Raw genomic sequence first — 115,343 nt, 5'->3', positions numbered from 1 at the left:
CGTCAACTCGTCTAACAACTGGATCCATAGATACTATAAGATCTCTGCATGCTCCTAAATTCACACTGAAACTATCTGCTTCACCGAGTATATCGTTTTGCTCTTTTTTCCCTGTTAACTTGTCTGATCTTGGGCCTCCTCCTTCTCCTCCCGAAGAAATTTCATCATAGTTAATTGCATTTGAAGCGTCTTTTGTAAACTTGAGTTCAAAGATTACATTATCATAAAATGGATTACTAGCATTCTTATTATTAGGATTTTTAGATTTATAGAAATAATCTAATGCTTGTCCCAATGAGCCTCCGTGTCCATGAAGAAGTCCTGCAAGGCTACGTGACTGCAAATAAGTATTCCAATCGGCTCGTTTAGTGGTTCGATAGATTCTTAAAGCTTTTCCACGACCACTTTGATCTGTTCTAGAAAATTGACCGTTGTGATGATCAATTCCAACAATATCATTCAATCTTAAGATGCTCAATTTAACATCCTGAATCAACTGAGACTCAAAGTGATTATTATCTTCAAAAGTTCTATCATCAGAGTTGTACTTGGCAAGTATAGAATTAATTTGGTTACGAAGATTCGCTTCGAGATACTTCCTAGCTTTGGAATTCGATTCTGTAGCAGTTATTTCTGCTTTTACATCCTGACTATTCCTTTTCAATATTGAAGTCATTCCATTACTGGTCAGCCACGTATGCACACGTCCAGCAGTATTCGATACCAAATCATCAAGAATTGCATCTTTATTTACCTCGGTATCATTGACAATAATCTTTCTTTGAGATACCCTTGTTCCAATGATCGGTGAATCCAAATCTTTATTGCGCATATTACTTCCCTTTTTCTGCACTGATTGAGCGATAGAATTATTGAAAAGTATCTGCATTCTTCTTTGACTAACTACTTCAGGTCGATTATCTACCAACCCAACACCGTTCCCTGTAGTACTCATTTTTTGAGTAACAGCATCAGCGACCGACTGGCTTTGATGTCCTTTTGGTTTTTCTATTTGTCCATAATACATATTTCAGTTTTTGGGCCTGTATAAATTCTTTCTACTATTTTTTATCTTGTTTTCTGAACAATCACCTTTCTATTTCAAGAGTTTGATAGAAAAAACCCATTGATTTTAGAATAAAAAACTAAGACCACAGCTCAAAAACACTTATACAGATTTTGCAAAAAGTTTTACTGCTTCCATTGGTATTTTAAGCTGTAGCATCCCTTGCCCCTGTTTTGTTGAACTTTCATGCCATGCGAATGCCCCTCCATTAAGATAAGGTGAATTTTTACCTACCAATCGTTCATTAAACTTTCCATTTAACCCTACAATGTCAATCCCTAATGGATTTGCAGCTTCCATTTCTCTTAACGCATTTAATTCATGAGCTGTTTCCATCATCGTCTCTGCATCCCATTCTTGTGCTTCGGGACGTTGTTTTTTTCCTGATTCTTCTTTTCTTTTTCTCCTCTCTCTAAGTTCATCTGAAAGACTAATAAATCTACTTGCCATAAACATTCTTGAATCTCCAAACCTCTTTCTTGGTGTTGGTGGTTCTACCTGTTGGCGTAATCGAGCTAACTGACTAATGAGTCCTTTAGTGGCTGCCCCTAAAGCAGGAGCCATATCAATACCTGGGTAATCTCCAAAATATCTAGCTACAACTTTTAAAGCCACAGGAAACATGGCAGTCATGTGTCCTTGACCTCCTTCAGTACCTGAATCTGTTCCTGTATGAAGAGAAATATTAGAATCTTCTCCATGTGTTTGAATGTTAACATGCGCTATAATTCCATTGGAGCCATATAAATAAACGGTTTGATTTGATTTTTTATAACCAACTCCATATCCTCCTCCTAAAACTTTATATTCTTCAACACCCTCTGGTACTTCATTTCCAAAAATACTTGCTTTAAATCCTTTAAACATTAATTGTGTTACTGGATTCACCAAGGTGGTTTTATTAGGGTGCTCCTTGAGTTTATTTTGCACAATCGATTTACCCCTATTATCCACCAACTCAATACCCTTCTCTCTAACACTCATTTTTTGAGCAACAGCATCAGCGCACGACTGGCTTTGATGTTCTTTTGGTTTGGCTTGTTGGGTGTACATATATTGCGTTTTTGATTGATTTACTTTTTATTTTCTATTTCTATGTTCCTGGTGGATTTTTTTTACCTCCTTGACTAAATTGCCATCCTTTACCATTTGTATAGCCTCTAGCTATATGCCATTTTGTTGCGGTTTTATGATTCCCCATTTTTCCACTATATATCCATGGCCCTCCATTCTGCCTTCTCCAATAATGACTTCCTCCTCCAAATTGTACAACGTTTTGACTAACTGAATTATTAACTTTTCTTTGTGTAGTTGTTTCTCTTCTATTATCCTCTAGTTCCATACCTTGTTTACTCTCGCTTTTCCGTTGAGTAACAGGTCGATTTTTATGCGCTTTAGGTGTGTTTTTTGATGTGTACATATCTTGTGTGAATTACGATTTATGATTTATTAAGATGTATTGTATCAAGTTACTTCGACAATGCCTTTGCTCCCATTACATCTGCTTCTTTTTCCAAACCAACATTATCATTTATTTTTGCTCCATTTACTGAAGTAGTAGGTTGTACTCTACCTTGTTTTTGCTGTACCACATGCCATGCTTCGTGAGGCAAGTGTTTTTCTTGTCCAACACCCAAATGAATATCCGTCCCTTGGGCATAGGCATGTGCATTGAGTTGTGCTGGTTTGCTAGAATTGTAATGTACTTTTACATCATCCATAGAATAACCGGATATATTTTCTATTCCTGATTTTAAATTGTCAGGTAAGCCTGTATTGTTAGCTTTCTTTTGAATCGTGCTTTGTGTACGATTGTCTTTCAATGCCTGTGCATTGTTCGCCACCTTTTGTATGGACGTTTGGGTAGGTTGCGGTTTTTTCTTTTGGTACTCCATACGTTTTATTTTTAAATTAATCTATCGTTACTTTTACAGGCCCTAGGGCTCCTGAATAATCTACCACAGAGCAATAGTTACTCTGGTTCATTTGATTTGTGATTTTTACTACATACTGGGTATACACTTGCGCTATTTTTTTTCCTGTAAGTAACTTTTGTAGGACAACATCGTTCAACGGAAATTTGAGGAACAACTCGTTACCTACATTCGCTTTTTTTACCATGCCTGTATACTTTTCTTTTTGCTGATTGTATTGATGGATTCCTCTCAATACTTGTTTGGCAAAAACTTCTAATAACTCCTCTACGTTTTGTGCTTCTGTATGAATTATCAGATATAGTTTTTTATCTCTCAACCAATACCCTTTAATCATCATATTTTCATAGTACACACAATGGTTTAACGCTTCTGCAATGATTACATTTCTACAGGCAACGGGTATTTCTTTCCTCCACAACTTAAGGTATAGAAGAAAGGCATGTTCCTGTTTCTTGCTGAGTATTGAATCTATGGTCATTTGATTAGTTGTTATGCTGTAATTCCATCCCCGCCCATGTCATCATCATCGTCTTTTTTATATCGGAAAGGACTGTATTCTCCTTTATTCTCTGATTCATCACTATCGGTCATGTATCCTTCCTCGTCTTCATCACTCTCATAATCTATATGTTTCTTACTTTCATATTGATGACTTTCGTTACACTTTTTACACAAAGCACGCAATCTGTTTACATCGTTATAATCGTCTTTCATTTCTTCATCTGTTGCTTTTCTACTTTCTAACTTGCGAAGTCTTCCTGCCCATGGTGGGTAATGATCTAAGGTTAATGCTCTTTGACTTTTTAAATTTCCATGTTTACTTGTGTAAGAGAACTTTGTTAGATTTAACTTACTAATTCCTTTTTTTACAAAACCTAAAGGTCTTCTACAGGCAGGGCAGGTATATACGGATTTGTATTTCTTTTTATGATAATGTTTTCTCCTATGGGCTGTTTTTTTTATTACTTTTTCAGCCAATCCTGTTCGAAAAGAAAATCTTTTTTGTTTACCATGTCCTGGTGGTTTGTATTCTTCGTCACTATCATCTGAGTTTAATTGTGCTATTTTCAAAGAAGTATGTCTATTATCTTCTAAAACCATTCCTTGTGAGGTCTTTTTTTGAACCACTCTTGCGTTAGTGAGTACTATTTCATTCCTAGGTTTGTGTACCAATGCTTTCATCTTAAAAAACAGTAACTGTTTTGTTTTCCTTTTTAAACTCTTTGCGAATACCTTCTATCAATTCATGAGCTAGTACCACGGTATCGTTTCTTTGAATGGCAGACAAGGCACAAAAGCGCAATACATTGATAATAGCACCTCCAGCCAATTCATACTCTTCAGCTATTTTCCATAGATTAATATCGGAATGTAAAGTACAGGTACCTGTAAAGGCATTTTTCCATAATTGATAGCGTTCGTTAACGGCAGGCATGGTAAAATGAATCATCGACTGGAATCTTCTGGTAAAAGCAGCATCCATATTGGTTTTTAAATTGGAAGCGAGAATCACCACACCTGGAAAATCTTCTATACGTTGTAATAAATATGAGGTTTGCTGATTGGCATGTCGGTCGTTAGACGAATTGGCTTCTGTTCGTTTTCCAAATAAGGCATCTGCTTCATCAAAAAATAAAATCCAGTTTTTATGCTCTGCGATATCAAATATTTTGGATAGATTTTTCTCTGTTTCTCCTATGTATTTTGAGACTATCATCGACAGGTCTACCCGATAAACTTCTCTATCAGTAACTTTTCCTAATAAGGTTACGGTTAAGGTTTTTCCAGTTCCTGGAGGTCCGTAAAACAAGGTTCGGTATCCTCGCTTTACCTTTTTGTACAAACCCCAGTCGTTCATTAACTCGTCTCCGTGCAATAGCCATGTTTTGAGTTCTAGCACCTGATCCATTACGATGTCGTTTAGCACCACATCTTCCCATTCTAAGTGGGTGGTAATACGTTTTGCAGGAAACTCGGCACTCTGTTCTATATCTTGCATTTCTCCTGTTTCAAAGTAGGCTAACCATCTTTTATTGAGTGTTAATATGCCATTTAACTTTGGAATGTGTGACGGAATATTTTCTAGTAAGAGTATCTGTTCTACAGAAAAAATACTGGTGGTATCAAATAAGGCAGTTACTTCGTATCTGAGTTCGGGTTCTGTGGCGGTAATTAAAAACAGTAAGGTTTGCCCTGTAGGTAAAAATCCGCTATGATTTGCATCTAATATGCCTCCAAATTCGGTAAATCCTCTATCATACAATTGATTTTTTCCGAAGAAGACATCTAACACTTCTGGTTTGAGTTGCGGTGTCATGGCGAGTGCTAATGCCAACCGTTGGTACTGGGTTATGGAATTCTTTTGTATCCATTGCTGATATATAGAATCGTCTTCTTCTGGCATTGCTAAATCCGTCCAATGTGACCATTCGCCTTCGTGCTGTAAATACCTGCTGATTACGTTATGAATCACCTGTTCTAACCAATGAATTTCTTTGTGTAGGGCTTGTATGTTCTTTGCTGCCTTCATTTCACTTCATTAAAAAGTTTTTCCACATCGTCTAAAGAAGCGTCTACCCAATCAAAATACAACAAAGCAGTATTCGGATTTAGCTGATTTGATTGCAGCATATCTAAAACGCTTTCGTTAACATTGTAGGGAATGCGTGCTGAAAAATCGACGGCCTCACAATTAAAATCGTAGGTATAGAATTGCTGTACCCAATCAAATCTCCCCTTTTGTTTTAGCAACAACTCACTTATAAAAGTATCTAAATGCTGTGGTCTTACAACGAGCTTTTTTGCTTTAAAAAAGGAGGGTTTTCTAGTGGTTTCTTCATGATAATATTCAATATTACGGGCTTGTACTGTTTGAGAGTTGCTATTGCCAAAAATATCTACCAAGCCAAAATTTTTATTTTTGGTAACGATTTCCAACTCCGCATTTTTAGCGCCACCTACAGCCAGTGTCCAATTTTCGGCAGTTACCACTTCGGTGACTACATATACTTCTCTAAAGGAATACATAGTCTGTGTTAACTTGATAATAAGTTCCTGATACATTTGATTCCAATTTTCAATTTTTATCAACTCAGGGTGCTGTGCTTTAAAATAAAAACTTCCCAATCCTTTAAACGCTAATATCTGCTTACTAAACGTAAAGACTTCCTCTAATTCTGCCTCTCCTACTTCTCTTCCTGAATACACTTTAGAAACGTCTTTACTAAAAAACCAGCTTGCTTCATTGAGTTTCAATCCTTCTGAAAAAGATACTTCTTCTGAATCAATAACACCTCCTTCAAAAACATTTCCTAAAAGCACAATATTTCCGTTTTTAATTTGAAAAAAATCTCCTGGAAACAAGTATTGATCTAAAGGTTTTACGGGAATGAATCCTTGTGTTTTCAGATAACAGTTTTCATAAAATTGTTTGAATACATTTTTCACACGTTTAAATTTTAGTAATTATTTGATTGAATTACAGCATAGTTGAAATACGAATGTGCTCAATTTCAACTACGCTATAATTTTCTACTCGTTTATGAGGCTAGTGCTGCTGCATTGGCTGCTGCCAAACCAGATTGTAATGAGCTTAGTTTAACATTGGCTTTGTTAAGCTCACTTTGTGCTGCATTAAGTTGTTTTACGGTATCGTTAAATGCGGTAAATGAACCCTTGTATAACTGCTCTGAAACGGTATAGGCAGTTTGCAGCAAGGATAAAACCCCTTTTTCTGGTAATTGATTGCTGATGTCTTCTGCTTCAACTCCTGTAAAACACTCTACTAATTTTACTGCTTGAATATACTCTAACGATAGGGTTGCCTCTGATTCTAAAATGGTAGCTTGAGAAGCAAATACCGATTTTAATGCCGTAAGTGTTAAAGCTACTGCATTGTTCGCATCAGAACCTGCTTTGGTAATCATACTTACCAAATCATCAGAAATTAACGGGTTCATCGCTTTTTTTCTAATAACTAAGTTTGATAGTTTGTTAATCACTTCGGCAGAATAAATAAGTTTATTTATAACTGTATTGGTTTTTTGGGCAGTATCTTGTACTTCTTTTTTTGCTAAAACTACTTCGTTAAATGCGGTGTTTGAAAGGTCTTTAAGTTCTTTAAGCTTAGTTCCTACCTCTTCACCAAGTTCCATATTGTTTCGTGCCTGTTTTCTGTTTTGTTCTGCCAAACTTAGTTGTGCCGAAAATTTATTTGATTTTTCGGTTAACGATTGTACAATTGCTTGTAACTGCTCTACTTCATTCTCTGCATCTAACACTTGGTTAGACAACTGATCTAAAGTCGCTTTTTTTCTTTCTGTTACCCCGTATTTTCTATTTTTAGTCGAAGTATCCTTCAATAAGGTATTGGTATAAATGCTTGCCATGATTGTTATTTTTTAATAAGGTTAGTTTTTATATTTGTAAGTAAATGGTTTGGTATTTTGAAAATCAGATAGTGCACTGCTAAATTGTTTACTAATTTCTGCTCCTTGGTTATTTACCACCAATACTACGGGTATGTATAAGCTTCCGGGGATTAAACGGTTTCCGAAATTATCGGTCATTTCTGGTTTGAGTTTAACTTCAAAATTTTGGTCATCATCTTTTGATGGGCTGGCTACAAAGTAATTACTCGCTGTCACTCTTTCAGCAATGGTTTCATTAAACATAAACCCTGGATGCAAGTTCAAGGCTTTTTCATCCAACCCCTTAAATGCCTCTTCTTTAGATTTTTTAAGGGCATCAAATTCTATTTTTGCTAGTGCTATTTCTAGCATTACTGCAATAATTTTTAGAATATCTTTTTCTACTATTTTTTCACTACTTTTTTTAACTCCTAGCTTTTTATAAATGGCATCTATATTGTCTTCTCCTCCTTCAGTGAGAGTTTTAACTTCTTCTAAGGTATGGGTTTTCTTGGCTGCTATTGAATTTTCAACACTTGCTACCCAAGCTTCTATATCGCTATCTGCCGTTGCTTCTAATACTTCCAATTCAGACTCCAACGCATTAATTTTCAACTCTAGTTCGGAAATCTTAGGGTCGTATTTATTAGAAATTTGTTCTAATACTTTAGCCTCTTCTTCTTTAGCAAGTAACTCTTGATTTGTTAGTAATCCTTTAATAAGCTCAGAATTGTCTGGTAAAAACATACAACGATATTCTACTTTAAAGTGAGTATTTTGATTCGTTGGAAATGATAACACCTGATTTACAATTTTTTTAGACTCAGTATTTTTTCCTGCTAAATCTTCTCTAGAGATACTAACAGCACTTATTATCTTACTTTCTAATGATATTTTTTTGTCCTTTTCAGTTTTTTCATTTCCTACTTTAATATCATCTGCTACAGGGGCTATTAATTGATTGGTTAAACTAAATGAAGCAGACGGAGCCGTTAAATAATCCTCAAAATTGTTGATTAGTTTTTTATATGTACTACTTAAACTTGCTAAAACAAAAACCACATAGTTTTCTCCCAATTGTAAAGCATCTTCATCGGTATCTTCCAATGCATTAAACATAAGTGTTTTACTCACTCCTTTTTCGGTAGACTTTCCTCCTTTTATTACTATATATGGATAGCCATTTTTTCCTTTAGCCTCTGGGTCTTTTACCAATATTCCTTCTGCAACCGACATTGAAAAAGTTTTCTTTTTACTTTCTTTTACTAAAAAGATATAATAGTTGTCTACAGGATATCCTGAAGGAGCATTCTCTACTCCAAAAGGACTTTGATAGGGTAAGAAACTTACGGTATATTTAATTTCTCTTCCTTTTAGATTCTCCTTGGTAACCACTAAATCTAAGTTGAGTTCTTGATTGGTTATTGCATAAGCATCTTTTGAAGCGTCGTAGTTTACTTTGGCATCTTCCAAACTTCCTTCTAGCTTTTTCTCATCTGTACTTGCCTGCGCCAAGGCATTGTTATCATTATTTACCTGAGTAGCTGCTTTGTCAAATTCTGTTTTTACAACTTGTAATAAATTTTTAACACTTGCATCGCTTGTCGCAGCGGTTTCAGACAATTTTTCTGCTGATACCTCTGCTATTAATGAAGAGGTTTTCATAGAATATTGAGAAAGTACCTCTGCTAAATACGCTGTTTCACTCATTAAACTGTTGGCATCTTTACTTTGCTGGTAAATTTCGGAATCAAAGTCGGCTGCACTTACTATGTTAAAAATACTTCCCATATCACTCGCTAATTTTAAAATAGCATTGGAAGCAATTTGTACGTTTGAAGCGGCTACACTTGCATTTGAAATGGATGTAGTTACCAACGTTTTTCCTTGATTAACAGAAGACAACAAATTGGTTGACAAATCACTATCAATCACCATTTCATTATACAACTTTTGGTTAAATTGGTATTTATTATTTTCTATACCCAACTTTTCATAAATAGTTATGTAATTTCCTTGTGCGTAGTATAAGGAAAACATAGTGGCGTCTAATTGTGCTTGGGCTTTTTTTAAAGCAGTCTCTTGATTGCCTAAAGAAGTCGAAACACCAGAATGTAAATTTTCATTGTACGAGTTCATAAGTTTTTGTTTTATTTAGTTAATATACTTTTTGTTATTTTTTAATTTAAAATGGCCATGATACATGCAAGGGTTTTGACATCCAAGGCAGTTTGATAATAGAAAAGAAAAAAGGAGACTTTAGCATGAGTACATCATAAGGTCTTTTTTCAACGGTAAGTTGCCAACGTTCTTCTTCTTCTTTTAAGAGCCCTTCTCTTACCAACCAGTTTCCTCTAAAGCCATCTACTGTAGAAGACCCTATGGCCGACCAATAGTCAATACAGGAATTAAGTAATCCGTTAATTAATTCTTTTTCTGAATTTGAAATCTCAATACTCACTGCTATGGGTGTTTCTACAGGAATCCCACATAACACTTTGTTTAATGGCAACAACTGCTCTTCAGTACTCTCCAAACCTGTGACTACATATTGTAAATAAAGTGCTGCTTTTTGTTGTGCTTCTTCAGATACGAAATCATTATTTTTTACTAGATTCAATCGTTCTAGTAGCATGGAAAAGTAACTATTTAATAGTACCATTCCTGCATTTCTTACCATAACTTGTGTTTTTGACATGTTTGTTTGTTTTATGTTTGTTTTACTATTTATTTTTTTTGTTTCTTGTTTGGTTTCAATTTTTCTTTCTTCTGGGGGGGCTGCTCTGCTCATTCCTTCATAAGTAAGTTGCAACGGAATGGGCAATTGTTCTTTTAATTTATCGAAAGCTGAAAAAAAATCTTTCGCAGCAAGTCTTCTTCTTGTACTTAATTCCCACAACAATTCATTCCATATAGTGATACTATCTATCAATTTCCACTGTACATTTATCCATGCTTTTAACACTAAAACTTCTATAATACTTTGTACTTGATAGGTTGGTACTCCTTTAATCTTAACACTACTCAATACCTGATGTAGTTTCGTTATAACTCCTAATTGTTTGCGTCGAACAGGATACAGTTGTTGTAGTTTTTGAATAACTAGATTGAAATTAAGTTCTTTACTTAATGCTGTAAATTGAATTTTTGAAATATACTCTGAGCGTAGTGTTTTCAAAAATAACAAAGGGTGAAACACTGCTATTTCATTGATTAATTGTCGGATTGTAACGGTTTTTTGGTAATGTAGCCAATGCGGAATTTCCTGATACTTTAATACATGAATGGCTACTTTTTCTAACTTATCTGCTTGAAAATGGCGTAACAGCTCAGAAACTACCTCTTTATCAGGTTGCGCTAACTGTACGAACCTTGTATGTTGTTCTTTAAGAATATTCAGCAACATTTTAGGCACCAATACTTTTTTATCTTTTACAATACGAAGTAGTATTTCTGAATTGAACTCATTTTCCTTCTGTAGCTCAGAAAACGTTTTTAATGTTATTGTTTTTAATGCTGATTCACTTTCACTCGTATGATACCTATCAACGAAAGTATTCCAGAAAAACTCTTTAAATTTTGTCGATTGCTGAATGGTCGTAGCTATCGTAAACAGGACCAAAAGTCCTTTATAAAATTCTCTTTGAGTTTCCTTCAAAGAGGTATCGGCGATAAGTAGCGACAACAGTTGTTCAAACGAAATATGTTTTTTTAACTGATGCATTGTTTTCCTGTTAATCAACTTATTTTTAATAGGGTATGGCACCATTTCTAACGACCACAGCAACGCATTTTCTAAGGTTTTTGTCTTGTTTTTAAACTTTAGCAACTCTCCTGCCTTTGGCTGTTCCAATTCATGCAAAACGCTATTAAAAAACTCCCAAGATGAGGTGTTCTTAGTTATCGAATTTTCATGATCTTCAGAAACTCTTTGACGCTTTTTCCCATAATTTTCAGAAGCTTGTATCTTCTTATAGTTTTGTTCCACGGCTTCCTGAAGCATCCTTATAAAACGGGTTTCACTACCTTTGTAATGAGCATAATTAACCAAACACTGCCAAAAAAGCCCTTCTAATACCTGTTGAATTTTTTGAGTAGACTCTTTATATCCTGTCTTTCGTAATTGGTTTGTATATACCTGTACCCAATATGTTTTTAGGGAAGCGTGCGCTTTAGGAATAAGGTATGTTATAAAAGTAGTTTCCTGTTTTTTAAATTCAACATGCTCATATTGCTTAGCATGAATAATCGTTGCTAGTGCCTTGGCTATTTCTTGTGGTGTGTACTCGTTATTTTTGATGGAAGCAACTAGAAACCCTAGCATATTCCTCGATGTAAAATTCATCACTTTTTGTTCTAAAGCCCTCTTTTGTTGAGAGGTAAGTCTTAGAAGTTTCCATTTTTTATGTGTTACTATTTTGAGTACGCATATTTTAAAATCTTCCGAAGAATGTATATGAGATTGCAACTTCAATTCCTCTATAAATTTCTGTAAAAATTCATACGTTGTAGTCGTGGTTCTTTTTACTGTAATTTTTACTACAATACTTGTTACATGCTTTCTAATGTCTTGAAAAACACCAATTCTCTGAGTTTCATTTATTAACAAATCATCTAAAATTCCCTCTAAAACATCTAGTATTTTGGCTGCCTTTGCATCTAAAATTTTAAGTACCTGATAGGCTATAGTTTCATCTGCCAATATATTTTTGATTGTTTTACGGAATTTTTCGTCTTCCTGATATTTCTTCAATACCACTAAAGAGCTGGTAGGTCTGGTAACCATCCAATACAGCATGATTTCTTGAAGTTTTTCTATCAATGCTACATCGGTACTCGTTGTTTCAAACAATCTATGTAGCTGTTGTACTACTTCTTCAATATGCTCCCCTTTCAATTTATAATCCGATTTTATAAGGGCTTGTAAATACGCTTCTTTTAAATCGGTGTACAGTGGTAGGTGATGAATCAGTTTTGCACGAGATTGTATTTCTGCCGATAAGATGCTAGTGATTACCTCTTCTTTATCTTTTTGAGTGGTTTTACTTAGTTGAGTAACTAGATAGTTTAAAAATGGTTGCTGATTTGATGAACTAACCAATACTTTCTTTGCATACAAAAAACCAATCCCCCATAATTGTTGAGCCGTTGTTTTTAACTCGACAGGAAGCTGTAGTGCATTTAAAAACCGAATTTGATTTCTCAACGAACTTGTAGAGGCATTCAACGCCGAAATTAGTGCTTCTATAACCTCAGGGGTTATATCTTTTAAAATTCCCTTCCAAAAAGTTTCGTTTTTATTAAGTAAGGGTTTTAGTATTCTTTTAAAGCGTTGCTCATCTTGCTTTTTCAAACTAAGAAGTAGTTCATTCAACTCCTTTTTCTGCACAGAAGTACTTCTTAGTTCTGAATTGTTCAACTGATTGAATAAGAATTCCCAATAATACTCCAACTGTTTGTCTGTACTGTGTGTGGTAACCGTTCCTGTTAATTGTTCTTTAGACAGTTCGTTGATGATGGTAATAAACTCATTTTTAATGAAGTACTGATTTTTAACGTTATTTACAGCTTCTTCTATAATTTCTAAGAGCTCGCTATACTCCATATTAAAATGATTTGCCATTTGACGAATCATACTTTTTACAAAAGCAACTTTGTTGAACATGGTACCTCTTTCAACGAACATATAATTTAAAATCCAAAACCATACATTTCGCTTAAAATCATGCAATCCTATTTGAACTACATTTTCTTTTTCCTGAATTTTAACCAATTCTTTGGCTATATTTTGTACATATTCTTGATTGTTCGACGCTATATTTTCTACTATGGTAACGATGTTTTTTTCTGTTAACTGCCATGCAATGCGTCTTCGAGCATTTTCATGAGTTCCAACAGACCAAAGCATGGCAATCAGTTCTTGTTTATTGTTTTGCCATTGAGTTTCCAATAGCTGATTCAAGGCTCCGTACGCTGTTTGATAATCCCATGGCAACGTTCCTCTTAGTAAAAAATATTCTAAGACCTTTATTTGAGACGTTTTTTCATGAAGTATTTCAACCTCTTGCTGGTATCTCGTCGGATACAAAAGAATCTGTTGTAGTTTTTTATACAACTCTTTTTTAATTTTTTCTGAAAGGTCTTCCTTCAAATTGTCATAGTTTACTTCTCCTAAATGAAGTTCTAACTTTTTAATTTTAAGTGTTTGTTCCTCCGGACATACTTCATTGAACACCGCAATCAATGCTTCTTGCAGGTGGTATTGACTCCAATGACTCAAACTATTTTGTAAGTCAACTGCTTTGTGTTTATCATCAAACTGAGTATCCCAAACACAAGTGGCTACAATATGTCGCTCGTTATTTCTCATTCGCTTACAAAGTTTTGAATGATCGTTTTTGCTAGTAGATTACTCTTTTCGAGTAACGAAATTCCTTGATTTGTATAATCATTCGTAGCTATTAACTCATTGTGCCATTGCACATAGGCTTTAATAAGAGTTTTCAGTAAATCATCTTCTACAAAAACAAATTTTGCTGCTGTAGTTACTGGTAGTTCATTTTCAAAAAACAAGTGCAATCTTTTTTGAAATGTTGTGCTTGTAAATTGTGGAATGTAACTCGGAAAAATATACCATACCGTCGCACTAAACAATGAGGCTACCGAAGTTACCACGATACTGCCCTCTTCAAAAAAGGCGGTAACGGACCAACTTACTGAGTTGGTTATACTGCAATACTCACTTTCGTCAAATCTTACATTTTCTTTTTTGTGTAATTGGTAGGCTTTTTTTATGGCAATAAACGAATCTACATCTTCTTTAGAGGGCTTACATTCTTCTACCATTGCATTCAGTATCAACAATTCATCGTAGGTGAGTTTTCGTGCAGTTGTCCAATAAACATTCGCATTGATTTCTTCTTTAAAAACAACTTCAAATTGAGCATTCTTTAGTAATAAACTTGTTTCGATACTTATAAACCCTTTTCGGTTGTGCAATAACCACCATGCGGTTTCTGTAGTATTCTCTATGAGGTAATTTTGATAATATACATCTAATGCAAACAGCAGATTCAGTTTTAAATCTAGGGTAGAATAATTGATAATGTCGGAAGGGGAAATGTATTGTTTGCGTTCTATTTTTTGAATATCGGGTATAAAATCTACTTGTCTGCCTTTTTTAAATTCCTCCTGAATTTTTTCAGTAACTGGCGCAAAATCAATCACTGATTTGGTCTTTTTATCTAAATACAACTTGTTGGCTCCTAAAAAATTATACGCTTTGGCTCTATTATAAGAGAGCTTTTGATAGTTTTGAAGATAAATACTCTTACTAATCACCTGATCTTTTACTATATCTCCCGTATAAGTAGGTACAGCACAAATGGTGTTTATATACAAGGGTGCTTCTCCATGTCTTGCCAACAGATGATTGAGCAATTCATTTCTGCGATTTACATTCAACGCTTCATCTTCCATAATGGTTTTTAAACCCCACACATAGGAATTGTATGGGTCTTCTTGATAGTCTAACCAAGACTCATTATCTAACGTCTGTGCTGATAAAACTTCGTAGCTAAAATTGAATTTTTTGTTGTTTTTGAGCAGTGGTTTTATATTCGGAACACTGTTGTATAAAGATTGATAAAAATAGGTAGGTGAGAAACTTACAAAAGGGGCTGGATATTTAGGATGTGCTTTTTCATAAGCATCTTTTAACTGATTATATTCCTCTATGTCAGAAGGAGTACCACTGATTGCATTTTTAAATGAAAACAACGTTTTTAAGTTTGCCAATTGCGAAAACTCATTTGCCAATACCTGATCAAAAAGCGTTAAATACCCTTTTAACTGTCTTGATTGTGCTATTTGAAATGCTGGAGCATTGCTATTTAGGGCATTTAACCCCACTTTATAAGCAGTAGGAAAGGTGTTTTGAATAGAATAATATGAGTTGATGTCGCGAAATGTTCCTTTGGGTACTTCGGGTGTCATTTGCACTGCCTCAATATCTTCTTTGGGTTTTGATGCTTGGAATAAATCGTTTAGGTTATTCGAGAAATACACCGCTGTTTTATTTTCAAAAAACGCATCTTTCGCTGCTCCCAATACGTTTTTTTCTGTTGACGAAGGAAGCACCTTTATACAGAGCAATTCCTCTTTCTTTGAAGTAACCGTATACAATTTGTTCGACACGTCTTCAGTATAAAAAAACAAATTCTGCACACTGCTTATTCCTTTTACCGCTAACAATACTTCCGTAATTTCAAAAGCGTGCAGTGTATCTTTTTTGGGTTGAATATCTACATTTTTAATCCACCCATTTTTTAATTTGGGTCCGTTAAAAATTTCATTCACAGCGATTCCCTCTTCTCTCAACTGATCGTACCCTGTTTGAGGTATGTTTGGAAAAATATAGTTGTTAATAGCCTGTTGAATTGCTACAATGATACTTTTAAAAGTATATCCATCTTCCAGTTGTAGCTGGCATTGTACCTTATATTCCTTTGGTTTTAAAGCTATAGGTATTAAAAAAAGTTCGTTAATATTTCTATTGGTATTTAGCTGAATGTATACCGCTTTGCAAATGTTTTGTCTTTCTTCTTGGTCAGTTATTTTGGGGTTGATATACAGATAAGTCTGATAGATACCTCGTAAAAAACTTACACTTGTTGGTATTGGACTAATCATACAGTTTTTGACTTCTGAAACGGTGTCGATAATCAATTTCACATAGTCGTTTTCGGTAATAGCAGCCGTTGTTAAGATGGTATCGGGTAAAAAGAATTGATTCGCTATCTGTAATTCTCCTGTGGCATCTGTTAAAATGTCTTTCATAGGAAAGTTCATACAATACCCCAACTCGGTAAGAGCAAAACACAACTGATCTAGAATAGTAACACCAGGGTCACTAGGATTCAAATTTGTCCATTCAGAACTACTTCCCTCTTGTATATAAGAAAGTCCTTCTTCCTTCAGTACTTTAAAATTTAAAGTAGTAGGAAGCTGAATGTCTTGTATGTGATTTTCTCCTACCATTTCGTGTATATTACAGCATCATAATTTAATGAGGGTACTAGTAGATATCCGGCAGATAACGGATTGATTGTATTGGTAGCTTCCGCATATTCTATAACACCCGTTTCTTTATTTTTCTTCCCTAGTTGTAGTGTTAACTCTTTTACTTCTGTTATCTGTGTATATCCTTTTACAAAAGAGGAAATTTGAGAGGCATTTACGCCAGTATCAATTTCTATTTGTGCTTGTTGGGTTTCAATCCAAGGTGATAAAAACACATTCATCGCGGCATTAATTTCTTGCTGTGCTGTTTTTATTTCCTCTAATGGATGGACTATAAAGGTTCCTGAAACCTTTACATATCTATACTTAAAATTGGTTACTGTTACAGGTGAGGTGGGCGAGCTAATGGCTTTTAAGTAGGTTGCTATTTTTAATTCTACGCACTCGCTTACCATAGGCACAAATGCACTCGCACTTTTGCTATCAGCTACTTTTTTAACCACAAAAACTTCTGTTGCATTGCACTTTTTGTTAAATGCTACTCGAGTGTAAAATACCTCTGTAAAGTTTTGCTGTACCTGGGTATAAAAATCAAAAGGGGTTACACATCTGCCTTTTGTACGGATTCGGTTGCTTACCCGCGTTTTCATAATTGATTTGCTTTCATAAGCACTTCCTCCAAACGACTTAAAGGGTTGGTTTACCGAGGCTATTTTCGGATTTGAAACAAGCAGGCTCGTAATACTTTTTGCTGGTAATTCTGGTTTGGTATCGCTTGATACATACCTATTTCCTGAGCGTTTTAATAAAACACCATTGACACTTACTACTACGGTTTTTGCAAAAACATCAGGATTGGCGTTGGTTGCTACACTTATCCAAAAACTAGTCGTTCTAGGCATGGTTACTCCGTTTTTGCCTATTGAACTAGGAATTTGCAAGGTTACCATTCCCGAACACACTAAATTATTGGTTGTATCGCTTACAACTGTTAGTTCTTCCCACCCATCAGTTCCTAAACCATAATAGGTAAGCGAAGAATGTGTTGTTGTATCTGAAGAAGTGTACTGTCTTTCTAGTTCAAAAAACAAATTCATGGTCGTATCTACACTAAGGTTGTTCATTTCTATAAACAATTGCCCTTCTTCTGAAAAAGATGGATATAATGGAACGGATGTACCTGAACTGATATTTCCTATCACGGTACCTTGAGAAAGTACTCCCTTACTACTCTCATAAAATTGATACGTGGCAAAAGGAGTTTTATAAAAGCAGTCTAAAGGATATTTTTCTTTAATTCCTTTAATGGCTAATTCATAACGTTCAATATCTTGCTGTAAAGGAGTTATATAGGTGTTTTGAATATACTCGTTTACAATTTTAACAGCTTCCTTGTCTGAAATAATTAGCTGTAAATGTGTTATAAATTGGTGTAATTGTTCCTCGCAAGTGGTTAGTTTAGCAACCAATGCTTCAATCCAAGAATTGGCTTTTTCTTCTGAAGAAACCTCTGTACTACTGTGCTGCACACTTTCCTGTTTCAGTACTGCTAACTTTTTACTAGTTTGTGCTTCCAAACTCTTTGAATAGCGAATCAAAGATTGTTGCAGTTTTGGTTTAACCTCAGCAATACATTGCTTAATAAGCTCGTGAATGATTTCTTGTTGAAATTGTCCATTCTTTATCGTGGCTGTTACGTGCTTAGAGGTTATTTTATCATACAAACTGGTAAATACGTCTCCTAACACCTGTTCTACGGGAGTAAGCAATGCTTCTTTTGTGGTTATTTCTGAAAAAAAGGATGCAAATTCTTGCTCAAAATCAGCCGAAATCTCTTGAAATGCTAGATTGCCTTTCGCCTCTTCAATGATTGCCTTTAAGCGTTGAATTAAGGTTTTTAAAATATTATCAACCATTACTAGCCAACTTTTCATTTCATTGACAACAGCCTCTTGGCTAAAGAGAAAATTGATAACTATATCTATCAAATCAGTAGCAACTTTCCACATAGAGATTTCACACATATCGGCTACGATTTTCAACTGATCTAAATTGATTTCTAAAGTGCCATAATTCACCTTGTCTACTTCAAAATAATAAGTTTTCGATGCAGTATAACTTCCTGTAAAAACATTTACCGTAGGAATAAAAGGGGCTTTAGGAGTGTTGGTAACAGATACTTCTTTTCCGTTTTTATAAGCACCGGCTATGGCATTTGCATTAGATAATGCTACTGCATTGACTACTTGAGGATACAATAAGTTTCCAAAACCTTCTGTTGGATTGGTAAGTTGTAATCTGATATATCCTGAAGTTGATTTTTCTGAAAAAATTGTATGCGCTGTTTGAATAGTAGCATTTACCTCTTGGTTTTTATATACATTGACAAAAGAAAAATTGCTATTCGCTAGTAATTCTCTTGAAGGAGGTAATTTGGGTGTTGGTTCATTTTCTTTAGAAAGATTAAACCATGCCAAAAGACGTTTGAACCATCCTTCTTTTGGTGTAACTGGCTTGTTGTTTTCTTCTGGGGTATTTGGAATTTCTTTTTCTTGAAAAAGGGTTGTTACCATTTCTTGCTGTGTAGTCGGTGTATTTACAGGAATGGTCATCCAACCATTTTGCAGTAACTGACCTTGTACTTTAAATGCCGTATTGGTAAATTTTTCAAGAGAAATAGGGGTTTTATTTGATGTTTTATTGCTTGTCGTACCTACAGTAATCTCAGTAAAATCTCCCTCTAAATATTTGTTATACTGCTGATAATAATTACTAAAGTTATCTAGTGTTTTAGTAACTTCTGGTAAATTCCCCCATTCTAAATCAATTCCTAAGGTTGATATTGGCTTGCTAAAAGCTTCTTTGTTTCCTATGACAAAAGATGCTTCTTTTTCGGGCGTAGGTCCTAATGGCTGAAATGGTTTGTTTACTGCCAATGCTCCAAAATCGTTGTACAGTTCAAAATTTATTGCTTTCTGAACAGCTACTGCTATTTGTAAACTTTTTAGTTTTGGAGGATTGGTTAGATTGGTAAATTGTGTAAACACTATTTTCAACATCGCCCAATTGCTCTTAATTCCGTCCGTTTCTTTAGCAAAAGGGACTATTGGTGGTGCTGTTTTTTGTAGTGTGATGGTAAGAACTAACTTTTTATCGGTTAATTGAAAACTTGCGTTTTTGTTGCTTTCAGAAACTTCGTACCAAGCCGATTGCGTACTCAAATACCAAGTAGTTCCTTGTAACAAAGTACTCGGTACAGTTTCTGTAAAACTGAGAGTCACCGTTATTATTCTAACTCCTTCTTTGGCTAACAGCATAGGAGATGCGATAACCAAAGCCATACTTTCTGTCTTTTCGTTGGCTAGGGTAAAGCGACTTCCAAAAGTAGCCCATGAGCTTGTTTTTTCTTCCTTATCTTTTTTTAATATGCTGGGTGTTGGTATGCTGGCTAGATACAGCTGCTGTAAGTTGTTGCTATTTGCTTTACTTTTTGTGAGCGTATAGGCATTGGTAATCGTTGCTGGATTTAACCAAACATTTTCTTCTGACTGAAACAGTATTGTGTTTTTATATGCATCTAAACCTGCAGTAAACAAGGTGTTCTTTGGGAGCATATAAGGCGTCTTCTTTGGTAATAAATCAACAGTAACCACTACTGAATCTGGTGTTCCTTGTAGACTTTCCTGTCTTAAAATATCCTGATAATAAAAGTCTAGATGCTTATTTGCTAATGAATTTATTTGAGAAGTATAAGGTTGTAATAGCTGAGAAAATGTTCGCAGCAACATCGTATCTGGATATTTATTCTTTTGTTTTTTGAAACTGAAATACGCTTCTTTTGCTCCTGAAATTACTGTGTACAAAAATGAAAAAACAGTATCTCCTACAGCTTTGAAACCTTTAAACAACTCATATAAAAGTTCTTTTATTTCTGCTGCTGATGTTGTTGTTGCCAACAATTCTTTTAATGATGCTTTTAAATTGAAAACTTCCCAATAAGGATATTTCCCTTTATTTTCTATCCATATAGGTTTGTTAAAAGAAGTAAGTTCAGACCAATTTACAGATGTTATTATAGGCAATTGTGCACACAAACACCATTGTTCTTGCAATTTTATAAGTGCCCAAAATACTACGCTATACGTTTCTTTTACTTTTTTTAGCACATACTCTTTAAAATGATAATTGTAAGAGGATTGTAGCATATAGCCTATCCATTTATCCAGTAATTGAAAAATATGGGTAACCTGACTAAAGAAACTGTTAACTAGATTGGTTATGACTGTATTTTCTACAATTTCTGATGCTTCTTTTTCTAGTTCTTTTTCAAATTTTACAAGGGTATTTACATAAAATTCTTGAAGCTTTTTAAACGGTGTTTTAGCAATTGTTCCTAATAAAAAAAGTGGGTCTTTTAATAAAAAGGGCGACCAATTACCTTTTATTCTATTCGATTCATCGTAAAAATTTATTAAGGAGGCAAACTCAGTTAAAAAATACACATAATCCATTTCCGTTCTACCATCTACCAAGTTTTGGGTAGCTAGCAAAGCGGTATGTATAGATGTTTGCATTGTATTTTGAGTGACCTTGTTCATACGATTATGTCAATAAATTGGTTCCTTCTTTTAGGTGAAACGGATATACGTAATTATGCCTTGTATTGGTTTGGTTATACACATAGTCTACAGTAATTTCTACCAATCCTGTTTGCAGGTCTTTATAGACTACCTCAACGTTTTTCACAGTTATTCTCGGTTCATTTTGCAGCAAACTACTTCTTACTGTTTCTTCAATATCTGCTTTGAGTGCTTTGTTCATTTTTTTAAAAAAGAAACGTTGTAAGCCTGAACCAAAATCGGGTTTCATAGGGTGCTCTCCAAAATTGGTTTGCATAATAATATCAATACTATCTTCTATGTTTGCCTCGTATTTGGTGATACGTAATTCATAATTTCCTTCGGAAAATGTTACAGGAAAAGCCCATCCTGATCCTAAAAATTCTTTGGTCATTTTTGTTTCCATATCATCCTCCTATGAACACTGTAAAACATCCTAATACTATGGTACCTCCGTGTGCAGTAGAGTCTCCTACTCTTGCGGCTGGCATCCCTCCTATAAGTACCGTTGTTGAACCTTCTACGATAGAGTCGGGCGGTCCTACACATACCAACATATCACCTACTCTTGCTGCAGGTAATTTCCCTATTAACACTGTGGGCTCTCCAGGACCAGTAACGGGTCCTCCCACATGTGGTATGGGTGACGGTACTGCTGGAGTTTGCATTGGGCATTCGTGAAAATCTGTAAGTCTTGCTGCTGGTGGCATCTTTTTATTTTTTAATTAATCATTACCATGGCTCCCTTAATCGTTGTTTCTCCTCCACCTTCAAACTGAGCACTCGCTCCGCCTTTTGCGGAATATTGCACATCGGCAGAGGATTTGATATTCATTCCTTTTATTTGAACATCTTGCGTTGCCTGCACAGTTACTCCCTGAGTTCCTTTAATAGTTACTTCTTGGTCTGCCTCAATATTGATGCTTTTACCACTTTTAATAGTAATACCACTTTCAGACATTACAATACTATTTCCATTTTGATCTTTAAGGGTTATTTGTTTGTCTTTATCGCTAAAAATCGCTGTGTTTTTATTGGGTGTTTCAATCGTGAAGATTTTATTTTCATCGTCAAACTGAATAAAAATACCTTCTTTAGACACGATTGCTTTTTTAGAGTTTTTCTCATCGGGCTCTAATCCCGTGTACGGTTTATTTTTGCTATTGCTATATACACTACCAAGAATAATGGGATAGCGCGGATCTTCATTTAAAAACCCAAGAACAACTTCATCTCCTACCTCTGGCATAAAAAAGGCTCCTGCTCCTGAGGTTGCATAAAAATTGGTAAGTCTAGCCCAAATACCTTCTCCGTTTGCATCAAACATAGGAACATCTACCAATACACGAAATTGAGTATCGGTATCTTCATACATTTTCTTTACGGTTCCATTGAAAAGTCCTTTTGCTCCCGGTAATAATCCAGATGCGGCTGGTGCCATAACGTCTGGTTCTTCGGTAAACCATATAGGAGACATTCCTATGGCTACTTCGGTAATCCAATTTCCTCCTTCAATAGTTTGAATTACTCCAGAAATTAAATGATCTCCATCAAAGCGGTCTCCTAACCCACTGAGGGTAATATAGTTTCCAGGATTTACCAAATTACTCCCTTGAAAGGTAACTTCTCCTCTAATCTTTGCATAGTTACTTTTAACCAACTGAGCCTTTGACCAATTTGTTAAATCTGAACTCTGAATGGGTGCTGTACTTTGCAAATCAAAATCTGAGAGTCCCACCACTTCCGACAGTTTTTTTGAAGATAAATTTCCAGGACCTGTATAGCTGTTCGTTTGCTGACCCGTAGTAATTTGTTGATTTTGAAAATCCCACGAACTAGCCTTTACGTCTCCCAGTTGTGTTACTGCATTCAAATTTGCATTGAATGCCATTAAATTATTACCGTACTCAATAGTTATTACTGAAGTAGTATTGGCTGCTGGCTCAAAAACGGAAACTTTATTTTCTAAGGTTGTTACCATGAGTCCGTTAGCTTCTGCTCTGGCTAGGATAAAATCCCAATCGGTTACATAGTATTGTACTTGTTCTTGCCATTCTGTAGTAGTGGCTGTTACCTCAGATGAAAGTCCTGAATAGCTTCCTATAATACTCGAAATAATATCACTATCTTTCTTTTTGGCGTAGGTTTTATTTTTTCTTCCCACCACCATTTTGATAGCCTTGTCTCTACATATTACCTCTAATACAGCCCCTTCTGAGGGATGTATATCTATATGCTGACTGGTGATAATTCCTTTAAAAACTACCTCATTTTTAGAGTCATACCCTGCTTCTATCACCACTTCATTCCCTGGTACAAAAGTTGAAGAAGAGCTTACTGTAAAACTTTCTTCAGCCGCATTACCGTCTAAGATAACTATTTTGGCAAACGAGATTTTATTGATGTTTTTAACCACCTCAATATTTTTAATCTCTACAGTATGTGTAACATCATTTCCGCTAACTTTTACGGTAGTTGTGGCTAATCCTCCACTAGTTATGTTGGTTGCTGAACTACTCATGAAACTGGTTTTTCTATGGGTGGAAAAATTAACTGCTGCCCTCCTGTAAGCTGTCTAAACTTATTCAGTTTATTGTACGCCGCCACTTGTATATAGTAATCGGGTGAATTCCATATCCTATTACACAACTGAGGCAGCGAATCTCCCTCCACAACCTCTACAAGGTGGGTCATATCAGGTGAACTTTTACTTTCTAATTTTTTTCTTTTTTTGTACGAATAGTAACTGTCAAAACTCAAGGATATTTTGGCTCTCAACGGACTTCCGTCTGGTTTGAACAAGGTATAGGAAGTGTTCAACGAGGTTAACACACAATTAAAAGAGATGTCTCCCCATTGTACTTTTACAAAATTAGGTCGGTGAATTTTTCCATTATAGGTGTACACAATACTTTCAAGTGCCGTTATTTCTTTTGACATGCTAGTACGTTTCCCATCCACAATACCTGTACAATCAATTACAATATCAAAACTTAATTGTTCTGCTGGCGCACTCTTATATTTTTGACTAGGAGCCATAGCGTCTAAAGATTGTTGTTTGGTATATTCAATGGCTCTATTCCACTTTACACTTTCTGGGTTCAACATTACCGTATAAGTTCCATTGCTTACCTCTTCATTAAAGTCTTCATCTTGATATCCCGTTATTTTCATTAACTCTAAACTAGCCATAATGCTTTTTTTATCGATTATATGCTTTCCTTTTGGTACTCTCTGTAATCATACGTTTACAACTTTCAATCAATTCTGTTTTTAACTCATTTAATCGATGCTCAGCAATAGTTGACGTTGTATGTTGTTCTACAGATTTTATTTCTGTTTTTATTACTAATTCTCGTATCTCTACAGGCATATTGTTTTTTATTTAGTGTATCGGGTAGGTTCTTTGATTCCTACTCCGCTGCTCTTCAATAATAACTTCTTCTTGTAATTTATTTATTGGTATTCTTATAGAAGATTATCGCATTCTATTCAACGAAAACTCTTTTCCTAAAATGGTAATTGCACTTATACAATTGGTCTGGTTAGGCAAATAAATCAGCTATAGAAGTATCTGGCGTAATTTCAAAATAGGTATAAGCCAATTCAATAGATTCCATCACAATTTCGCTTTCTTGTGATTTTAAATCGGATATGGAATATTTCACAGGATAGGCATTAAAAAAAGTCCACATTACCGATACTTGACCATCTGCATCTAATAAATTTACAGATACATCATGTGCTTCAATAGGATTTGCTAATCCTTCATCTAAAGAGCTCGAACACCAATCAATCAATGGTGATCCTTCAGGGATTAAGGCGCGTTTTAAAACGATGTTTTTGGTCGAAGAAACTGTGGGGAGTCGATATTTAAAACGATTTTCTCCACCACACGTAACTTCTTCCATAGTCATTTCTTTAGAAATTCCTGATACTTCTTTAAATGCCGCATCTTGTCCTTTAAATGAAAGTTCGAAATAAAATCCTACTGGATAATCACTACTTTCCATTAGTAATGATTAGTTGTTCGTGAGCGATTTCCAACGTGTCTACTGCCACTTCATTCCCGTCAGACTTTAAGTCGGTGCTCGTAATTTTGGTAGGCCATGCGTTGTTAAGCTGCCATTGCATCGTTACACTCCCCTTTTCATCTAAAAGTTTAATAAGCACTGTGCGCCTTTTAATAGTATTCATGGTAATTTCTGCATGCCAATTCCAAAAGGTATTGTCGTTTACAAATACCCCTCGTTTCATGGTTACATTACCATATTTTACAATACCTGGCATTTTTTCTGTTGAAAAAAGCTTGCTATTGCTTTTACGGTATTCTATAATTTGATTTTCTACGTCCATTCCAGAAACTTCCTGAAATGCTACTCCCTTTAATTCGGTACCCAAGTCAACTTCAAATCTGAACTTTGGCATGGGCCATGTTGCGCCTTCTACGCTTCCGTCATCTGTTGCCATAATTGTATTTTTTTTAGTTTTTTAAAGATTTGGTTTATTATTATTTTTTTGTTTAGCTAGATTTTGCCATTTCTTGTTGGAACGTCAGCACAATAAATTCAGCAGGTCTTACCACGGCAACCTTTATAGTTACATTCATAAACCCATTTAAAATATCTTCTGAAGTCATAGTAGTTCCTAAACCACATTGAACAGAATAGGCATCTGCTGCACTGGCTCCTTGCAATCCACCTTGCTTCCAAATTCCATTCAAGAAGCTGCCAATCATCGCCTTTACGGCTTCCCAAGTATTTTTATCATTAGGTTCAAATACATAAGCCTGACAAGCTAGTTTACAGGATTGTTCTAAAAAGGTCATTGTTCTTCGTACAGGAACATAACGCCAGTCTAAACTATTTCCATCTAAGGTTCTGGCACCCCAAATTAGTATGCCTAGTCCGTTAAAAAAACGAATCGCATTAATTGATTTTCCTGAAACGGCATCTACATTCAATCCTGCTTGTTGTGAATCTGATAACTTAATAGGTAAACTCGAAGCCCCTACGATAGAAGTATTTGCAGGTGCCTGCCAAGGTCCTACTGCATTATCCGTTACTGTAATTACTCCTGCCATTCCTCCGCTTGGCGGTAAAGTATTAGCATCGTTAAGTACATGATTAATAATGGTACTATAGGTCTTACTTGCCGCAATTAAAGAATTGTTATACTGACTGGTTGTTAGTGGGTTTCCTGGTGGTTTTTCAATATTTGAAATAATCGTTTCTACCGCTTGGTTCGGATTGCTGGCAGGACTTAATAATGGCTGCAATTGCTTTAAATCACCTCCAAATAAATTGGTGTAATCTATGTCAGATGTTTGCATGATGGTCGTTCCAATAAAAGGATAATACGCCGTACCGTAATCTAGTCCATTAGTCCCTGTAGCATTTCTGAAATTCTCAATATCCTGAGTCCACATAATCGGGTCTGGATTTCTTCCTCCGATAACATCAAAAACACTTATGGCTGTTTGCATCTCTGTACACTGCAATAGCATTTGCTGCATTAAGGTTCCATTGTTATCTGGTGATAACAAGGTTGCTTCTGGACAGATATACATCGTAGGTTCATCTTCATTTTTTAACAGTTCTAAACCACTGGTTAAATCGTTTAGTTGTACATTCGGATTCACTATTTGGTCTCCTGGAGTCATCGGTTTTCCCGAAGAAGTTCCATAAGTTCCAACAGATACAATATAAGCATCTCCTCCTCCATTTTCATAAAATAGTCTAATACTATTATATAGATAATAAATGGTATTAGGATCGGGCACTATAGAGTAATAGGTTCCATCAATCAGTAGGTAGTCTCCTTTTTCTGGTTGGCTTTTTTCTGCTACTAAATAATACTCTGGATTGTACTGCTTTGCTGGGTCGGCTGGTGCAGGTGGGTCTGGATAACAAAAAATCGTTTTAAACTCTGTAAAAGAGGTTATTTTTGTTGGAACATTGGCATACGATTTTCCTTCGTACATTGCCTGTGGTGTATATCCGATAAATGCGGGTACTGCTGTTGCAACAGGTACAACTGAGTTTCCAAAAGCATTTATCTCATTAATATACACTCCTGGTGTTTTGATAGTAGATAAATTCATAAGGTTAGATTGTATTTTTCATTAGTATACTATTAATTATATTCATTTTATATGTAAACATACATTAGTGATCTTATGACATGTTTAGTGCCTTGTTTTACGATTTCTAGTACAGATGGATTGGGTAAGGGCAATCCGCTGTAAACCATTTGTGTTCTATGAGTGCCTAGTTTTGTAACTTTTCCAATAAGATTTAGTTTGTATTTTGGTTTTTCTTGTAATGTTATGGCTGTTGTTTCAGACAAAAACGACAAGGCCTTTTGTCCATTTTCAAGAGTTACATCAACTGGCTTTGAAAATTGAATAGTTGGGGTTCCCTCAATATGTAACTCTTCAAAATATGTACTCTTATTATTAATGATAAGATAATTCCACTGCGTTGACCGTGACTCAAACTTTACGATATAATTTGTTACCGATGAACTGATTAAATCTGTAAAATCAATTTGTATTTTACATACTGTATTTGACAAATCTTCTTCTTTTTTAAAAGACAGAACAAGTTCATTTTTAGACTTATCTACCAAATTAGAAGTTGAGCAGAAATAGTATCCTTTCTCATTAACAGGAAACTCTGTAAAAAAATAAAAATCAGTTTTTAAAGTAGTAAGTCGAAAAGTAAATGACGTTGCTGCTGTAACTTCAGAGAGATATTTTAAGAATGAGAGAAGCTCTGTAGCAGAAGGAATATACAATGTAAATCCGTTTTGTTCCCGCTGTAGCTTCAATCCGTACTTATGCATAATGGTTTGAGTTGTAACCGTTGGTTCATACACTACCCCTTTACAAATTCCTTTGTAGAAATAGGGATGATACACCTTTACAGCTACTATTTTTTTATATCCACTTACCATTATTGAGTTGCTGTATTGGTTAGTTGATCAACTGCTGATATAAACTCTTTCACTTCATTTCCTCCTATGGTAAGTAGTTTCATCTTATAGATTACAGAGGGTTGGTATTTTGTTCCTAAAGCACTCCATAAATTATGCATTTGCATATAATCACCTCCTTTTTGAAATTCAAACTCTAATTTGTGTATTCCCTCAGGAATTTCTGAATTGGTATGAGCATCTAATAATTGATTTATTTGAAAAAACTGGATGGAAGCGTCTAAAAATTTTAAGGTTTCATAATAATCATCAAAGCTAGACGTAACCAGTATATATAAATTGTAACGCTCTTTAACAGAGGTGTGTTCATAAGAACCTGTATCTAATTTTTGATTTCGATTGTAAAACGGTTGTACCGTTTCTTGTTCTATGTGAATTAGTGTAATAACTACCTTATTCTTATTATCTGATGATACTGTGCCATTTTGGCTTACCAAACTATCTGCAACTACTACAGAATCTGTTAACTCAAACTTATTTTTTAAGTATTGATCGAGTACCTTTTTTGTATAGTAAAATGACTTCGCTATCATTTGAATAGTAGTTAGTTTGGTTCGTCTTTTCAAAGTTAGCGGTTCTTTAAACACTTTCATGAAAACCCTCATATACAATTCATAGACACATTGTAAACTTTCTTCTATTACGTAGACAAAACGTAGACACCTCATGTATAAAGCAATAAAAAAGTGACACTACATGAGAGTCACTTCTATTAATTGTTTACTTATTCTTTCTTTTAAAAAGAGCTGATAAAACTTTTTAAATCTTGCTCTTTTTCTAAAACCATTTTTTTCTTTAACCGATATTTATGTGTTCGAACACTTTCTCTGTTAATTCCTAAAATATACCTTATGTCTTCATTAGACATATTCATTTTTAAATAACAACAATACTTGATGTCTTTTACAGTTAAACATGGATATTTTTTGGTTAGTTCTCTAATAAAACCTGGATTTACATTTTCAAAGTATGCTTTAAAATCATCCCAATGGGTTGTTTTTGTGTTGATTCTAATATTGTTAACAATTGAATTTAATCTTCTTCTGGTTGGATGATCTACTGACAAGCTTAGCTCCTTTATTCTTTCCAGCATGCTTTTTAATAATGCTTTCTTCTGATCTAACTCTAATACATAACGGGCTAAATTTTTATTTTCGGAAAGAAAACCAGATTTTCTTTCTTTGTCAATAGTTTCTTTGTTCTTATGATAAGCACCACTAAGAGATAATATACTTCTTACGTTATGCAGTAAATGTTCATTTTTCAAACTATTCTCTAAACTTTGAATCATTAGCACAATATTCTTATTTGAAAAAAAAATGTTTTCATATACATTGGTTAAACAAAGAATAGGTACGGTTATTTTGATTTGCGAATTGAGTAAGTAATTAATTTCTAAATTATTATTTCTAAAACTTACAATAATAAGCTTTGGAGTAATCGTGAGCATTAACTCTCTTAATAATTTAATTGAATTTACAGTGATTGTATTACAGTCGCTTAAGTCACTCAGTTTCTTTACTATTTTCGATACTGTGTGGGTTTGGTCAGAAGCAACTATTATGTAGTTATCTTTTTTCAAAAGTTAGTTCAATAAAAACAGATGTACTCTTATAAAAATAAAATGAACATCTCTTATTTTAGTTTGGTAATTCGTTGTCGTTTTTGAAAGTAGTTGTCTTTCTTAATTTATATATGATGTTTTTAAACTTCTTCTAAAATTAAATTATAATAATTAAGTTACCCCTACTTTTTCTACCAGTGTTTAAAAAAAAGGTAAGAACGTAATGTAATCGATAGCTAGAAATAGTTACCTAATTTTGAACCAAACAAGTGCTTTTTTTGAAAAGGTTATTAATTGGAAAACGACTCAAAGTATTATTGTTTTAGACTAACTCTTCGAAAAAAAAGAGATTCAAAAAACATACTATGACATTTGTATTGGTAACATGGAAAAAAACGGAGAAATTGATTTTTAGATATTTTGCCCCAACATTGCGTTAATTATTACCTAACGATAATGCAAAAAATAATAAAGTAACGTATTGCTATTTACAACTCAAAAAGACCGCACTTATGATACTATATGCTAACACCTAATTAAATGCGTAAACAAACTAAACTCAAAATAAAAGTATAGAAAAAGAAAATCTCTGAACAAATGATATTTTGTTCAGAGATTTAGTATTGTTAATCCATCAAAAACTGTAACGGTTTTTTAGGAACTAGTCAAGCAAAGAATATTACTTTACAAAATTTATTTTACGCATACGTAAGCTCTCAGGTGTTACTTCTAAATACTCATCAGATCGTATGTATTCCATGCACTCTTCTAACGACATATCTATTTTCGGAGCGATTTTTACTCCATCATCAGAACCTGAGGCACGTACGTTTGTTAGTTTTTTTCCTTTGATTAAGTTTACTGCTAAATCATCTGCTTTAGAGTTTTCTCCGACTACCTGACCTTTGTAAATTTCTTGGTTAGGGTCGATAAAGAAACGTCCTCTATCCTGTAAACGGTCTATTGCATAGGCCGTCGCTTTTCCTGTTTCCGAAGAAACAATAGCACCTTTTAATTCTTCTGTAAACTCACCTTTAAAAGGTCCGTATTCACTAAATCGGTGGTTTATAATAGCTTGCCCAGCAGTAGCTGTTAAAATTTTATTACGTAAACCGATCAATCCTCTTGACGGAATGGTAAATTCTAAGTGTTGTAAGTCTCCTTTAGGTTCCATCACCAACAAGTCTCCTTTACGTAAAGAAACTAGGTTAATCGCTTTAGAAGCTACTTCTTCTGGTACATCGATAGATAAGGTTTCGTAAGGTTCGCTCTTTACACCATCAATGTTTTTTATGATAACCTGCGGACGCCCTACTTGCAATTCATACCCTTCGCGACGCATCGTTTCAATCAATACAGATAAGTGTAGTACACCACGCCCGAAAACATTGAATTTATCTTCTGTATCAGTCTCATCAACACGCAATGCTAAGTTTTTCTCCATTTCTTTAAAAAGACGATCACGTAAGTGACGAGAGGTTACATACTTCCCTTCTTTACCAAAGAAAGGTGAATTGTTAATCGTAAACAACATACTCATGGTAGGCTGATCTACTTCAATTCTTGGTAATGCTTCAGGATTGTCTAAATCTGCAATCGTATCTCCAATTTCAAAATCGTCTAAACCAGTAACCGCACAAATATCTCCACTACGTACTTTGTCTGCCTCAGCTTTACCCATTCCTTCAAAAACGTGTAGTTCTTTAATACGTACTTTTTTCGTAGTTCCATCTGATTTACAAAGCATATAGTCTTTGTTTTTTTCTAAGTCTCCACGGTATACACGCCCGATAGCAATTCTTCCTTTAAATGAAGAATAATCTAACGAGGTAATTTGCATTTGAGGAGAGCCTTCACGGTAAGGTGCTTCAGGAATTGTTTCTAAAACAGCATCTAGTAACGGAACGATATCGTCCGTTGGTTGTTGCCAATCGGTACTCATCCATCCATTTTTTGCTGAACCGTATATAGTTGTAAAGTCTAATTGTTCTTCGTTTGCTTCTAAGGCAAACATTAAATCAAATACTTTTTCATGTACTAAATCTGGTGTACAATTTTCTTTGTCTACTTTATTTACTACCACGATAGGAGTTAATCCTAATTCAATGGCTTTTCCTAATACGAAACGTGTTTGTGGCATGGGACCTTCAAAAGCATCAACCAATAATAAAACCCCATCTGCCATTTTTAATACACGTTCTACTTCACCTCCAAAATCGGCGTGCCCAGGAGTATCGATAACGTTAATTTTTACTCCTTTATAAGTTACGGATACATTTTTAGATAAAATAGTAATTCCACGTTCACGCTCTAAGTCATTGTTATCTAACAATAAATCGGTACGCTCTTTACGTTCGTCTAAAATTTTAGCTTGATCTATAATTTTGTCTACCAAGGTTGTCTTTCCGTGGTCAACGTGTGCTATAATAGCAATATTTCTTATTGATTGCATTCTTGCTTATTTTGAAGCTGCAAAAGTAGTGTTTTATTAGTTATGAATTACGAATTTTTTATATATGAATTGTCGCAGTAATTTTAAAACGTATAAAACACTCCGTTTTATGGAATGTGTCCATACTTTATCATTTAATTCTACCCTCAAAAACCCCCTAAATATATGCGTTTATATAAAAAGAAATTTATACTTCTTGTTTGTCTTTCAATTCTTTATCATCAGCCTTAAAAGCACTTGGCAAAATATCGGGAATTAACTTAATGAGTAAAGGTAAAAGCAAGGCTCCTCCTGGTAGCATAAATATTGTAAATGCAGGAATTGCCTTACAAATATCGAGTGTTTGTGATTTTACCTTTGCTTTTTCTTCTGTGTTTAATGGTGTGGTTAATGATTTTTTTATAAGAAAAACCAACTCCTTGCTTTCTCGGAGCTCAATTGCTAATCTTTTTTTATTTTTATAGATAGCTTCTTTTATTTCATCAACGGTATTCATTAAAGCTTTCTACGTGCTTTTTCAATCTTAAGAAGTTTTAATTCTCTTGACGTTTGTCCTGCTACTGAAGTATTTTCTTCTGCTCTACGTATCAGGTAGGGCATCACATCACGAACAGGCCCGAAAGGTACATATTTTGCTACATTATACCCTTCTTTTGCCAAATTAAAGCTTATATGATCGCTCATTCCGTATAACTGACCAAACCACATGCGTTTGTCGTCTTTAGCAATGTGATGCTCTTTCGCTAAATCCATTAATAAATAAGAACTTTCTTCATTATGGGTTCCAGCAAAAATAGCCATGTTTTTATGATCCATCATATAACGAACAGCCTCGTTGTAATTGTTATCCGTTGCTTGTTTGTCTGCGCAAATTGGAGATTCGTATCCTTTCTCTTTAGCTCTTTCTCGCTCTTTTTCCATGTAAGCACCACGAACCAACTTCATACCAATATGATATCCTTTTTGATGTGCCCTTAGGTGTAAAGCTCTTAAATATTCCATCCTATCATGGCGATACATTTGCAAGGTATTAAAAACGATGGCTTTCTCTTTGTTGTAAATTCCCATCAATTCTTCAATTAAATCATCAGCTGCATCTTGCATCCAACTTTCTTCAGCATCAATTAACAAGGGTACATTTTTGGCTTTCGCCGCCTTACAAACGGTATGAAAACGTGCTACCACTCTATCCCATTCTGCTTTTTCTTCTGCTATTAACTCTTTTCCTTCAGTTAACTTTTGGTACAGTGCAAAACGACCAAAACCAGTTGGTTTAAAAACTGCAAAAGGAATAGACTGCTTCTCCTCAGCAAAATCGATTGTTTTTAAGGTCATTTTTAAAGCATCGTCAAACTGTGCTTCATCTTCTTTTCCCTCTACCGAATAATCTAAAATACTATGCACCTTACCTTGTTGGTGCATTTTTTCAATTGTTGGTAAACAATCTTTTTCACTTACGCCGCCACAAAAATGATCAAAAACTGTTGAACGGATTAATCCTTCAACTGGCAAATGTGCTTTTAAAGCAAAGTTTGTTACCGCAGTACCTATTCGAACCATGGGTTGACTCTGAATCATTTTAAATAAAAAATAGGCACGTTCTAACTCTGAGTCAGATTTTAATTTAAAAGCTGTTTCTGTATTATCAAAAAGTCTCATTATTGAGGAAAAGTTATATCTCTATTTATTGAGACAAATATAATTCAGTAGAGCGATATTTTTTAATTTTTTCTGTTTAATTTCGCCTTATATTTTTTTGTTATTATGACCACGATTAACGCAGCAACATATCCTATTCATTTTGAAGAAAAAGGCTATCAAGAATTAACTTCTTTGGTTTCTGAAAGAAATTATTCTTCGATTTTTGTTTTAGTAGATGACAATACTTCAAATTGTTGCTACCCTCGATTTATGGAACTATTTTTTACCAACAAACCTATGGAAGTGATTCAAATTGAAGCTGGTGAGGTACATAAAAACATAGAAACTTGTGTAGGCGTATGGAATGCAATGACCGAATTGGGCGCTGATAGAAAAAGTTTGTTAATTACTTTAGGTGGTGGCGTAATTACCGATTTAGGTGGTTTTGTGGCTTCTGCGTTTAAACGCGGAATTGATTTTGTTAACATTCCCACTACCTTGTTAAGTATGGTCGATGCTTCTGTTGGAGGGAAAACAGGGGTCGATTTAGGAGTGTTAAAAAACCAAATTGGAGTATTTGCCAACCCTGAATTGATTGTTATTGATGCCGAATATTTGCAAACTGTGACTCCAAGAGAAATTCGTTCTGGTACTGCGGAAATCATCAAATACGGAATGACTCACGACATTCGCCTCTTTAATGAAATTAAAGATAACGACGAACTTAACATTGTTGACTTGATTCATCGTTCGATAGAAATTAAAAATGAAGTGGTGTTAGAAGATCCGAAAGAACAAAGTGTTCGTAAGGTTTTAAACTGGGGGCATACGATTGGACATGGTATAGAATCGTATTTTTTAGAAAATAATAAAAAAGAAGCTTTAACACATGGTGAGGCAATTGCTATTGGAATGGTGTGTGAGGCTTATTTATCATCAAAAGTTTTAGGTTTTCCAGAAAATCAAGTTACTGAAATAAAAGAGGCTATTGTTAACATATATGGTAAAGTAGCTTTGTATGAAGAAGATTTTGACCCTATTCTTAAATTGATGAAACATGATAAGAAAAACGTAGGTGGCGAAATTAATTTTGTGCTTTTAAGAAACTATGAAGACTTTGAAATTAATTGTAATGCTTCTGAAATCTTAATTAGAGAGAGTTTGATGTTTTATGTAACATATAAGTAAAATATTTTGATTTTTCGTTTTTTTTTTTTTACGTTAGCAAAAAAATTGAGGTGTACTACCTGAATAAAAATTGTTAATCTAAAATCAAAAAAAATGAAAAACTCTTTAATTTTATGCCTTTGTGCATTTGTATTAGTTTTTTGGTCTTGTACAGAAAATGAAATGCAGAACGAACCAGAATTTGTAAATCAAACCAAAATCGAACAAGTATTAAATGCTAAAAACAAAAGTGAACAAAAATTGACTTATACACTCTTAAACAAAGATGAAAAATACAATTTATGGATAAACAAATTAAAAACCGTTTTAAGTCAAGGTAAGTTAAACAAAAATCAGAGATTACTCATTAATAAGTTCATTGCATTTTTAAAACCGAAACACTTTATAACAGATAGTGACGAACAACTTTTTTTAAAGAATGTGTATATTCCAAAATATTTGGGAGAGTTAAAAAAAGAATTTACGGTTAATCAAATTGGTACAACTTTCTACAAAATCCCTATCACTCATGTCGATAATGAAGGTGGTGGTGGTGAAACAAAAGATTGTGATTGTAATAGAAACTCAATGGTTTCATGTCAATGGCTTAATACTTCTTCATGTGAAGAAAGAACATGTAAATCATCATATGATGGTTGTGGGTTTCTTTTAGCCTACTCTTGTAATGGTATTTGTAGAAAGCCTTTGTAATAATGAAAACTAACATTCAATTATTTTTTATCTCACTGTTTTGTTTTTTTTTAGAGCTTATTCTAGCTTTCTTGACTAATGGAAATGTTATTTATAGATTCATATTTTTTAATTTAATTTATTTTCTCATTTCTTTTATAGTATTTAAAAAATTTCCAAATATAAAGCTGAAAGTTTTATTTTTCTTTTTAGTTCCTGTTTTATTTGTACTTGTGGTTTCTTTATACGCTTATTATCAACAAGGTTTTAATAATCTTTTGCCTGCTGTTCTGTTTGGTATTTTATCGCTGGTTATGGCTTTTTACCTTTCTGAGAGAAAAACAATTATTTTACCTATAGGAGTCTACTTAATCACTTTACTGTTAGGCTGGTATATGTATACCAATTGGATTTTAGGATGGAGTGAAAAAATAGAGAATGAATACCTTGCTGAAGAAGTAGTAATTAAAGATGCTAACGGAGAGGAATTCCACATTAAAGATAAAAAAGGTACAGTTACAGTGTTAGACTTATGGTCTACTACTTGTGGAGCATGTATAAAGAAATTTCCAGATTTTGAAAAGCAGTACAACTTATATAAAAATGATTCTACGGTTAAATTATATTCTCTGTATTTGCCTTTGAAAAGAGATACCGCTCTTAGCATTAAAAGTTATACGAGCAACTATACATTTCCTAAATTGTATGCTGAAAATATTAGTAGTTGGGAGAAATTGAATATAGATGGAGTGCCTTTAATTATAATGATAGACAAAAAAGGTAAAGTTCGCTTTAGAGGTGCTATGAATACTAATAAATATTTACTTTATAACAATTTTAATCGTTTAATTGAAAAGTTTAAAAATGAATAATTCATTAATCATTGTATTACTTTTATGCTTAGTCACTAGTTCTTGCTTGAAAAAATCAAATAATCCTGTTGCAAAAGCTGAAATTTTAGAAAAAGATTTTGACTTTGGAGAAATTACATTGCAAGATACGATTGCTCATAGTTTTAAGATTAAGAATACAACGGATATTCCTTTAAAAATAAACAATTTAGCAACGAGCTGCGGATGCACAACCTTTGATTTGCTGGATTCGATAGCTAAGAAAGACGAATCCTTAACAGTAACTGTACAGTTTATTCCAAAAGAAGAACATATAGGTCAACGTGTTTCTAACTCTGTGGTAGTTGAGATGAATACAGACCCTCCTTTTTCCGTTGTTCGCTTAAAAGGAAAAGTTCTAAGCATACCAAAGTAGAAACGATTTTTACAATGCGGTTTTTATTTCAATAGAAAACAAAAAAGGAGCTTTTTCAGCTCCTTTTAATTTATTCACTAATTGCAACTTAAATGCTTCAATACTTGTGTTATTTTTTTAAACCAATATCCTTAGCACGCCTTATAGTCTTGTGCTTAAATAATTCACTCTTCTTTCAAAATTTCTTCTCCGAATGTATTGCATAACTCCAAGGTTTCTTCTACATCTTCAAGAGTTGTTTTCGGATTAATCAAACACATTCTTAACACTACTTGCTTGTTCAGTATAGTCGTTACTAAAAGTGCTTCTCTAGATGCCATTATTTTTTGAGAAATTTTCTGATTTAACTCGTCAATTTCTTTTTCTGATAAGTGCAACCCAATAGGATTGTATCTAAAGTTAATTACTGCCAGTGTTGCAGGAGAAATAATTTCCCAATTTCTACTTTTACGCAATAATTTCTCTACATTATCAGCCAATTCAATATTGTAAGTAATTGCCTTTTTAAAAGTATCTAATCCATAGGTTTTGATAGACATATAAAACTTTAATGCTCGAAAACGTCGGGTTAACTGAATTCCGTAGTCGTAAAAATTAATTTCAGATTCATTCCCTTCAATATCTCTTAAATACTCTGGTTTTTCACTAAAAGTATTGCTTAACCAAGAGGCATTTTTAACCAATAAACACCCAATTTCATAAGGCTGAAAAAACCATTTATGTGGATCTACCGTTAGCGAATCGGCACGTTCAATTCCTCGTAGAGCTTTCGCTCCTTTTTCAGCTAAAATTGCAGCTCCACCATACGCACCGTCTATATGAAACCACAAATCTTCCTCTTCGCAAATGTCTGCTATTTCATCTAGAGGGTCTACCGTACCTGTATTCGTAGTTCCTGCTGAAGCGATGTAACAAAATGGTTGTAATCCTTCTAATCGGTCTTTGGCTATCGCACTTTTTAACTTGTTAATACTTATTTTGAATTCAATATCAGTAGGTAAAATTCTAATTTGCTCTTTCTTAAAGCCTAAAACACGAATGGCCTTGATATTGGATGAGTGCGCTTGGTCTGACAGGTAAATTACTGCCTTCGAAAAATCATCTCCACATTTAATGCGTCTTGCTGTTACCAAAGCGGTTAAGTTTGCCATAGAGCCACCACTGGTAAAAATACCTCCTCCTTTTTCTACAGGAAAATTGTACATTTTCAATAACCAATTCATAGTTACTATCTCTAGCTCTGCTGCCGCAGGAGAAACCATCCATCCACCAGAAAAAATATTGAATCCCGTCGCTAAACTATCCGCCATCGTACTGATAAAATTACTGGGGCCTGGTACAAACGAATATGCTTTAGGATGTAAAATAACTGTACTGTTCGGTATCACATTTTCCATCACAAAATCTAACACTTCTTCGGCAGGCATTCCAGAACTTGGAGCTTCTTGTAAAAAAATACTATCCATTTCTTTTCTAGAAGCACTAGAGACTGGCTTTTTTTGATCTAAAGTAGCCCAATGTTCTGCAATTATATCTACAATTTTATATCCGTAAGACTTCATCTCTTCTTTTGATAAATCAAAATGAGCGCTCATATCTTTATAATTTTAAATTTTGTTGCAAAATTAAGATAATTAAAACCGTTTGCTATCCTATTTTTGGTTTATATTCGTACGTTTTATTTCTTTAAAGCATTATAATACGTTACCTTTTTAAAGATAAACACATATTGCAATGAGTTCAAGAGATACTTAACAATACTTAAATCAACATCAATAAAAAAAGGGTTATGAAAGACAGGGAAGTCAACTTACTAATACAAAAAACTACTTTGGATATTTTAATGTTCTTATCCCCCTTGATTATTGCTTTTGTCCTAAACCTTTTTTTTAAATCCTCTTCTTTTTTATTTACCCTTTTTGTGGCCATTTTTCCACTAATAGCAGTAGCATTTTTGTATCAAAACTTATATTTTAGTAAAAAAATGGTAAAATTCGTTTTACGATTCCTTGTTTATATCTTCACCTTCTTATACTTATTTATTTTTACTTCATTACCGCTTTGGGGAAAGCTATTTTATTTTTTGGGAGCTTATATACATATTTATTTTTATTCTAAATTAATAGATAAAATGGATCGAACTATTTTATAATAACCTTAATAAATTTAGTAGTTACTTTTCATTATTTTTGTACACTAAATCGTATTATTTTGAAAAAACTATTGTTACTAATTTTTATAGTATTCTCTGTTGTCAGTTTTTCTCAAACAAAAAAAATTAAAATACTTTCTACTGAATTAAGTACTGCCGATGAAAGCAAGTATCCTGGGGCTACCATACTGATAGGAAAAGTTAAAATGTCGCATGAGGGAGCTACGTTAGATTGTAAGCGAGCATTGTTTTATAAAAACGAAAATTTGTTTAAAGCCATCGGTGAAGTCATTGTAGAACAAGGAGATAGTATTATTCAATACAGTGATTTTGCTACGTATAACGGAAACACCAAGAAAGCAAAGTCTTGGGGAAATGTAGAAATAAACGACAAAGAAATGACGCTAAAAACAGATACGCTTCATTTTGATAGAATTAATCAAGTACTCTACTATCCTAGCGGTGGAACTATTCGCGATACTAAAAACACTCTTAAAAGTGTTAAAGGGACTTATTTTTTGAAGGAAAAAAAGTTTACGGCAAAATCTAAAGTAACCGTTGTGAACCCTGAGAACCACTTAGATTCTGATCGTTTAGATTATTACACCAATACAAAACTCGCTTATTTATACGGACCAAGTACCATTACCAATTTAAAAGATAGTACTAAAATATATTCTGAAAGAGGATTTTACGATACCAACACCGATATTTCTTATTTTGTAAAAAAGGCAAAGTTATTCTTAAAAGAGCGAACCGTTTCTGCTGATAGCTTATACTATGATAAGCGTAATGGTTTTGCTTCTGCTACGAACAATATAAAAGTGGTAGATACCGTTCAGAATATGGTAGCAAAAGGAAACTACGCAGAGTTGTACGAGCATAAAGATTCGTTGTTTATTATTAAAAGAGCTGTTGCTATTTCTGTTTTTGAAAAAGATTCTATGCATGTAGCAGGCGATAAAATTTTACTTACAGGAAAACCAGAAAAACGCATTGTACGTATTTTTAATAATGTAAAAATATTCAAATCTGATTTGCAAGGGAAATGCGATTCTATTCATACCAGTCAGGAAACAGGATTAACTCGAATGTTTAACAATCCTGTTTTATGGTCAAATAACAGCCAGATAACTGGTGACAGTATCCAACTACTTACAAATAAAGAAAACAACAAACTAGACTCCCTAAAAGTACTGCAAAATGCGTTTATGATTCAACAAGATTCCATACATATAGATAATTTTAATCAAATTAAAGGTCGAGATATTTTTGGAAAATTTGAGAACGATGATTTACGAACCATGATGGTAAAAGGAAATGCCGAGTCATTGTACTACAATAATAATGAAGATACTCATAAACTCGAAACCATTACCAAAGAAATTGCGAGCGATATCGAATTTATTTTAGAAGATGGAGAAATCTCACAAACTACATATTTTAAAAAATCAGAAGGAAAAACCTATCCTCCTTCTGAATTTCCTTCCGAAGAGAAAAAATTCAAAGGGTTCTTATGGCGTGGAGAAGAGCAACCGAAAACAGTAGAGGATATCTTTATAAAAGATGTCGATTCTACTACTACCGATTCGAAAACAAAAAAAGAACCTAATGCCGTTAAAAAAGCTCGGAAAAAATTTCTTGATGAAACATCAAAAAAGAATAAAAAGCAACTAATGCCCATAGAACCTAACATAAAAGAATTAAGATAGTTTCTGTGAAAGATGATTTTTTAAAATATCAAGGACAAACGACACCACATCCTTTAGCTATTGAGATATCACACGCTAAAGGAAGTTATATTTACGACAGTGAAGGAAAAGCTATGCTAGACTTTGTTGCAGGAGTTTCTGCGAATAGTTTAGGTCACAATCATCCCAAAGTAAACGAGGCTATAAAAAATCAATTAACTCAGTATACACACGTAATGGTATATGGAGAATTCATCCAAAAACCACAGCTTGCATTATGCAAAGCTTTAGCAGCAATCTTACCGTCTAGCCTATCGTCTGTGTATTTAGTAAACTCAGGTACCGAAGCTACCGAAGGAGCGCTGAAATTAGCCAAACGTTATACAGGAAGAAGTGAAATTATTGCTGCTAAAAATGCCTATCACGGAAACACGCAAGGTGCGATGAGTGTTTGTGGTGCAGAGCAACAAAATAGAGCTTTTCGTCCACTAATTCCAGGAACTAAGTTTATTGAATTTAATAACGAATCTCATCTAAAAAAAATAACGTCTAAAACGGCAGGTGTCATTTTAGAAACCATTCAAGGAGGTGCGGGCTTTATTGAACCTAGAAACAATTATTTGATAAAAGTAAAACAACGTTGTGAAGAAGTGGGTGCCTTGTTGATTTTAGACGAAATTCAATCGGGAATAGGACGTACAGGTACCTTTTGGGGATTTGAAAATTACAACGTTACGCCAGATATTATTGTTACGGGTAAAGGTTTAGGCGGTGGCATGCCGATCGGAGCTTTTATAGCCTCTTTTGAAGTGATGAATTGTTTAAAAGAGCATCCAAAGTTAGGACATATAACTACGTTTGGTGGGCACCCTGTGATTGCCAGTGCTGGATTAGCTACGGTACAAGAAATTGTTACTTCTAACTTGATGGAAGAAGCTTTAAGGAAAGAAACATTAATCCGTAATAAATTTAAACATCACTCTGTAGTTAAAGAAATTAGAGGTAAAGGGTTGATGTTAGCACTATTGCTAGACACTCCTGAAGCTGCCTCTCAAGTTATTTTAAACTGTTTAGAAAAAGGATTGATTTTGTTTTGGTTACTTTTTGAAGGTAGAGCGATTCGTATCACTCCTCCACTCACTATTTCTGACGAAGAGCTAGAAAAAGGCTGCAACCTAATTTTAGGTGAATTGGATAAATTATCGTATTTATAAATTACCGCTGTGTGTTTTTACTAAAAAATCCTTCTTTCTACACCAACATGATTTCTAAAGTATTATTATTATGACGGGTTGCTTTTTAGTAGCCTCGTTAATCAAAATAATTTTGCCATTCAAAAATAATTCTATAACTATAATTACATTTGCTTGACATTTTTTTCTATTATCTCGAATCGAAAATTATACGAAGGAATTATTCGTAAATTGTATAAAAAACACAAAAATTTCACTGTTTTGTTATTTTTAGTAGGTGAAACGAGAAAATAGTTTGTTAAATATCAAAACAATATTAAAAAAACAGTATTTAACTCACGTATAAAAATATCAACAAGTGAAATTAAAGTATTAAATTTAACCTGTAAATAACAAAAATTCTATGAGAAGTTTTCTTTGTATTGGACTATTTTTTATCAGTTCATTAAGTATTGGTCAAATAAGAGAGAAAGGAACTATTGAATTAACTCCTATTATTGGGTACAGCGCTTCTTATCATATCCATTCTTTTGTATTTGCCTCACCTCCTGTTCCAGGAATTCAGTTAGGAGTTTATGGAAATTATTTTTTAAACGAACGATGGAGCTTACGCTCGGGTTTGCTATATCAAAAAATGGGAACTGAAAAAATAGATTTTTCAATTTTAAAAGATGACTATTCTGAAAAGACAAATTACATTACGTTACCCGTAACCATTAATTACCATTTTGGTGGCAAAAGAAATTGGTATGCTAACAATGGAATTTTTATGGGAATATTAACAAGTGCAGAAGCTAATTACAATGATGGAAATGGATTCGTTGACATAAAAGACACAACAAATCCAATTCAAATCGGAATAAGTAACGGAATAGGCTATAAATTTAAAATCTCCCCTAAATTTATAGTTGCAATTGACAATTCAAATATGGTAGGGTTAACAAAGACAAACAAAGAAAGAATAGGAGTTAACTTTTATGTGAGTTTGAATTTGGGAGTTGTATTTAAAATTTAAGGAAATATAGAATTAAATATTGATACAATAAGACAAAAACTAGCAAGTAAATTTCATTGTAAAACACCACAAAAATTTCAACTATTTAATATAAATCAACATGAAGTACAGAAAATATAGTAAAAACTCTGTAGCTATTTCTGAAATAGGACTTGGAGCTTGGCAATTAGGACAAAATTCTGGTTGGAAAAGCATGACAGAAAATGAAGCTATTAATCTCGTTCATAAATCGCTAGATTTAGGCGTAAACTTTTTTGATACCGCTCCGAATTATGGGCATGGTACTGGAGAGGAACGTTTGGGGAAAGCTCTTCAAGGGAAAGACAGAAGCAACCTGGTAATCAATACAAAATTTGGTCATACACATACAGGGACTTTGAACTTTAATTCTAATTATATTAGAGAGTCGTTAGAAGGTAGTTTAAGAAGACTTCAAGTCGATTATGTTGATTCACTTATTATTCATAACCCTCCTTCTGAATATTTTGATGGAAATAAAAACGACCATTATGAAATACTAGAGAGATTAATTGAGGAAGGAAAAATTAAAGCCTATGGTGCTTCTTTAGATACCTATGAAGATTTAAAGCTGTTAATAGATACGACAAATTCAAAAGTGATTGAGGCGTTTTTTAATATTTTTCATCAAGATACCCTGCAAGGTTTTGAAATTGCAAAAAACAACGATGTGGGTATTATTGCTAAAATCCCACTAGATTCTGGTTGGTTAACGGGTAAGTACAACTCTAAAAGTACGTTTACCGATATTCGAAGTAGATGGTCTAAAGAAGATATTCAAACAAGAGCTCGTTTAGTTAACAAGGTTACATCTATAATTGGAAAAGAAGAGAATCTAGCACAATTTGCCATTGCATTTTGTTTGGCGTACGATGCCGTGTCTACAGTTATTCCTGGTAGTCTGACCATCAAACAACTCGAAGGTAATGTACAAAGTACAACTATTTCTATTTCACAAAAGCTAAAAGAAGAACTGGAAAATTTCTACCAATCGGAAGTTAAAAATCTTCACCTTCCTTGGTAACTAATCAATCAAAAAACAGTGTAAATTAAACTGTAACCGACAGCTATATTTTATACTGAACAAATAATTAATTGATTCAAGCTATTTTGAAAAAGTATCTTTTAAAAGAAAAACCATTTTTTTTAATTACTTTTGATAAAAAATTAGCGAAATCACTCAAAAACAAATTAATAAATAAAAGTTATGATAAAAAAAATTCTAATTATCATCTTAATAGTTCCAACCATAACCTTTGCTCAAAAAATCAAAATAAAAAAAGAAGTAATTACGTTTGATAAAAAAGAAGTTGCTAAAGTTAATACAGACCTTCGTGATAATTATTTGTTTTCTACCCTTTCTGGGGAAAAAGCTTTTGATGTAGTTTTTAAAGGTGTTTCTGCTTCAAATACTGAAGGTTTTCAATGGTTAGAAATAACTTCAGCCAATGGTAAAAAAACAGAAATTCCTTACGAGGTTTTAATGACATCATTTAATTCAACAAAACTAATAATTAAACTTCTCAGTGCTAAATATGGTTTAATTACTTCTGAAGGTATTGATATGGATAAAGTAGCTGCATTTTTTGCAGAAGATCGTGAAATATTGAGCGAAAAGTATACAAAAATAGCTATTAAAGCAAAAGAAGAACAGTCTAAACGTCAAGCAAAAATTGGTATTTATAACCCGTTTGTAAAAGATGATGGAACAATTCTTTTTGGAGGTTCTACAGGGACAAAAATTATGGGTTATGTTTTCTACGGAAATAACTCTTATAGTATTATAGACTTAGATAAGATTTTAGTTGGTTCTGCAACTGGATGTACCACATGCACAACTGTTAAAGTAAAAACATTTACAAACGAAGAATTCGACTATGACTATGGTTCGAAGACTATGATGACTGGTCGTTTTTCAAGATCTTTTGCTCAAATTTTTGTTGAGGAAATGTTAGGTAGAAACTATAAACTTGGACGTGAGGCTAAAACCTATTACGAAAAATTGCATCAAGAGAAAATAAAAATTGCTAAAGAAAATAGTATAAATCTTTATGGTGTTCCTGGTTATGTTATTGATAAGGATGGTAAAAAATATAGTGGATTGATTTATGTTATATTTGAAAAACTAAAATTGGATCCAACACAACAAGAAAATGATTTGATAGATATGAATTCTATTGACAAATTTGGAAAATTTGTAAGTATTAAATATAAAAATAATAAAGGGAAATTGCGTACAAAACGTTTTGCTGCAAGAAATAATATTTTGTTTGGCGCAATTGATAATGATGTAGAAAAAGTATTTTTAGGAATGAAAACAAAAGGTAACTCCTTTAAAAAGTTTTCAAATGCAACAAATCTTGGTTTTGATAATTCTTATTTCTACAAAATAGAATATAGTAATAATGAAAATAACATGGTTTTATCAAAGCCAGGCGAACCAGAAAGATTTATAGTAAAGTTAGCAAATAATCAAGTAGGTTTTATGATTGATAATCGTAGTAATGATAAACTTTCGAAGGCTTTATCTAAATATATAAGCGACTGTAAATCTCTTTCTGAAAATATCAAAAATCAAGAATTTGATTTGAGTAATTTTGAAAACTTAAAAAACATTGTAGATGAATACAGCACTTGTAAATGATTTTAAAATATAAAGTTCACGCTAAATTAACACTAATTAAAGATTCCCGCCTTTGCGGGAATCCTAATTTTTATTGAAACAAATCTGATGATAAATAGCGGTCTCCTCTATCGCAAATAATGGCTACAATTACCCCTTTATCAATATTTTTTGCTGTTTTTAGTGCTGCATGTACTGCTCCTCCACTACTCATTCCTGCAAAAATCCCTTCTTCTTTAGCAAGTCTTCTTGTCATATTTTTGGCATCGTTTTCGTCTAGCTCAACGATTTGATCTACCTTACTTTTGTTAAAGAATTTTGGCTGATAGGCTGGTGTCCATTTACGAATTCCTGGAATTTTTGCTCCGTCTTTGGGCTGTGCTCCTATAATTTGTACTTCAGGGTTTTGTTCTTTTAAATAGGTAGAAACTCCCATAATGGTTCCGGTAGTTCCCATAGCTGATACAAAATGAGTTACTTCACCTTCTGTATCGTTCCAGATTTCGGGACCTGTGGTTTTATAGTGTGCCTTCCAGTTATCGGTATTTTCAAACTGATTTAGCATAAAATACCCTTTCTTGTAGCGTAATTCCATCGCTACATCTCTAGAGCCTTCGATACCTTTTGCTGCATCTGTTAAAATAACCTCAGCTCCGTAAGCACGCATCGTTTTTACACGTTCTTCCGTAGCATTTTCTGGCATGACTAATACCATGTTTACATCTAACACTTTTGCCATGAGTGCTAAGGCGATTCCTGTATTTCCACTAGTGGCTTCAACTAAATAGTCTCCATGACGGATATTCTTTCTTTTAATAGCTTCCGAAATCATGTTAAAAGCTGCTCTGTCTTTTACACTTCCGCCAGGGTTATTTCCTTCTAATTTTAACAATAGTTTTACGCCTTCTTTTTGAAAAATGTTTGAAACTTCTATAAGTGGTGTATTTCCTATACTGTTTATAATTGTTTTGGTTTTCATGGTTGATTCTTCACCTACATTATCTAACGTAGGATTTTCTAGTGGTTATTTTATTTTCTGACTCATAGGTTACTATAGATCCTTGAGGAACAGAGGTAGTTACGCAAACGTTGGCGCCTATTACACTATCGCTACCTATCACTACATCTCCTCCTAAGATTGTTGCATTGGCATAAATGGTTACATTATTTTCAATCGTTGGGTGTCTTTTAGTAGATGCCAATTCTTTTTTAACTTGAATTCCTCCTAAAGTAACTCCTTGATAAATCTTTACATTTTCTTTAATTACGGTGGTTTCTCCAATCACAATTCCTGTGGCGTGGTCTATAAAAAATGAATTCCCAATAACTGCTCCTGGATGAATGTCTGTTCCAGTTAATCCGTGTGCATATTCACTCATCATTCTTGGTAAAATCGGAATTTCCATTTTGTACAATTCATGACTCAATCGATATACGGCAATAGCATGAAACCCGGGATAGGCTAAATACACTTCTCCTAAGCTTTTACAAGCTGGGTCGGTTTTTTCAAATGCTTGGGCATCTAAATCTAACTTTTCTCGTATTTCACAAAATGTTTGTTGATACACTTGCCATACTTCCGAAGGATTTTCAACAAAAAGACCATTTAAAATTTTTACGAATTTTTCTTTTAAATGTTCTGCTTTTTCTTGGCATACATCTTTAAACAATGCATAAAATAATTGCTTTGTAAAGTTTTCTACCTCGTCTTTTAATGATAAATCGTATTGTTTGAATTCCATGTACTTTTTTTCAAAAATAACTAACTTTCGGGAGCTAATTCAATTTCTAACCCTTCTAATTCAGGAATTATTTGAATTTGGCATCCTAATCGACTATTTTCTGCTACATAAAACGCTTCTGCAAGCATTGCCTCTTCATCATCGTTCATTTCTGGTAATTTATGATTCGATTTTACGTAGCATTGACAAGAGGCACACATTGCCATTCCTCCACAGATTCCAAAAGTTCCTTCAGGAGCTAGTTCGTATGACCGAACCAATTCCATTAAGTTCATTGCCATATCTGTCGGAGCCACTACCTCGTGCATTACACCTTCACGGTCTGTTATTTTTATATTGATGTCTTGGTTCTTCATTGGTCACAATTTTTTAAAGGAATCAGTAGTTAGGCAGGCCATTATAGTTGAGTTGGTGAAGGATTTCTTACATAAAATTTGTAATTACAACGAACTTATATGCCAAACTCCTAACTACTTTCATCCTAATTCCCCATTATTGAATTGCTTTTACTACCGCTTTCGGCGCTTCTTTTCTTGTTCCGTCGAAACCTTCTACACCGCCAACCGTGGTATACTTCATTACATATTTTTTATTTGGATGGATACGTTTGTAAGCACTCTGACACATGAGTGTTGCTTCGTGGAATCCACACAAAATCAATTTTAATTTTCCTGGATAGGTATTCACATCTCCAATAGCATAAATTCCATCTACATTGGTTTGGTAATCTAAGGCATTGTTTACTTTAATGGCATTCTTTTCAATTTCTAATCCCCAATTCGCAATCGGTCCTAATTTAGGAGCCAATCCAAATAGTGGAATGAAGTGGTCGGCATCTATCATATAAGGCTCCTTCCCCTTCTCTTCTATCACAACTCCTGTTACTTGGTTTTCTCCTACTATTGCTTTAACCTCAGCAGGGGTAATTAAATTGATTTTTCCTAAATTCTTTAATTCTTGAACTTTTTCAACAGAATCTAACGCTCCTCGAAACTCATTTCTTCGGTGAATTAGGGTGACTGATTTTGCAACGTCGGTTAAGAAAATAGACCAATCTAAAGCAGAGTCTCCTCCTCCAGCAATAACCACATCTTTATCACGATAGATTTCTGGTTCTTTAATCATGTAGGCGACTCCTTTATCTTCAAAATCAGTAATGTTAGGAATCGGTGGTTTTCGTGGTTCAAAACTCCCCAGTCCTCCTGCAATGGCTACCACAGGTGCTTGGTGTTTGGTTCCTTTATTGGTCGTTACGATAAATGTTCCGTCGTCTTGTTTTTCGATGGTATCAGCACGTTCGCCCAAAGTAAATCCGGGTTCAAACTGCTTGATTTGTTCCATCAAATTCGTTGTTAGGTCGCCTGCTAAAATCTCTGGATAGGCTGGAATATCGTAAATGGGCTTTTTCGGATAAATTTCTGAGCATTGCCCTCCTGGTTGGGGTAAAGCATCAATTAGATGACATCGTAATTTTAACAATCCTGCTTCAAAAACGGTAAATAGTCCTGTAGGTCCTGCTCCAATAATTAATATATCTGTTTGTATCATGTTCTCTTTATTTGTCACTTCGACTGCGCTCAGTGACCTCTTTCTATTTGATAAATTTATAGTTACTTCATTTTTATCTATCTTGAGCCTTTCGACTTCGCTCAAGATAAACTTAGTCGAAAGATTCGCAATGACGTTACTTTACTAAACTTTCTGTTAGCTTATTTAATGTTGCTACTTTTTGTTCAAAATTTCCTTTAATGGTTTTTCTATAATCGTTTAAATTTTGCACGAATTGATTAATGTCTTCTGGAATTACTTCTTCAAAAAACTGACGTAATCTCTTAGCGGTTGTGGGTGATTTTCCATTGGTTGAAATCGCTATTTTTACATTTCCTTTGGTTACAATACCGCCCATATAAAAATCGCAATACGGTGGATTATCCGCTACGTTTACCAATTTGTTTTGATTTTTACAATCTTTATACACCTGTATATTTACTTCAGGAACATCTGTTGTCGCAATCACCAAATGTTTTCCTTTTAAATAGGTTTTGTTATAGCTATCTATTACCATTTTCACGTTTGCTTTTTTAGCAATAGCTACGGTTTCTTCTCTGAAAAAAGTGGCTACCATGGTTACCTTGGCATCTGGGCTCGACTTTACTAAAAATCGTAATTTTTCTTCTGCTACAAAACCTCCGCCAACTAGTAATACTTCCAAAGTTGCTGTTTTTAAAAAGATAGGATATAAGTTGTTTCTTTCTTCCATTATACCACTTCTTTTAAAGCTACTTCTTGTTGCACTTGTAACAATTGTTGTCTGTGGTTTACAACGCTTCCTAATACAATGATGGCTGGATTGCTTAAATTATTCTTTGCTACGAGTTCTTCTATCGTATCTACGGTACCAATTCCTATTTTTTCTTCAGGAGTCGTTCCGTTTTGAATAATCGCTACTGGTAACTCGTTCTTTCCTTCCTGCTTAAAAAGCTGTATGATTTCTGAAAGTTTCCCCATTCCCATTAAAATAACCACGGTTGCACTCGATTGTGCAGCTAAGACAACATCGTTAGATAATTGGTGCTGTTTCGTTGTTCCTGTAATGACCCAAAAACTTTCTGAATTGCCTCTTTTTGTTAACGGAATATTCTGATATGCTGGTACTGCTAACGATGAAGAAATTCCTGGCACTACAGCAACTTCTAATCCGTGTTTTGCTGCGTATTCCATTTCTTCTGCTCCTCTGCCAAAAATGAAAGGGTCGCCTCCTTTTAAGCGTACTACATGCCCGTGAGAGAATCCTCTCGCCACAATCAATTCGTTGATTTGTTCTTGTTGGTAACGATAGCATCCTCTGCGTTTTCCTACAAAAATTACTTCTGCCTTCGGATTTACATACCCTAACAGTTCGTTGTTTACCAACGCATCGTACAATACCACATTAGCTTGTTGTAATGCTTTGATGGCTTTTAAGGTAATTAAATCAGCATCTCCTGGTCCTGCCCCTACTACGGTTAACTTCGGTTGATTTTTCATTAAACTCTCTTTTTTAAATTGCCACTGCTACTTTTCGATACGCATCAATGGTTTTGTAAAACGATGTGGCTTCTTCTAAATACTTTTTTGCAAAAGCTTCCGTAGGTTGATTCTTATTAATTTGATAAATCAATTCTGCAAATGAACTTTTTAATTCTATTTTATGAGTTGCTACAAACAATTCATCAAAATTGGCAATGATTCCTGCTTGGGTATTGGTTTTTGCTCCTTCTGCTGTTAACAAGGCTTTAGCCGTGTTTACCATCGCTGCATAGGCATGATAAATACTATCTGACCACTGTTTGCTATGCAAGGCTTGGGTTGCGCTTTCTAACTTTTCTTCGCTTTCAAACAGTAAGGTTGCTACTAAGTCTATCACCACACCAGCACATTCCCCTATTCCTATGGCTTTCACATAGTTTTTATCGTGTCCCCAATCAATAAAGTCGTCTTCTGTTAAATTGTTGGTGTCTGATAGTTCTTTTAACAACTCATAGAAATAGGTTTTTCCTTGTCTGTCGTAATAGCTTAAGAAGTCTTCATTTTCTTGTTTGTGTTCTTCAAAATCGTTTAACAGAATTCGTAAGGATGTTGGTCCTCTTTTGCTTGGTATTTTTATCAACTTATCGGCAAAACGTCCATTTCCGCCACCTAAAACTCCTCCTCCCACTAATACTTGTAAGGCTGGTGCTAACAATTTTCCTACTTTTATAGACATTCCTTGAAAACCGATATGTGCCATATTGTGTTGTCCACAAGCATTCATACATCCACTAATTTTAATGGTGATGTCTTTGTTATTTGCATACTGTGGATATTCTGCTTTTAACACACGTTCTAACTCTGCTGCAATTCCTGTACTACTGGCAATACCCAAATTACAGGTATCTGTACCTGGGCATGCAGTGATATCATTCAAACTATTGTATCCTGCTTCTGCAAAATCTAATTTTTGTAATTCTGTATAGAAAAATGGTAGAAACTCCTCTCTTACGTGACGAATCAAGATATTTTGACGTAGCGTAAAACGTAACTCGTTTGCTCCATACTTCTTAATTAAATCGGCTAACAAACGTGCTTTATCGGTATAAAAATCTCCTAAATGTACTTTGATACCTACGGCATACAATCCTTCTTGCTTTTGTTTGAAAACATTGGTTGTTTTCCAGTTTTGATACGCTTCTTCATCTTTTACTACTACAGATGGAACTTCGTTGGTTTCAAAAACAATGTCTTGTTCAAAATTGGTAGTAGCTATCGGATAGGTTTTATAGGCTAGTGCTGCTCTTTCTGCTGCTACTAATTCTAAGAAAGCAGCTACACCTATGTCTTTTACCAAGAATTTTAAACGGGCTTTGGCTCTTTTAGCACGCTCTCCGTAACGGTCGAATACACGCAATACACCTTCAATCGTAGGAATTAGCAATTCGGCTTCTAAAAATTCATAAATTACATCGGCATGGCGCGGTTGTGAACCCAATCCGCCAGCTAACAATACTTTAAATCCTTTTACTTCGTTACCATCAATTGTTTTCGTTTTAGCGATAAACCCTAAATCGTGAATAAAACTCAATGCGGTGTCTTCTTCTGAAGTAGAAAAAGACATTTTGAATTTTCTTCCCATTTCTTGACAGATGGGATTGCGCAAGAAAAACTGGAAAGTAGCATGTGCATACGGGGTAACATCGAAGGGTTCTTTGGGGTCGATTCCTGCCGTTTCTGATGCTGTAACATTACGTACCGCATTACCACAGGCTTCTCGCAAGGTAATATCGTCTTTTTCTAACTGTGCCCATAACTCGGGGGTTCTGTCTAAACTTACATGATGAATTTGAATATCTTGACGGGTCGTAATGTGTAAACGACCTCTTGAATATTCATCAGAAACATCCGCTATTCTGTGTAATTGTTCACTCGTAACTTTACCGTAGGGTAATTTGATACGAATCATTTGTACACCAAATTGGCGTTGCCCGTAAATTCCTCTGGCTAAACGTAAACTTCTAAAACGTTCTTCATCTATTTTTCCTTCGTTAAACAAACGTATTTTACGTTCTAACTCTAGGATATCCTTTTCTACTAAAGGGTTTTCTATTTCTGATCTAAAACTTTGCATCTGTTTTTACTCCTTGTGTGCTTGCAAAAGCGTTGTTATTGGTTGTAGAGAACTCTTATCTTACTAAAAATTGTTCTTCGGTTTCTGTATGTGTGGCATCTGGTACAAAACAGTTTACTGTACATACTGCTGCAGCTCCTTTATATTCGTTTGTGGTGATTATTGCCATCCTTTTTACTTTATAAAACCAACTCCTGAGGTTGTATTGGTTTTAGGGTTGATGATGATAAAGGCTCCGTTTGCTTTGTTTTCTTTGTACGAATCGACACATAAAGGCTTGCTAACTTTTAAACGTATCTCTCCTATTTCATTGAGCGATAATTGAGAAGGGTCTTTTTGTACACCAGAAAAATCGGTGTGAACAACTGTTTTTAACTCCGTTATTTTTGCCTGTGCATCATTTACTCCATGTTTGATATAATATTTTTGAGAAGCTTGCAAGGGTGTTTTATCCATCCAACAAATGGTAGCTTCTAACTGTTTTACCACAGCAGGTTCTTCTCCTGTTTTTACCAACATATCTCCTCTGCTTACATTTACATCGTCTTCTAACGTAATATTTACAGAACTTCCTCTTTTTGCTCTTGTATATTCTTTATCAAAAAACTGAATACTTTTGATAGTAGATTTTGTTGCTGATGGAAGTACGGTTACGACATCACCCACGGCTAAATCTCCTCCATACAATTTCCCAGCATAGCCTCTAAAATCATGATACTCCTCTGTTTTTGGGCGGATGACTGTTTGTACAGGAAAACGTGCTTGCAGTTCTTCTTGTTCTTCTTTGTCCCCTAAGTTTTCAAGGTAGCTTAGTAGCGTTTCTCCTGTATACCAAGGGGTATTTTCTGAAGGTTTTACCACATTGTCTCCTTTCAAAGCAGAAAGAGGTATGAAGGTGATATGTTGATTTTGATAGTCACTTTTCTTCGCTAAATATGCTATTTCTCCTTTTATTTGGTTGAATTTTTCTTCTGAAAAATTGACCAAATCCATTTTATTTACTGCTATTATCACGTCTTTTACTCTCAATAAATTATTGATAAAAAAATGACGATAGGTTTGCTCTACAACTCCGTTTCTGGCGTCTACTAAAATGATAGAAGTTTGCGAGTTTGAGGCTCCAGTAACCATATTTCGAGTATATTCTATATGCCCTGGGGTATCGGCTATGATAAAACTTGTTTTTGGTGTCGAAAAATAAATATGGGCTACATCAATAGTAATTCCTTGTTCGCGTTCTGCTACCAACCCATCGGTGGCTAAAGAAAAGTCTAAGTAGTCAAACCCACGTTGCCTACTTTTTTCTCTAATAGCTTCTAATTTATCTTGGGTTAATGATTTTGTGTCATATAATATTCGCCCTATGAGTGTACTCTTTCCGTCATCTACACTTCCTGCTGTTGCTATTTTTACTACGTTCATTTTTATGCTTTTCGCAATTGGCTATTAGCTCCCATTGCTTAGTTTATATTATTGAGTTTTATACTGCTAACAGCCAAAGGCTAATAGCTATAATCTATCTTTAAAAATATCCTTGTTGTTTGCGTTTCTCCATCGCTGCTTCCGAGCGTTTATCGTCAATTCTGGCTCCTCTTTCTGAGATGGTAGATTCTCTAATTTCATCTACTACCGTATCAATATCTATTGCGTCAGACAATACTGCTGCGGTACAACTCATGTCTCCTACGGTTCTGAATCGTACCCAACGTTCTTGTACTTCTTCTTGCTCTTCTCTATATACCACTTCATCATTTGCTGACCAAATGAGTCCGTCTCTAATAAAAGTGGCTCTTTTATGCGCAAAATAGATGGATGGAATTTGAATTTGTTCTTGTTGTATATACGACCATACATCTAACTCTGTCCAATTAGAAATTGGAAAAACACGCACATTTTGTCCTAAATCGATTCTTCCGTTCAACATATCGAACAATTCTGGGCGCTGGTTTTTTTCATCCCATTGTCCGAAATCATCTCGTACTGAAAAAATACGTTCTTTAGCTCTTGCTTTTTCTTCGTCTCTACGCGCTCCACCGATACATGCATCGAAACCAAATTCTTCAATGGCATCTAATAACGTTTCGGTTTGTAGCATGTTTCGGCTTGCGTATTTCCCTGTTTCTTCTTTTACTTTACCAGCATCAATATTGTCTTGTACTTGACGAACAAGTAGCTCAACACCCAATTCTTCTACCAAACGGTCTCTAAATTCAATCGTTTCAGGGAAGTTATGTCCTGTATCGATATGCAATAATGGGAATGGTATTTTTGCCGGATAAAATGCTTTCTGAGCGAGTCGCACCAGTGTTATGCTATCTTTTCCTCCAGAAAATAACAATACTGGTTTTTCAAATTGCGCAACTACTTCTCTTAAAATATATATGGCTTCGCTTTCTAAAGCTCCTACTTGTATCGTTTCTGTATTCATCTTCTTATTCTTTTAACTATGTAAACCACATTCTCTGTTACTTTCTACTTTTGTGGGGTCGAAATATGTAAACTCGTTAGGTAATTGATGTTCTTCTAAATAAGCATCTAATTCCGCATCTGACCAATGGTAAAACGGACTCACTTTTAACACTCCATCTTTGCTCATTGAAACGATATCAATGCTATCTCTAAATGCGGTTTGTCCTTTTCGTAAGTTTGTAAACCAAACATCTGGTTGGTGTTCATTCATCGCTCTTTTAAATGGCTCTAGCTTTACTTGCTCTGTAAAAACAGCGTGTTTCGGATCGTCTATTGTTGGTAAACCCAATGTGATATTTCTGTGCGCCACTGTTTGTTTGGGTACGTACAACTGAATGTTTAACTGTAATTTTTCAATTAACTCTTCAGCGTGTTTATAGGTTTGCGGAGTGTTGTAACCAGTATCGCACCAAATAACTGGTATCTCTCTTTTTACTGATGCTGTTGCACGTAAAATGGCTCCTTCGTAGGGTCGAAAGTTTGTGGTTACTACCGCTTTGTTGGCTTGTAGCAATGCCCAAACGATTATCTCTTTTGGAGATTGATGTTCTAATGTTGCGTTTACTGCTTCTAAATTCATTGTGTGTATACTCATTTTTTGCCCCATTTAATATTGTTCCAAAGTCTTTCGTGAAAAAAATACAAGAGCATTTTTGTTACCAATTCTATCGCTCCAATTGAAAAAGCTGTGGTTACTTGCCCAGTAATTATCCATGATATTAGTATGGTGTCTATAGTTCCTACTACTCTCCAACTTATCGATTTTACGATGCTTCTTACTGGTTTTTCAGATAGCTTATCTACGTTATAATTTGCTTTATTTTCTACTATTTGTTCTATAATCATTTTTAAAACACCTTTACCCTATAGGAATACTAGGTTTTAAGTTGACAAATATACATAGGCTTTTCAATTATGCAAGAAAAAAGGAAAAATTTATTTGAATTTTACAATTTGTTCATACTAAACTAAGTCTGCAAGTGTATTATTTCGAAGTACCTGAAGGGTATTGTCTCGAACTTGAATCATGAGTTTGTGTACTGCACATGCTTCTTCATCAGGACAGTCGTCGCATTTTTCATAATAGTTTAGGCTAACACAAGGTACCATAGCAATGGGTCCTTCGAGAGTTCTAATAACATCGGTCATTATAATTTCACTGGCTGGTTTTAGCAAATAGTAGCCTCCGCCCTTCCCTTTTTTTGCTCCTAAAATTCCTGATTTTCGTAAGGTAAGTAAGATACTTTCTAAAAATTTATGAGAAATATTTTCTTGCTCTGAAATGGTTGCTATTTGCACCATACTGCCCTTTTCCTGTTTTGCAATAAAAGTAAGCGCCTTAATTCCGTATTTTGTTTTCTTAGAAAGCATGTTACAAAGATATAGGTTTTATTGATTAGCTATTTAAAAAGTTAGATTAACTCTTTCTTATACGATTAACGAATGATTTTTTCGTGTAACGTCAGTTCGAGTGATTTTGAAGAATGGTAATGATTCAAAAATTATACTTCGACTAGGCTCAGCAGAGCTATCCAGCCCCATGCTATCACTTCTCGATACAAAATTACTTTCATTTCATTCAACTAATTTTACTCGAAGAGACAACAGACCTAAATACGAAATAAGAAACCATAAATCGTAAAGATTATCTACAAATAATAACTGAGTTATTTGCTTGCTCTTTTACCTGAAATATATACAAAAAATTTCATGACAAACCTTCGTTCATCATGAAATTAATGTTACTTACATTGTTGATTTTATGCCAAAATATTTGATTCTAATTCTTCTGCAAAAGGTTGTTTGTACAGTCTCTTACCCAAGGCTTTGTGTATGGCATTGGCAACGGCTCCACCTGCTGGTGGCAATCCAGGTTCTCCTAAACCTGTTGGTGACAATTCGTTTTGCACAAAGTGTACTTCTACCTTAGGGGTTTCGTTCATTCTAATAAGTCTATAATTATCGAAGTTTCTACTTGAAGGCTTACCTCCTTCAAAAGTTAAGTTTCCGTACATGGCATGTCCGATACCATCAATAACGCCTCCTTGTACTTGATTGATGGCTCCTGTTGGATTTACCACAATACCGCAGTCTACCGCGGCCACAACTTTCGTAACTACTGGAACTCCATCTTTCAATACAACCTCAGCGACTTCTGCGACATGCGTATTGTGACTGTAATAGGCAGAAAACCCTTGATACACTCCTTCTTTTGCTTTGTTCCAGTTTCCTTTTTCAGCTGCCAAACGTATAACGTCTTGCATTCTTTTTCCTGAATACTGTATTTTTTCGTCTGTGGTATCTTTTACATTTTCGAGCAAGTCTAAACGCAACTGCACTGGGTCTTGATTTAATGCTGCGGCTAATTCGTCAAAAAACGACTGCTCTGCATACCCCAAAAAGTTGGTATAGGGTGCTCTCCAGGCTCCCGTTGTAATATTACTTTTATAGTTTGCTGTAGAAACTTTGTAATTAGGAATGCAGCCTGCTGGAAAGAAATGTGGAATCAATCCGTACATATTATCGTTGATTGCTGCTTCTTTTAAATGATATCCTGTTATTTTTCCATCTTTGATGGCGGCTGCAATTCTGTATTTAATTGCAGGGCGGTAAATACCACTGGTTACATCTTCTTCTCTAGTAGAAACCATTTTGATGGGTTTCTTAATTTTATCGGATATTTCTAGGGCTTCATACACAAAATCTCCGTATAATCTTCTTCCAAATCCGCCTCCCATCCGTGTCATTTCTACATGCACCTGCGCTAAATCACGACCTAACATTTCTGCAGCAACTTGAGCTGCATATTCTGGTGTTTGTACCGGACCTACTAAATGCACTTTGTCGGAGGTTATGTTTGCAAAAAAGTTCATAGGTTCCATACAGCTATGTGGCAAGAAAGGTGAATGGTAGGTACGTTCTATAACTTTATCAGCTTCTGCAAATGCTTTGGTTACATTTCCATCTTCTCGTCTTACAGTAAGTGTATCTCCATCTAATAAACTGAGTAATTTTTCATCATGAAATTCTGTGCTTTCTAACTCTGAGTTTGCTTTCCAAGTAGCTTTTATTGCTCTTGCTCCTTTAATCGCCGCCCAAGTATTTTTAGCAATTACAACCACTTTATCTGATGTAGACAGTTTGAACGTCCAGTTATTTTTACCAGATTCGATAAAGTTTCTCGCCTTTTCTCCAATGGTAATAACATCGATTACTCCAGATACATTTTTTGCTTCGGCAGCATCAAAAGAGTCTAATATTTCTCCAAAAGATGGTGGTCTTACCACTGCGGCATATACCATTCCTTCTTCTTTGTAATCGAGTCCGAAAAGTGGTTTCCCAGTAACTATTTTATCCAAATCAACATTGGTTGCATTTTGTCCTATGATAGAAAATTCTGAAGGCTTTTTTAGAGTGACATTTTCTGGAATTTCGAGAGTTGCTGCTTCTTTTACTACCTCTCCATACCCTAACTTCTCTCCCTTCTTATTGGTGATGATTCCTTTAGAAGCTGCACAATCGGCTGCCTCTACGCCCCATTTTACGGCTGCAGCATTGATTAACATTTGCTTGGTTGTGGCTCCTGTTTCTCTCAAGGCTGTCCATCCTTGTCGAATTGACTGACTTCCTCCCGCTAATTGGCGTGTGTAATTTTTGGTATCTAACGGGGCTTGTACCACGTGTACTTTATCCCATTCGACATCGAGTTCTTCGGCAATTACCATGGGCATCGACGTTTTTACTCCCTGTCCTATTTCAGGATTGGGTGAATAAATCGTTACATACCCTTCTTCTGATATTTTTATAAATGCGTTAAAATCATTAAAGTTTAAGTTTTCTACATCAATAGAGGGCTTTACATTGGGTTTACAGGCTGTAAATAAGTTAAACCCAATCATAATACCACCGCCAGCTAATGCAGAGGTTCTTAAAAAAATTTCTTCTGCTAAACGTAAAGCTTTTTTCTTGTGTACTCATAGTTGAAAGTTTTTAAGACATTTTATCCGCAGCGATAGCCACTGCTTTTTCTATTCTGTTGTAAGAAGCGCAACGGCATAAGTTTCCTTGCATTGCTACTCTAATTTCTTCTTCTGTAGGGTTGGGATTTTCTTTTAAAAAGGCGGCAGCTGTCATAATTTGACCTGCCTGACAGTATCCACACTGAGGTGCATCAACTTCTTTCCAAGCTTCTTGTAACGGATGGTTTCCTTCGGAAGACAAACCTTCAATGGTCGTAATTTCTTCGTTTTCTAACATAGATACTTGCAGTTGACAACTTCTCACAGCAGCTCCGTCTACATGAACAGTACAGGCTCCGCATTGTGCAATTCCACAACCGAATTTCGTACCTACCATATTAAGTTCATCTCGAAGCACCCATAACAAAGGTGTATCAGCATCTGCAGTAAAAGACACTGATTTTCCGTTAATTTTTAAAGTATAATTTGGCATTTCTAGGTGTTTTTTTGTCTTGTGTAAGTTACAAAAAATATACTAGTCTATCACTAATCTGATTTTTCAAGGAATTTTATAATGTTCCAAAAAAAAAGCAACGGTAAACGTTGCTTTTATCTTAACTTTTTGATTTCATGAGCACTATCGATAATCCGCTTTTTTGCCATACCCATGATTCGCTTATTAAACTCGTTCTTTTTAGGTTGGTATATTTCAAACTCTTCATCGGTAAACATGCCTATAACGAGTCCGATAACTTGATTGCGCAAACTTATATCTTTTGATAAGGATGCATTTACGTGTTCTTGAAAGCGTTCTTCACTCATATTTTCAACCTTCCATTTTTGTTGCTGCATGCTTGTAAAATACAACTTTAGCAACAGGGAATGTTGTAACTTTAGTATGGGCCTGAGTGTTTCATTTTGAAAGCGTTCATCGGCAGTATTCGACGACACTTCTAAAATTGGACGAATACTCAGTTTAGGGTCTTTCATGTAAGTAGTTCAATATATTCTTTTCAATACGAGTGAGCACATTTTCGGTGTTGGCTTTTACAAAATTTTCTCCTATGATTTGCTCGTACAACTCAATATATCTATTAGAGATTTCATTGACTTTCTCATCGGTCATTTCAGGAATTTCTTGTCCGTCTTTTCCTTGAAATCCGTTTTCAATCAACCACTGACGTACAAATTCTTTCGAAAGTTGCTTTTGCTTTTCTCCTTTTTCTTGACGTTCGGCATATCCATCCGCATAAAAATAGCGAGAAGAATCGGGAGTGTGAATTTCATCAATCAATACAATCTTACCGTCTTTGGTTTTTCCGAACTCGTATTTGGTATCTACTAAAATCAATCCTCTTTTTGCTGCTAGCTCAGTGCCTCTTTGAAATAACTTTCTGGTGTAATCTTCTAATACTACATAGTCTTCTTCAGAAACAATTCCTTTTGCCAAAATGTCTTCACGAGAAATGTCTTCGTCATGCTCTCCGTTAGCTGCTTTGGTAGATGGTGTTATAATCGGTTTTGGAAACTGATCGTTTTCTTTCATTCCTTCTGGCATTGCCACCCCACAGAGTGTTCTTTTTCCCGCTGCATATTCACGAGCGGCGTGCCCTGACATATAGCCACGGATAACCATTTCTACTTTAAAAGGTTTGCACAAATGCCCCACGGCTACATTCTCATCTGGATTGGCAGCCAACCAATTGGGAACGATATCTGCCGTATCGTTCATCATTTTCGTAGCAATTTGGTTTAAAATTTGTCCTTTAAAAGGAATTTGACGTGGTAAAATAACATCGAAAGCAGAAAGCCTGTCTGAGGCAATCATAACCAATAACTCGTCGTTGATATTATAAACTTCACGAACTTTTCCTTTGTAGACTTCTTTTTGACCAGGAAAATGGAAGTTTGTTTCGTTAATTGTATTCATTGTATGTTGTTGTGTTGTGTCGCACAAAAGTAAACTAATCACTAAATACTGACAACTAAAAACTATTCGGTTTCAATACTTTTATAGGCTGAAATAATTTTCTTAACCAATCGGTGACGAATCACATCTTTATCATCTAAATACACCTGTGCAATTCCGTCGATATCTTTTAACGCCAATAACGATTCTTTGAGTCCCGACACTTGTCTGCGTGGTAAATCAATCTGACCTGGGTCGCCCGTAATAATAAACTTTGCGTGCATTCCCATACGGGTTAAGAACATTTTCATTTGTGCATGCGTGGTATTTTGTGCTTCATCTAAAATTACAAACGCATTGTCTAAGGTACGCCCGCGCATAAAGGCTAAAGGTGCTATTTGTATGACGCCTTTTTCTAAATAGGATTCTAGTTTTTCATGGGGTATCATATCGCGTAGGGCATCGTATAAAGGTTGCATATACGGGTCTAACTTTTCTTTTAAATCTCCTGGCAGAAACCCCAAATTTTCACCCGATTCTACTGCGGGCCTTGTGAGTATGATTCGCTTTACCTCCTTTTCTTTTAAGGCTTTTACAGCCAATGCCACTGCTGTATATGTTTTTCCTGTTCCTGCGGGTCCTACCGCAAATAGCATATCGTTCTTCTGCATTAACTCCACCATTTTACGCTGGTTGGCTGTTTGCGCTTTGATGAGTTTTCCGCTTACCCCGTGTACCAATACATCTTTTGTGTTACCTGCTTTACGGATTTCTTCTTCTTTTCCTGTTGATGTTAAAATACGTTCAATACTATTTTCATCTAGCTTATTGTACCTGTTAAAGTATTTGATAAGCATTTCTAATCGCTTTTCAAATTCATCTAAAAGGTCTGGTTCTCCAAAAATCTTTAATTTATTTCCTCTGGCTACAATTTTTATTTTAGGAAAGAATGTTTTTAACTGCGCTATTGTACTGTTCTGTGCACCGAAAAAATCGTTTGGGTTGATTTCTGTTAATTCAATGATACGTTCGTTCAAATGATAAAAGTTTTAAGATTATTCACACTAAAAATAATGATTATTTTTATCGAATTACGTAGTTTTGTTTAAAATTTCGGCATAATTTTTCACAAATTAATTAACAAACACCTAACGTAATGTCTTTGATTACATTAACTACTGATTTTGGAACGAAAGACCACTTTGTAGGTGCTGTAAAAGGAGCTATTTACTCTGAACTTCCTGATGCTAAGATTGTAGATATTACGCACGAAATTTCTCCTTTTAACATTACAGAAACGGCGTATATTTTAAAAAACGCGTACAAAAGTTTTCCTGAAAAAACAATTCATGTAATTGGTGTAGATTCTGAATTAAGTGTGGATAATAAGCACATTGCTTTAGAACTCGACAATCATTATTTTATTTGTCCTGATAACGGATTAATTTCTATGATTGCCTCTGAAATTAAGCCTACTAAAATTGTCGAAATCAATATTCACGATCGTATAGAGAGTAGTTTTCCTGTGTTGGACGTTTTTGTTCAGGTGGCGTCTCATATTTCTCGTGGTGGTAGTTTAAGTGTCATTGGTAGAGAGGTTGACACTTATAAAAATATTGTTGAAATTAAGCCGAAAGTGAACGAGCAACAAACTATTATTGCAGGCGGCGTTATTTATATTGATAACTACGGAAATGTAATTACCAACATTAGTAAAAAACAATTCAATGCCATAGGAAAGGGTCGTGATTATAAAGTAACGGCAAGGCGCTACACGTTTTCTAAAATTTACAACCGATATAACGAGATTGTTGATTTTTCGGTGACTGATAAACAACAGTACGACGGAGAAAAGTTAGCCATTTTTAATTCTGCTGGTTTTTTAGAGATTGCTATTTACCGAAGCAATTTAGAAACCGTAGGCGGTGCTTCTACCCTACTTGGTTTGGAGTATCGCGATACCATTACTGTAGAGTTTGAAAATCCGATAAAACCAGAATTTACCCCTATAAATTAAAAGGTATGTTTGTACGAATTGTAAAAATGAGCTTTCAGCCCGAAAAAGTCGACACATTTTTAAACAACTTCAACACGAAAAAAGAATTTATACGAAATTCTCCTGGTTGTCGTTTATTAGAGTTGTATAGAGACAAGACAAATCCGAATATATTTTTTACCTATAGTTATTGGGAAACGGAACAAGATTTAGAAAACTATAGAAACTCGGAACTATTTAAAAGTGTTTGGGCACAAACCAAAGTATTATTTAATGATAAACCTTTAGCTTGGAGCGTGGATAAACTAGCGTCACTTACTTAACTTAAATGTAAACTTTAAATCGTAACTAATTATGAAAACAGAAATTCTCTTAGTACTAATTATTTTCAATCTTATTTCTTCTTCTTGCAGTAATGGCGATGCTGAAAGTGAAATCACGCCAACTCCACCGCCAGTTTTAAAACCTGAGATAGAGTCTTTATCATCGAACTTTATTATAGAGGGGCAAACACTTGTTATTAAAGGATTAAATTTTAAGAGTAATGAAAGTAAAACTACTGTAATTATTAATAATAAAAGTTATGATATAACTCCTACAGCTAACGAAATTTCTATCAAGATAAACGCAGAAATGGGAGTAGAAAAGAGTTCTTTAAACGTTCAAGTAGGAGCACAAAAAAGTACTACTGAGTATTTTTTTATTATGCCTAAAAAATGGCACAAAATAGAGACTCAATTAGAAATATTAAAAGCATTTATTTTTGATGACACCAATGAAATAACGTTACTAGAGGATACCGATGCATCCTCAAATTCGTACTATGGAGCTATTTTAAAATTAAAAACTTCTGAAAATGGCTATTTACCAGAAAGTCTGAACATACCCGGTGGAAACAAAAGCGATTTAAAAATGTACAATAGTCAAACCGGAGTTGCTGCTTCATCCATTACAGGCTATTTTACTTCTGATGGATTTCAAAACTCAACTGCTTTTGGTAGCTTTTTAGATACTGATGCATATGTAGACGATGTTAAAATAGTTTATGTCGATGAAACCTCTTCTATAATAGTAAATTGTTGCGCTGATTATATGTACACTAATGATAAAGGAATTACATTTGAGTATTCTAGCGTATGGAAAGAACTTAGTATGGGCAATAATATAAGATTTTGGTCTTCTAATAAGTTAAGTGATGGCTATTTTTATGGTGCTGGATTAAACGCAGAAAAAAGTCCGAATGCGAATTTAATTTTAAAATCTGCTGACGGAATTTCTAATTGGGAAATTCTTGACGATGTTACTACGCCTTATAGCATAGGAAGTGATCTTAAAATGTTGGATACAGATTTATTTTTACAAGTGTTTCATGCTGATAAACAATTACAGAAAAGTAATGATTTAGCAAAAACATGGGTGGTTGTTAGAAGCGATGTTGAAAAAGTATTCACACAAAATAAAACGAATTGGTATGTACTTAGTGTAGATAGTAAATTGTACAGTACGAATGATTCTGGAAATACCTGGAAACTTGAATTAGAACTTCCTTCTGATTCAAAAATAAATCACATGTCCTTTTCTGAAAATAAAATTTTACTCTCAGGTGATAACCTATTATATATAAAACACCTATAAATTTGTATTATTTAATGGTTCCAATTTTAAAAAAAGAATTTAACTCATTTTTTGCCTCACCCATTGCGTATCTGGTAATCGGAGTATTTTTACTCGTAAACGGCTTATTCTTGTGGGTATTTAAAGATAATTTTAATATTTTAAATGCGGGGTTTGCCGATTTGAATAGCTTCTTTTATCTGGCTCCGTGGTTATTTTTATTTTTAATCCCTGCTATTACCATGAAAAGTTTTGCAGATGAATTTAATAGCGGAACCATCGAGATTTTAAAAACCAAACCGCTTACCGATTGGCAAATTGTATTAGGCAAGTTTTTTGCTTCTCTTTTGCTGGTCGTTATCGCATTGTTACCCACATTAACCTATGCCTATACAGTGTATCAGTTAGGAAGTCCTGTTGGAAATTTAGATATGGGGAGTACTATAGGTTCGTACTTGGGTTTGTTATTTTTAGCAGCTACTTATACTGCTATCGGGTTGTTTGCTTCTACCCTATCTAAAAATCAAATTGTGGCATTTATTGTAAGTGTGTTTATCACTTTTGCGTTGTTTTACGGATTCGATGCTGTGAGTTCTTCATTGGGCAACGCAGGTTACACCTTACAACAATTTGGTATTAACGAACACTTTAAAAGTATTAGTCGTGGTGTGGTAGACACACGCGATGTCATCTATTTTATTAGTGTAACCTTGTTCTTTTTATTCATCACCAAACAACAGTTAAAAAATGAATAAGAAATTACAACATAGTGTATTCGTACTTATCTTATTGTTACTTGTTAACTACCTAGCGAACTCGGTATACAAACGTTTCGATTTAACACAAGACAAACGTTATACCTTATCGGAAGTGAGTGAAAATCTTATCGATAAAATAACTGCTCCCTTAACCATTAACGTATATTTAGAAGGCGATTTTCCTGCGGAATTCAAACGACTACAGATAGAAACACGTCAGTTTTTAGAAGAATTACAAGCAACAAACAACCATATTCGTTTTCGTTTTATCAATCCTGATAACATTCGCGAACGTTTGGTAAAAAAGGGAATGCTACCCAGTCAGTTAACCGTGGAAGAGGACGGAAAGCTATCGGAAGCGATTATTTTTCCTTGGGCAGAAGTTTCTTATGGTAAGAAAATAGAACTGGTTTCTTTGCTGCCGAATACTATCGCCAAAACGCAAGAAGCACAGCTTCAAAATGCGATTGAAAAGTTAGAATATTCGTTTGCCAATGCACTGCATAGCATTACCCAAAAAGAACGACAAAAAGTAGCCGTGTTGGCGGGTAACGGAGAGTTGCAAGATATTTATCAATACAGTTTATTAAGTGAGGTTGTAAAAAAGTATCGTTTGGCAAAGTTTACGTTAGACAGCGTTGCCACCAATCCGCAAAAAACTTTAAGAGACCTGCGCAACTATGATTTAACGATTGTTGCGAAACCTACCGAACGTTTTACTGAAGAAGAAAAGTTTACCATCGACCAGTTTATTGCCAACGGGGGTAAAACGTTGTGGATGTTAGATAACAACCATGCTGATACCGATAGTTTGTATAACGAAGGAAAAATGTTAGCATTTCCTCGCGATTTGAATTTAACGGATTTGTTGTTTGGGTATGAAGTGCGTGTAAACAACAAGCTCATTCAAGACTTATACTCGGCTAAAATTCCGCTAGCGACAGGAAACATAGGAAATCAAACACAGTTTCAACACCTCAATTGGTTTTATCATCCGTTAGTGAATGGGAATCCGAAGCATCCCATCACAAAAAATGTAGCTCCTGTTCGTTTTCGCTTTACCACTCAGATAGATACTTTACAAGGAAGCTTGAAAAAAACTCCGTTATTAGTAACTTCAGTACTGACCAAAAAAACTGGGACTCCTAATTTTATTGAATTACAGAGTATTGCTAAAGAACCGAAAGAAGATGAGTATGCCTCTGGTCCGCAATTATTAGCGGTATTGATAGAAGGTGCCATTCCTTCCGCCTATAAAACCAGAATCAAACCTTTTGAAACTCCTGATTTCAAAGCGGAGAGCACTCATAATAAAATGATTGTTATTGCCGATGGCGATGTGGGTAGCAATCAAATTTTAAAAGGAAAACCGCACGATTTATCGTTGGATAAATGGACGGGAGAACAGTTTGGTAACAAAGAGTTTTTAATTAACGCTATTGATTATTTATTAGACGATTCTGGATTGATTCAACTCCGCAATAAAACGATTCAAATTAATTTGTTAGATAAGCAACGTGCTTTTACCGAAAAACGTTTTTGGCAATTTATCAATATTGGTGTTCCGTTACTCTTATTAGCTCTGTTTGGCTTCGGTTTTACGTATTGGAGAAAGAGAAAGTATCAGTAGTGGTTGTTGGTTGGTAGTTCTTAGTTCTTAGTTGTTGGTTCTTAGTTCTTGGTTCTTAGTTGTTGGTTCTTGGTTGTTGGTTGTTGGTTGTTGGTTGTTGGTTGTTGGTTGTTGGTTGTTGGTTGTTGGTTGTTGGTTGTTGGTTAAATTACATTTTGTGCCATATACAATTAAAATTTCCTGCATAAAAAAGGAACCTTTTCACCGATAAAAATACCACCAATTCATAATTCATAATTCGTAATTCGTAATTCGTCATTCATAACTCATAATCACAAACTACATAAATTATTGTGTTTGAATTGATAGTGTAACGTTTTTTGAAGTTTTTCACTGCTAATTATTTTATACTCCAACGGTTTGGAAGTATCAAATTCAGGAGCTGGTTTTCCGAGAGATTTTCTGGCGTTTATGTAAAATTCTTCTCGGGTTGGATGATGGTTGGCACAGGCATTAAATACCTCTCCAAACATGGTTTGCTCCATAATTTGCTCGATAATAGCAATGCAATCCTCACGATGAATCATATTTACATAGCCTTTGGGGTGTGGAATCTTTCTATTGGCAAACCAATTGCCGGGATGCCTTTTTCCTCCAAACAATCCTGCAAACCGAATAATGGTGGTGCTAAACGCGGTATTGTTTCGAAACAACTTCTCTATATCCACTAATGGGGCATCTGCCGTTTCGTCTTCCTCGGTCATTACCTTATTCATACTAGGATATACCGATGTAGAACTGATAAATATAACGGTACCAATCTTTGATTTCTCGATGGAAGCAATCAATCGTCTAAAATCTTCGACTTCTTTAGAGGTAATGGCAATTACCAACAGGTCGGCATGTAAAAACTCTTGATTTATTTTTTCTTCAGCAATATCAATCAAAAAAGGGCAAATGTTTACCGCTTTCAACTCTTCTAACCTCTCTTCTGAAGTAGTAGAGCCTTGTACCTGATACCCTTTTGCGATCAGGCTTATTGCCAACTCTTTTCCCAGCCATCCGCAGCCTAAAATACTAACATTTTTCATCGCAACAATTATCGTCTTTTACCAATTTACATGAAACTACCGCTAACAACGCTCCTATAATTGGTGCTAAAATATACAACCAAAGGTGCTCTAAATGTCCCGAAATTAGGGCGGGTGCTATCGAACGAGCAGGATTCATAGAAGCTTTGGTAATGGGGCCTGCAAACATTGCTTCTAACAACACAATGCCCCCAATAGCTATTCCTGCCATAATACCTACCTCTTTGCTTCCTGTAGATACATTGATAATGGTAAGCATTAAAAAGAAGGTTAATAGTAGTTCTAATACAAAAGCTCGCCAAGGCACTACCGATGGCAGCGTTGCTCCGTAAAACTCACTGGTAGGAAACAATATCCAAAGCATGATACTTGCGAATAAGGCCCCTAACAATTGGGCGATGACATACTTCGGTACTTCTTGCCATGAAAACCTCTTGGCAAAGGCAAAAGCAATGGTCACCGCAGGATTAAAGTGTGCTCCTGAAATTTCTCCAAAGGCATAAATCATTGCCATGACGATTAATCCCCAAGTAATTGCCACTCCTGTATGCGTTAAATCTGCGCCATTGGTAATTTCACTTACCGTCATTGCTCCTGTTCCACAGAAAATTAAAGCAAAAGTTCCTATACTTTCAGAGATATATTTTTTCATTTTATGAATTACTATCAACCAATTTTGTTTTAAATAGTTCTATTTGTCTTCTATGCCTTAATATATGTACGATAGCATGCTCAAATAATTGTTCTACATCATATTTCTGTCCCCACCTAACATGCACCTTCTTATCTGGGTCTAATTCTTCTAGTTTTATATTGGGATAATCTTCAAAGAGTTGCTCATTATAAGCAAACATTTTATCCAATGCCTCATTGTACTCTAAAATAGAATGTAACTTTTCTTTTTCTTTATACTTTATATCTTCTCCTAACCATCTTCTTATTTCAATAACATAAGTATATCCTGCTCTAATTACATGTGTTATTATTGTTTGAATTGACTTGCAATCTTCATCTTTCGTTTCATTATCAACTACTTGAATTAGTTCTTTTGAGCTTACCTCTTTGATAACTTCTTTAAACTCTGCTATTGATTTTTCATATTCATCTAACAAGGCTCCAATGGCTCCATTGCTTCTATAGGCTCTATTTTTTGTCATTCTAAACTTTAGTTGCAAATATCAATGAAATACTACTTCGGTATTTTAAGTTTTTGTTAACATTAATCCGAAGAATTCCTTGTAATTTTAACAAATCTAATGTAAAACAAATCAATCAAGATGAAAAAAATACTTTTAAGCTTATTTGTTGTTGCTTTATCAACAACTACCAACGCACAATTAAAAACTCCAGCCCCGAGTCCTGCCGCTAAATTAGAGCAAACAGTAGGTTTAACAGAGGTGTCTGTTGAATATTCTCGCCCTGGTATGAGAGGTAGAGCTATTTTTGGAGATTTAGTTCCTTATGGAAAACTATGGAGAACAGGAGCCAATGCAAATACCAAAGTTACTTTTGGAGATGATGTAACGATTGATGGTAAAACCTTAAAAAAGGGAACCTACGCTTTATTTACGAAACCAGGTAAAGACTCTTGGGAATTCATTTTTTACTCAGATGCCAACAATTGGGGAACTCCAAGAAATTGGGACGATGCTAAAGTTGCGTTATCAACAACAGCAAAAGTACAGCCTATGCCTATGAAAATGGAGACATTTACCATTATTATAGATGATTTAACAAACGACTCGGCAGTATTAGGTATGCTTTGGGAAGATGTTTATGTAGGTGTAAAATTCAATACTCCAACTGGTAAAATGGTAGAAGAAAGCATTGCAAAAGTAATGGCCGGACCTGCTGCTAACGATTATTTTTCGTCTGCAGTGTACTATTTGCAAGAAGGTAAAGACATTAACAAAGCAAAAGAATGGATTAATAAGGCGGTAGACATGACGAAAGACCAACCTCGTTTTTGGTATTTACGTCAACAATCGTTAATCTTAGCGAAAGCGGGTGATAAAAAAGGAGCTGTTGCTGCGGCAAAAGCGTCACTAGCAGGTGCTGAAAAAGCAGGTAATGCTGACTACGTTAAGATGAATAAAGAGTTTTTAGCTGAAATGAAGTAAGCCAAAACTTCTTATAAACAATAAAAAAAGCTCGCTTCGTGCGAGCTTTTTTATTAAACTACTTTTATAACCTCTATATAAGCGCTATTCTTATGCTGTAATAGCGTTTTTTTAATTGCGTGTATACTAAACCGTACCCAACAAACATTTTTCTACACACGCACCAATGTGTATCTTTTTTGCTCGTTGTTGTTGCTCCTTTTAGGCAGTGAATAACACTCCCCTTAGGCAAGGAGTGTCACTCCCCTTAGGCATGGAGTATCACTCCCCTTACCGTTGGGGTGTCACTCCCCTTAGGTATGGAGTGTCACTCCCCTTACCCTTGGGGTGTCATCATGATTAGGCTCGGGTCGTCGTCCCGATAAAAAAAGTGTCGCTTTTTATGTTTATTTTTATATTTGGAAGGATATACGGTCGCAAAACCGTGGGCTTCTCCTACTTAAAAAGTAGTATAGCGGTAATTTTATGCGGTTTGTAATGAAGTTGTGACTAATTTGAGAAAATGATTGTAGAAATAAATAAAGCTTGGAATTGGAAAGGATGTAATGCGACCGAAATTATTCGGACAAATGACTTTGGCAACGTGATTTTCAAAACTGACAAAAACGAATATTGGAGAATCTGTCCAGAAGAAACCAGTTGCGAAAAAATTGCGGAATCAGAATCTGAATTTGACCGCCTTTCGACTGATTCTGAATTTATCGAAGATTGGGAAATGACCAATTTCGTGGAAGTTGCGAAATCGGAACTTGGAGAATTAGGACAAAACCAAAAATACTGTTTAAAAATACCCGCAGTTATTGGAGGAGAATATGAAAAAACCAACATTGGAAAAATAAGCTTTGCGGAACTAATTTCTTTTAGCGGGGATTTAGGATTTCAAATAAGGGATTTGAAAGACGGACAGAAAATAAAACTACATACAAAAAATAAGCACAACATTGTATCCTATAAAAAGTAGTTGATGCGAAAGTGACAACCACTAAACATGCCCAAATAGTAGCGACCTAAACAGCAATATCAAAATCGTTTATGACAAAAAAACTACTTTTATTACTTAAATAACTGAGCTTATGGGATTCCGTAAGAATGTATGCACGTTATGTAGTAAGTTTATAGGAACAGTATAATTAATAGTAACTTGTTTTAAGAACTTTATAATATCGCATGCTTTTGTTGAAATAAAAGAATGAACGTTTAACTATAACGAGTTAAAAACTATTAAAACTCAGAAATTAAAAACCCTTGTAATAGTTTAGAAAGAACAGTATATTTATTAAAAAATAAAAGCACTAAAAATTAACAAAAAGTATCTTTATACCTCCAAATAGGTTGTATAAGAGTGCTAAAGGTATTTATATAAACAAGTTAGCAAATATGAATAACTAACCAAATGGATAATATATGATATTAGAAATATTAACAATCATACTAGTGTTTGGAATGACATTTTTGTTTTTCCAAGTCCTTGGGCGACCAAAAGAGTCATTGGTTTACACCGCAGAAGAGAAAGACAAATGGGATAGGCAAATTGGCCCCAAATTATCTAAATGGTTTACAGCTACAAATATTGTTGGAACTTTAACTTCTCTGGCTACTGCTTATCTGTTTTTTATTGGTAATTCCAAAATTTTCGGTTGGGCGATACTTGCTTGCGTGGTTTCAATTTTTTTTAGTGGTTTTATAACCAACTTTTTTACAAAGAAAATATTAAGCACTACGAGAATCAAAGAACTGTTAGAGTCTAAAAAACAGAAAGTCGGTGTAATTGCTTCTTTATTTTGGAATGATACCAACAACGCCAAACAATTATCGAATTTAGTCAAAGTAATAAGCTTACTAAATATCGGTGCTATTATTTGGTTGGAATTCGCACTGTTCACAGACATTTTTGTTTACCTGTTTCAAATAGAACATATAATGCTAAAATCACTAGTTATTTTTCTAGCAACTACATTAATCATTTATTTCACTGTCAAATATGGTTTACGTGGTTTTGTATTTGCTGACTCTTTTCAAAGCCCTTTAATACTTTTTTCAATTTTATTACTGATGACTGGTTGTGGAATACTGATTTACCAATCACAAACTATTCAAATTGATTTGAGTATTCTGTCACCAATAGTACCGACTACAAATGTTATTCTATTTGTTCTTCACGTGTTTGTTTTAAATTCATTTTTAATATTAGTGACTGAAGGCCATTGGTTGAGAGTTTGGATTTTTGGAGAAAATGAGACTGTACTTCAAAAAAAATCTATGTTTACAACTAGCATTGTTTGGTTGCTTTTAATCCTTGTTGGTTTTGGAACATTTGCATTGACAAATCAGACAGGAGAAAACTCTATTTTCGCTCTTTTAGAGAACTTGAAAGAGTTGTCCATTGGTTTTATTCTAGCTTTCTGGATAGGAGCAGTATCCGCTTTATTTTCAACGGCAGACACCCAGATTTACAGTTTCTTTTTAGTTAGGAGCTTTAATCACAATAATGGAAATTTAGATGGAGATAAGTTAAAAATTGGCAGGCCATTTCTTAAAAGTTTACTTTTTGCATCTTTTTTTACACTTGCATACATCGCTGTAAGGCTAATAGAATTCCCTTTTGAAAAGATAATATTCATTGTAATGCCTATTTGTCTGAATCTCTTACCAGCTTTTGTGAGGTTATTCAAAGGGTACAAACCTAAACCTTCACTTACTGTAGTTAGTATCATTGGATATATGGTTCTTTCCATAATCGGTTTTTTCCAAAGTGATAATGAAATGAGTTTCACCTTGGCCGCAAGTCTATTTCCAGTATTAATTTCACTAATTGCCTTAAAAAAATAATTATGGAGAATATTCGGTCATTTAAGTGGGCAAAAGAAGGTATTACACCAATTGTAACTTTTGTAATTGCACTAGTCGCGTTTGAAATATCATTTATTCATTGCATTTTAATTTCCTTGTGCATTTTCTGTTTTATGTTCCTGTTAGATTACAAGTGGAACTATAAAAACATAGATGAATCAATATCGGAACAAAATGCAAACTCAAAAAAGGGTGTTAAAACTTCAAGATATATATTTATGTCCTTGTTTTTGCTATTACCTCTTATTATATTTTCACTTTATCTCTCTAAAAAATATTATCCAGAATGGCAGGATGAATATGTGGCATACCATTTTACAACAGAAGATGAATTAAAAGAATTGCGAAATAAAGAGGAAAGCAGATATTTTCAAATTGATTCAACAAAGCATTTTTCTAAAATCAAAACGGAAAATCCTTTTGTTGTTATAAAATTGAAAAAGGAAACTAAAGCAAATGCATTTTCTTTAAACTTTATGACTTATGAATTAATAAGGTATTTACTTAAGGATGTTGCTAATACGAGTTGGATAATCTTCTTAATCTGTCTAGGTTTTTCTGTTGTTTTACTTTTTGTTGATTTGGTCGCTCAAAAAAGATTAATCAATGAATAAAGCTTTTTTTCCTATTAGTGTCGACAATAAAAACTATAGCTCTAAAAATTTAAGTGCTCTCATAAAAATAATTTTGGAATTGGATGACTGCCGACCTTACTTCTTGATCGCAGATAATCTTCAATTATACAACAAAGTGAAACAAACAAATAAAGAATTATCTTTCATAGTGCAGAATTTCAAAACAAAAAACCAGTACTTTCCTGAAAGGGTTAAATGGATAAATAAGGTTTTCAAACGAGATTTTCCACAAATTGATGAGAGCGTATTCAAGAAATGGAAAATAAAAAATGTTAGTGAAATTACTGACCATAAATTCTTTAATATTTATCGTTCTCTTTTAATTCTTTTTAACGTTGATGACGAATTTAGAAATGATTTATCCGAAGCAGCTGAAAATCATACGATTTATGAGTCAATTGATTCCACTGAATTACAAATTCGTTTGAATAGGCTTTATGTTCTAGAAGAAATTGCCATTAATTTAAGAATGAGAGTTTTTAATAAACTTTACTCGGAATATTATTTAGGCCAACTTCCATCTGTTTTGACCAAAATTTATTATGAAAAATATAGTTTGAATATAAAAGACCTAACAGGGAAAAACCTTTCTGGATTAGATTTTAAGTTTTATGAAGGAAAAGTAGAATTTGATAATATCATTTGGAATAAAATAAATCACATTTGCTAACAATGTGTATAAGTAATAGCGGATGAAGTAATAAAACGAAAGCATAAACATAAAACAAAGGTCAGTGCAAAACCGAAAGGTATGTGAGTAAAAATCCGCTACTACTCATACACGAGACCGTTAGCTATCATCTAATAACCAACCAACTAAAAATAAAATTATGAAAAAAATCATCTACTTATTATTTGTTTCCTTATTTATATCTACAAATGTTTATTCTCAAAAAAACCAGAAAATCGAACTTTTCGGAGAAAAAATTAAAGCAATTGAAATAACTGGAATAAAAAAATTCAATGATTTGGGAACATTTTCTACTACAACTGTAATTAATGACCTTACAGATGATTTAGATACATTCTTATGGCGATTAGGAACAGTTCGATATGATAAAAATAATTATAGAAAAGGAATATTTTCATTATTTGACTTATCTAATTACGATAGTAAAGATGGATATCCCATTTTAGATTTAATAGACTTTAAATATTATGAAGAAGTTGGCTTCGAATTATTAGAAACGAAAGATTCTTTATTAAGAGAGGATGACAATTATTTAGCTTTTAAAACTTCATTTAAGAGTGGCGACCAAACAGCAAAAAGGAAACTTTTATGGAAACAAGAAAATTACGAAATAAGAGAAAAATTAATTAGAACAAAATATTATGTCAATGTTCAGCCAATTAGTAATGATGTAACAAAAAAATTGAAAACAACTATCACAGATTCTTTGAATGTAGACTTTAAAAGTGTTATTGATAAAATACCTTCATCTAAATTAGATGATACAAACAAAGCAAAACTATCCAATTATTTAAAAAAAGTAAATGAAAAAAATCAAGATTTGCTGCTTGAAGGGGAATACGTATCTGCTATTTTTAATACAAGATATATTAGCATAGTTGAATTTATAATAAGTGGTGTTAAAAATACAGATTTGGATTTAGAAAATGAATTTGACTACAGCCTAAACAAATACATTAAAAATATTCATAACACAAACAAAAAAGTAAAAAAACACGCATTAAATTCTGCTGTGTACGGCTTCAAATTTTCAGGAAGATATGATTTGTTAAAAATCAATTCACTTGACATAAAGACCGAATTAAATATATCTGTAAGTTTGAGTGTAGAGATATCAAATAAATTAAATCTTGAAATCGAGAATACATACAATAGAACTTTCAAAAATGAATTTGATAAACTTTGGATAATTATGTTTGCAACAGATGGAGTACTTAAGAACTTGAATATCGAAAAAAGATAAAAGACGAATAGCTAACACCGTATAAAATTAATTACTGGTTTTAGCTTATTTACGAAAGTCCTCACGGACTTTCTATCTGTGATTTATTTGCTAATTTTAGTGCTTAAAACACGCAACTAATCTTATACCAAACGTTATGTGCAAGCTAAACCAACATCCATAGAATGAACAAAAATTATTATATGGTTCGAGCGATGAACTCTGAACCAAAAGATTTTAAAGTGTTTTTTAAAAACAAAGTTGTTGCTGTGGGTTGGAGCGAGGTAAATTTTACTCAATATGAAAATAAACCAAAAGAACTAAGGTCTGCCGTAAATGAAATTTACTACGCGAAAAAAGATATGCACCCGCCATTAGTTGGAAAAAAACTGAATGAAGTTGAAAGATTCGATAAAATAAAGAAAGGCGATTATATCATTATCCCATACTACAACTCTATCAGAATGGCTATCGCTAAAGATATAATCAAATATGACCAAGAAGCATATGAATTGGATTTAGCTAATCAGCTTGAAGTTAATTACTTGATGACTTCAAAAGACTTTAAGACTATACCAAGAAATGCATTATCTGAAGGACTACAACGTAGATTAAGAGTTAGAGGTTCTACTGTTTCAAATCTCTATGAATTTAAAGATGAGATTGAGAAGATATTTAGTCAAGAAAATTACACTTGGACGAGTGACTATGAGGAGCAGGAAAATCAATTGACCGAAAAAGTTAAGGAAAAACTTTTTCAAAACATTCAAAATGGAACAACTAACCTGACAACGGGCGGAATAGGTCTTGAGTACTTAGTAAAAGAATTATTTGAATGTGAAGGCTACAATGCAAATGTTTTAAGCAAAACCCACTTTGCCGATTATGGCGATGCAGACGTTTATGCTGTTAAATCCGATAAATTTCAGGAAACCAAAATTTTAGCCCAAGTCAAACATCATTCTGGATATACAGATGATTGGGGATTAACCCAATTAAGGAAAATTCAAGATGAAAGTTCTTACGCAGATTATAAATTCGTTTTGATAACTTCTGCTTTAATTGGCGAAAAGATTAAAGAGAATGCAAATTCATTTGATGTAAATACTATGGATGGGAAAGAACTAATTGATTGGATTTTTGAGCATCTTGACGAACTAAATATTGAAACCAAAACAAAACTTGGGTTAAGCCTTGTACCACAAATAATCGAATAAAGCCAGCACATAACATTGTATAAAAATAATAGCGGTTTAAGTGCCAAAACGAAAATGAATTTTATAAATCAAACGACAGTAACAAACCGAAAAGTTAGTGGTTGTAAATCCGCTACTATTCTTATACTAGACCGTTGTAGTGCATTTAACCAACCATATTCAAAATGAAAAAATTATTAAATTTCGGAATAATTTGTATAGGAATTTTAACGACTATTCCAACTTTCGCACAAATTAAAAATAGCGAAGAAAACACAGTACTGAATTTATATAATGCATCAGCTAATTCATTTGAGTTTTCTGGTGGAGAAACTTCAGTTCAAGTTAGGGTTGCAACGATTCCAACGTTTAGGAACCCTGTTAAAGACATGGATAGAATATCTTCAATAAAATATCATAGAATATTTCTAAAAGCAGGAATTACTAACACAAAAAAATTTATAGATATTGATAAATTTGATTTCAAAGAAAATAATGGGTTAGCATTTGGACTAATCTATAAATACAGTTTTGATGATATTTTTTTAAAGGAGAATGGAGACACTTATAATATGAAAACAGTAGAAGCTGGTATAAACTATAGCTATGACAAATTTAAATTTTATAATTCTGACACAGAAAACATTTCTACAGAAACACCTGGAAATTTGAGCTTAAATGCTGGACTAAATCAATATTTTTTCAAACTTAATCGAAACTTTATATGGGCTTTTGCTTTAAATGCAACGTACAATATCCGAACATACAATAAAGGTAAATTAATCAATTTCGCTGAATTAGATAATGGAACTGTTTTCAATAACAACATTTTAGCCATAAAAAATTTCTCTGGTAAAACTGGAAATTTAATTGATGATGCTAGTAGTGGAGAAATTTCTTTATCTATTCCGCTTATTCCAGAATATGATATTATGAATGTGCCAATAATTGTTCCTGTTCCTCATATCGGTTATGAATTTTTTTCATATGAAAAACCTAAAATGACAGCTGGACTTGCTATTGGTTTTTTAGCAAAAAACTTATTTTCCGAAGCTAGTCCAAATGACAAATTTAATCAGCAGTTGACAAGAAAATTTAATAATCCCTCTTTTTTAAATATTGGAATAGATTGGAGTGTTCAGGACGGAATTTCATCTAAACCAAATTATTTTATTACAGGAGGAATTAAATTCTAAAAAAAACGCACTACAACATTGGCTATAAGTAATTGCTTGTTCTCGCCTACTTCTGAAAATCCTCGCGGATTTTCAGTTTGGTGTGTACTTGCCAAGTTAACCACTAAACCACGCAACTCCTTATAGCCGAGACGTTAGGCAACATTAGAAAATACCTACTAATGGGTATTCTAAATTAAATTATGTCTCGTATTTTTAACAAACTAAAAAACCAATCGGTATGAATAATTTTAAAATAACCGCTGTTTTCTTGTTAGCTTGTTTGACAGCCTTATCACAAGAGGTTGAAAAATTCAACATCGAACAAATAAATAATATTTCACAAGAAATAGTCCAAGAACAAGCACGTTTAAAAGAAGAATTAAAAAATCTTCAAGATAACACCAACAATGAAGATAAATTAAGAGAGATTTTAGCAGAAGCAAATAAAGCAAAGTATAAATCTGCAATTAATAATTTAGATAAAAGATACGATGCTGGACAAAAGATTATTCACCATATAATTAAAGAAACAAATAGTTTTAATTCATCTTTCAGTTTACTTGTTCTTCAAACACAATTTTCTAAACTAATTGACCCAACAACATATTCAGAATTTAATACAGCGATGAATTCAACTTTAGAATTATTAGGAGACCGTATGTAGGCTTCCCTATTTTAGAACTGTTTGTTAATCCAAATATATGGTTTTCCGTTTTAAAATAGATTGGCTTTCCTTTCATATTATTGCTTAAAAGCCAATTTATTTTAAAATGAGCCTAGCGGCAGCGTCATGTTGCTTTTGAGCATATTTTACAGGTGGAATTTTACCCAAAGCATCGTGTGGCCTATGATTGTTATAATCATCCATCCATATCTGTGTTTGTTCTCTTACTTGATCTATATTCTCAAAAATATATTTATTGAGTACACCTCTTCGATAGGAACCGTTGAATCGCTCCACAAATGCATTTTGAGTTGGTTTTCCAGGCTGTATGTACTTAAATTCAATATCGTGCATCCTACTCCATTCATTGGTTATATGTGCGATAAATTCAGGACCATTATCCATTCTGATCTTTGTAGGTTTTCCTTTTTTATTGATAAGGTGATTAAGTACCCATACAATACGATTACTGGTTAAGGAAAAGTCGATCTCTATATGCAGCGCTTCTCTGTTATAATCATCGATAATGTTAAATGCCCTAAAACGTCTTTTATTTTCTAAAACGTCTGTTACGAAGTCCATACTCCAAGTATGGTTGATTTGTTGAGGAACTTCAAGTGGTTCTTTTATTCTTGCTGGTAATCGTTTCTTTGCTTTTCGTCTTAAAGGAAGCCCTAATGCTACATATACTCTGTGCATACGCTTATGATTCCAAGATTTCCCTTCATTGCGTAATCTGTCGTAAGCTTTCCAAAACCCTTCTTCTGAATGTTGTTCTGCTTTTTGCTTCAATGCCTGTTCTACTTCAGAATCGTCCTTAACCAATGGCTTATAATAGTAAACGCTCTTACTCATTTTAAGAACACGGCACGCCCTGCTGATGCCGTAATGAATAAGTTCTTTCGTAATACTTCGCTTACGACAAGGCTTTATAGCTTTTTTTCTATAATCTCCTTTGCCATTTGATGGTCAAGAGCAAGTGTGGCATACATTTGCTTAAGTTTACGGTTTTCTTCTTCCAATTCTTTTAAACGCTTAAGCTCCTTGGAGTTCATACCTGCATACTTACTTCTCCATTTGTAAAAGGCCGCAGCACTTACACCATGTTCACGAGTAATCTCTGGCACTGGCTTACCGTTATCAAACTCCTTTAAAATCTTTGCGATTTGTGTCGGACTAAATTTACTTTTTCTCATAATTACTGTTTAAAATTAAGCTTTTTATTCTACTTTTAAACAGTTCGGTTTTTAGGGAAGCTTACAGTGGATTAATAATTAAGAAAATAACAAAAGGAAAAAAGCCAGTTGCCAACACCGTATAAAATTAATTGCTAGTGCAAGCCTACATACGAAAATCCTTGCGGATTTTCTATTCGGGTTGTATTTGCTAAATTAGGTGCTTAAACCACGCAACTAATCTTATACAAACACGTTACCATACATTATGAGAAACCTACTGCTGACATTGATTTTAATCGGAAATTATCTGACTTCATTCGCTCAAGATAATTTTGCAAATGCCTTAGTTTCTCTGAATTCGAAACTTGAATTTAAACCGACTTCGGACTCTTATAAAAATGGAAAAAAGCCTGATGAAAATTTTATAAAACAATTTAAAAAATGTGCAGAATTTGACAAATTGGAAAAGCTGACTGAATTAAGTTTTGACAAAATTACAAAAGTAAAATCCTCGGAATTGTTCACCTCGAAATGGAAAGGAAAATGGCAGATTGAGTTCCAAGAATGGGAATTTGAACAAGAAAAATATGCGTCTGACTTTATAAACCTTTTAGACGATTTGGACCACTCAAGAGTTCAATTCTGTGTGAGTAAAGGTGGGATTATGTGGTGGAAAGATAATGACAAAATTTATTTAGTGACAAGTCGAGCATATTTTGTTACTTATCACTATGCTGAAATCAAAAACGCAATAATAAACGGATTAAAAAAATAACGTATGGTAACAACGGTAGCTGATGCACAACCACCAAATTTTAAAAAATGGAATTCATTTGAAAGCTATGTAAGGTCTTTATTTAGAACGAAGCCAAAATTTTTAACTTTGTATTCTGTTCTTTTAGAAAGCTTACAACAAATTATGTGAAGTACTGGGGTGCATTTTTCTTGACATCCCCCAAAAACAGGACAGTTATAAATTACAATTTACGAAGGTCAAATTCGAACTGTTACCATGAAAAGCAACAAAAAGTGCTGTCAATCTATTCAACTAAACAAGATTACATTTATCTTTAGACTTCAAAACACCAAATATGGTATGTGAGTTATCAGCGTAAAATCAATTTTTAACCTGTAGGCATATTTCGGGGCTAGACATTTGAAAACCAAATGGGAATTAATAAAATTTTAGAAAAATATAAACTCTCTAAAACATTTGAAACCGAATTGAATGTTGAAAAAGAAGTCTTTATAAATGAGATTAAGCAAATGACCCAAAAAGGATATTACACACCTTTTTTAATTATGCTTGACATTGTCAAATCTGAAAATAAGAAATACATTGGAGATATTAATTCCAAGAATTTCAAAATCCGAGAAAGATTCACTTTAGACAATTCTCTGATAAATAATTTTGCAACTGTAAAATCTGAATTTCATACTAAAGACGATATATTAAAAGTTAAAACCACAATTCAAGGAATGGAAATGTTACCGTTTATTTTGAGAGTTATACTATTTGGTATTTACTTGCTAATGATGTTACTTCTTGTAATCGAAATATTAATTCCGCCAATACAAACTGACATTGATATTGCATATATTTTACCGTCAGTTTTTGTGACAATTTTTGTCGGATTTTTAACTTATTTCCCTTACAGAATAGCTAAAAAGAATGTCGTTAATAAGAAAAACGATATTGAAATACTATACCAACTGATTGAAAAAACGCCTTACAACAATGTATAACCGCAATTACGGCGGATTCGACTACGTCCGAATCCACTCGGAATTACTAAAGGTCAGTTAATAAGTCTAAAATCACTAACTTTAAGGCCGTAACTGCGGTTATACCAAACGTTGTAACCAATTTGAACAAACCAAAAACATGAATGAATAAGCCACAAATTTTAGATACAATTAAATTTATAAGTAAATCAATTCTTTTACTTCTGACTGTTTTTTTAATATTTACTTATTCAATCGCGTTAATCGAAAAAATACAACGTCCAACTTTTAAAAACTTACCGACAATTGAATTTGTAATTATCGGAACAATCTTGTTGGTTTTGATTTTTATAAACCTAAAATGGGTTTTTGGATTTTTTAAAACCAACCCAAATGAAAAGTAAGATAAAAATCATATTTCTGACATTAATAATCGGACTGATTTTTATTGTTGGCTTTCTAGGTTATGGAATGTACTTAATGGAAATTGAAGATCAATATGGAGATTATCAGAACTTACACTTTGAATCTAAAAATGGTGATTTTATAATAAATAAGACAACATCTGAATTTGGAATCATTGAAAAAACGTGGAAAAGAACAATTATTAGAACGATAGAGAAAGATTCAACCGATTTATATTTTTGGATTTATAGAAACGGAGTTGAAACCAAATCTGAAATTTATAGAGCCAAAAAAGGTAAAATAAAACTGCATGAAATTAAATACTCTGAATTATTAAAAAAGATTAACAACTCGGAATTGAAATTAATAACTAAAAATTAGAAAACTGGTTACAACACCGTGTATAATTAATTGCGGCTGAATTTCCTCATCGGAAATTCAATCTTATTAATTATCTTTCCGCTACAACGGAAAATGACTCGCGTCCTTTTCCCGCAACAAACCATAGCCAAACCGTTGTGCGTCATATACTAATGAAGAACACATATGATAAAGATTAATTTTTTTACTGCCATAGCTCTGTCTCTAATAATAAATTCTTGTAGTGGTCAAAAAAGCAAGAATGAAATAAAAGAATCTATAAGCTCAGATAAGAAATTAGAAAAGAATAAGCCCAATACATCCAATTCTGAAAACTTCTTGTTTTATTCAGAAATTAATAATCAGATTAGTCAGGTTGTAAGGACAATTTTTCAAGACAGCAAAGGGATTATTTGGTTTGGAACGCAAAACGGAGCATTTAAGTTTGACGGCAATTCATTAATTCATATTGATAGTATAAAAAATGAATCTGGAAAAGGAGTGACAATAAAGGACATTGCAGAAGATAAAGATGGAATAATTTGGTTTGGACACGAAGGTGGTATAAGTAGTATAGACAAGAAGGTAGTAACGAATTATTACGAATCTGATGGATTAATAAGCAATGATGTATGGTGCATTACGACTGATAAAAGCAATCAAGTATGGATAGGAACTATTCAAGGTGTCTGCAAGTTTGATGGTAAGAATTTTACATCATTTGAACTTCCACAAGGAGAAATAGACTCTACTTTAGGTATTTCAAGCGCAAAAATGGTTCATAGTATATTCGAAGACAGTAAAGGCACACTATGGTTTAGTTCAAATGCTGGTTTGTTTTCATACGCCAATAATTCACTTTTAAATGTTTCTGAAGCAGCAGGAATTCAATCGAATTTTGTCAATGAAGTATTTGAAGATAAAAATGGTGAATTATGGGTGTCTACAAAAAATGGATTATATAGTTTAATAGATAATAAGGCAAAGAATATCACCAAAGGGAAAATTGAAACAGGAAAAGGAATAGGGAGTATTGCAGAAGACAAAGACGGTAATATATGGTTTGTCTCTAACCAACATTATTTATTTATTTATGATGGAAATGAACTCATAGAATATAAAAAATCAGACGATAATAAAGGTCCTGTAGTTTTTCAAATATTGAAAGACAAAGACAATGAGACTTTGGTTCGTTGGTTTTGGCGGTGCTTATAGATTAGAAAACGGAAAATTTATTAATGTAACAAAAAATGGACCTTGGTAAAATAAAAACGAACGCACAACACGGTGTATAAGTAATAGCCGCCTATCGGCAGGCTACTAATCATACACAAACCGTTGTGCAACAGTTAAAAAAAATCGTGAAAACCTTTAAAATTTATATTCTAATTTTAATTTTTTGTGGATGCGGAACATCTAAAAACACAAAAACTAACATTTGTCTTCACGAAGTTGGAATACCGTCTGGAATTAAAATAAATTCGGAAACTTACTCGACTTCGGATTATGGAATTATTAGAGGTCAGTTTCTTAACCGAACTGATAGCTTACCAATACCAAACGGACTTATTAAATTCACGGAATTTATAAACATCGCAGATGAAAATGGAAAATTCTCAATTGATTTGCCACCTCATTCTTATGATGTTGAATTTAGCTTTTTAGGATTTAATAATATTTCAAAAACAATAAATATAGAAAAGAAAGAAATAGTTAATTTAAAAATATATTTAGGAATAGAAGACTCTTGGACTGATTTTACGACTGAAAATCCACGAAAACTAAAAAAGAAAATAAGAAAACAAAATAGAGAACGGAAAATAAAATACGGAATATAAAAACCGTTGCACAACACAGTATAAAATTAATTGCTAGTACAAGCTTGCTTACGAAAATCCTCGCGGATTTTCTATTCGGTTTGAATTTGCTAAATTAGGTGTTTAAACCACGCAACTAACTTTATACCAAACGTTGGCACACATTAAGGTACGTTAAACAAGCATTAGATGAAAACCAAAATTTTAAAAATAATAATCCTAATTTTAATATTTGTCAGTTGCAAAAATAAAACAACTGAACGTAAGCAAATTAAAATTAATCGGACTTCCGAAGTAGAGAAAGTAAAGGAAACTGAAATTTTAACCCTAACTGACTCTATAGAAATAAACTTAGAATCAACCGACAAAATGCTTGACTTTCTATCTGCTAAATACTCTAAAGTCTATGAATATAAGGGAATGGATTCAAGACAATTAATCGGAATTAATTTTATCACAAAAGATAGTATAGACTATTATTTAAGTTCAGAAACTATGCCTTGTGATACGGAATATTACGGAAAAGCTTTTAATCAAAATTATGGATTGGATTCAGAGGTTGACGAAGATGAAAATGGAATTTCGTACCCTTCAAATGAATATTCTAATGATCAACAGGATTACGTGATTTACATAAGAGTCGCATTAGATTCAACCAAGTTAAAAATCGGATATGCTGACAATGTAACTGATGGAACTGATTGTGCACCGAATACTGTAAACATTATGAAAAAAATAAAATAACGTGTGCCAACACCGTTTAAAAATAATTTCTTGGTTCTTGCCTACTTGGAAAATCCTACGGATTTTCCTCTGGTTCGTTCCATTTTTGCTAAATTAGATGCTTAACCACGCAACTATCCTTACACAAACACGTTGTAAAACATTTGACCGAATCAACAAATATGGAAATTGACCACATATTTATATTTTCAAATAATGACGGAAAAGAAGCCGATAAATTAGTTGAGTTTGGTTTGACCGAAGGAAGTAATCGCATTCACCTAGGACAAGGAACAACGAATCGAAAATTTTATTTTGAGAATTTTTTTCTCGAAGTTCTGTGGGTCATTGACGAAGCTGAAATACGAAGTGACTTGACTTCTAAAACAAAACTTTGGGAACGTTCACAATTTGATAAAAATCACTTTTCACCTTTTGGCTTGTGCTTAGTCAACTCAAAATTGACTGACAAGCTTTTTGAGCAAAGCCAGATTTATCAGCCGAATTATTTTCCAAAAGGAATGTCAATTGACATAATTACAAACGAAAAAAATGCAAATTTACCTTGGACTTTCAGACTTCCATATCGTGGCGAAAAAAAAGCCCATAATGAAACAACAAATCACAAAAATGGAATACGAAAACTAACTCATACGGAATTTGAAATGCCATTTAATAAGGACGAGAAAGAATTTAAGACCTATTTTAAGAGTTGTGAAAATATTGAATTCAAAAATGGACAACGAAATCATTTAACTCTTGAATTTGATAATAAAAGTCAAAAGAAAGAAATGGAATTTAACGAATTGAATTTAACCATAAAATACTAAATAAAAACGTTTTACAACAAGGATAGCTGATGCACAACCCCTAAAATTTTAAAAAATGTCATTTATTTTAAAGCTATGTAAGGGTTTTGTTTAGAACGCAGCCAAAATTTTTAACTTTTTATTCTATTCTTTTAGAAAGCTTATAACAATTATGTGAAGTACTGGGGTGCATTTTTTTTAACATCCCCCAAAAACAGGACAGTTATAAATTACGATTTACTAAGGTCGCAACAAAAAGTGCTATCAATCTATACAACCAAACAAGATTACATTTATCTTTAGACTTTAAAACACCAAATATGGTATGTAAATTATCAGGGTAAAATCAATCTTTAACCTGTAGCCATATTTCAGGACTAGACATTTAATTCGTCCTTGAAAAATAAACTAATTAATGAAACATCAATATATCCTTGTAGTCTTTCTGTTTCTGATATTATCTCAATATTCTATAGCCCAGAAATCGGAAAAAAAGTTTGGACGAAATGAAATTATAGAAGACTTAGAGTACCTTAATAATTCTTTAAAAGATGCTCACTATAATCTCTACGCTTATACTTCAGAAAAAGACTTTTCAGAGAATTATCAAAATGTAAAACAATCTATTGCTAAAGATTCTGTTACTCTATTACAAGCAACTACTATTTTTCAAAAAGTAATATCAGGCGTAAATAATGGACATACTGAAATCGACTTTCCTGGAGCTTCTTACCGAACATATGCATATAGTGGTGGAACACTATTTCCATTAGAAATTGCTGTTGAAAACAACAAAAGTCTAATCCGAAAAAACTTTTCTGATAATCCTGACATTAAAATAGGTTCGGAGATAATAAGTATAAATGGGATATTAATGAAAGATATCTTATCCGAAATTTATCCGCAAGTTTCAGCAGAAAGAACATACTTTAAAAATGCAAAAATTGAAATGATTTCATTTCCCAGATTATACTGGCAAGTGTTTGGAAAGCAGGATAACTTTCAAATTAAAATTCGCTCAAATGGAGCAATAAAAAAATATTCAATAAAAGCGGTAAAACTAATAGAAGGTTATGAAATGAAAAGAACGGAAGTCTTGAACTCTAAGATGGAAATAACGTTTTTTGATAAATCTGCCTGTATAAACCCAGGAAACTTTTCGGGTGATGAACATAAGTATCAAAGTTTCATTGACTCAGCTTTTGTAGAAATAAATAAACGAAAAAGCAAAAATCTGATTATTGACCTTAGAAATAATGCGGGTGGGAATGACTCTTTTAGTGATTACTTAGTGTCTTATTTTGCAGATAAACCCTTTAAATGGAATTCAGAATTTACCCTTAAAACAAGTAAATTTCTTAAAGAGCACACAAGGAAATACAATGACACTACAAATACTTATTTTGAAAAAATTCTAAATCACAAAGATGGAGAAATATATAATTTTGAGTTTGATGAATACCAACCACAACCCAAACTAAAGAGATTTAATGGAGAAGTATATGTTTTGGTCAATAGACAATCGCATTCTCAGTCAGCCGTTACAGCCTCCCAAATTCAAGATTATAAGTTTGGAACGATTGTAGGAGAAGAAACAGGTGATTTCCCAACACTTTACGCTTCACAGTTCCAATACACATTACCTAATACAGGAATTGTAGTAAAAGTCTCTAAAGGACAAATTGTTCGTGTAAATGGCAGTAAAAAACCAGAAGGTGTAATACCGGATATAATGATTAAAGACCATTTATTGGATGAAGAAGATGAAATATTAAATGGACTTTTGAAAAAACTGAATTAAAAGTACTAACCACAACAACAGTAGCTGATGCACAACCCCTAAATTTCAAAAAAATCGAATTCATTTGAAAGCTATGTAAGGGTTTTGTTTAGAACGAAGCCAGAATTTAACTCCTTATTTTGTTCTTTTAGAAAGCTTACAAAAGATGTGAAGTACTGGGGTGCATTTTTTTTGACATCCCCAAAAACAGGACAGTTATAAATTACAATTTACTAACGTCAAATCTAAACTGTTACCATGAAAAGCAACAAAAAGTGCTGTCAATCTATACAACCAAACAAGATTACATTTATCTTTAGACTTTAAAACACCAAATATGGTATGTAAGTTATCAGGGTAAAATCAATCTTTAACCTGTAGCCATATTTCAGGACCAGACATATGAAAAACACATTCGTAATCATATTGACTTTAATCGGGTTTTTAGCATTTGGACAAGAACATAATCTTGACCGAATTGAAAACGAAGTAAAATCAATAGAATCAGATTCAACTCTGCAGAAAATGGAATTTGACTGGGTTGAACTGACTGGGATTACAACTGATGGTGGCGGAATTTTAAAAGTCTGGCGGAATGAAAAGCAGATTCGTAAAATTGTGGAGGAAATCGGACTCTCTTACGGTCGAATTAGGACAATAATTTACTTGAATAACGGAAACCCAATTAAAATAATAGAAACCGAGGAAAACTTTGGACGCAAAAATGACGAATTGAATTACGAAGAGTTGAGCGAAGTCTATCGAGAAATAATTTACGTTTTTGATTGGGAGAATGACAATGCGGAAATAAAGCGGACAGGAAAACGGAATATGAGTGAAGGAAGTTGCTCAATGTATGAATTAGCTGAATCTGTTATGGAAAGAGCTGAAAAAGCTATAAAGGAATGAAAAAAAAATACGGTGTACAACAATGGTAGCTGATGCACAAGCCAAAATTTTTAGCTCCTTATTTTGTTCTTTTAGAAAGCTTACTACAAAAGAGGCTAAGTAATAGGGTTCAGTTTTTTTTAACATCCCCCAAAAACAGGACAGTTATAAATTACAATTTACTAACTTTAAATTCAAACTGTTACCATGAAAAGCAACAAAAAGTGCTATCAATCTATACAACCAAACAAGATTACATTTATCTTTAAACTTTAAAACACCAAATATGGTATGTGAATTATCAGGGTAAAATCTATCTTTAACCTGTGTCCATATTTCAGGGCTAGACATACCCAAAAAACCGAAAAAAGAATGCATAAATTTTGGAAAATAAGTGATTCTAAATCTAATAAATTGATTTTCATAAAAGACCAAACTATTTACAAAGGAAATCCGAAACAAGAAGAACTGAATAGACTGAATTCGGAATCAACAAATCTTGCTTTTTTAGAAAGTATTTTTAGCATTCCTTATGCTTATATAAAAAGAATTGAAAACCAGCGTGGGAAAAATGAAATCAAAATATTTTTTGGAAACGACTCGGAAGAGGAATTAATAATAAAAGATGAAAATACGAAAACAGAAATATTTGAATTTATAAAACACGATAATCCGAATTTAAAATATAGTTCTGAATTACCAAGCGTTCTAAAATATGCGAAAGCTCAATTTTTCGCTTTATTATTCACAACTGGAATATTTTTGTGGTCACTTTATCTTGCAATCCAAATTGAAAGTGGAGTTGAATATGAACTCGTTGGAGGAGGAGGAGGACCTGGAATTGCAGGAATAGTTCTTGTAATTGCCAATTTAGGAGTTTTAAAAATTGTTATTGGATTTATTATTCTGCTTGCAATAATATTATTTACTCTGACGAAAAAAATAAAATCGCGATGTGAAACCGAATTTCTCAAAAGATAAAGTACTAATGGCAACAACGGTAGCTGATGCACAACCCCCAAATTTCAAAAAATGGGATTCACTTTAAAGCTATGTAAGGGTTCTATTTAGAACGAAGCCAAAATTTTTAACTCCTTATTTTGTTCTTTTAGAAAGCTTACAACAAAAGAAGTTAAGTAATTGGGTACATTTTTTAACCAAAACACAAAAGCAACCGCTTTGGCCTCAGTTTTAGTAGGTGTACCCAAGAATTTTATTAGTTTTTTAATGTGCTGATAGCTGCATGCACTTATTAGCTTGTTTAATACCTGTGATGATGAACTGCGAAAAAGTACTGTGGTGTTTATTGAAAATACTCCTGAAAACGAATGGATTTACAACCGATTGGCTGGTTTGGCGATTCAATGCAACAACGAACGGTATTGGTTTGATTTATTGGGTTTTCACAACAATTTGCAATTGGCTAGCTACACGGAAGGGGATTTCTTTGACTGGCATTTGGATTTCGGAGCGGGAGAAATTTCTGATAGAAAACTCAGCATTTCCATGCAGTTATCGGATTCTGATGACTATGAAGGTGGCGACTTACAGTTTATGATGAATCAAAAAATTGTAACTGCTCCTAGAGAAAAGGAAACTATTATTGTTTTTCCGTCATTTATGATGCACCTTGTGACTCCCATCACTAAAGGGGTTCGTAAATCTATGGTGGGTTGGATTGCAGGACCTCCGTATAGGTAGGAATTAGTTCTTAATTATTAATGCTTAGTTATTAGTTCTTGGGAGTTAGCGGTTTATTTTAATAAGATGCTTCTACAGTGTTACGGCGGTTACCTTTGATATAAAGGTGTGTGCCGCGATGTCTTCGGAGCACGCCGTGGTGTTAACGGAGTGTGCCGTGATAGCGGCGGTCCATGCCGTGGTATTAGCGGAGCGTGCCGTGATATCTGCGACCTCTACAACCTTTGATGCCCCTTAAAACAACTTTTATTACCTGAATAAGGTGACTTATGGGATTCCGTAAGAATATGTGCTTATCTTTTTTTAAGTTCGTAGGAATCGTATAATCAATAACCAAAAATTCGTTAATAACTTTATTTTAGGTAAAGTATTGATTTTAATATATTTGATAACATATAAAAATTGCTAAGCTTTATGATATCCCATAATTTTATCGGGATAACAAAACTAAAGTTTGGTATAAAACGAGTTGTGCGGCATACAAGAAAAGCCAACCGCAAAAACAGCACATTTGGTTTTTGCCGACACAAAAGCCAACGCTAAAAAACCAAAAAAGCTGTTTTGTTTGCCAACGCCTGGATAGTAATGGTGGAATTAAATTAGATTAAGAAATCTTATAAGAAGTGACAAATTAATTATGAACATACCTACGCAACATTTATCAGTAAGAGTTCCCTGGCATGATTCAGGCTGGAACGGCAAAGTATGTTGTCACCCAAGAGATAATGGCTCTTGCATGTTTCTCCCCCGCATTAATGAAAGTAAGGATGTTGATCAAGAGGAAGAATTGGCAGAGCAATGGATGCATGAATTAAAACCTTCGCAACTACCACCTTGCGTAGGTGAAAAGGTACATTTTATGTCGCCACATGCCATCTACAAAAAAGTAAACCATCCATACAGTAAAAACGATGGCAACAGCCAGTTCTACGGGCATTATCGGGAAACCACCTATTGCTACCCGGGATACAGTTTTTCAGTTATTCCATACAACTGGATGCTGAAAGACAAAGACACCAATGAATCGGATAAAGCAGCTGCCTTACAACTCCCTTTTGAACCGGAAAAAGAGCCGGCCTTAAATTTTAAAAACAGTTGGGTTCAGCAAATTGACAACCAACGCTTATTGCTCGACACCTTTATTCAACCCATTCGACCTGCGCATTCTCTTGTGTTCATTTATGCCAAGAATGTCCCGTTCATTGATACCACTGCTAGAGTGCTAATCGGTGTGGGGCACATTTCTGAGATTGGCAAACTCACAGAGTATGCCTATGATGATCAATTGCCAAAAAGTTTTAGAAGCACTTTGTGGGAACGCCCTGTCTTTCATACCATTCGTGACGATTTCAAAAATGGTTTTTTACTTCCCTATCAGGAATTCTTCAAGTTGGCCGAAAAGGACGACAGCATTAATATTCACGATTATATCGCACTTGCACCCAGTTTTGAGCAGTTTTCCTATGGAACTGAATGGGTCAGCAATGATAGTGCTATTGAGTCACTGCTTATTCTACTTGAAAAACTCCGAAAATTTGAGCAACTACTACCTGATAAAAACTATGAAGCTCAATTCAAATGGATAGATAAGGAGCTTTCAAGATTATGGAAGATGCGTGGACCATTCCCTGGATTGGGCGCGGTGCTTTCGGGAATGAAAATTGCCGAAGGCAATTTGATAGCATGGGAGCTGGATAGTCTGGTTCGGGATGAGGTTGATGGTCCTGTGGTTCGAAACCCGTGGGATTACATAGAAAAGTTATTCAATGGAGATCTATCTTTTTTGCCAGCCAATGTTAAGCTCAGCATAAGCGATACTCAAAAACAAACATGGAACCATTACTCAAAAGAAGAAAAAGACTTTTTGCAGTTTCTGAGCCGCATGCACATAATCAATGATCAGGTGAATCTGGTCATTGATGCAAAAGCCAAAGATCAAAAGGCATACTTGCAGAATCCCTACCTGCTGTATGAGCATACGCGCTTACAGCTTACGGGTTTTCAGGTAAGCACCATTGACAAAGCCATTTTTGGCGATCCAGCAGGCATAGAAAAATTTCCATTACCTGAGCTTTGCGACCTGAACACACCCTTAGATCAGCGCAGGGTTCGAGCCTTTGCAGTAAAAGCGCTAGAAGAAACAGCAGTGGTTGGGAATACACTACTTACGGACACCCAACTAATCACCAAACTTGATGAGCAGCCGGTTGAGCCACTTTGTAATCCATCTATTCGGAACTTGATGGCTATTGCAGATTTTATGAAGAAAGAAGTAACACAACATGTGCTGGATGAAGAAGAAGAAATCTATTACTTCAAACTCAAACGCTTTGATGCGATAAAAAGCAAGATTCGCAATTTCGTGCAGAAGCGTCTTCGTAGAAAGATTGATCCCCCAATCGTCCAGGATTGGAGAGGTTTGATTGATCAGAAATTCGGAGACATAAATCCCAACAAGCCGAATTGGTATCAAGAACGAGATAAAAGGGCAAGACAAGAAAAAGCCAATGCATTGGAAGTGCTGGCAAATAGTCGAGTGTCTGTGCTTATAGGTCCGGCAGGTACAGGAAAAACCACTTTGCTCAATATCCTTTGCGAACAGGATTTTATAAAAAATAGCACGGTGCTTCGCCTTGCCCCAACTGGTAAAGCGAGAGTAAAAATGGGTGCTGATGCAAAAACACTTGCACAGTTTCTCATTCAGGCAAAGCGATATAATCCTGAGACAGGGCAATATTTCATGAACCCAAATGCCGAAGCGCGGCAATACGACACGGTAATCGTAGATGAATCTTCTATGCTTACCGAGGAACAATTAGCGGCCCTACTAGACAGTCTTTCAGGCGTAAGTCGTTTTATTCTGATTGGAGATTACCGGCAGCTGCCGCCCATAGGTGCTGGTCGTCCGTTTGTCGATATTAAGATTTACATGGAGCAACAAGGCAAGGGTATAGCCGAATTGAGAGAGTTGTTCCGCCAAAATTCAGATGAGAGCGAAGCAGAATCAGAGCCCGATAGACTTGATGTTCGTTTGAGCAGATGGTTCAGTGACGATCCCTTCAAGAAAAGTGAAATTGATGTTTTTGAAGAAATTGGAGATCAACAAGACCATGATTGGGGGAATATCCAATTCATTGAATGGCATAACGTGCGCCATTTAGAAGAAATCCTGATTGATGTGACCAATCGGGAAATTGAAGGCTTATTAAGTCGTACAGAAGGAAAAATACTGCGTAGTGAACAGGCTAATTTTGATGCTTCTTTAGGTGGAAATTATATTGAAGAATATAAATGGACTGGTTTTGATATTAACTCGGCTAAAGAAGTTGAAAACTGGCAGATATTATCCCCGACCAACACTGCTGGGTATGGTACAAAAGTGATTAATCAAAAAATTCAGAAAACATTTCGAGCAAAGACGAAAGAGAAGGCAATTTTTCCAGGATCATGGACAAAAAATGGTAAGACATACTATAAAGCTAGAAAAATGCCAAAACCTGTTGCTGATGATGGTATTGTGTTTGGTGATAAGGTGATTAATCTAAAAAACAAGAGATGGAATCAGCCTTGGAGTTATGTTTTTAACCCTAATAATATTGATGACGAAAACATCATAAGGTACTTTGCCAATGGAGAAATAGGCTTGCATATTGGGGCTTATGGCAAGTGGGATGCTGAAAAGAAAAAATACCAAAGACCGATTTACATAGCATTTTCTTCCCAACAAGGTTTTGCTTATTCATTTCAGGAAGGTGATTTTTCAGAAGATGGTGATATCCAAATGGATCTTGCCTATTCAATCACCGTTCACAAATCTCAAGGAAGTGGTTTCAAGGTGGTATTGTTTATCCTTCCTAATCCTTGTCCAGTGCTATCAAGGGAATTATTCTACACGGCACTCACTAGGCAAGAGGATAGAATCTTGATTCTACATCAAGGTGATTTCAAGGATTACCGAAAGTTCACTTCCGGTGAATATTCAGAGACTGGCCGAAGACTAACCGATTTGATGGCTGAGCCCCAGTTGAAGTTGATAAATAAAAAGTATTACGATACCAAATACATACAGGTTTCTGAGAAAGGGGAGTTCATGATTTCTAAGTCTGAAGTCATTATTGCCGATAAGTTGCACAATAAAGGAATCCAATATGTTTATGAAGCACCTATTTTAGACGAGAAAGGCGTGACTATTCATCCCGACTTTACTATAGAAGACCCTGATTCAGGTATTATCTACTATTGGGAACATTTGGGCTTGTTGCAAAAAGATGATTACCGAAGCAAATGGAAACGTAAGCAGGAATGGTATGAACGCAATGGGATAGTTAACTACAAAGAAAACCCTGATGCAGACAAGCAATTAATTCTTACTAGAGACAAACCAGATGGTGGTATAGATTCATCAGAAATAAAGGACATAATAGAGGAACTGTTTCTTTAACATGAACCGCCACGAAGCGGAAACACACATTGCCAAGCCGCTCAAAAAGGCCAACCCATAACGGCAGCCCGAGCACACTGACAAATAGCGGAGGATAAAAAACTGAAACACAACAAAGAACTGAGGTAAAAAACAGCTAAATTTTATACTTTTTCAACCTAATGCACTTTGATAGTTCTTGTCATAAGATAAACCACTTTTTACCATTGCAAAGGCTTGTTTTAAGAAGGTATTGCACACCGCTATGAAAGCAAGTTTTTTCACCCTAAAACCTTCCCTCTTTAAAACTTCCCCAAACATTCGTAATTTTGCCCTATGAAAATAAAACTACTCGCCATAGGTAAAACCGACCATAAACAGTTACAGCAACTCATTGACGAATATCAAAACCGACTCAAACACTATGTAAAATTTGATTTGGAAATTATTCCTGATATTAAAAATGCTAAAAACCTCAGCGAGGCGCAGCAAAAAGAAAAAGAAGGCGAACTGATTTTGGCTAAACTACAACCTACCGACCAGCTTATTTTGTTAGACGATAAAGGAAAACAATATACTTCGGTCGAGTTTTCGAACTACCTTCAAAAGAAAATGAATTCAGGTATCAAACAACTGGTCTTGGTAATTGGGGGTCCGTATGGTTTTTCTGAGGCTGTGTATCAAAAAGCGCAAGGGAAATTATCGCTTTCAAAAATGACCTTCTCGCATCAAATGATTCGTTTGTTTATCGTAGAACAAATTTATCGTGGGTTTACCATTCTTCGCAACGAACCGTACCACCATGAATAAGGATATTGACAAGCAACTGCTAGGATTGGGATGCCTCATCACTCTTACTTCGCACTATCGACATGACGCCCTACTGATTTTTAGGTAATTTAATTTGACCTTTTATTTCGAACTCATGTTTAGTAGTAACAACAATAGCCAAATTACAGGGATAGATTCTACCCAAAAAGAACTGTAATACTTAGGTTGATTGACTTTAGATCTCATTAGCAGCAATAATACCATCGTAAATACAATTAAAAAAGCCGTACGGAAATGAGCATTGGGACTTATCATAAATTCCAACACCAAACAGATTCCTAATAAAACAACCCCTAACTTTTTGGTATTTTCTATGCCTATTTTTTTAGGGATGGTTTGCAACGAAATGGCATCGTATTGTACATCACGAATATCAAAAGGAAGAATTAACACTGCAACCAATATAAATCGTTGTATTGTACACAAATACATATTTATTGTAATAGAAGTTTCACTAGCATATATGGGTAACAGCACAGTTATTCCTGCCCATACTAAAGCCACCACTATTATTTTTAAATAGCCTACACTGCGTAAATTTTTTTGAAACCCACTTAAAAAAGGCACTGCATATAAAAAAGTTAACAACCCAAAAGGAACAAAAAACAACAGCGTTCTTAGCGGCAATAAATAGGCATAATAACACATGAATACAAAACAAATGAACGAAAATAGTTGAATAATTCTTAAGTTTTTTGCTAAACTTCTATGGTGTGGCTTAGCCACCCCTACATACTTTACAAAATTATACCCCGTAATGGTTGCAAAAAAAACGAAAAAGCTCAACAATTCATCGTGCTCTAAACCAAAATACAATACTGTGATTTTTAGCAATGAAAACACTGCCAAAGCTACGTGAATACTAGAATTTATATAAAAATCGAGTACTGTTCTAAAAAACTTCATCTAACAAAAATAACTTTTATTCGTATAACCCACTCTTTTGGTTGATAAAATATTGTTTTTAACAATAAAATATATAGTACCAAATCAACCAATTTCACTATTTTTGAAACAAGAAAAACAACAACTCAATAATGAACACAAATTCATTTCAACTAAGGCATATAGGACCTCGTATTAAAGAGCAGGATCAAATGCTTCAAACAATTGGTGTAGAGAGTTTAAGCCAATTAATTTACGAAACTATTCCCGACGACATCCGCTTAGAAAAAGAGCTTGATTTAGCTCCTGCCATGAGCGAATATGAATACCTAAATCACATTAACAAATTAGGTGCAAAAAATAAGGTTTTTAAAAGTTATATAGGTTTAGGGTATCACGAAGCTATTTTGCCTAGTGTTATTCAACGTAATATTTTAGAAAACCCAGGATGGTATACCGCATATACCCCCTATCAAGCTGAAATAGCACAAGGACGTTTAGAAGCTTTGTTAAATTATCAAACGATGATTTGTGATTTAACAGGAATGGAATTAGCCAATGCTTCGTTGTTAGACGAAAGTACTGCAGCTGCCGAGGCGATGGCATTATTATTTGACGTTCGTGAAAGAGCACAAAAAAAAGCCAACGTAAACAAGTTCTTTGTTTCAGAAGAAATTTTACCACAAACTTTATCCGTATTACAAACACGTGCCATTCCTATTGGAATTGAATTAATAGTTGGCAATCATGAAGAGTTTGATTTCTCAGAAGAGTTCTTTGGTGCCATTGTACAATATCCAGGAAAATACGGACAAGTATATGATTATACCAGTTTTGTAGCTCACTGTAATGCTAGCAATATTAAAGTAGCAGTTGCTGCTGATATTTTATCGTTAGTAAAATTAAAAGCTCCTGCCGAATTTGGTGCTGATGTGGTAGTAGGTACTACGCAACGTTTTGGGATTCCTCTAGGATATGGAGGACCTCACGCTGGATATTTTGCCACCAAAGAAGCTTACAAACGTAGTATTCCAGGTCGTATTATTGGAGTTACCAAAGATGTAGATGGCGGACGTGCTTTACGCATGGCTTTACAAACACGTGAGCAACATATTAAGCGTGAAAAAGCAACCTCTAACATCTGTACTGCACAGGTATTATTAGCAGTTATGGCAGGTATGTATGCTGTATACCACGGAAAAGATGGTTTACAATACATTGCAGATCGCATACACACAAGCACTACAACCTTAGCAAAAGCTCTAAACGATTTAGGCTTCAGACAAAAGAATAGTGCTTATTTCGACACAATTTTAATTGAAGCTGAAACCGATAAATTACGTCCTGTAGCAGAAGCAAACGGAATTAACTTTAACTACATCGATAAAGAGCTTGTTTCAATTTCTGTAAATGAAACAGTTGGTTTAAAAGAAATCAACGACATTGTTGATTGTTTTGAACAAGCCTTCAATATCAAAGATATTTTGGTTACTGAGTTTACTTCTACTGATGTAATTCCTACGGAGGTAAAAAGAGCAACCTCTTTCCTAGATAACGAAGTATTCAATACGTATCAGTCAGAAACTGAAATGATGCGTTACATCAAAAAATTGGAGCGTAAAGATTTAGCATTAAATCACTCGATGATTTCTTTAGGTTCTTGTACCATGAAGTTAAACGCTGCTTCTGAAATGTTACCGTTGAGTAATCCGCAATGGGGAAACATCCACCCATTTGTACCCTTAAACCAAGCGGAAGGATACCAAATTATGTTAGACAACCTTGAAAACCAATTGAATGTTATTACTGGTTTTGCAGGTACTTCTTTACAACCAAACTCAGGAGCACAAGGTGAATTTGCTGGATTGATGACAATTAGAGCGTATCATGAAGCGAACGGAGATACCCATAGAAACATCTGTTTAATTCCTGCATCGGCTCACGGAACCAACCCTGCATCAGCAGTTATGGCGGGCATGAAAGTGGTCGTTACTAAGACTGATGAAAGAGGAAATATCGACGTAGAAGATTTACGTGCAAAAGCTGAAAAACATGCAGATAATTTAGCTGCGTTAATGGTAACCTACCCCTCTACTCACGGAGTATTTGAAAAGGCTATCAAAGAGGTTACCCAAATTATTCATGATAACGGTGGACAAGTATATATGGACGGTGCAAACATGAACGCACAGGTAGGGTTGACAAATCCTGCAACCATTGGTGCCGATGTTTGTCACTTAAACCTACATAAAACATTTGCGATTCCGCATGGTGGTGGTGGCCCTGGAGTTGGTCCTATTTGTGTAGCACCACAATTAGTACCTTTTTTACCAACCAACCCAGTAGTTGCTACTGGTGGCGAAAATGCTATTACTGCTATTTCAGCAGCTCCTTGGGGCTCTGCATTGGTATGTTTAATTTCGTACGGATACATCACTATGTTGGGTGCAGAAGGATTAACAAATGCTACCAAAATAGCAATTCTAAACGCTAATTATATGAAAGAGCGTTTAAGCGGACACTTTAGCACGTTATATACGGGAGAAATGAACCGTGCTGCTCATGAAATGATTTTAGACTGTCGTGATTTTAAACAAAACGGAATTGAAGTTGTTGATATTGCCAAACGTTTAATGGACTACGGATTCCACGCTCCTACCGTATCTTTCCCTGTAGCGGGAACCATTATGGTAGAACCTACCGAGTCTGAAAGTGTGGCAGAATTAGATCGTTTTTGTGATGCACTCATTTCTATTAGAAAAGAAATTGCTGATGCGAGTAAGGAGAACCCTAACAATCCGCTTAAAAACGCACCGCATACACAAGAAATGTTAACAGCTGATGAATGGGATTTACCTTATTCTCGCAAACAAGCAGCTTTTCCTTTGGAGTATATTGCAGACAATAAGTTTTGGCCATCTGTACGCCGTGTAGACGATGCTTTTGGCGACCGTAACTTAATTTGCTCTTGTAATCCTATTGAAGATTATATGGAAGCGGAAGCTTAACATACATAAAAAAATCCCTCGAAATTTCGAGGGATTTTTGTTTTATGCGATACTCACTATTCTTTCTAGTGGAATAATAGTACCCTGTTTTAAAATTACTGATTTGTCGGTAATACCCCAAACTGTAGTTTCTACCTTTTTGAGACCCTGTGTGTCCATAAAAAAGATACTTACCTTTTCTCTTTCTAAGTTACCTAAAGATAGGGCACGTTGTAAATCTATAAAACGATTCGCTACTGCCTGATTTTTCTTTAATACTTCTTCTTTTGGAAATTTCAAGAACTTAATTTGTTCTTTTGCTACGGTTTGAACATTTGATTTTGTCATCATATTATAGGGGAATTAAGGTTACTACTCATTAAAAACAAGATATAAGCTGTTATGCACATATCTTACCCTCTAATGTAAATAATTAAAATCTAAATTAAAAATAATTCAATAAAATAATTTATAAATTAAACTTTCACAATAAAATAAATTAAAAAAATACATTATAACCATTTTAAATGTTAAAAAAATAAATATAAATTAATCTAAAAATCACTATTCGGGAAGAATATACCTCTCTAAGACTTAACTCCAGTAAAACCTTACTTTACTTTTCTAGTAATGATGAAAGCACAGAATGACTCCAGCTTTTCAACACAAATTCATTTATAAACTGTAAATTTGCCTTCTTGAAAACAGCCATAGTCATATTAAACTGGAACGGAAAAAAATTGCTCGAGCAGTTTTTACCTTCTGTCGTAAATTTTAGCTCAGAAGAAGCTGAAATATATGTTGCTGACAATGCTTCTACCGACGATTCAATCGCATTTGTGAAACAGCATTTTCCTACCGTAAACATTGTTCAAAATTCTACAAACGGGGGCTATGCAAAAGGCTACAACGATGCCCTAAAGTATATTGATGCCGATATTTATTGTTTAGTAAACTCTGATATTGAGGTTACTAAAAACTGGTTAACTCCGATAATTGACATATTTGATAAACAACCGAATACAGCGATTATTCAACCTAAAATTTTAGACTTTAAAAATAAAGCTAAATTTGAATACGCTGGTGCTGGCGGAGGATTTATCGATGCTTTTGGGTATCCGTATTGTCGAGGTCGTTTATTTGATACGCTAGAAACTGACAATGGACAGTTTAACGATACTGCCGAAATTTTTTGGGCATCAGGAGCTTGTCTTTTTATCCGTTCAGAAGTTTTTCATCAACTCAATGGTTTTGACGAAGATTTTTTTGCACATCAAGAAGAGATTGACTTGTGTTGGCGTGCTAAAAACAGCGGATATGCAATAAAGTATGTGGGCATATCAACGGTGTACCATGTAGGAGGCGCAACATTGAACAACTTAAACCCGAAGAAAACATTTTTAAACTTTAGAAACAGCTTGCTGAAGCTTGTTAAAAACTTACCCTCAAACAAATTATTCCCTATTATTTTTGCTCGTTTAGTGTTGGACGGAATAGCGGGTCTAAAATTTTTATTGGAAGGGAGACCAAAACACCTATTTGCTATTTTAAAGGCACATTTTAGTTTTTATGCGCAGCTTCCAAAGTTTATAAAGAAGAGAAAAAAATAACTAAAAAATCGAATTACTACAAACACACCTCTATTGTTTGGCAGTATTACGTTAAAGGAAGAAAACAATTCAACGAATTGAAGTAATTACTCGAGTTTGATTCTTTGGTCATTTTCAAATATAAACTCTTCCAGCTATCTATTTTTTTACAATATATCTAAACTTCCTTTTCCTTCACGAATTACTTCAGGCTCGTCAGTGGTTAGGTCGATTACAGTAGATGCATAGTTACCTCCATAACCACCATCAACTACTATATCTACAATATTTTGCCACTTTTCGAAGATTAATTCAGGATCTGTAGTATATTCCAATACTTCATCTTCATCGTGAATTGAAGTGGATACAATCGGGTTTCCTAAAGCCGCTACTATGGCCCTTGCAATATTGTTATCGGGTACACGAATCCCCACTGTTTTACGTTTTTTATATGCTTTAGGAAGCGAATTACTACCTGGCAATACAAAGGTATAGGGTCCTGGTAAAGCTCTTTTTAAGATTTTGTACGTAGCGGTATCAATTTGTTTTACGTAATCTGATAAGTGACTCAAATCATTACAGACAAACGAAAAATTTGCTTTTTCTGGTTTTACCTTTCTAATTTTTGCCACTTTTGCTAAAGCTTTAGTATTGGTAATATCACACCCTAAACCGTATACAGTATCTGTTGGATAGATAATTAACCCGCCATTTTGTAAAACCTTTACAATTTTTTCAATCTCTTTCGGGTTAGGATTGTCGTTATATAATTTTATAAACTGTGCCATGGCTTAATAATTATCAAAGTCAAAATCGTCTAAGCTTTCAAAATCATTAAACTCATCATGAATTTCATCGTCTATATCTTTTGAAATATCTTCTGCTTTGAATTCTTTTTCAGGTGCTTTTTCTGGAATTGTTCCAACAGACAACACTAGTGTTGTTTCAGAAAGCACTTCATTTGTTTGCTCTATTACCTCTACGTAAAACGTCCACATTTGAAAAAAATCATACACGTAAATTAATTTATCGTGTTTATTGGGCAAGGTTTCCTCTATAATACACGTTGCCATAGAAAGGTTTTCACCTGCTTCAGACATATCAAACAATGGTATTTCTTCCCCTTGATTCCAATCTTCATCGGTACGATAAAAAGATGCCATTTCTTGTCCGTCAAAACCAAACGCTTTTGCAATATCAAAATGTAAGTTTTCTAATGAAACTTTTTCATTTACCATCAGGGTTCTTATTACGTCTTCTTTCGTATCTAAAATTACACGTACTTTATACATTCTATCATTTTTAATCCGTACAAAAATACGTATTTTTGAATGATAATTTCTACTAACAATGACAAAGCAAGAATCTCTTACTATCTTAAACAATTACAACAAGAACACACTGATGGAAACGTTGGAAATAAGGTTTATTGACATAGGAGATGATTTTATCACGGCTACAATGCCTGTTAGTCCAAAAGTGCATCAACCTTATGGAATATTACACGGCGGAGCTACTGCTGCTTTGGCAGAATCTGTAGGAAGTTGTGCTTCTGCTTTTTTCTTAAAAGACTCCAATAAAATTATTAAAGGAATCGAATTGAGTATTAATCATTTAAAAAGTAAGAGAGAGGGAGAAGTTTTTGCTACGGCCAAGGCTATTCACAAAGGTAGAACTACACATTTATGGGAAGTGCGAATTGTAGATGAAGCCGATAATTTAATTTCTCTTTGTAAGATTACCAATATTATTTTAGACAAGCAGTAGCATGAAATTGCTAAAAAAATCTTAAAAATTACGGTAATTGCGGTCTTTACAATCTTTTTGGTTTTGTATTTCTTATTTTGGAACTTTTCTACTCCCAAATCCGACATAAAAATACTTGAAAAATTTTCGGGTAGCGCTGTTATCCCTCAACTTACTTATGAAAGTTTTAGAGATTTTAACTACAGAAAACTCTCTATTGTAAAAGATACCACTTTACCTACCATTGTCTTCGTTCATGGCACAATAGGTTCTTCTATTGATTTTATTGAGTATATGAAAGACTCGGCATTACTTCGTAACGCAAACATGATTTCTTACGATCGTATTGGTTATAACTATCGTGATAAAAATGCTGTACAAGAAAGTATTGCCTTCGAACGCGACATGTTACACGCTATTTTACAGAATTTAAACCCTGAGAAAACAATCGTAGTAGGATATTCTTATGGAGGTCCTATTGCTTTAGCTCTACAAAAAAGAGTTCGAAGCATAGTTTTATTAGCCCCAGCAGTATACAGTAAAGTTGAACCGATGCCTTGGCTTTTAAATTTATACGAGTGGAAACTCACCAGATGGCTTGTTCCCCCAATTTGGCAAGAAGCAAGTAAAGAAAAATTATCTCATAAGCACGATTTACAGCTTTTTGAAAATACCTGGAAGAGCACCCCGAATAATGTAGTAAGTATTCACGGAACTAAAGACCGTATTGTTCCTTTTGAAAACTCGTTGTTTTTAGAAGAACAGTTTCCTAAAAGTCAGTTTGAATTAATTAGCATTCCAGATGCTGGTCACGGATTTATTTGGAGTAAATTTGACACGATTAAACACTATTTAATAAAACAATTAGATTGAGTATTTTTTCAAACATAAAAGAAGCTCTAGCAAAGCAACTCCCTTTTGTTGCTTACAAACAACCCAATACCTCTGTAATTAAAGGATGGTTTCAGAAAAATAATGCCGTGATTACCTCGAAAGACTTCAGTGAAAGTGGTTTTATTTTCGCTCCGTTTGACGATAAAGAAGAAGCTATCTTGATTCCTGAAAATCAATCAATCTATATTGAAGAAGAGTTTACTGTTAATAGCAGTTTAACAAGTAACTCAGATTTTATTTCTGACAATATTTCGAAAGAAGAACATGTTCAATTAGTGGAGAAAGGGATAGCAGCTATTAAAAATCAACAGTTTAAAAAGGTGGTACTCTCTAGAAAAGAAAAAGTTGAATCACCCAGTTTTAATATTATTGAAACTTTTCAAAAACTGCTGAATACGTATCCTACCGCTTTTGTGTATGTATGGTACCATCCAAAAATTGGTTTATGGTTAGGAGCTACTCCAGAAACATTGGTTCGTATTTTAGAAAATCATTTTACTACCATGGCCCTGGCTGGAACACAGCTATATAAAGAAACAACAAAGGTGACTTGGCAATCTAAAGAATTAGAAGAACAGCAATTTGTAACTGACTATATTGTGGATAGATTATCAGGTATTTGTTCGGAAATTACCACTACAAAAGCTGAAACAATCAAAGCAGGAAGCTTGTTACACTTACGTTCTGTTATTAATGGCAAACTAACAACGAACCCTGCTTATTTAATCAAAACCTTACACCCCACCCCAGCTGTATGTGGATTGCCTTTGGAATCGTCGAAGCAATTTATTTTGACTAACGAAAATTACCACAGAAGGTTTTACACTGGTTTTTTAGGGGAATTAAATATTGGTAAAGAAAGCAACCTTTTTGTTAACCTTCGCTGTATGGAAGTGATTAACAACGCCATATACATTTACGTAGGTGGAGGTATTACAAAAAATAGCGATCCAGTAAAAGAGTGGCTTGAAACAGTAGCTAAAACTACTACTATGAAGAAAGTTTTATAGGAAAAGCACCCTTTTTTCCTTAAAAACCTACACAACTACCTGAAATTCAGTTTTTTTTTATTATATTTATTCAAATTAAAAACAGCTTGAACATGAAACAGAAATTACTAAGAACAAACCAACACGAAGACAAACTTAACAGCAGGGTAGGAAGAATTTTGACATACAAACAATTAACAGAGTTTACGTCAAAACTATCTAATAAAATAAAATCTGAAGTTTAAAAATAAAAACCACCGATTGTGCTGTGCAACAATAGGCGGTTTTTCGTGTGTAAATTGAATTTGAATTGATTTTTCTTGCACAAACAATCTCTTTACACAAATTTTATTTGTGTTTAGAGGTATGCAATATAATTTTTTGCTTAAATATCTTCGAAAGAAACGTCTGTAAAACTTTCAGCTGACGTTGTTTGTTTTACTGTATTTTCTTCTTTTTTATAGTCTTTTTGATGACGCTCGCTAATTACCTCAGCACCCTTTTCATTTACAATAAAATCTGTTGCTTTATTTAACATTTCTGCAAAATCAGTAAAATCTTCTTTGTATAAGTAAATTTTGTGTTTTTGATAATGAAAAGAACCATCATCATGAGTAAACTTTTTACTCTCTGTTATTGTCAAATAATAGTCATCTGCTTTTGTAGATCTAACATCAAAAAAGTAAGTTCTTCTTCCAGCCCTTAAAACTTGTGAAAAGATTTCTTCTTGTTCTACTCTCTCGCTCATAATTCGCTACTTAAAATAATAGTTGGTTTTACTTAATTTTCCTCAACAAATCTAACAAAATATTTGACTTAACAATACGAAATGTTACATTTCTTTTTCTAAAAGCTGTTGCTCATACAACTCTTTATAATAACCTTCTTTCTTTACTAATTGATTATGAATACCTTGTTGAATAATCTTACCATCATCGAGCACAATGATTTTATCTGCATTTTTCGCTGATGATACTCTATGGCTTATGATAATGGTTGTTTTATCACTAGAAACACGTTCTAAATTCGATAAAATTCTTTCTTCTGTTTCTGTATCTACTGCCGACAAACAGTCGTCAAAAATTAAAATTTTAGGGTTTTTGATAATTGCTCTAGCAATAGAAGTACGCTGTTTTTGACCACCAGATAAGGTGACCCCTCTTTCTCCTAAAATCGTTTGATAGCCCTCTTTAAAATCGATAATATTTTCGTGTATTACTGCATTTTTTGCTGCTTCTACAATTTCTTCCTTAGTAGCATCTTCCTTACCAAATTTTATGTTATTCTCAATCGTATCTGAAAACAGAAAAGGTTCTTGGGGAACAAATCCAATTTGATTTCTTATGTCGTACAGGTTGTATTTTTTAATATCGACACCATCTATTAACACTGTTCCTTCTGTTGTGTCGTATAAACGTGAAACCAAGTTTATTATTGATGACTTTCCGCTTCCTGTTTTTCCTAAAATAGCTAACGTTTCTCCTTTTTCTATTTCAAAGCTCACATTTTTTAGGGCGGTAATATTGGTGTCTTCATAAACTAAAGAAACATTTCTAAAGGCTATACTCCCATCAATCTTTGTCTCTTCTTCATTGTTGTTTTTTATTTCAGGAACCTGCTCTAAAAATTCATTAATTCTTTCTTGAGAAGCTTCTGCTTGTTGTACCATTGAAGTTACCCAGCCAACCACAGCTACTGGCCATGTTAAGATATTCACATACATTACAAAGGCTCCAATTGCTCCAACTTGAATTTCACCATTAATATATAAAGTACCCCCGACATACAATACGATAATATTACTAATTCCTATTAATAAAATCATTAACGGAAAAAACAACGCTTGTACTTTATACAGGTTAATGTTTTTATCTTTACTAGCATCGGCTAACGTATCAAAATTTTTAATGACCGCATTTTCTATGGCATAGGATTTTACCACATTAATACCAGAGAAAAATTCTTGATTAAAAGTAGTTAGCTTAGATAAATACTGCTGAACAACAGTGCTTCGCCTATTGATTTGCTTACTTAAAATAAAAACCGATACCGATAACACAGGAAAAGGTATCATGGTATACAAAGTAAGTTTTGGTGATATCGCATACATTTGCGTAAAACCAACAGCAAAAGAAACCAACATATTTAATGAATACATAATAGCAGGCCCAAAGTACATACGAACTTTAGACACGTCTTCACTAATACGATTCATTAAATCTCCTGTTCTGTTCTGTTTATAAAAGTTGAGTGATAGTTTTTGATATTGTTGGTATATCTCATTTTTTAAGTCAAACTCAATCAATCGAGACATTACTATAATTGTTTGACGCATTAAAAATGTAAAAAAACCTCCTAATAAAGTTACTCCAACGATAAGCAAAATGTTGATTAGAAGTATTTCTTTTACCTCAGACATTTCAGTTATTTTACCCAACTGATAATCTTCAACTACATTTAATGAATTACCAACAAAATTGGGAATTTTTAAGGTTAATATCTTTGATAATACTGTGATTAAAACCCCCAGTAATAACCTCCACTTGTATTTAATAAAGTACTTATTTAAGTATTGTAATGCTTTCAATTTTATCTTATTATAAAAATTAAACCTTATCAAAGCTCTTGTTAAAGATACCTTAATTTAGACCTCTTTTTTTGTTTATGTTTTAACGATTTCCTATTTTTGTTTGCTAATTTTTGAGATTACCTAAATTACCTCAAATTAAAAATAAAACAAATGACATCAGAAATCATTGATACTAAAGACCTTAAAAACGATCCAGTGTTTGGTCAATTGTCTTTCGACAACCACGAGCAAATCGTTTTTTGCAACGACGAAGATACAGGTTTAAAAGCAATTATTGGTATCCATAACACAACTTTAGGACCTGCATTAGGAGGTACGAGAATGTGGCAATACAAAAGCGAATGGGAAGCGTTGAATGACGTGTTGCGTTTATCTCGTGGTATGACGTATAAATCTGCAATTACTGGATTAAAACTCGGTGGTGGTAAAGCAGTTATTATCGGTGATGCCAAAACTCAAAAAAACGACGCTCTAATGCGTAAATTTGGTGAGTTTGTGAATTCTTTAGGCGGAAAATACATTACTGCTGAAGATGTTGGAATGGAAACACGCGACATGGATATTATTCGTGAAGTTACGCCTCACGTAACAGGTGTTTCTGAAAGTATTGGTGGATCTGGAAATCCTTCTCCTGTTACTGCTTATGGAGTTTATATGGGTATGAAAGCGGCGGCTAAATACAAATTCGGAACTGAAAATTTAGAGGGTAAAAAAGTATTAGTTCAAGGTGTTGGTCATGTTGGAGAAACCTTAGTAAAACACATTACCGATGAAGGCGCTCAAGTTATTTTAAACGACATTAACGAAGCTCGATTAGAGGAGTTAAGTAAGAAATATGGCGCTAATGTAGTGCTAGGAAATGATATTTTTGGCTTAGATGTTGATATTTATGCACCATGTGCTTTGGGTGCCACTATTAACGATGAAAGCATTGCTCAATTAAAAGCCAAAGTAATTGCAGGAGCTGCTAATAACCAATTAGCAAACGAGTTAAAACACGGTAAAATGTTAAGAAATAAAGGTATTGCCTATGCTCCTGATTTCTTAATTAATGCTGGTGGTATTATAAACGTATATGCAGAAGTTGAAGGTTATGACAAATCAGAAAGCTTAAAAAGAACTGAAAACATCTACAATACTACTTTAGAAATTTTCAGTTTATCAGATAAAGAGGATATCACAACACATCAAGCTGCCTTTAATATTGCTCAAGCAAGAATTAATGCACGCAAAAAAGAGCAAAATAGCTAGATAAAAAATAAAAAAGTTTTACTTTTGCAGAGCGTTAGAAATAATTTCTATCGCTCTTTTTTTTAAAGTTCTTTAGAATGATTAACAGAAGACATATTCGTGTTAAAGTAATGCAATCAATTTATGCGATACAACAATCGCACAGCGATGATTTAGTAAGGGAGGAAAAATTCTTAAAATACAGCATCCAAAAAATGTACGATTTGTACGTTTTAAACCTTCAATTACTAGTTGAAGTACAAAAGTTAGCTCGTAAAAGAATAGCACTTTCTAAAAAGAAAATACTAGCTACCAAAGAAGAACTGAACCCAAATACAAAATTTATAGATAACAAACTTTTAAATTTACTTAATGAAAGTGTAAGTTTAGAAGGGTATGTTGAGCTTAATAAATTGAATTATTGGGAACTTGATGATGAGTATGTAAAAATCTTATTAGAGGAATTACAAAAAAGTGAATTATACAAGAAGTATATGGACACTGTTGAAGATTCTTACAATGTAGATAAAGCTTTTGTAATTGATTTTTTCAGAGAAATCGTAGCGCCTAATGAAAAATTAGCTGACTATTTTGAAGATAAAATGATTTCTTGGGTAGACGATATTCCATTTGTAAACACTTGGATTTTAAAGTCGTTAAACAAACAAAAAGCCAATAAACCGTTTATTTTAGGTAGCCTGTATAAAGACAATGATGATAAAGCTTTTGTTTCTGATTTGTTTACAAAAACAATGTTGCACCAACACAAGTACGAAGAAGATATTAAAGAAAAAACCCCTAATTGGGAAGCAGACAGAATTGCCGATGTAGATATGATTATCATTAAAATGGCGATTACAGAGTTTTTACACTTCCCTTCTATTCCTAGTAGAGTTACCATTAATGAATACATAGAGTTGGCCAAAGATTACTCTACCAATAAAAGTGGTTACTTTATAAACGGAGTATTAGATAAGTTAGCGAAAGACTACCTAAGTTCTAACAAGATGGTTAAAATAGGTAGAGGATTATTATAATAAATTAGTATTTTTACAGCAAATTAAAAATTTTTACAATGAAAAAAATAGCAGTAGCATTGGCATTTATTGTATCAACAGGAATGTTAATTTCTTGCGAACAAGGAAATGCTTCATCAAAAGTTAAAAAAGAAAATATTGAACAAGCTGAAAAAAGAGACAACTCAATTAGCCAAGGCGCTCCAGTAATTTCTTTTGACAAAGAAGAATTTGACTTTGGAACTGTGAATGAAGGAGATGTTGTTGAAACTACTTTTGTAGTCACCAATACTGGTAAAAGTGATTTAGTAATTACCAATGCCAGAGCTTCTTGCGGCTGTACTGTTCCTAGTTGGCCAAAAGAGCCTATTGCCCCTGGTGAAACAGGAAACATTGAAGTAAAGTTTAACACTAGTGGTAAGCCAAATAAGCAATCTAAAACAATTACCTTAACTACCAATACTGAAAAAGGTAGAGAAATTGTGAAAATTTCGGGTATGGTAACTCCTAAAAAGAAAGACGCCTAATGTTTACAACCATTTTTTTACAAGCGAGCTCACCAGAAGGTTTAATGAATATGCTTCCTTTCGTAGCCATGATTGCTGTTTTTTATTTTTTAATTATTCGTCCGCAAATGAGACGTCAAAAAAAGGAGAAACAATTTCAAACAGAAATTAAAAAAGGAGCTAAAGTAGTTACTACTAGCGGAATACACGGTAAGATTATAGAAATAAACGATACCGACAATACTGTTACTGTTGAAACTGGGGCTGGGAAAATTAAGTTTGAACGCTCTGCCATTTCAATGGAACTGAGTAAAAAGTACCTTACTGAAGCTAAAAAATAATAGCAAATATATTTTTATAAAAAAGTGAGCATGCAAGCTCACTTTTTTGTTTTTTACGTAGATTGCATCTATAAAATTATTTTTTTGAAAACAAAATTAAACATCCCTAAAACTTTCTTTGGCTTTTTAATAGCCTCTATCTTTTTTTGGTTTCTTATCAATTTATCAAAAGAGTATCATACAATAGTTGAGTATGATGTTGAGTATATACACCTTCCGCAACAAAAAAACTTGATCGAAGCTCCTATAAATAAGCTTTATTTAAAACTAAAAAGTAGTGGTTATCAACTGCTAGTTGCAAGTCTTAGTCACAAGCCCATTCAGTTAGACCTTAGAGAGGTTTCAAAAAAATCGGAGAATGATTATTATTTCTTATCCAAAAAAATTGCTGCTAACATACAAGAGCAGTTGAAATCTGGACTTAAATTAGTTCAAATTCAAAATGATACCATTCCGCTAAAAATTGGCACCTTAAAATCTAAGAAAGTCGCTTTAAAACCAAATGTAAACATTACCTTTCAATTAGGATATGATTTCTCTAAACCCATAACTATAACACCTGATAGTGTACTAATTTCGGGAGATGAAACTTATATATCGAAAACTGATTTTCTAAATCTAGAAAATGTTACTTTAAAAAACATATCAAAAAACACAAACATTACCGCTCCTATCATTTTACCTGAAAATATAACGTTAAAATCGAGCCATTCATCTGCTGAAATACGTATTGATGTTGACAAGTTTACCGAAGGAGAAATAGAAGTACCTGTTGTTGTTAAAAATGCTCCTAGGGGAATTAATATTTATCCAAAAAAAGTGAAAGTTATTTATAAAGTTGGATTGCAAAATTTTAATGACGTAACTCCAGATTTATTTGAGGTAGAGTGTGATTATAATCAAATAAAAGATAACGAAGTTAATTACCTTACCCCAAAAGTAAAAGATATACCCAATATGGTTACTTTGGTAAGATTGGTACCCAACAAAATAGATTTTTTAATATACGAATAATATGGTAATAGGTTTAACTGGTGGTATAGGTAGTGGAAAATCTACCATAGTTAAGATGTTTTCGGAATTCAAAAATATTGCTATTTATATTGCAGATGATGAAGCTAAAAAATTAATGAGTACCTCCCCTAAAATAAAAACACAACTTATTGCTAAGTTTGGTAATGAGGTTTTTACAAATGGTGAGTTGAATAAACCCTATTTGGCATCCATCGTTTTTAAAGACAAAGACAAACTGGCGTTACTCAACGCTATTGTGCACCCTATTGTAAAAGAGCATTTACAGAATTTTATTAAAAATAACTATAAAAAAAGTTACATCCTCTATGAAAATGCGATTCTTTTTGAAAACGGAAGTGACGCTTTTTGTGACAAAATTATCACAGTAACTGCCCCCAAAGATGTGAGAATTAATCGGGTTGTAAAAAGAGATAATATTACAGTAGAAGATGTAAAAAACAGAATTAACAATCAGTGGAGTGAAACTAAAAAAATACTACAGTCTAATTACCTAATTGAAAACATATCACTTATAAACGCTCAGAAACAAATCTTTAAAATCCATAATAATTTAACAAAAAACTTTATCTAATTTGCATTTTGTTATTTTTTTTAGTTAAAAAAGTCTTAATTTTATAGTAACTTTGTTAATCTAAGTTAAAACATTACCCCCCTAAATTTTATTAATTTATTTTTGAATAATGGGTAAGAAAATTTTTATTCTCATTGTTGTTTTAATGAGTATTTCTTTAATAGGTATTATTTCTGTTCAGGTATACTGGATTAAAGATGCTATAAAAAACAAACAGCAGCAGTTTAAAAACAATGTAACAATTGCTTTGGCTCGCACCTCTGAAAGTATTAAAGAAAGAGAGCACCAAGAATTTTTACAGAATTACCAAGAGTTCTTTGAAAATAATAAGTTAAGAACCGACGCTGAAATAACAACGTTTCTCTTCCAACAAGTAGATACCGTTAGTAAGAAAAAATTTACGTTTGGTAATACTATTCTGGCTGAAAGCATAAAAATTCCTAATGAATTTATAGATAATGACTCTATCGTTATCAAACGATATTCTGGCAAGGAAGATATTTATTTTTCAAGGATAATAAAATCAGAAAACAAAGATTTTAAAGATTTTTTAAGTGAAAATCGCTACTCTGTTTATAGAAAATACGACAACTTAAACAACGAGGTTATGGAGCGTGCTTTTAGAGAAAGTAAGCGAATATATCCTATTAACCAACGTATTAGCAACCAAGAATTAAACAGTACACTTAAAGAAGAACTTGCAAAAATGAGTATTAATCAAGACTTTAAGTACGTTGTGTATGAAGACGGACTAGCAACACAATTAAAGTCAGGGTATTTTAATATTCAACCAGAAGATGTTAATTATCCGCTACTCGAAGATGAAAACGGAAATAGTAAGTACAAACTATACATAAAGTTTCCAAACGAGAAAAAAAATCTACTTTCAGGTATGATGAAAGTGTTAATGCTTTCTTTATTTTTTATCGGAATCATTATTGCAGCTTTTTCTACCTCACTATATCAGCTAATTCGTCAAAAGAAAATATCTGAAATTAAAACAGATTTTATAAATAACATGACGCATGAATTTAAAACCCCTATTGCTACTATTAATTTGGCACTAGATGCTATTAAAAATCCGAAAATTATATCTGATGAAGAAAAGGTAAAGCGTTATGTTCAGATGATTCGAGACGAGAACAAACGTATGCATGGGCAAGTAGAAAATGTTCTACGAATTTCAAGATTAGAAAAAAATCAACTAGAAATAAGTAAGGATGCAGTAGACATGCACGACATAATAGAAGAAGCGATCGAACATATTCAATTATTAACGAATGATAGGCAAGGAAGCGTAACAACACATTTTGAAGCAATTTCAACAGAAGTACTAGGAAATCAATTTCACTTAACCAATGTAGTAGTAAATATGTTAGAAAATGCATTGAAATATTCAGAGAATACACCAAAGATCGATGTATTTACTGAAAACACAAATAACTATTTTATACTTAAGATAAAAGATGAAGGCATAGGAATGAGTAGAAACGCTCAAAAATATGTATTTGATAAGTTTTACAGAGAACATAAAGGAAACATACACAATGTAAAAGGGCATGGTTTAGGCTTAGCCTATGTAAAAGAAATTATAGACAATCATCAAGGCACTGTTTACGTTGAAAGTGAAAAAAATAAAGGAAGCACATTTATAGTTAAATTACCATTAATATAAAAAATGAAGGAATGGGAAGCAAAAAAATATTATTAGTAGAAGACGATCCTAATTTTGGGACAGTATTGAAAGATTATCTAGCATTGAACGATTATAACGTTACACATGCTAAAGATGGAATAGATGGTTTAATTATGTTTAAGAATGCAGAATACGACTTGTGCATACTCGATGTAATGATGCCTCGTAAGGATGGTTTTTCTTTGGCAGAAGATATTAGAGCGACCAATAAAGAAATTCCGATTATTTTCTTAACAGCGAAAACATTAAAAGAAGACGTTTTAAGAGGGTATCAAGTGGGAGCTGATGATTACCTAAACAAACCCTTTGATTCTGAAGTGTTGTTACACAAAATTAAAGCTATTTTACAACGCAAAGAAAAAGAAAACACAAACGAGAGTGATGAGTTCGAATTTAAAATCGGGGGATTTGATTTTAACTCAAAATTACGCCATCTCTCATACAAAGGTGGTGAACCACAAAAGCTATCACCTAAAGAAAGTAAATTATTGCGAATGCTAGCAATTCATAAAAATGATTTAATGCCACGTGAATTAGCATTAACAAAAATATGGAGAGATGATAATTATTTTACCTCTCGTAGTATGGACGTTTACATTGCCAAACTTCGTAAATATTTAAAAAGCGATGAAAATGTTGAAATTTTAAATATTCATGGCGAAGGTTTTAGGTTGGTAGAAAATTAAGTGACTATGATATGCTAACTATAAGGTAAAGACTTCTTGGGTTCGAGAAGTCTTTTTCTTTTTTATACATTGTAACAATAATTTATATCAATCGTCAAATACTTATAATCAACAAAAACCAAAACGCTTGGAAACAATTTTATCTATTCGAAACCTCGATAAAAAATATGGAAAAGTTCATGCGGTAAACAACCTTTCTTTTGATATTCAAAAAGGAAATGTTTATGGTATACTAGGTCCTAACGGAAGTGGAAAATCTACCACTTTAGGAATCATTTTAAATGTAGTAAATAAAACCTCTGGAAACTTTAGTTGGTTCGACGGAGCTATATCTACCCATGAAGCCTTAAAAAAAGTAGGAGCCATTATAGAACGCCCTAACTTTTACCCTTATATGAGTGCTACCCAAAACTTACAACTCATTTGTAAAATAAAAGGTGTATCGTACGATAAAATAGAAGAAAAACTTAAAATCGTAAACCTTTACGATCGCAGAAATAGTAAATTTAAAACCTACTCTTTGGGTATGAAACAACGTTTAGCGATTGCATCTGCCTTATTAAATGACCCTGAAATTTTAATCTTAGACGAGCCAACCAACGGCTTAGACCCACAAGGTATTCATGAAATTCGTCAAATAATTAAAGGAATTGCTAAAAACGGAACTACCATTTTACTAGCTTCTCACCTACTCGACGAAGTTGAAAAGGTATGCTCTCATGTTGTTGTGATTAGAAAAGGTATTAAACTATACAGCGGTAGAGTTGATGAAATGACTGCTTCTAATGGCTACTTTGAACTTCAAGCAAATGACACGAAAACACTTGTTCAGCTTTTAGAAAAGCACGCTTCTATCGAAACTATTAAAGAAGAAAACGGAGTTTTAATTGCCAGTCTAGCCTCAGAATTATCTTCAACAGAGATTAACAAATACCTCTTTGATAATGGCGTATTACTTTCTCATTTAGTAAAACGCAAACCTAGTTTAGAGCAACAATTCTTAGACCTAACCAACAACCAATAAAACTTCACCATGTTACGACTTTTAACTATAGAAATTCATAAATTAAAATATAACAGAGCTAGTAAAGTTTTGTCAATTATTTACTTCGCATTATTAACTTCAATTGCCTTAATTGCTGCCATTAAATTTGACATTGGTCCTATTAAGTTTCATTTAGCTGAGCAAGGTATTTTTAATTTCCCTTATATCTGGCATTTCAACACCTATATGGCTGCTATTTTTAAATTTTTCTTATTGTTGGTGATTGTTTCTATGATGTCTAATGAATATAGCTATAAAACACTAAAGCAAAACCTAATTGATGGACTTAGCAAAAAAGAATTTATTCTTTCTAAGTTTTACACAGTAATCGCTTTTGCACTTATCTCTACTCTTTTTGTTTTTATTGTATCATTAATTCTTGGAGCTATTTATTCTGATTTTAATGAAATATCAATTATATTTTCAGACCTAGACTATTTAGTTGCTTTTTTTGTTAAACTTTTAGGTTTTTTCTCGTTCGGATTGTTTTTAGGAATTTTAATAAAACGTTCAGCATTTGCTGTAGCAGCTATGATTGTATGGTTTATTATTGAAAGTATTGTAAAAGGTTAC

109 protein-coding genes and 1 pseudogene (2 of these 110 cut by a window edge) are annotated in these 115,343 nt (G+C 33.9%); 54 read left to right on the top strand and 56 right to left on the bottom strand.

Annotated elements, in window-relative coordinates; translation table 11 throughout:
- From P8625_RS00725 to P8625_RS00595, 27 genes are all read right to left on the bottom strand, one after another.
- Nucleotides 1-1,027 carry the 5' portion of a hypothetical protein gene (locus tag P8625_RS00725; protein WP_279651593.1) on the bottom strand. 128 nt of this gene lie to the left of the window's left edge, so the window shows 1,027 of its 1,155 coding nt (coding positions 1-1,027); the start codon lies at nt 1,025-1,027; its stop codon lies beyond the left edge, outside the window.
- A 141-nt stretch (nt 1,028-1,168) separates the two neighbouring features.
- Complete coding sequence (locus P8625_RS00720) at nt 1,169-2,119, bottom strand: hypothetical protein (protein ID WP_279651592.1); 951 nt, start codon at nt 2,117-2,119, stop codon at nt 1,169-1,171.
- Between the two features lie 40 nt (nt 2,120-2,159).
- A complete protein-coding gene (locus tag P8625_RS00715) occupies nt 2,160-2,486 on the bottom strand; it encodes a hypothetical protein (RefSeq protein ID WP_279651591.1) in 327 nt (108 codons plus the stop codon).
- 49 nt (nt 2,487-2,535) lie between these two features.
- On the bottom strand, nt 2,536-2,961 hold the full coding sequence (locus P8625_RS00710) for an eCIS core domain-containing protein (protein WP_279651590.1): 426 nt from the start codon (nt 2,959-2,961) through the stop codon (nt 2,536-2,538).
- Nucleotides 2,962-2,977: 16 nt separating this feature from the next.
- Nucleotides 2,978-3,481 (bottom strand): hypothetical protein, encoded by a 504-nt coding sequence (locus P8625_RS00705; protein WP_279651589.1) that lies wholly within the window; start codon nt 3,479-3,481, stop codon nt 2,978-2,980.
- Between the two features lie 11 nt (nt 3,482-3,492).
- A complete protein-coding gene (locus tag P8625_RS00700) occupies nt 3,493-4,185 on the bottom strand; it encodes a GH-E family nuclease (RefSeq protein WP_279651588.1) in 693 nt (230 codons plus the stop codon).
- A gap of 1 nt (nt 4,186) precedes the next feature.
- Nucleotides 4,187-5,533 (bottom strand): ATP-binding protein, encoded by a 1,347-nt coding sequence (locus P8625_RS00695; RefSeq protein ID WP_279651587.1) that lies wholly within the window; start codon nt 5,531-5,533, stop codon nt 4,187-4,189.
- Nucleotides 5,530-6,450, bottom strand: a complete 921-nt coding sequence (locus P8625_RS00690; protein ID WP_279651586.1) for a hypothetical protein — start codon at nt 6,448-6,450, stop codon at nt 5,530-5,532. Before P8625_RS00690 ends, P8625_RS00695 begins: the two co-directional genes overlap by 4 nt.
- A 92-nt stretch (nt 6,451-6,542) precedes the next feature.
- On the bottom strand, nt 6,543-7,391 hold the full coding sequence (locus P8625_RS00685) for a hypothetical protein (protein WP_279651585.1): 849 nt from the start codon (nt 7,389-7,391) through the stop codon (nt 6,543-6,545).
- Between the two features lie 21 nt (nt 7,392-7,412).
- Nucleotides 7,413-9,551, bottom strand: a complete 2,139-nt coding sequence (locus P8625_RS00680) for a V-type ATP synthase subunit I domain-containing protein (protein WP_279651584.1) — start codon at nt 9,549-9,551, stop codon at nt 7,413-7,415.
- Nucleotides 9,552-9,597: 46 nt separating this feature from the next.
- On the bottom strand, nt 9,598-13,782 hold the full coding sequence (locus tag P8625_RS00675; RefSeq protein ID WP_279651583.1) for a contractile injection system tape measure protein: 4,185 nt from the start codon (nt 13,780-13,782) through the stop codon (nt 9,598-9,600).
- The gene (locus P8625_RS00670) at nt 13,779-16,451 is read right to left on the bottom strand and encodes a hypothetical protein (RefSeq protein WP_279651582.1); all 2,673 of its coding nucleotides are present in this window, start codon (nt 16,449-16,451) and stop codon (nt 13,779-13,781) included. The genes P8625_RS00675 and P8625_RS00670 overlap by 4 nt, the downstream gene beginning before the upstream one ends.
- The gene (locus tag P8625_RS00665) at nt 16,445-21,007 is read right to left on the bottom strand and encodes a hypothetical protein (RefSeq protein ID WP_279651581.1); all 4,563 of its coding nucleotides are present in this window, start codon (nt 21,005-21,007) and stop codon (nt 16,445-16,447) included. Before P8625_RS00665 ends, P8625_RS00670 begins: the two co-directional genes overlap by 7 nt.
- Before the next feature lie 28 nt (nt 21,008-21,035).
- Complete coding sequence (locus P8625_RS00660) at nt 21,036-21,446, bottom strand: GPW/gp25 family protein (RefSeq protein ID WP_279651580.1); 411 nt, start codon at nt 21,444-21,446, stop codon at nt 21,036-21,038.
- Nucleotides 21,447-21,459: 13 nt separating this feature from the next.
- Complete coding sequence (locus tag P8625_RS00655) at nt 21,460-21,762, bottom strand: PAAR domain-containing protein (RefSeq protein WP_279651579.1); 303 nt, start codon at nt 21,760-21,762, stop codon at nt 21,460-21,462.
- Nucleotides 21,763-21,773: 11 nt separating this feature from the next.
- On the bottom strand, nt 21,774-23,573 hold the full coding sequence (gene vgrG, locus P8625_RS00650; protein WP_279651578.1) for a type VI secretion system tip protein VgrG: 1,800 nt from the start codon (nt 23,571-23,573) through the stop codon (nt 21,774-21,776).
- The gene (locus P8625_RS00645) at nt 23,570-24,244 is read right to left on the bottom strand and encodes a CIS tube protein (RefSeq protein ID WP_279651577.1); all 675 of its coding nucleotides are present in this window, start codon (nt 24,242-24,244) and stop codon (nt 23,570-23,572) included. The genes vgrG and P8625_RS00645 overlap by 4 nt, the downstream gene beginning before the upstream one ends.
- 10 nt (nt 24,245-24,254) lie before the next feature.
- Nucleotides 24,255-24,425 (bottom strand): DUF5908 family protein, encoded by a 171-nt coding sequence (locus P8625_RS00640; RefSeq protein ID WP_279651576.1) that lies wholly within the window; start codon nt 24,423-24,425, stop codon nt 24,255-24,257.
- Nucleotides 24,426-24,597: 172 nt separating this feature from the next.
- Complete coding sequence (locus tag P8625_RS00635) at nt 24,598-25,065, bottom strand: phage tail protein (protein ID WP_279651575.1); 468 nt, start codon at nt 25,063-25,065, stop codon at nt 24,598-24,600.
- Nucleotides 25,055-25,522, bottom strand: a complete 468-nt coding sequence (locus tag P8625_RS00630) for a phage tail protein (RefSeq protein WP_279651574.1) — start codon at nt 25,520-25,522, stop codon at nt 25,055-25,057. Before P8625_RS00630 ends, P8625_RS00635 begins: the two co-directional genes overlap by 11 nt.
- 52 nt (nt 25,523-25,574) lie before the next feature.
- Nucleotides 25,575-27,155 (bottom strand): phage tail sheath family protein, encoded by a 1,581-nt coding sequence (locus tag P8625_RS00625; RefSeq protein ID WP_279651573.1) that lies wholly within the window; start codon nt 27,153-27,155, stop codon nt 25,575-25,577.
- Nucleotides 27,156-27,202: 47 nt separating this feature from the next.
- Entirely contained in the window at nt 27,203-28,009 is an 807-nt protein-coding gene (locus P8625_RS00620) for a hypothetical protein (RefSeq protein ID WP_279651572.1), read from the bottom strand.
- Entirely contained in the window at nt 28,009-28,614 is a 606-nt protein-coding gene (locus tag P8625_RS00615) for a Pvc16 family protein (protein ID WP_279651571.1), read from the bottom strand. Before P8625_RS00615 ends, P8625_RS00620 begins: the two co-directional genes overlap by 1 nt.
- A 170-nt stretch (nt 28,615-28,784) precedes the next feature.
- On the bottom strand, nt 28,785-29,630 hold the full coding sequence (locus P8625_RS00610) for a helix-turn-helix transcriptional regulator (RefSeq protein WP_279651570.1): 846 nt from the start codon (nt 29,628-29,630) through the stop codon (nt 28,785-28,787).
- Between the two features lie 661 nt (nt 29,631-30,291).
- Nucleotides 30,292-32,064 (bottom strand): translational GTPase TypA, encoded by a 1,773-nt coding sequence (typA, locus tag P8625_RS00605; RefSeq protein ID WP_279651569.1) that lies wholly within the window; start codon nt 32,062-32,064, stop codon nt 30,292-30,294.
- A gap of 187 nt (nt 32,065-32,251) precedes the next feature.
- A complete protein-coding gene (locus P8625_RS00600) occupies nt 32,252-32,560 on the bottom strand; it encodes an LETM1 domain-containing protein (protein WP_279651568.1) in 309 nt (102 codons plus the stop codon).
- Nucleotides 32,560-33,723: a proline dehydrogenase family protein gene (locus P8625_RS00595; RefSeq protein ID WP_407704752.1), complete on the bottom strand. Its 1,164-nt coding sequence runs from the start codon at nt 33,721-33,723 to the stop codon at nt 32,560-32,562. Before P8625_RS00595 ends, P8625_RS00600 begins: the two co-directional genes overlap by 1 nt.
- 105 nt (nt 33,724-33,828) lie before the next feature.
- Here P8625_RS00595 and aroB point away from each other — a divergent pair, with 105 nt between their 5' ends.
- The 4 genes from aroB to P8625_RS00575 all read left to right on the top strand — a co-directional run bounded on the left by aroB (nt 33,829) and on the right by P8625_RS00575 (nt 36,828).
- Nucleotides 33,829-34,893, top strand: coding sequence for a 3-dehydroquinate synthase (gene aroB, locus P8625_RS00590; protein WP_279651567.1), 1,065 nt, complete (start codon nt 33,829-33,831; stop codon nt 34,891-34,893).
- 93 nt (nt 34,894-34,986) lie between these two features.
- The gene (locus P8625_RS00585; RefSeq protein WP_279651566.1) at nt 34,987-35,583 is read left to right on the top strand and encodes a bacteriocin fulvocin C-related protein; all 597 of its coding nucleotides are present in this window, start codon (nt 34,987-34,989) and stop codon (nt 35,581-35,583) included.
- Nucleotides 35,584-35,585: 2 nt separating this feature from the next.
- Entirely contained in the window at nt 35,586-36,434 is an 849-nt protein-coding gene (locus P8625_RS00580; RefSeq protein ID WP_279651565.1) for a TlpA family protein disulfide reductase, read from the top strand.
- A gap of 46 nt (nt 36,435-36,480) precedes the next feature.
- Nucleotides 36,481-36,828, top strand: a complete 348-nt coding sequence (locus tag P8625_RS00575; protein WP_279651564.1) for a DUF1573 domain-containing protein — start codon at nt 36,481-36,483, stop codon at nt 36,826-36,828.
- Nucleotides 36,829-36,992: 164 nt separating this feature from the next.
- On the opposite strand, the gene P8625_RS00570 is transcribed toward P8625_RS00575, so the two are convergent.
- The gene (locus P8625_RS00570; RefSeq protein WP_279651563.1) at nt 36,993-38,423 is read right to left on the bottom strand and encodes a pyridoxal phosphate-dependent decarboxylase family protein; all 1,431 of its coding nucleotides are present in this window, start codon (nt 38,421-38,423) and stop codon (nt 36,993-36,995) included.
- A gap of 616 nt (nt 38,424-39,039) precedes the next feature.
- Here P8625_RS00570 and P8625_RS00565 point away from each other — a divergent pair.
- From P8625_RS00565 to P8625_RS00545, 5 genes are all read left to right on the top strand, one after another.
- Nucleotides 39,040-40,692, top strand: a complete 1,653-nt coding sequence (locus P8625_RS00565; protein ID WP_279651562.1) for an OstA-like protein — start codon at nt 39,040-39,042, stop codon at nt 40,690-40,692.
- 5 nt (nt 40,693-40,697) lie between these two features.
- The gene (locus P8625_RS00560) at nt 40,698-41,885 is read left to right on the top strand and encodes an aspartate aminotransferase family protein (RefSeq protein ID WP_279651561.1); all 1,188 of its coding nucleotides are present in this window, start codon (nt 40,698-40,700) and stop codon (nt 41,883-41,885) included.
- A gap of 382 nt (nt 41,886-42,267) precedes the next feature.
- Nucleotides 42,268-42,879, top strand: coding sequence for an outer membrane beta-barrel protein (locus tag P8625_RS00555; RefSeq protein WP_279651560.1), 612 nt, complete (start codon nt 42,268-42,270; stop codon nt 42,877-42,879).
- A gap of 100 nt (nt 42,880-42,979) precedes the next feature.
- Nucleotides 42,980-43,921, top strand: coding sequence for an aldo/keto reductase (locus P8625_RS00550; protein ID WP_279651559.1), 942 nt, complete (start codon nt 42,980-42,982; stop codon nt 43,919-43,921).
- 183 nt (nt 43,922-44,104) lie between these two features.
- The gene (locus P8625_RS00545; RefSeq protein ID WP_279651558.1) at nt 44,105-45,541 is read left to right on the top strand and encodes a hypothetical protein; all 1,437 of its coding nucleotides are present in this window, start codon (nt 44,105-44,107) and stop codon (nt 45,539-45,541) included.
- A gap of 70 nt (nt 45,542-45,611) precedes the next feature.
- On the opposite strand, the gene cysM is transcribed toward P8625_RS00545, so the two are convergent.
- The 17 genes from cysM to P8625_RS00460 form a co-directional block, all read right to left on the bottom strand.
- On the bottom strand, nt 45,612-46,499 hold the full coding sequence (cysM, locus tag P8625_RS00540) for a cysteine synthase CysM (protein WP_279651557.1): 888 nt from the start codon (nt 46,497-46,499) through the stop codon (nt 45,612-45,614).
- 19 nt (nt 46,500-46,518) lie between these two features.
- On the bottom strand, nt 46,519-47,262 hold the full coding sequence (epsC, locus tag P8625_RS00535) for a serine O-acetyltransferase EpsC (RefSeq protein ID WP_279651556.1): 744 nt from the start codon (nt 47,260-47,262) through the stop codon (nt 46,519-46,521).
- Nucleotides 47,263-47,282: 20 nt separating this feature from the next.
- Nucleotides 47,283-47,618, bottom strand: coding sequence for a 2Fe-2S iron-sulfur cluster-binding family protein (locus tag P8625_RS00530; RefSeq protein WP_279651555.1), 336 nt, complete (start codon nt 47,616-47,618; stop codon nt 47,283-47,285).
- 136 nt (nt 47,619-47,754) lie between these two features.
- Nucleotides 47,755-48,810, bottom strand: coding sequence for an NAD(P)/FAD-dependent oxidoreductase (locus P8625_RS00525; RefSeq protein WP_279651554.1), 1,056 nt, complete (start codon nt 48,808-48,810; stop codon nt 47,755-47,757).
- A gap of 136 nt (nt 48,811-48,946) precedes the next feature.
- Nucleotides 48,947-49,522 (bottom strand): precorrin-2 dehydrogenase/sirohydrochlorin ferrochelatase family protein, encoded by a 576-nt coding sequence (locus tag P8625_RS00520; protein WP_279651553.1) that lies wholly within the window; start codon nt 49,520-49,522, stop codon nt 48,947-48,949.
- Nucleotides 49,522-50,289, bottom strand: a complete 768-nt coding sequence (gene cobA, locus P8625_RS00515) for a uroporphyrinogen-III C-methyltransferase (RefSeq protein ID WP_279651552.1) — start codon at nt 50,287-50,289, stop codon at nt 49,522-49,524. The genes P8625_RS00520 and cobA overlap by 1 nt, the downstream gene beginning before the upstream one ends.
- A gap of 13 nt (nt 50,290-50,302) precedes the next feature.
- Nucleotides 50,303-52,405, bottom strand: coding sequence for a HEPN domain-containing protein (locus tag P8625_RS00510; RefSeq protein ID WP_279651551.1), 2,103 nt, complete (start codon nt 52,403-52,405; stop codon nt 50,303-50,305).
- 174 nt (nt 52,406-52,579) lie between these two features.
- On the bottom strand, nt 52,580-53,827 hold the full coding sequence (locus P8625_RS00505) for a sulfate adenylyltransferase subunit 1 (RefSeq protein ID WP_279651550.1): 1,248 nt from the start codon (nt 53,825-53,827) through the stop codon (nt 52,580-52,582).
- Between the two features lie 100 nt (nt 53,828-53,927).
- Nucleotides 53,928-54,833 carry a sulfate adenylyltransferase subunit CysD gene (gene cysD / locus P8625_RS00500; RefSeq protein ID WP_279651549.1) on the bottom strand — a complete coding sequence of 302 codons (906 nt, stop codon included), beginning with the start codon at nt 54,831-54,833 and terminating at the stop codon, nt 53,928-53,930.
- A gap of 12 nt (nt 54,834-54,845) precedes the next feature.
- Nucleotides 54,846-55,454, bottom strand: a complete 609-nt coding sequence (locus tag P8625_RS00495; RefSeq protein WP_279652979.1) for a phosphoadenosine phosphosulfate reductase domain-containing protein — start codon at nt 55,452-55,454, stop codon at nt 54,846-54,848.
- Nucleotides 55,455-55,465: 11 nt separating this feature from the next.
- On the bottom strand, nt 55,466-55,720 hold the full coding sequence (locus P8625_RS00490; protein ID WP_279651548.1) for a DUF2061 domain-containing protein: 255 nt from the start codon (nt 55,718-55,720) through the stop codon (nt 55,466-55,468).
- 117 nt (nt 55,721-55,837) lie between these two features.
- Nucleotides 55,838-56,245: an RrF2 family transcriptional regulator gene (locus P8625_RS00485; RefSeq protein ID WP_279651547.1), complete on the bottom strand. Its 408-nt coding sequence runs from the start codon at nt 56,243-56,245 to the stop codon at nt 55,838-55,840.
- Nucleotides 56,246-56,634: 389 nt separating this feature from the next.
- A complete protein-coding gene (locus P8625_RS00480; protein ID WP_322790500.1) occupies nt 56,635-58,773 on the bottom strand; it encodes a xanthine dehydrogenase family protein molybdopterin-binding subunit in 2,139 nt (712 codons plus the stop codon).
- Between the two features lie 91 nt (nt 58,774-58,864).
- On the bottom strand, nt 58,865-59,326 hold the full coding sequence (locus tag P8625_RS00475; protein ID WP_279651546.1) for a (2Fe-2S)-binding protein: 462 nt from the start codon (nt 59,324-59,326) through the stop codon (nt 58,865-58,867).
- 116 nt (nt 59,327-59,442) lie between these two features.
- Nucleotides 59,443-59,823, bottom strand: coding sequence for a glyoxalase (locus P8625_RS00470; RefSeq protein WP_279651545.1), 381 nt, complete (start codon nt 59,821-59,823; stop codon nt 59,443-59,445).
- The gene (locus tag P8625_RS00465) at nt 59,810-60,763 is read right to left on the bottom strand and encodes a phosphoribosylaminoimidazolesuccinocarboxamide synthase (RefSeq protein ID WP_279651544.1); all 954 of its coding nucleotides are present in this window, start codon (nt 60,761-60,763) and stop codon (nt 59,810-59,812) included. The genes P8625_RS00470 and P8625_RS00465 overlap by 14 nt, the downstream gene beginning before the upstream one ends.
- A gap of 62 nt (nt 60,764-60,825) precedes the next feature.
- Nucleotides 60,826-61,779 (bottom strand): PhoH family protein, encoded by a 954-nt coding sequence (locus P8625_RS00460; RefSeq protein WP_279651543.1) that lies wholly within the window; start codon nt 61,777-61,779, stop codon nt 60,826-60,828.
- Nucleotides 61,780-61,898: 119 nt separating this feature from the next.
- Here P8625_RS00460 and P8625_RS00455 point away from each other — a divergent pair, with 119 nt between their 5' ends.
- From P8625_RS00455 to gldG, 5 genes are read left to right on the top strand one after another with little or no spacing between them, the layout of a single operon-like run.
- Entirely contained in the window at nt 61,899-62,759 is an 861-nt protein-coding gene (locus tag P8625_RS00455; protein ID WP_279651542.1) for an SAM hydrolase/SAM-dependent halogenase family protein, read from the top strand.
- A 5-nt stretch (nt 62,760-62,764) separates the two neighbouring features.
- Nucleotides 62,765-63,061: a putative quinol monooxygenase gene (locus P8625_RS00450; protein ID WP_279651541.1), complete on the top strand. Its 297-nt coding sequence runs from the start codon at nt 62,765-62,767 to the stop codon at nt 63,059-63,061.
- Between the two features lie 31 nt (nt 63,062-63,092).
- The gene (locus tag P8625_RS00445) at nt 63,093-64,373 is read left to right on the top strand and encodes an IPT/TIG domain-containing protein (protein ID WP_279651540.1); all 1,281 of its coding nucleotides are present in this window, start codon (nt 63,093-63,095) and stop codon (nt 64,371-64,373) included.
- A 14-nt stretch (nt 64,374-64,387) separates the two neighbouring features.
- Nucleotides 64,388-65,107: a gliding motility-associated ABC transporter permease subunit GldF gene (gldF, locus tag P8625_RS00440; RefSeq protein WP_279651539.1), complete on the top strand. Its 720-nt coding sequence runs from the start codon at nt 64,388-64,390 to the stop codon at nt 65,105-65,107.
- The gene (gene gldG, locus P8625_RS00435; protein ID WP_279651538.1) at nt 65,100-66,740 is read left to right on the top strand and encodes a gliding motility-associated ABC transporter substrate-binding protein GldG; all 1,641 of its coding nucleotides are present in this window, start codon (nt 65,100-65,102) and stop codon (nt 66,738-66,740) included. The genes gldF and gldG overlap by 8 nt, the downstream gene beginning before the upstream one ends.
- A 27-nt stretch (nt 66,741-66,767) precedes the next feature.
- Here the strand turns inward: gldG and P8625_RS00430 are convergent, their stop codons facing one another.
- The 4 genes from P8625_RS00430 to P8625_RS00415 all read right to left on the bottom strand — a co-directional run bounded on the left by P8625_RS00430 (nt 66,768) and on the right by P8625_RS00415 (nt 68,928).
- Nucleotides 66,768-66,926 carry a hypothetical protein gene (locus tag P8625_RS00430; protein WP_279651537.1) on the bottom strand — a complete coding sequence of 53 codons (159 nt, stop codon included), beginning with the start codon at nt 66,924-66,926 and terminating at the stop codon, nt 66,768-66,770.
- An 86-nt stretch (nt 66,927-67,012) separates the two neighbouring features.
- Nucleotides 67,013-67,771, bottom strand: coding sequence for an NAD(P)-binding domain-containing protein (locus P8625_RS00425; protein WP_279651536.1), 759 nt, complete (start codon nt 67,769-67,771; stop codon nt 67,013-67,015).
- Nucleotides 67,758-68,423, bottom strand: coding sequence for an aquaporin (locus P8625_RS00420; RefSeq protein WP_279651535.1), 666 nt, complete (start codon nt 68,421-68,423; stop codon nt 67,758-67,760). The genes P8625_RS00425 and P8625_RS00420 overlap by 14 nt, the downstream gene beginning before the upstream one ends.
- A 1-nt stretch (nt 68,424) precedes the next feature.
- A complete protein-coding gene (locus P8625_RS00415) occupies nt 68,425-68,928 on the bottom strand; it encodes a DinB family protein (RefSeq protein WP_279651534.1) in 504 nt (167 codons plus the stop codon).
- Nucleotides 68,929-69,048: 120 nt separating this feature from the next.
- Between P8625_RS00415 and P8625_RS00410 the strand changes: the two genes are divergently transcribed.
- The 9 genes from P8625_RS00410 to P8625_RS00370 all read left to right on the top strand — a co-directional run bounded on the left by P8625_RS00410 (nt 69,049) and on the right by P8625_RS00370 (nt 78,327).
- Nucleotides 69,049-69,891 (top strand): DUF2911 domain-containing protein, encoded by an 843-nt coding sequence (locus tag P8625_RS00410; RefSeq protein WP_279651533.1) that lies wholly within the window; start codon nt 69,049-69,051, stop codon nt 69,889-69,891.
- Between the two features lie 502 nt (nt 69,892-70,393).
- Nucleotides 70,394-70,852: a T6SS immunity protein Tdi1 domain-containing protein gene (locus P8625_RS00405; protein ID WP_279651532.1), complete on the top strand. Its 459-nt coding sequence runs from the start codon at nt 70,394-70,396 to the stop codon at nt 70,850-70,852.
- Nucleotides 70,853-71,295: 443 nt separating this feature from the next.
- Nucleotides 71,296-72,720, top strand: a complete 1,425-nt coding sequence (locus tag P8625_RS00400; protein WP_279651531.1) for a hypothetical protein — start codon at nt 71,296-71,298, stop codon at nt 72,718-72,720.
- Between the two features lie 2 nt (nt 72,721-72,722).
- The gene (locus P8625_RS00395; protein WP_279651530.1) at nt 72,723-73,355 is read left to right on the top strand and encodes a hypothetical protein; all 633 of its coding nucleotides are present in this window, start codon (nt 72,723-72,725) and stop codon (nt 73,353-73,355) included.
- On the top strand, nt 73,348-74,046 hold the full coding sequence (locus P8625_RS00390) for a hypothetical protein (protein ID WP_279651529.1): 699 nt from the start codon (nt 73,348-73,350) through the stop codon (nt 74,044-74,046). The genes P8625_RS00395 and P8625_RS00390 overlap by 8 nt, the downstream gene beginning before the upstream one ends.
- A 160-nt stretch (nt 74,047-74,206) precedes the next feature.
- On the top strand, nt 74,207-75,310 hold the full coding sequence (locus P8625_RS00385) for a hypothetical protein (protein ID WP_279651528.1): 1,104 nt from the start codon (nt 74,207-74,209) through the stop codon (nt 75,308-75,310).
- 164 nt (nt 75,311-75,474) lie between these two features.
- Complete coding sequence (locus tag P8625_RS00380) at nt 75,475-76,506, top strand: restriction endonuclease (protein WP_279651527.1); 1,032 nt, start codon at nt 75,475-75,477, stop codon at nt 76,504-76,506.
- 164 nt (nt 76,507-76,670) lie between these two features.
- The gene (locus tag P8625_RS00375; RefSeq protein ID WP_279651526.1) at nt 76,671-77,681 is read left to right on the top strand and encodes a hypothetical protein; all 1,011 of its coding nucleotides are present in this window, start codon (nt 76,671-76,673) and stop codon (nt 77,679-77,681) included.
- 220 nt (nt 77,682-77,901) lie between these two features.
- Nucleotides 77,902-78,327 carry a hypothetical protein gene (locus tag P8625_RS00370; RefSeq protein WP_279651525.1) on the top strand — a complete coding sequence of 142 codons (426 nt, stop codon included), beginning with the start codon at nt 77,902-77,904 and terminating at the stop codon, nt 78,325-78,327.
- A gap of 96 nt (nt 78,328-78,423) precedes the next feature.
- Here P8625_RS00370 and P8625_RS00365 read toward each other — a convergent pair.
- A protein-coding gene (locus tag P8625_RS00365; RefSeq protein ID WP_279651524.1) for an IS3 family transposase occupies nt 78,424-79,523 on the bottom strand; the annotation gives its coding sequence in 2 pieces (ribosomal slippage) (nt 78,424-79,262 and nt 79,262-79,523; 1,101 coding nt in all).
- Between the two features lie 247 nt (nt 79,524-79,770).
- Between P8625_RS00365 and P8625_RS00360 the strand changes: the two genes are divergently transcribed.
- The 15 genes from P8625_RS00360 to rlmH all read left to right on the top strand — a co-directional run bounded on the left by P8625_RS00360 (nt 79,771) and on the right by rlmH (nt 94,943).
- Nucleotides 79,771-80,280 carry a hypothetical protein gene (locus tag P8625_RS00360; RefSeq protein ID WP_279651523.1) on the top strand — a complete coding sequence of 170 codons (510 nt, stop codon included), beginning with the start codon at nt 79,771-79,773 and terminating at the stop codon, nt 80,278-80,280.
- Nucleotides 80,281-80,283: 3 nt separating this feature from the next.
- Nucleotides 80,284-80,430, top strand: coding sequence for a hypothetical protein (locus P8625_RS00355; RefSeq protein WP_279651522.1), 147 nt, complete (start codon nt 80,284-80,286; stop codon nt 80,428-80,430).
- Between the two features lie 242 nt (nt 80,431-80,672).
- Entirely contained in the window at nt 80,673-81,251 is a 579-nt protein-coding gene (locus P8625_RS00350; RefSeq protein ID WP_279651521.1) for a hypothetical protein, read from the top strand.
- Nucleotides 81,252-81,394: 143 nt separating this feature from the next.
- On the top strand, nt 81,395-81,634 hold the full coding sequence (locus tag P8625_RS00345) for a hypothetical protein (protein WP_279651520.1): 240 nt from the start codon (nt 81,395-81,397) through the stop codon (nt 81,632-81,634).
- Nucleotides 81,624-82,016 (top strand): hypothetical protein, encoded by a 393-nt coding sequence (locus tag P8625_RS00340; protein ID WP_279651519.1) that lies wholly within the window; start codon nt 81,624-81,626, stop codon nt 82,014-82,016. The genes P8625_RS00345 and P8625_RS00340 overlap by 11 nt, the downstream gene beginning before the upstream one ends.
- Before the next feature lie 165 nt (nt 82,017-82,181).
- On the top strand, nt 82,182-83,210 hold the full coding sequence (locus P8625_RS00335) for a ligand-binding sensor domain-containing protein (protein ID WP_279651518.1): 1,029 nt from the start codon (nt 82,182-82,184) through the stop codon (nt 83,208-83,210).
- Between the two features lie 125 nt (nt 83,211-83,335).
- Nucleotides 83,336-83,833: a carboxypeptidase-like regulatory domain-containing protein gene (locus P8625_RS00330; RefSeq protein WP_279651517.1), complete on the top strand. Its 498-nt coding sequence runs from the start codon at nt 83,336-83,338 to the stop codon at nt 83,831-83,833.
- A gap of 168 nt (nt 83,834-84,001) precedes the next feature.
- Nucleotides 84,002-84,556 carry a hypothetical protein gene (locus P8625_RS00325; protein ID WP_279651516.1) on the top strand — a complete coding sequence of 185 codons (555 nt, stop codon included), beginning with the start codon at nt 84,002-84,004 and terminating at the stop codon, nt 84,554-84,556.
- 143 nt (nt 84,557-84,699) lie between these two features.
- On the top strand, nt 84,700-85,365 hold the full coding sequence (locus P8625_RS00320) for a hypothetical protein (RefSeq protein ID WP_279651515.1): 666 nt from the start codon (nt 84,700-84,702) through the stop codon (nt 85,363-85,365).
- A gap of 394 nt (nt 85,366-85,759) precedes the next feature.
- Nucleotides 85,760-87,145 carry a S41 family peptidase gene (locus tag P8625_RS00315; RefSeq protein WP_279651514.1) on the top strand — a complete coding sequence of 462 codons (1,386 nt, stop codon included), beginning with the start codon at nt 85,760-85,762 and terminating at the stop codon, nt 87,143-87,145.
- 381 nt (nt 87,146-87,526) lie between these two features.
- Nucleotides 87,527-88,033 carry a hypothetical protein gene (locus tag P8625_RS00310; protein ID WP_279651513.1) on the top strand — a complete coding sequence of 169 codons (507 nt, stop codon included), beginning with the start codon at nt 87,527-87,529 and terminating at the stop codon, nt 88,031-88,033.
- 351 nt (nt 88,034-88,384) lie between these two features.
- Nucleotides 88,385-88,993 carry a hypothetical protein gene (locus tag P8625_RS00305; protein WP_279651512.1) on the top strand — a complete coding sequence of 203 codons (609 nt, stop codon included), beginning with the start codon at nt 88,385-88,387 and terminating at the stop codon, nt 88,991-88,993.
- A gap of 276 nt (nt 88,994-89,269) precedes the next feature.
- Nucleotides 89,270-89,713 carry a 2OG-Fe(II) oxygenase gene (locus tag P8625_RS00300; RefSeq protein ID WP_279651511.1) on the top strand — a complete coding sequence of 148 codons (444 nt, stop codon included), beginning with the start codon at nt 89,270-89,272 and terminating at the stop codon, nt 89,711-89,713.
- 637 nt (nt 89,714-90,350) lie between these two features.
- Nucleotides 90,351-94,154, top strand: coding sequence for an AAA family ATPase (locus tag P8625_RS00295; protein WP_279651510.1), 3,804 nt, complete (start codon nt 90,351-90,353; stop codon nt 94,152-94,154).
- A 315-nt stretch (nt 94,155-94,469) separates the two neighbouring features.
- Nucleotides 94,470-94,943 carry a 23S rRNA (pseudouridine(1915)-N(3))-methyltransferase RlmH gene (gene rlmH, locus P8625_RS00290; RefSeq protein WP_279651509.1) on the top strand — a complete coding sequence of 158 codons (474 nt, stop codon included), beginning with the start codon at nt 94,470-94,472 and terminating at the stop codon, nt 94,941-94,943.
- Between the two features lie 102 nt (nt 94,944-95,045).
- On the opposite strand, the gene P8625_RS00285 is transcribed toward rlmH, so the two are convergent.
- Nucleotides 95,046-95,870: a UbiA prenyltransferase family protein gene (locus P8625_RS00285; protein ID WP_279651508.1), complete on the bottom strand. Its 825-nt coding sequence runs from the start codon at nt 95,868-95,870 to the stop codon at nt 95,046-95,048.
- 131 nt (nt 95,871-96,001) lie between these two features.
- Between P8625_RS00285 and gcvP the strand changes: the two genes are divergently transcribed.
- A complete protein-coding gene (gene gcvP / locus P8625_RS00280; protein WP_279651507.1) occupies nt 96,002-98,857 on the top strand; it encodes an aminomethyl-transferring glycine dehydrogenase in 2,856 nt (951 codons plus the stop codon).
- A 42-nt stretch (nt 98,858-98,899) separates the two neighbouring features.
- Here gcvP and P8625_RS00275 read toward each other — a convergent pair whose 3' ends face one another.
- Nucleotides 98,900-99,187, bottom strand: coding sequence for a hypothetical protein (locus P8625_RS00275; protein WP_279651506.1), 288 nt, complete (start codon nt 99,185-99,187; stop codon nt 98,900-98,902).
- Nucleotides 99,188-99,534: 347 nt separating this feature from the next.
- Here P8625_RS00275 and P8625_RS00270 point away from each other — a divergent pair.
- Nucleotides 99,535-100,532 (top strand): annotated as a pseudogene (locus P8625_RS00270) (glycosyltransferase family 2 protein).
- A gap of 60 nt (nt 100,533-100,592) precedes the next feature.
- On the opposite strand, the gene P8625_RS00265 reads toward P8625_RS00270, so the two are convergent.
- Both P8625_RS00265 and P8625_RS00260 read right to left on the bottom strand, forming a co-directional pair.
- Nucleotides 100,593-101,213, bottom strand: a complete 621-nt coding sequence (locus P8625_RS00265; protein ID WP_279651505.1) for an L-threonylcarbamoyladenylate synthase — start codon at nt 101,211-101,213, stop codon at nt 100,593-100,595.
- Between the two features lie 3 nt (nt 101,214-101,216).
- Nucleotides 101,217-101,717 (bottom strand): IS1096 element passenger TnpR family protein, encoded by a 501-nt coding sequence (locus tag P8625_RS00260; RefSeq protein WP_279651504.1) that lies wholly within the window; start codon nt 101,715-101,717, stop codon nt 101,217-101,219.
- Between the two features lie 58 nt (nt 101,718-101,775).
- On the opposite strand from P8625_RS00260, the gene P8625_RS00255 reads away from it, so the two are divergent.
- The 4 genes from P8625_RS00255 to P8625_RS00240 all read left to right on the top strand — a co-directional run bounded on the left by P8625_RS00255 (nt 101,776) and on the right by P8625_RS00240 (nt 104,299).
- Nucleotides 101,776-102,192: a PaaI family thioesterase gene (locus P8625_RS00255; RefSeq protein WP_279651503.1), complete on the top strand. Its 417-nt coding sequence runs from the start codon at nt 101,776-101,778 to the stop codon at nt 102,190-102,192.
- 63 nt (nt 102,193-102,255) lie between these two features.
- Complete coding sequence (locus tag P8625_RS00250) at nt 102,256-103,044, top strand: alpha/beta fold hydrolase (protein WP_279651502.1); 789 nt, start codon at nt 102,256-102,258, stop codon at nt 103,042-103,044.
- Nucleotides 103,041-104,075, top strand: coding sequence for a chorismate-binding protein (locus tag P8625_RS00245; RefSeq protein ID WP_279651501.1), 1,035 nt, complete (start codon nt 103,041-103,043; stop codon nt 104,073-104,075). The genes P8625_RS00250 and P8625_RS00245 overlap by 4 nt, the downstream gene beginning before the upstream one ends.
- Nucleotides 104,076-104,167: 92 nt before the next feature.
- Nucleotides 104,168-104,299, top strand: coding sequence for a hypothetical protein (locus P8625_RS00240; RefSeq protein WP_279651500.1), 132 nt, complete (start codon nt 104,168-104,170; stop codon nt 104,297-104,299).
- Nucleotides 104,300-104,439: 140 nt separating this feature from the next.
- On the opposite strand, the gene P8625_RS00235 is transcribed toward P8625_RS00240, so the two are convergent.
- Nucleotides 104,440-104,802 carry a PUR family DNA/RNA-binding protein gene (locus P8625_RS00235; RefSeq protein ID WP_279651499.1) on the bottom strand — a complete coding sequence of 121 codons (363 nt, stop codon included), beginning with the start codon at nt 104,800-104,802 and terminating at the stop codon, nt 104,440-104,442.
- An 84-nt stretch (nt 104,803-104,886) separates the two neighbouring features.
- Nucleotides 104,887-106,641: an ABC transporter ATP-binding protein gene (locus P8625_RS00230; RefSeq protein ID WP_279651498.1), complete on the bottom strand. Its 1,755-nt coding sequence runs from the start codon at nt 106,639-106,641 to the stop codon at nt 104,887-104,889.
- A gap of 153 nt (nt 106,642-106,794) precedes the next feature.
- Here P8625_RS00230 and P8625_RS00225 point away from each other — a divergent pair, with 153 nt between their 5' ends.
- The 10 genes from P8625_RS00225 to P8625_RS00180 all read left to right on the top strand — a co-directional run.
- Complete coding sequence (locus P8625_RS00225; protein ID WP_279651497.1) at nt 106,795-107,895, top strand: Glu/Leu/Phe/Val family dehydrogenase; 1,101 nt, start codon at nt 106,795-106,797, stop codon at nt 107,893-107,895.
- 77 nt (nt 107,896-107,972) lie between these two features.
- Nucleotides 107,973-108,911 (top strand): transcription antitermination factor NusB, encoded by a 939-nt coding sequence (gene nusB, locus P8625_RS00220; protein WP_279651496.1) that lies wholly within the window; start codon nt 107,973-107,975, stop codon nt 108,909-108,911.
- Between the two features lie 38 nt (nt 108,912-108,949).
- The gene (locus tag P8625_RS00215; RefSeq protein WP_279651495.1) at nt 108,950-109,417 is read left to right on the top strand and encodes a DUF1573 domain-containing protein; all 468 of its coding nucleotides are present in this window, start codon (nt 108,950-108,952) and stop codon (nt 109,415-109,417) included.
- A complete protein-coding gene (yajC, locus tag P8625_RS00210) occupies nt 109,417-109,737 on the top strand; it encodes a preprotein translocase subunit YajC (RefSeq protein WP_279651494.1) in 321 nt (106 codons plus the stop codon). The genes P8625_RS00215 and yajC overlap by 1 nt, the downstream gene beginning before the upstream one ends.
- Nucleotides 109,738-109,821: 84 nt before the next feature.
- Complete coding sequence (locus P8625_RS00205; RefSeq protein ID WP_279651493.1) at nt 109,822-110,751, top strand: CdaR family protein; 930 nt, start codon at nt 109,822-109,824, stop codon at nt 110,749-110,751.
- 1 nt (nt 110,752) lies between these two features.
- Nucleotides 110,753-111,343, top strand: a complete 591-nt coding sequence (gene coaE, locus P8625_RS00200) for a dephospho-CoA kinase (protein ID WP_279651492.1) — start codon at nt 110,753-110,755, stop codon at nt 111,341-111,343.
- 109 nt (nt 111,344-111,452) lie between these two features.
- Nucleotides 111,453-113,018, top strand: coding sequence for a sensor histidine kinase (locus P8625_RS00195; RefSeq protein WP_279651491.1), 1,566 nt, complete (start codon nt 111,453-111,455; stop codon nt 113,016-113,018).
- Nucleotides 113,019-113,029: 11 nt separating this feature from the next.
- Nucleotides 113,030-113,725: a response regulator transcription factor gene (locus P8625_RS00190; protein ID WP_279651490.1), complete on the top strand. Its 696-nt coding sequence runs from the start codon at nt 113,030-113,032 to the stop codon at nt 113,723-113,725.
- A gap of 127 nt (nt 113,726-113,852) precedes the next feature.
- A complete protein-coding gene (locus P8625_RS00185; RefSeq protein WP_279651489.1) occupies nt 113,853-114,749 on the top strand; it encodes an ABC transporter ATP-binding protein in 897 nt (298 codons plus the stop codon).
- Between the two features lie 9 nt (nt 114,750-114,758).
- A protein-coding gene (locus P8625_RS00180) for an ABC transporter permease (RefSeq protein ID WP_279651488.1) crosses the window boundary here: on the top strand, nt 114,759-115,343 show its 5' portion. 264 nt of this gene lie beyond the right edge of the window; only the first 585 of its 849 coding nucleotides appear in the window; the start codon lies at nt 114,759-114,761; the stop codon falls past the right edge of the window.

This window comes from Tenacibaculum tangerinum (genome assembly GCF_029853675.1).
GTDB classification, from domain to species: Bacteria; Bacteroidota; Bacteroidia; order Flavobacteriales; family Flavobacteriaceae; genus Polaribacter; species Polaribacter tangerinum_A.
Note: the sequence above shows the minus strand (reverse complement) of the source record. Positions and strands in the feature narration are given on the sequence as shown.

Bases quoted from the DNA above. Each gene is read 5' to 3' on its own strand.
- P8625_RS00720 (WP_279651592.1), bottom strand. From the start codon at position 2,119: ATGTACACCCAACAAGCCAAACCAAAAGAACATCAAAGCCAGTCGTGC.
- P8625_RS00715 (WP_279651591.1), bottom strand. From the start codon at position 2,486: ATGTACACATCAAAAAACACACCTAAAGCGCATAAAAATCGACCTGTT.
- P8625_RS00710 (WP_279651590.1), bottom strand. From the start codon at position 2,961: ATGGAGTACCAAAAGAAAAAACCGCAACCTACCCAAACGTCCATACAA.
- P8625_RS00705 (WP_279651589.1), bottom strand. From the start codon at position 3,481: ATGACCATAGATTCAATACTCAGCAAGAAACAGGAACATGCCTTTCTT.
- P8625_RS00700 (WP_279651588.1), bottom strand. From the start codon at position 4,185: ATGAAAGCATTGGTACACAAACCTAGGAATGAAATAGTACTCACTAAC.
- P8625_RS00695 (WP_279651587.1), bottom strand. From the start codon at position 5,533: ATGAAGGCAGCAAAGAACATACAAGCCCTACACAAAGAAATTCATTGG.
- P8625_RS00685 (WP_279651585.1), bottom strand. From the start codon at position 7,391: ATGGCAAGCATTTATACCAATACCTTATTGAAGGATACTTCGACTAAA.
- P8625_RS00680 (WP_279651584.1), bottom strand. From the start codon at position 9,551: ATGAACTCGTACAATGAAAATTTACATTCTGGTGTTTCGACTTCTTTA.
- P8625_RS00675 (WP_279651583.1), bottom strand. From the start codon at position 13,782: ATGAGAAATAACGAGCGACATATTGTAGCCACTTGTGTTTGGGATACT.
- P8625_RS00670 (WP_279651582.1), bottom strand. From the start codon at position 16,451: ATGGTAGGAGAAAATCACATACAAGACATTCAGCTTCCTACTACTTTA.
- P8625_RS00665 (WP_279651581.1), bottom strand. From the start codon at position 21,007: ATGCAAACATCTATACATACCGCTTTGCTAGCTACCCAAAACTTGGTA.
- P8625_RS00660 (WP_279651580.1), bottom strand. From the start codon at position 21,446: ATGACCAAAGAATTTTTAGGATCAGGATGGGCTTTTCCTGTAACATTT.
- P8625_RS00655 (WP_279651579.1), bottom strand. From the start codon at position 21,762: ATGCCACCAGCAGCAAGACTTACAGATTTTCACGAATGCCCAATGCAA.
- vgrG (WP_279651578.1), bottom strand. From the start codon at position 23,573: ATGAGTAGTTCAGCAACCAACATAACTAGTGGAGGATTAGCCACAACT.
- P8625_RS00645 (WP_279651577.1), bottom strand. From the start codon at position 24,244: ATGGCTAGTTTAGAGTTAATGAAAATAACGGGATATCAAGATGAAGAC.
- P8625_RS00640 (WP_279651576.1), bottom strand. From the start codon at position 24,425: ATGCCTGTAGAGATACGAGAATTAGTAATAAAAACAGAAATAAAATCT.
- P8625_RS00635 (WP_279651575.1), bottom strand. From the start codon at position 25,065: ATGGAAAGTAGTGATTATCCAGTAGGATTTTATTTCGAACTTTCATTT.
- P8625_RS00630 (WP_279651574.1), bottom strand. From the start codon at position 25,522: ATGGCAACAGATGACGGAAGCGTAGAAGGCGCAACATGGCCCATGCCA.
- P8625_RS00625 (WP_279651573.1), bottom strand. From the start codon at position 27,155: ATGAATTTATCTACTATCAAAACACCAGGAGTGTATATTAATGAGATA.
- P8625_RS00620 (WP_279651572.1), bottom strand. From the start codon at position 28,009: ATGGTAAGTGGATATAAAAAAATAGTAGCTGTAAAGGTGTATCATCCC.
- typA (WP_279651569.1), bottom strand. From the start codon at position 32,064: ATGCAATCAATAAGAAATATTGCTATTATAGCACACGTTGACCACGGA.
- P8625_RS00600 (WP_279651568.1), bottom strand. From the start codon at position 32,560: ATGAATACCGTTGATGAAATAAAAGAAGCTATCTATAAAAATAAAAAA.
- P8625_RS00595 (WP_407704752.1), bottom strand. From the start codon at position 33,723: ATGAGACTTTTTGATAATACAGAAACAGCTTTTAAATTAAAATCTGAC.
- aroB (WP_279651567.1), top strand. From the start codon at position 33,829: ATGACCACGATTAACGCAGCAACATATCCTATTCATTTTGAAGAAAAA.
- P8625_RS00585 (WP_279651566.1), top strand. From the start codon at position 34,987: ATGAAAAACTCTTTAATTTTATGCCTTTGTGCATTTGTATTAGTTTTT.
- P8625_RS00580 (WP_279651565.1), top strand. From the start codon at position 35,586: ATGAAAACTAACATTCAATTATTTTTTATCTCACTGTTTTGTTTTTTT.
- P8625_RS00570 (WP_279651563.1), bottom strand. From the start codon at position 38,423: ATGAGCGCTCATTTTGATTTATCAAAAGAAGAGATGAAGTCTTACGGA.
- P8625_RS00555 (WP_279651560.1), top strand. From the start codon at position 42,268: ATGAGAAGTTTTCTTTGTATTGGACTATTTTTTATCAGTTCATTAAGT.
- P8625_RS00550 (WP_279651559.1), top strand. From the start codon at position 42,980: ATGAAGTACAGAAAATATAGTAAAAACTCTGTAGCTATTTCTGAAATA.
- P8625_RS00545 (WP_279651558.1), top strand. From the start codon at position 44,105: ATGATAAAAAAAATTCTAATTATCATCTTAATAGTTCCAACCATAACC.
- cysM (WP_279651557.1), bottom strand. From the start codon at position 46,499: ATGAAAACCAAAACAATTATAAACAGTATAGGAAATACACCACTTATA.
- epsC (WP_279651556.1), bottom strand. From the start codon at position 47,262: ATGGAATTCAAACAATACGATTTATCATTAAAAGACGAGGTAGAAAAC.
- P8625_RS00530 (WP_279651555.1), bottom strand. From the start codon at position 47,618: ATGAAGAACCAAGACATCAATATAAAAATAACAGACCGTGAAGGTGTA.
- P8625_RS00525 (WP_279651554.1), bottom strand. From the start codon at position 48,810: ATGATACAAACAGATATATTAATTATTGGAGCAGGACCTACAGGACTA.
- P8625_RS00520 (WP_279651553.1), bottom strand. From the start codon at position 49,522: ATGGAAGAAAGAAACAACTTATATCCTATCTTTTTAAAAACAGCAACT.
- cobA (WP_279651552.1), bottom strand. From the start codon at position 50,289: ATGAAAAATCAACCGAAGTTAACCGTAGTAGGGGCAGGACCAGGAGAT.
- P8625_RS00510 (WP_279651551.1), bottom strand. From the start codon at position 52,405: ATGCAAAGTTTTAGATCAGAAATAGAAAACCCTTTAGTAGAAAAGGAT.
- P8625_RS00505 (WP_279651550.1), bottom strand. From the start codon at position 53,827: ATGAACGTAGTAAAAATAGCAACAGCAGGAAGTGTAGATGACGGAAAG.
- cysD (WP_279651549.1), bottom strand. From the start codon at position 54,833: ATGAATACAGAAACGATACAAGTAGGAGCTTTAGAAAGCGAAGCCATA.
- P8625_RS00495 (WP_279652979.1), bottom strand. From the start codon at position 55,454: ATGAATTTAGAAGCAGTAAACGCAACATTAGAACATCAATCTCCAAAA.
- P8625_RS00490 (WP_279651548.1), bottom strand. From the start codon at position 55,720: ATGATTATAGAACAAATAGTAGAAAATAAAGCAAATTATAACGTAGAT.
- P8625_RS00485 (WP_279651547.1), bottom strand. From the start codon at position 56,245: ATGCTTTCTAAGAAAACAAAATACGGAATTAAGGCGCTTACTTTTATT.
- P8625_RS00480 (WP_322790500.1), bottom strand. From the start codon at position 58,773: ATGATTGGGTTTAACTTATTTACAGCCTGTAAACCCAATGTAAAGCCC.
- P8625_RS00475 (WP_279651546.1), bottom strand. From the start codon at position 59,326: ATGCCAAATTATACTTTAAAAATTAACGGAAAATCAGTGTCTTTTACT.
- P8625_RS00470 (WP_279651545.1), bottom strand. From the start codon at position 59,823: ATGAAAGACCCTAAACTGAGTATTCGTCCAATTTTAGAAGTGTCGTCG.
- P8625_RS00465 (WP_279651544.1), bottom strand. From the start codon at position 60,763: ATGAATACAATTAACGAAACAAACTTCCATTTTCCTGGTCAAAAAGAA.
- P8625_RS00455 (WP_279651542.1), top strand. From the start codon at position 61,899: ATGTCTTTGATTACATTAACTACTGATTTTGGAACGAAAGACCACTTT.
- P8625_RS00450 (WP_279651541.1), top strand. From the start codon at position 62,765: ATGTTTGTACGAATTGTAAAAATGAGCTTTCAGCCCGAAAAAGTCGAC.
- P8625_RS00445 (WP_279651540.1), top strand. From the start codon at position 63,093: ATGAAAACAGAAATTCTCTTAGTACTAATTATTTTCAATCTTATTTCT.
- gldF (WP_279651539.1), top strand. From the start codon at position 64,388: ATGGTTCCAATTTTAAAAAAAGAATTTAACTCATTTTTTGCCTCACCC.
- gldG (WP_279651538.1), top strand. From the start codon at position 65,100: ATGAATAAGAAATTACAACATAGTGTATTCGTACTTATCTTATTGTTA.
- P8625_RS00430 (WP_279651537.1), bottom strand. From the start codon at position 66,926: ATGCAGGAAATTTTAATTGTATATGGCACAAAATGTAATTTAACCAAC.
- P8625_RS00425 (WP_279651536.1), bottom strand. From the start codon at position 67,771: ATGAAAAATGTTAGTATTTTAGGCTGCGGATGGCTGGGAAAAGAGTTG.
- P8625_RS00420 (WP_279651535.1), bottom strand. From the start codon at position 68,423: ATGAAAAAATATATCTCTGAAAGTATAGGAACTTTTGCTTTAATTTTC.
- P8625_RS00415 (WP_279651534.1), bottom strand. From the start codon at position 68,928: ATGACAAAAAATAGAGCCTATAGAAGCAATGGAGCCATTGGAGCCTTG.
- P8625_RS00410 (WP_279651533.1), top strand. From the start codon at position 69,049: ATGAAAAAAATACTTTTAAGCTTATTTGTTGTTGCTTTATCAACAACT.
- P8625_RS00405 (WP_279651532.1), top strand. From the start codon at position 70,394: ATGATTGTAGAAATAAATAAAGCTTGGAATTGGAAAGGATGTAATGCG.
- P8625_RS00400 (WP_279651531.1), top strand. From the start codon at position 71,296: ATGATATTAGAAATATTAACAATCATACTAGTGTTTGGAATGACATTT.
- P8625_RS00395 (WP_279651530.1), top strand. From the start codon at position 72,723: ATGGAGAATATTCGGTCATTTAAGTGGGCAAAAGAAGGTATTACACCA.
- P8625_RS00390 (WP_279651529.1), top strand. From the start codon at position 73,348: ATGAATAAAGCTTTTTTTCCTATTAGTGTCGACAATAAAAACTATAGC.
- P8625_RS00385 (WP_279651528.1), top strand. From the start codon at position 74,207: ATGAAAAAAATCATCTACTTATTATTTGTTTCCTTATTTATATCTACA.
- P8625_RS00380 (WP_279651527.1), top strand. From the start codon at position 75,475: ATGAACAAAAATTATTATATGGTTCGAGCGATGAACTCTGAACCAAAA.
- P8625_RS00375 (WP_279651526.1), top strand. From the start codon at position 76,671: ATGAAAAAATTATTAAATTTCGGAATAATTTGTATAGGAATTTTAACG.
- P8625_RS00370 (WP_279651525.1), top strand. From the start codon at position 77,902: ATGAATAATTTTAAAATAACCGCTGTTTTCTTGTTAGCTTGTTTGACA.
- P8625_RS00360 (WP_279651523.1), top strand. From the start codon at position 79,771: ATGAGAAACCTACTGCTGACATTGATTTTAATCGGAAATTATCTGACT.
- P8625_RS00355 (WP_279651522.1), top strand. From the start codon at position 80,284: ATGGTAACAACGGTAGCTGATGCACAACCACCAAATTTTAAAAAATGG.
- P8625_RS00350 (WP_279651521.1), top strand. From the start codon at position 80,673: ATGGGAATTAATAAAATTTTAGAAAAATATAAACTCTCTAAAACATTT.
- P8625_RS00345 (WP_279651520.1), top strand. From the start codon at position 81,395: ATGAATAAGCCACAAATTTTAGATACAATTAAATTTATAAGTAAATCA.
- P8625_RS00340 (WP_279651519.1), top strand. From the start codon at position 81,624: ATGAAAAGTAAGATAAAAATCATATTTCTGACATTAATAATCGGACTG.
- P8625_RS00335 (WP_279651518.1), top strand. From the start codon at position 82,182: ATGATAAAGATTAATTTTTTTACTGCCATAGCTCTGTCTCTAATAATA.
- P8625_RS00325 (WP_279651516.1), top strand. From the start codon at position 84,002: ATGAAAACCAAAATTTTAAAAATAATAATCCTAATTTTAATATTTGTC.
- P8625_RS00315 (WP_279651514.1), top strand. From the start codon at position 85,760: ATGAAACATCAATATATCCTTGTAGTCTTTCTGTTTCTGATATTATCT.
- P8625_RS00310 (WP_279651513.1), top strand. From the start codon at position 87,527: ATGAAAAACACATTCGTAATCATATTGACTTTAATCGGGTTTTTAGCA.
- P8625_RS00305 (WP_279651512.1), top strand. From the start codon at position 88,385: ATGCATAAATTTTGGAAAATAAGTGATTCTAAATCTAATAAATTGATT.
- P8625_RS00295 (WP_279651510.1), top strand. From the start codon at position 90,351: ATGAACATACCTACGCAACATTTATCAGTAAGAGTTCCCTGGCATGAT.
- rlmH (WP_279651509.1), top strand. From the start codon at position 94,470: ATGAAAATAAAACTACTCGCCATAGGTAAAACCGACCATAAACAGTTA.
- P8625_RS00285 (WP_279651508.1), bottom strand. From the start codon at position 95,870: ATGAAGTTTTTTAGAACAGTACTCGATTTTTATATAAATTCTAGTATT.
- gcvP (WP_279651507.1), top strand. From the start codon at position 96,002: ATGAACACAAATTCATTTCAACTAAGGCATATAGGACCTCGTATTAAA.
- P8625_RS00275 (WP_279651506.1), bottom strand. From the start codon at position 99,187: ATGATGACAAAATCAAATGTTCAAACCGTAGCAAAAGAACAAATTAAG.
- P8625_RS00265 (WP_279651505.1), bottom strand. From the start codon at position 101,213: ATGGCACAGTTTATAAAATTATATAACGACAATCCTAACCCGAAAGAG.
- P8625_RS00260 (WP_279651504.1), bottom strand. From the start codon at position 101,717: ATGTATAAAGTACGTGTAATTTTAGATACGAAAGAAGACGTAATAAGA.
- P8625_RS00255 (WP_279651503.1), top strand. From the start codon at position 101,776: ATGACAAAGCAAGAATCTCTTACTATCTTAAACAATTACAACAAGAAC.
- P8625_RS00240 (WP_279651500.1), top strand. From the start codon at position 104,168: ATGAAACAGAAATTACTAAGAACAAACCAACACGAAGACAAACTTAAC.
- P8625_RS00235 (WP_279651499.1), bottom strand. From the start codon at position 104,802: ATGAGCGAGAGAGTAGAACAAGAAGAAATCTTTTCACAAGTTTTAAGG.
- P8625_RS00225 (WP_279651497.1), top strand. From the start codon at position 106,795: ATGACATCAGAAATCATTGATACTAAAGACCTTAAAAACGATCCAGTG.
- nusB (WP_279651496.1), top strand. From the start codon at position 107,973: ATGATTAACAGAAGACATATTCGTGTTAAAGTAATGCAATCAATTTAT.
- P8625_RS00215 (WP_279651495.1), top strand. From the start codon at position 108,950: ATGAAAAAAATAGCAGTAGCATTGGCATTTATTGTATCAACAGGAATG.
- yajC (WP_279651494.1), top strand. From the start codon at position 109,417: ATGTTTACAACCATTTTTTTACAAGCGAGCTCACCAGAAGGTTTAATG.
- coaE (WP_279651492.1), top strand. From the start codon at position 110,753: ATGGTAATAGGTTTAACTGGTGGTATAGGTAGTGGAAAATCTACCATA.
- P8625_RS00195 (WP_279651491.1), top strand. From the start codon at position 111,453: ATGGGTAAGAAAATTTTTATTCTCATTGTTGTTTTAATGAGTATTTCT.
- P8625_RS00190 (WP_279651490.1), top strand. From the start codon at position 113,030: ATGGGAAGCAAAAAAATATTATTAGTAGAAGACGATCCTAATTTTGGG.